This window comes from Mesorhizobium sp. L-8-10 (assembly GCF_016756635.1).
Taxonomy (GTDB): Bacteria; Pseudomonadota; Alphaproteobacteria; order Rhizobiales; family Rhizobiaceae.
In genome coordinates this window covers 1-113,926 of the sequence record NZ_AP023263.1, presented here as the reverse complement: position 1 = coordinate 113,926, position 113,926 = coordinate 1, and the positions used below count along the sequence as shown (strand labels likewise).

Here is a 113,926-nt window from a genome sequence, read left to right as displayed (position 1 = left end):
TGTTCGCCTCGAAGGCGGTGGCATCCAGCAGCAGCGCGGGCGTCTCCAGCAACGAGCGGCTTCCCGCAGACCCGACGAGCGGGGCATTGAGGGCAGCGACCCCGCTCTTCATCGCGCATCTCCGCTTACGGCTGCGGCGCGCAAGGCATTTGTGGCCGCGATGTCGACGCTCAGCGTGGATCGATCGATGACGACGCCATAGTCGCGGGCCGCGCCCTCCACGGTCACCTTGTCCTCGATCACGTCGGCCAGCACCCGCGCCGGCTCACGCTCGAACGCGGCGCCGAATCCGCCTCCCCCGGCCCCGACCAGGCGGAACACGTCCCCCGCCTTGACCGAAAAAGCCTGCATCGGCATCGTCGGAAGCATGCGCCTTGCGCCATCGGGCGCAAGGATAATGTGGGCCGAGGGAGCGCCTGGCTGGCCGCCGTCGATGCCGAAGGGCGGATGATCCCGCCGGTCGCCGCGCAGGTTCACGACGGTATCCTGGTGAAAACGGAACTCGCGCACGAAGGCGAGCCCGCCGCGATTCTGGCCGGGACCGCCCGAATCCGGCACGAGCCCATAACGCACCACTTCCACCGGCATCTCCGCTTCGATCATTTCGATCGGCTGGTTGGAGATGTTGGCCGCCGGATTGGAAACGCCCTCCAGGCCGTCGCGCTGCGCGCGCGCGCCCCATGTGCCGACCATCATCTCGTTGAGCACGAATTGCCTGCCCTGCCAGGTGCCGCCGGCAGCCATCAGGAACGGCCCCCCCTCCGACCCTCCGATCGCACGCTCCGGCACGGCCTTGGCCAGCGCCTGCATGATCGTGTCGAACACGCGGTAGCCGACGACGCCGCGGGCTCCACAGGCCGCGGGGAAGACCGGGTTGAGCAGGCAGCGTTCCGGTGCCCGCACGGTGATCGGCCTGAGGTAACCGTCGCAATTGGGAATGTCGCGGCGCGACACGCAGCGGATTGCGGTGAATGCCGCTGACTCCGGCAGCGAGATCGGGCAGTTGATGCTCGCCGCCATCTGCTCCGACGTGCCCGTGAAATCGATGTCGATCGTGTCGTCGGCTATGGTGACGGTGGCGCGGATACGGATCGGTTCGGGATTCTCGCCGAGCCCGTCGAGGAAGTCTTCGCCGACATAGATCCCGTTTGGCAGTTCACGGATCGTCTCGCGCATCATCGCTTCCGCCTGGTCGTGAAGCGCCGCTACATATGCGGCAAAGCTTTCGGTGCCGTAGCGTTCCACGAGAGCGAGCAGCCCTTTCTCCGCCGTCGTGCAGGCGGCGATCTGGGCGCGGAGGTCGCCCAGTACCTCGACCGGCTGGCGCGTGTTCGATTCGATCAGGTCGAGCAGCGTCCTGTTGGGGCGGCCGCCTTCGTACAGCTTCATGAGCGGAATGCGCAGGCCTTCCTGCTGGATCTCGGTCGCGTATATGGCGACGCTCCCTGGCACGATGCCGCCGACATCTGTGTGGTGCGCCACCGTCGTCGCATAACCGGCGAGTGCGGCACCGAAGAAGATCGGCTTCAGCACGTAGATGTCTGGGAGATGCTGTCCGCCCGAGCCGTAGGGGTCGTTGGTGATGAAGATGTCGCCGGGGGCCAGGTCGTCGGCGAAGCGCTCCTTCAGGAAATGCATGACGCGGGGAAACGAGCAGAGCTGGATCGGCAAGGTCAGCCCTTGGGCGATGATGCGTCCCTGCGGGTCGCAGAGCCCTGTCGAATAGTCCATGATGTCGCGCACGACGGGCGAGTAGGCGCTGCGCATGATGATGAGGGCCATCTCGTCGGCGACCGAAGCCAGGCCGTTGCGGATGACTTCGAGCGTGATCGGATCGACGCTGCTCATTGTCCGACCTCGATCTCGATATTGCCGGCTGCATCGAGCCTTGCTGCCGCGTGTGGCGGCACCACGCAGGTGCAATCATAGTCCTCGACGATGAAGGGGCCCTGCCGCGGGGTGCCGTCCAAGGAGGCGCGCCCGATGACCGGCGTCATGAGCGGCTCTATGCCGAATGCGACCTGCCGGTCGCGGCGTGGGAAGGCTGGGGTCGCCGCAAAGCGTCCGATCTTCGAGGCCATCGGCACGCGCACCGACAGTCGCCCATTGACCAATTGCACCGGGTCGCCGCTGGAGCGGTGGCCGTAGGTTCGCTCGTGCTCGCGATGGAACCCTTCCACCAGCGCTTCGGGGGCGCCGTCCGCTTCGTCCATGACGTTGAGCTCATAGGCCTGGCCGAAGTAGCGCAGATCGGCGCTGAAGCGGAAATCCGCTGTTGCCGTGTCGTAACCTTCGGCGACGAGCGCTGCCGCCGCGCGGGCGTAGAGTTCGTTCCTCAACACCGACAGCGATTCCGGTGAAAGCTCCGCCGCATCGGCCAGGACCGGCTGTACGAACTCCTGCTCGACGTCGGACCGCAACAGGCCGAAGCCCGAGAACACCCCGGCAGCCACCGGCACCACGATCCGGCCTATGCCCAGCGCAGAGGCGATGTCGGCGGCGACGACAGGTCCGTTGCCGCCGAATGCGACGAGTGTGAAATCGCGCGGATCGCGGCCGCGATAGGTGGACACCGCCTTCACCGCACGCGTCATGGTGGAGACGGCGAGCGTCAGGACCCCTCGCGCCGTGCCGATGAGGTCCTGACCGAGCGGCTCGGCGACCTGGCTTCGCAGTGCCCGCCTGCCAGCTTCCGCATCGACGTCGATCGAGCCGCCGGCCAGCGTCGTGTCGTTGATGTAGCCGAGCGTGACGAAGACGTCGGTCAGGGTCGCCCGCATGCCGCCACGGCCGTAGCAGACCGGACCTGGCATGGCGCCGGCGCTTTCGGGGCCGACGGTGACGCGGCCGAGCCTGTCCAGCGCCACCAGGCTGCCGCCTCCGGCGCCGATCTCCGACACGTCGATGAACGGCATCTTGATGGGATAGCCTCCTCCTTTGACCAGCTTGCTGGAAAGATTGATACCGGCGCCGACCTCGTATTCGTCGGTACGCGCCGCTTCGCCATTCTCGATAAGCGCCGCCTTTGCGGTGGTGCCGCCCATGTCGAAGGAGATGATGTTGGCCGCTCGGCGCTCGCCGCGCACCAGGCGCGCGCAGGCTATGACGCCGGCCGCGGGCCCGGACTCCACCAGCGAGGCCGCGCGCTTCACCGAGGCCGCGAGCCGCATGATGCCGCCGCCGGAATGCATCATCTCGATCGGCGCCTCGATCCCTATCCCGGCCAGCCTGCCTGCCAGGGCATCGGCATAATTGCCGATCACGGGGCCGACATAGGCGTTTACCACCGCCGTCGAGCTGCGTTCGAACTCGCGGATCTCAGGCAGGATCTCCGAGCCTCGGCAGATATAGATGCCGGGGCCCAGCGCATCGCGCAGGATCTCTTCGGTCCGCACTTCGTGCGCGGCGTTGACATAGGCATGGAGGTAGCTGATCGCGACGGCCTCGACACCCTCTTTCCGGAAGGTGTCGGCGGCGCGCAAGACGTCTTCCTCGTTCAGCGGCAAGCGGATCGTGCCGTCGGGACCGAGCCGCTCGCGCACTTCCAGTCGCAGCCGCCGCGGCACCAGAGGTGGCGGCTTGTCGTACTGCAGGTCGTAAAGGACCGGAATCCGCAGCCGCCTGAGTTCGAGCACATCGCGAAAGCCCGCCGTCGTGACCAGGCCGGTGAGGGCGCCCTTGAATTCGAGGATGGTGTTGGTCGCGACCGTGGTCGCGTGAACGATGCCGGTGATCGCCTTCGGGTCGATGCCCAGATCGCGCATGAGCACGCTCAGACCGGAGGCGATGCCCCGGCTGTAGTCGTCGGGCGTCGACGCGACCTTCCTGATCTCGACGGTGCCGGCTTCGTCTACCAGCGCGATGTCGGTGAAGGTCCCGCCGATGTCGATGCCGATGCGGTATGCTTTGTCGTTCATTTCTTTCAGCTTCTTTCGGATACACGGACGCAGCGCCGGCCCGTAGGACGGGTCTCGTCAGTTCAAGGCAGCCGGCAGGAAAAGCGCGATTCCCGGGAATGCGACGAGCAGGGCGAGCAGCAACAGCATCGAGAGCACGAAGGGCATCGAGCCGGTGGCGATCTCGCCGATGCGTCCGTTGCGGCGGATCCCCTGGATGACGAAGAGATTGATGCCGACCGGCGGCAGGATCATCCCCGCCTGCATGAGGACCACCAGAGCCACCCCGAACCAGACACCGTCGAAGCCGGCCGCGAAGACCACGGGCGCGATGATCGGCACGGTGGAGATCATCATCGCCATCTCGTCCATGAAGGCGCCGAGGATGAGATAGAAGACAATGACCGCCAGCATCAGGCCGAGCGGCGGCAGATCATAGGCGGTGACCAGGTTCACGATGGCCGTCGTAAGCCCGACGGCGGTCATCACGAAGTTGAGGAAGAATGCCGCGAGCACGATCAGCATGATCATGCCGGTGGTCTTCATCGTGTTCTCCACCGCCGTCATGAACATGGCGATCGTGAAGCGGCCGCGCGCCATCGTCAGAATGACTGCGGCGGCGACGCCAAGAGCCGCCGATTCGGTGGCGGTTGCCCAGCCAAGATAGATCGAGCCGATGACCACCCCGAAGATGAAGACGGGCGGCAGGAATTCCGCCAGAAGCGCGAGCCGCTCGTTCCACGTGACGGCCACCCTTTGCCCGCCCAGGCTCGGCCAGGCCGTGCAGGCGAGTGCGACCACGCCCATGAACATCGCCGCAAGAAGCAGGCCGGGGACGATGCCCGCCAGATAGAGCTTCGGGATCGACGTGTTCGTGATCAGCCCGTAGACGATGAGGTTGATCGACGGCGGGATCAGGATGCCGAGCGTGCCGCCGGCGGCCAACGTTCCCAGGAAGAGCGGCGGATTGTAGTCGTATTTGCCCATCTGCGGCATCGCCGTCGTGCCGACCGTGGCCGCCGTGGCGACGCTGGATCCGCACATCGAGGCAAACAGGGCGCAGGACCCGATATTCGCGTGCATGAGGCCGCCCGGCAGCCAGGAGAACCATGCCGCCACCGCCGCATACATGCGGTCGGCGATGCCGGAACGCAGCAGCACCTCGCCGAGCAGCACGAACAGCGGGATGCTGACCATCAGGAAGCCGGTCGACGAGCTCCAGGCTACTTCACCGATTGCCCGTGTGAGGGGCAGCGGGCTGAAGAATTCGGAGAGGCCCATGCCGACCAGTCCGAGGCCGACCGCGATCGGCAGCCCCAGCGCCAGCAGCAGGACCATCGCGCCGATTGCGAAGGCGATCATAGGAGCAGCCCTCCGGGCTCTTCCGTCATGCGCTGTTTCCTGTCAGCGAGCTCGGCCTGCAACTCCTGTTCGAGCTCCGGCGCGCCGGCGAGCAACCCGACCTGCCGCCAGTCCCCCCGCAGGAGGGCCGACAGGCACGAAGCCAGAAGCACCACCGCGACCAGCAGGAACCAGACGAGACCGCCGAGCCACAAAGCTTGCGGCACCGATTTCGGAATGGCGAGCGAACTCTGCGACGTCGCGCCGAAGCGCAGGCTGCTGGCCAGAACGTCGGTCGAGAAATAGACCAGCGTGGCAACGAACAGCACGGTCCCGGAGAGCGCGATCACGTCCGATATGGCCCGGCCGCGCTCGCCGAAGCGGGAGTAGAGCGTGTCTATGCGCACATGGGCCTTGTCGAGGAGCACCGAGCCGAAGCTCCACGCGGTCCCGACGGCCAGTGCGAAGCCGGCCAGTTCGTCGACGCCGCCGAGCGTTCGGTGGAAGAACTGGCGCATGACGATCTCCACGATGATCAGGACCGTCGCTGCAACCAGGAGAAGCCCGCCGGCAAGCAGGACAAATCGTGATACGGCGCGCAATCCACGAAGCGGGCTGGGCCGGGTCTGCGGTTCGCGCGCCGCCATGGTCACTTTGCCCCGGCCTCGAAACCGAGCGCCTTGCCCACCGTGCCGTTCCATTCGGCCACGCAGGCCTCGCCGCACCGGCTCGCCCAGCGCGGCAGGATCGTCTCGGTCACCATGCCTGCCAGCAGCGCCTTGTCCGCGTCCGACACGTCGACCAGCTTCATATCGGCCTTGATGCCGGTCTTGCATTCGCCGACGCCTGTGTTGCAGTTGATGCCTTCCGTCGCTGCTGCTCCGACATGGGCCCACATCTCGTCCTCCAGCTTGGCGAAGGCGTCGGTGAGGAAGTTCCTGGTAGGCTCGTCGAGCTGGTTCCAGCTGTCGAGGTTGACGGCGCTGAAATAGGGCGACCAGCCGAGCACCAGCGGAAAGAGATGGTCGGTCACTTCCCACCATTTTGCGGAGTTGCCGGGGCCGGTGCCGGTTACCCCGCAATCGGCGGTGCCGTTCTGCAGCGCGGGCACCACCTCGGCGAAGGAAAGATTGACCGGCGTGCCGCCGACCGCCTCCACGAAGTCCGAAAGCGTCTGGTTGAAGGTTCGGATCTTCTTGCCCGCCAGGTCGGCGACGCCCTTGATCTCGCCCTTGCAGAAGAGCACCTGCGGCGGCGACGGCCACATCATCAGGAGATGGGCATTGAAGTTCTCCTGCATGTTCTTGTCGATGACAGGGCGGTAGGCGTCGACCGCCTTGCGCATGGAGCCGAGGTCGAGGATCGCGCCTGAAAGATCGAGCCCGTCATAAAGCTTGAAATCGCCTGCGACGAAGCTGACCGGGCCGGTGACGATGTCGGCGATCTTCAGCTTGAGCAGTCGCAGTGTCTCGTCGCCCTTGAGGCCGAGCGTATCGAGGCTGTTGAAATCGGCCGTGATTCTGCCGCCTGAAATCTCCGGCAGCGTGCGCTGCCAGAACGGCTGCTCTACCACCGTCGTCATGGTGACGTTGCTCCAGCCGCCGATCACTTTCAGGCGAAGTTCCTGCAATTCCTCCCCATGGGCCGCTCCCATCGCCGCGGCGGCGAATGCCAGCGACAAGAGTGTCGTGCGTAGCTTTCTCATTGTCGTGTCTCCCCTGCTGGACGCCGCTGCCGGACAGCGGCTGGGAATGAAGCTACACAAGAAGAGTGATTGCTTCTAATTGATTTCGCGACCATCGATGATAGTCTCTGCCTATCATGCGTCTGACCCTCGCTCAGATCGAATCCTTCTACTGGATTGCCAGGCTGGGCTCCTTTCATGCCGCCGCGCGCCAGCTTTGCATCACCCAACCGTCCATATCAGGACGAATTCGCGAGCTTGAGCGCGACCTGGGTTGTGTCCTGTTCGACCGCAGCAGCGGACGTGCCCGTCTCACCGAGGCCGGAAAGGCGATCCAGCGCCAGGCCGAGCAGATGCTGGCTCTGGCGCGCGAGATCCACGACGAAACGACCGCCGGAAAACTCCGGGGCTTGCTGCGGCTCGGTGTGGTCGAGACGGTGGCGCATCTGGCGCTGCCGAGGCTCATCCGCGAATTGAACGCCACGCGACCGTCGCTGCGCATAGAGCTGAAAGTCGATGTCGGCGCGGTGCTCCTGAAACAATTGGCCGAACGGCAGCTCGATGTTGCTATCACCACCGACGCGGTCGCCTCCGAGGGCATTACCGTACGGCCGCTGGGCGAGGTCGATCTGGCGTGGCTCGGCCCTGCATCTCATCCGCTGGTCGGACGGATGCTGACGCCTGGCGACCTCGTCGACGAGGCGATCTTCACGCAGCCCGAGACGTCGACCATCGGCAGGACGATACGGGAGTGGTTCGAAACCGCCCACTGCACGCCGAAATCGATGAGCGGCTGCAATTCGCTCTCAGTGACGAGTGAACTGGTCGCCTCGGGATTGGGTTTCGCGGTGATGACGCCGGCAATCATAAGGTCCGACATTGCCGACCGGATCCACCGGTTCGAGGCGAGTCCCTCCATTGCGCGGCGGACCCTGTCGCTCGCCGCGCTCGACGAGACGTGGTCGGGAGACACCGAGTTCATAGCACGGTTTGTGGCCGATACGTTTCGCGAGTTGAAGGCGCTGCGCTAGCCGCATTTCTGCTCTGCCCGGACCGGCCAGCCATTTTCCAAAGGGTCAAAATTCCGCGTGAATTTTGTTCTGCGCCATGCAACATTGGCGTGATGAGCGGGAGGAGGAAACTCCCGCCATGGCTGCCGGGCCGGCCGGGGATCGAGGCAGGCGCGGGCGGCGTCAACGGATGACAACCGACAGGGTGTGGATCACATGAAGCGTATCGTTCTCGGCCTTCTGGCCGCAACAGCAATGTCCGCCTCGGCTTTCGCCGCGGACATCAAGCCGGCGATCATCTACGATCTCGGCGGCAAGTTCGACAAATCCTTCAACGAGGCTGCCTTCAACGGTGCCGAGAAGTTCAAGACCGAAACCGGAATCGAGTACCGCGATTTCGAGATCCAGAACGACGCCCAACGCGAGCAGGCGCTGCGCAAATTCGCCGAGGACGGCAACAACCCGATCGTGATGGCCGGCTTCTCCTGGGCTGCGGCACTTGAGAAGGTCGCCGCCGAGTTCCCGGACACCAAGTTCGCCATCATCGACATGGTCGTGGACAAGCCGAACGTGCGCTCGGTCGTGTTCAAGGAGCAGGAAGGCTCCTATGTGGTCGGCGTGCTCGCCGCGCTCGCTTCGCAGAGCAAGAAGGTCGGCTTCATCGGCGGCATGGACATTCCGCTGATCCGCAAGTTCGGCTGCGGTTACGTGGGCGGCGCCAAGGCCGCCGGCGCGACCGACGTCATCTACAACATGACCGGCGACACGCCGGCCGCGTGGAACGACCCGACCAAGGGCGGCGAGATCGCCAAGTCGCAGATGGACCAGGGCGCCGACGTCATCTACGCCGCCGCCGGCGGCACGGGAGTGGGCGTGCTCCAGGCAGCGGCCGATGCCGGCAAGCTCGGCATCGGCGTCGATTCCAACCAGAACGGCCTGCAGCCCGGCAAGGTGCTGACCTCGATGGTGAAGCGTGTCGACGTCGCGGTCTACAACGCCTTCAGCGACGCCAAGAATGACGCCTTCACCGCAGGCTTCAACAATCTCGGCCTCAAGGAAGGCGGCGTCGACTACGCCATGGACGACAACAACAAGGACCTCGTCTCTGCCGACATGAAGGCAGCGGCCGAAAAGGCGAAGAACGACATCATCGCCGGCACGATCACCGTGCACGACTACATGTCGGACAACAACTGCCCGTACTGATCCAGTCGAATGACCCGCGAACCGCCGGCCTTCGGGCCGGCGGTTTCGTTGTACGCCTGCAAACGATGCCGTCCGTGCGCTTCGGCCGCCGCAAGAGGCGCCGCCTCATCCATGGATCGACGGCCCTCAGGGAAAATTCATGAACCGGGACAGACCGCTGCGCCTCGTCGCGATCACCGTGCTGATGCTCGCCGGGATACTGGCTGGCACGCAGTTCGGCAAGATCGCGCCGCTGGTCGACTGGTACAGGACCGAGAGCGGCTTCTCGCTCGTGCTGATCGGCTGGCTGACCTCGACAATCGGCATCTTCGTCGCGTTGGTGGCGCTGCCGGCGGGCTGGGCGATCGAGTTCCTGGGCATGAGGCGGACATTCGTCGGCGCCTCCATCCTGCTCGCGCTGGGGGGTGTCGCGCTCGCGCTGTTCACGTCGCCGGAGGCGATCCTTGCCGCGCGCGTGCTCGAAGGGGCGGGCTATCTGGTCCTCGTCATCGCCATTCCCGCGATCGCCGCCGCGGTGGCGCCGCCCGAATGGCGTGCGCCGGTCCTTGCCGTATGGGGCGGCTTCGTGCCGGTCGGTTTCGCCCTGGCCGACTTCCTCGCCGGATGGGTGCTTCCCGCCGCCGGCCCGCAGATCTACCTGCTGGCGGCCGCCATGCTCTTTGCCCTGCTGGCCGTGGTCTCGGCGACGCTGCTGGCGCGCGTCCCCGACTTTCCGGATCTGGATGCGAAGCCGGCGACCGGGCCCGCCCGTGGTTCCTTCGCGGCCACGCTGAACATCGACGTCGTCCTGGTGGCGCTCGCCTTCGGCGTCTACGTCATCCTGTCGGTCGGCTTCTTCTCCTTCATGCCGGCCTTTGTCGGCAGCGGCAATTCGGCGATCGCGCTTTCGGCCGGCACGGTGGCGCTGCTGGTGCCGCTCGGAAACCTCGCGACGACGGTGCTGGTGCGCGGCAGCGACGCGCGCTTTGCCGCTACCCTTGCCTTGGCCGGCTTCGCCGCGACGGCCGTCGCCGCCTTTCCCGCGTTCGGGAGCCAGGACGCGACGCTGGCCACCGCCGCGGCCGTGGCCGTCGCGCTCGCCGGCGGCGTCACGGCGTCGGCTTTGTTCGCCAGCGTTCCCTTCATCGTGCCGCGTGGCGGTTCGGCTTCCGTGGCGATCGGCCTGATCGCGCAGACGGGCGGCATCGCCACGGTCTTCGGTCCGCCGCTTGCCGGCCATGTCATCGACGGGCAGGGCTGGGACGGCTTCGGCTGGTTCCTGGCGGGGTCGGGCGTCGTGGGCGCGCTCTGCCTTGTGCCGCTGCTGACGAGGAGGTCGGAGCGCGGCCTTGCCGTCTGATTTCGGTGTGACGATCGGGGCAAGCCTACCAGAATCTGCCCGTCGCCACGCCTGCTGCATAGCCCACGGCGCAGGCTGCGACGAGCCCTATGGCGATGAGCCGTCCACGAGGGCCGGAAACCGAATGAAGGCCGCGCCCATCCGGCCCGGCGCCCTGCGATGGGCCGACAGCAGGTGAGGGCCGGCCGCGCATCTGCGGCATTTCCGCGATCCGCGCCGAGATCGCCCGCCAGGCATCGGCGGAGGCGGTATCGGGCCTCAGGTCGAGCAGGCGCATCCGCTCGGCCACGCGCAGAACCGCGCCGCGGAAATCCGCATCGATCTCGAGATCGCGTTCCGCGCGGGCCCGCTCGATATCATCCATGAGGCCGAGCACATAATTGCCGGCCCGCCTCATCTGATCGGCTTCGCGCGGCACGCCGCCGTCACCAATGCGGAGGTTTCGTCGCCTCGTGGGCGGGCGCGGTCTGCTCTTCGAGCGCGAGAAACCGGTGCGTCAGGGCGTCCAGCTTCTTCTGCTGCCGCTCGATCACCTTCCACTGTTCGGCGATCTGCCCTGACAGTTCCTCGATGGTATTTTCCTGCTCGGCGATCCTGATTTCCAGCGTCGTCAGACGGTCCGCAGGCATTGTCATGGGAGTACTCCGAATGCCGGCCAAATAAATCCTGCCTGTCGCGGCTTCGAAATTGACAAGCAGGAGCGTATTTGTCGAGAGTGTTGGAAAAAGGCCGCGCCGATTGGCAAGGGGAAGGCGGCATGATAGGGCGTTTGACCAAATGATAAAAAATGGGAAGGCGGAGCCATCGCATGGCTGAAGCTGCGATCGAGCTTATCGGCATCAACAAGAGTTTTGGGACGGTGCATGCCAACCGGGATATCCATCTGGAGATTCCTCGCGGCACCATCCACGGCATCATCGGCGAGAACGGCGCGGGCAAGTCGACATTGATGTCGATCCTCTACGGCTTCTACCAGGCCGACAGCGGCGAGATCAAAGTGGACGGCAAGCCGACGGCCATCCGGACGCCGAACGACGCGATCGCGGTGGGCATCGGAATGGTGCATCAGCATTTCATGCTGGTGCAGAATTTCACCGTGCTGGAAAACGTCATCCTGGGCGCCGAAGGCGAGCCGCTGCTCAACAAGTCGATCGGCAAGGCGCGTTCGGAACTGAATCGGCTGGAGAAGGAATACGGTCTCGAGGTCGATCCGGACGCCATCATCGAGGAACTTCCGGTCGGCCTGCAGCAGCGCGTCGAGATCCTGAAGGCGCTTTATCGCGGCGCCGAGATCCTCATTCTCGACGAACCGACCGGGGTTCTGACGCCCGCCGAGGCGGACCATCTGTTCCGCATCCTTCAGCAGTTGAAGGAACAGGGTAAAACGGTGGTGCTGATCACCCACAAGCTGCGCGAGATCATGGCGATCACCGACAATGTGTCGGTCATGCGCCAGGGCACCATGGTCGCCACCCGCCGGACAGCCGAGACCACCGTCGAGGAACTGGCCGAGCTGATGGTCGGGCGCCGTGTGCTGCTGCGTGTCGAGAAGGGTGAAGCGAAGCCGGGCGGGGTCAAGCTCGCGGTCAAGGATCTGACAGTCAAGGATTCGCGCGGCGTCACGATGGTCAAGGACGTCTCCTTCGACATCAGGGGCGGCGAGATCGTCGGCATTGCCGGCGTTGCCGGCAACGGCCAGTCCGAGCTGATCGAGGCGATCTCGGGCATCCGCAGGGCGGTGTCCGGGTCCGTGCTCCTCGACGGCAAGCCGATCGACGTGACCGGCAATGCCGATCCCGGCGACCTGCGCGATCGCGGCCTCGCACATGTGCCGGAAGACCGCCATCATGTCGGGCTGGTGCTCGCCTTCGACGAACAGGAGAACTCGATCCTGGGCTATCATGACGATCCCAAATATCTGAAGGGGCCGTTCCTCAATGCCGAGGCGATCCTGCAGGACGCCAAGGACAAGATCGAGAAATACGACATCCGGCCGGGCAATCCGCGGCTGAAGACCGCCAATTTCTCAGGCGGCAACCAGCAGAAGATCGTGCTTGCCCGCGAGATGGAGCAGGATCCGGGCGTGCTCATCGTCGGTCAGCCGACGCGCGGCGTCGATGTCGGCGCCATCGAGTTCATCCACAAGCGCCTGATCGCCATGCGCGACCGCGGCAAGGCCGTGCTGCTGGTGTCGGTCGAACTCGACGAGATACGCTCGCTCTCCGATCGCATCCTGGTCATGTTCGACGGCCGCATCGTCGGCGAGCGTGGACCGGACGCCACCGAAGGCGAACTCGGACTGCTGATGGCCGGCGTCGAGCATCGGGAGGCCGCGGAATGAGCACCCCCTTCTCCAAGCTGCCGGCCTGGGCCGACTACGGGCTGATCCCGCTCATCAATCTCGCCGTGGCTTTCCTTGTCGCGGGGCTGGTCGTGCTGCTGGTCGGAGAGAATCCGCTGCGCGCCGCGGGCATCCTGTTCGAAGGCGCCTTCGGCAGCGGCCAGAACATCGCTTATACGCTTTATTACGCGACCAACTTCATCTTCACCGGCCTCGCCGTCGCCGTCGCCTTCCATGCCGGTCTGTTCAACATCGGCGGCGAGGGCCAGGCCTATATCAGCGGCCTGGGCGTGGCGCTGGTGGCGCTGTCGCTGGATTCGGTCTTGCCCTGGTGGCTGACCTTCCCGCTGGGGATATTAGGCGCGGCCGCCACCGGCGCGCTGTGGGCCTTCATTCCGGCCGTGCTCCAAGCCAAGCGGGGGTCGCACATCGTTATCACCACCATCATGTTCAATTTCATTGCCGCCAGCGTGATGGTCTACATGCTGGTCGACGTGCTGAAGCCGCTCGGCTCGATGGCCCCGCAGACGCGCGATCTCCTTCCCGGCGGCCAGCTTCCCAAGATGAACTGGCTGCTTGAGGCAATGGGCATGTCGGTGCGCTCGGCCCCGCTCAACATCTCCTTCCTGCTGGCGCTCGTCATGGCGGTCTTCGTCTGGGCGTTGATCTGGCGCACCAGGCTCGGCTACGAGATCCGTACTTTCGGCTTCAGCCCCAAGGCGGCGCGCTACGCCGGCATCGGCGAAGCGAAGATCATCATCGTCACCATGATGATCTCCGGCGCGCTTGCCGGCATGATGGCGCTCAACCCGATCATGGGCGACCAGCATCGCATGGCGCTGGACTTCGTCGCAGGCGCCGGTTTCGTCGGCATCGCCGTGGCGCTGATGGGACGCTCCCATCCGGTCGGCATCGTGCCGGCCGCGATCCTGTTCGGCATGCTCTACCAGGGCGGCGCCGAACTCGCCTTCGAGATGCCCAACATCAGCCGCGACATGATCGTTATCATCCAGGGCCTGGTGATCCTCTTCGCCGGCGCGCTGGAGCACATGTTCCGTCCGGCCGTCCAGACGATCTTCGCCTCGTTCAGTCCGCGCTCCGTCGGGGTGGCGGCCGTCAAGGGGGAGGGCGTCTGACATGGATGTTCTGGTCCAACTCATCGACGCGACGATCCGTGTCTCCGTGCCCCTGCTGCTCGCCTGCCTTGCCGGTCTCTATTCGGAACGCTCGGGTGTCTTCGACATCGGCCTCGAAGGCAAGATGCTGGCAGGCGCCTTTGCGGGCGCCGCGGCAGCAGCCGTTTCCGGTTCAGCCTGGATCGGCCTTCTGGCGGCGGTCGCCGTCGCGGTCGGGCTGGCGCTGGTCCACGGCTTCGCCTCCATCACCCATCGCGGAAACCAGATCGTATCGGGCGTGGCAATCAACTTCATCGCCGCCGGTTCGACCATCATCCTGGGCCAGGCCTGGTTCCGGCAGGGCGGCCGTACGCCGGCGCTCAGCGGTCCGGCCCGCTTCGAGGCCATCACTTTGCCGGGAGCGGAGGCCCTTTCGGGTGTGCCTGTCATCGGCACGATCTATTCCGAGCTGATCTCGGGCCATTCGATCCCGGTCTATGTTGCCTTCCTGATGGTGCCTTTCACCTGGTGGGCGCTGTTCCGCACCCGTTTCGGCCTGAGGCTGCGCGCCGTCGGCGAGAACCCGGCGGCCGTCGACACGGCAGGCATATCGGTCACCTGGCTGCGTTATCGCGCTGTCATCTGCACCGGCATCCTGACCGGTCTCGCCGGCGCCTATCTCTCGGTCGCGCAGAATGCCGGCTTTGTGAAGGACATGACGGCGGGCAAGGGTTTCATCGCGCTCGCAGCCCTGATCTTCGCCAAGTGGCGGCCGGTGCCGGCGATGTTCGCCTGCCTGCTGTTCGGCTTCCTCGAGGCCGCGTCGATCCGCTTTCAGGGCATGCCCTGGCCTGGCATCGGCAAGGTGCCGGTGCAGTTGATCAACGCGCTGCCTTTCATCCTGACCGTCGTCCTGCTCGCAGGCTTCATCGGCAAGGCGATCCCGCCGCGGGCCGGCGGCGTGCCCTATGTGAAGGAACGCTGATCAATGTCGCACGACCTCTTCGAGGCGGCCACGGCCGCCATGGCCAAGGCCTATGCGCCTTATTCCAAGTTCCCCGTGGGGGCTGCGCTGCGCACCGAGGACGGTCGCATCTATGCCGGCTGCAACATCGAGGTCGCCTCCTACCCCGAAGGCTGGTGCGCCGAGACCACCGCGCTCGGCCATTATGTGATGGGCGGCGGCGGCCGGATCACCGAGATCGCCGTCGTCGCGGAGCGCATGGCGCGGATCACGCCCTGCGGCGGCTGCCGGCAGCGGCTCGCAGAGTTCGCTGATGCCGACACCAAGCTCCATCTGTGCGACGAGACCGGCATTGTCGAGACCGTCACAATTGGCGCGATGCTGCCCTATGGCTTCCAAGGCGAGGTGCTGAAATGAAGGAAGCGGTCGACAGGCTGGTCGAAAGGCTCGACGGCCTCGCGCAGACCACGGCCCTGGTGCTCGGCTCCGGCCTGGGCGGGCTGGTCGACGAGGTGGAAGGCGCCGTGCGCATTCCCTATTCGGATCTGCCCGGCTTCCCTGCGAGCGGGGTCACCGGCCATGCCGGCACGGTGGTCGCCGGACATTTCGCAGGCCGGCCGATCCTGATGCTTGCCGGGCGCGCGCATTATTACGAGCATGCCAATGCCGCGGCCATGCGGCCGGCGCTGGAGGTGCTCCAGGGCATCGGAATAGAGAAGCTGCTGCTCACCAACGCGGCCGGCTCGGTCGATCCGGACATGCCTCCGGGTTCGATCATGCTCCTGACCGACCACATAAACTTCTCCGGCTCGAACCCGCTGTTCGGCGAGCCGACCGACCGGCGTTTCGTCGGCATGACCGAGGCCTATGACAAGGACATCCGCGCCGCCTTCGAGAAGGCGGCCGAAGCGACCGGCACCAGGTTGCACAAGGGCGTCTATATGTGGTTCTCCGGGCCGTCCTTCGAGACGCCGGCGGAGATCCGCATGGCGCGGGTCCTGGGCGCCAACGCCGTCGGCATGTCGACCGTGCCGGAGGTGATCCTCGCCCGCTTCCTGGGGCTGAGGGTCGCCGCCTGCTCGGTCATCACCAATCTCGCCGCCGGCATGACCGGGGCGGAGCTGTCGCATCAGGAGACCAAGGACGTGGCCCCGCTCGGCGGCGCCCGGCTGGCGACGGTGCTGCGCCGGATGTTCGCCGACGGCATGCTGGACTGACGACGTGGCCCCCCTCACCCCCCTCTGGCCTGCCGGCCATCTCCCCCTCAAGGGGGGAGATCGGACTGCATCGGCGTTTTCGCCAATCTGCGACGCGGCAGAACAGTCGATGCCGTCGAAGCTCCCAATCTCCCCCCTTGAGGGCTACGACATTCACACATCGTGGGGGGCGAGTTGCGGTGTCGGCGAAAGTCTGACTCCCTGTTGCTGTGATTCGGCTGATGGAGAGGCAGATGGACCTTGGTTTTGGGGAGTTCGGAGACGCTCGCCTGAAAGATGCGGGGTTTTTTTGCATGAGCGGCTGGTGTCGGCGGGTGGCTGGGGGAGCAGCGTGCGCGCGCTGGGCGGCGGCCGCTCCGGCGAGATGCGGATCACGCGCTTTCTGCACAACCCGAAGGTGACGGTCGGCGCGATGCTGGAGACGGCCTCGGCCCGCACGTGCTTGCAAGTTGGTGGCCGTCATGTGCTGGCGATCCAGGACACGACGTCTGTTCGGGTGGACGAAAAAGGCATCGGCCTGTCCGTGCACCCGCTGATTGCCGCGGATGCGACCAGCGGCTTTGTGTTGGGCCTTGTCGATGCGTTCTTTCTGGATCGCCGCGGTGGTGTGAAGGCGACGCGCACCAAACGGGACTTCGCGGACAAGGACAGCCGGCGCTGGCTCGACGGCGCCGAAAGCGCGCGCCGGCTGTGGGACGCCGGCGCGACCTGCGTGACGGTCGTCGAGGACCGCGAGGGGGACATTTACGAGTGCTTCGCCTTCAAGCCGGACCATGTCGAGAAGCTGGTACGGGCCGCGCAGGACCGGCTTCTGGCCGACGAGACCCATCTGTTTGCCGCCGCAGAGAGCTGGCCCGAAGCCGGGCAGATGACGGTCGCGTTGCCGGCCATTCCGGGCCGCAAGGCCCGCACGGCCACTCTCGGCGTGCGCTTCGGCCGTGTCGAGATCGCAAGGCCCAGGAACCGCAAAGCCCAGGCGGGAACCCGGGTGCTGCCGAAGACCGTCACGCTCAGCATGGTCGATGCCCGCGAAATCGATCCGCCGCACGGCCAGGAGCCGGCGCATTGGCGGCTGCTCACAACACATCAGGTCACCGATCTGGCCGATGCACGGCGCATCATCGGCTTTTATCGTCTGCGCTGGACCATCGAGCAGCTGTTTCGGACCACCAAGACAAAGGGCTTTGACATCGAGGCGCTTCGCCAGCAGGAGGGCGGGCCGCTGGAAAAGCTCGTAACAGCAACCCTCATCGCCGCCGTCACGGTGATGCAACTCGTTGCCGAGCGCGACGGCAAGCTCGAGCGGCCGCTCAGCGACGCCTTCGATCCCGACGACCAACCGGTGCTCGAACGCGTCAGCCACAGCCTTGAGGGAAAGACCCAGAAGCAGAAAAACCCCCATCCCAAAGGCACATTGGCCTTCGCTGCCTGGGTCTTCGCACGGCTCGGTGGATGGACCGGATATTACGGAAAGCCCGGCCCCATCGTCATGCTCAGAGGCCTCACCAAATTCCACGCAATCAAGCATGGCTGGACCCTCCGAGATGTGTGAATCTCGTAGCCTTGAGGGGGAGATGGCCGGCAGGGGTAGCCGCGCATGTGCAGCCGCGCGAGTGCGACACTGACATGCTGCCGCAGGAAATTATCCGCAAGAAGCGTGACGGGCTGAAGCTTTCCGCCGAGGAGATCGCTGAATTCGTCGCCGGCATCGCGCCGGGACGGATCTCCGAGGGCCAGGTCGCAGCACTCGCCATGGCCGTCTTCTTCAACGGAATGAGCCGGGACGAGGCGGTTGCCCTGACGCTCGCCATGCGCGATTCCGGCGAGGTGCTCGACTGGTCGGACCTGCCGGGGCCCGTCACCGACAAGCACTCGACCGGCGGCGTCGGCGACAATGTCTCGCTGATGCTGGCGCCGATCGTGGCGGCTTGCGGCGCCTATGTGCCGATGATCTCCGGCCGGGGGCTCGGCCATACCGGCGGCACGCTGGACAAGATGGATTCCATCCCCGGCTATGTCAGCCAGCCCGACAGCAGCTTGTTCCGCAAGGTCGTGCTCAGCGCCGGCTGCGCCATCATCGGCCAGACAGCCGATCTCGCGCCTGCCGACAAGCGTTTCTACGGCATCCGCGACGTGACGGCGACGGTGGAATCCGTGCCGCTGATCACCGCCTCGATCCTGTCGAAGAAACTCGCGGCGGGGCTGCAGTCGCTGGTGCTGGATGTGAAGCTCGGCAACGGCGCCTTCATGGCGCGGTCGCGTGACGCGACGGCCCTGGCGACCAGCCTGGTCGAAGTGGCGAACGGAGCCGGGTTGAAGACGACGGCCCTGATATCAGGCATGAACGAGCCGCTCGCCTCGGCGGCCGGCAACGCGGTCGAGGTGCAGAACGCGGTCGACTTCCTGACCGGCCGGGCCCGCGACCGCAGGCTGCTCGACGTGACACTTGCGCTCGCCGCCGAAATGCTCTGCTCTGCCGGGCTGGCGTCGTCCAGCAAGGAGGCCTTGGCCCGAGCGAAACAGGCGCTCGACGGCGGACGTGCGGCCGAGATCTTCGGCAGGATGGTCTCCGATCTCGGCGGGCCAGCCGACTTCGTCGAGAAGACGGGAAAGTATCTCCGGAAAGCCAATGTGGAACTCGCGGTGACTTCAGGCCGCGGCGGTTTCGTGACAGGCGTGGCGACCCGTGAGATCGGTCTTGCCGTGGTGGCGCTCGGCGGCGGCCGGACAAAACCCGAGGACGCCGTAGATCATAGCGTGGGCGTCGCGCGCCTGCTTCCCATCGGGGCGGAAGTGCGGACGGGCGAAGCGCTCGCTATCGTCCATGCCCGATCGCAGGGCGAGGCGGAGCGGGCCGCCGCGCTGGTCGCCGACGCCTATGAGATCGGGCAAAACAAGCCGCCAGCGCAGAAGGCGGTGATCCGCCGGGTGGCGGAGCGGGAGTAGCCTCGCATACGGGGCCTTTCGCACCAACTCTCCGGCGTCCGCGACTACCCCTCATCCGACCTCGCTGCGCGAGGCCACCTTCTCCCACAAGGGGAGAAGGGAGCGCCTGCAGGAGCGCAGCGGCCAATCGTCCACAGTGGTGATTTGCAGAGCCGGCAAAGCTAGGCTCCGACCTTCTCCCCTTGTGGCAGGCCGTGTGAGAACTGGACGGAGGCATAGCTTGGTGAGTGGTTTGGAAGCTGCGGCACGAGTTCATGCCCCCCTATGCTTGCGAGGACAGCAGGGTCTGGAGCAGCGCCGGCACACCCAGAATGTTCACCACCCGCTTCAGATTGTAGCCCAGGACGCTGAGCGCCAACTCGGACCTGGCCTTTTTCAGCCCGCGGACCAGGAACCGGGGATGGCCCATCATCCATTTGATGGTGCCGTAAGGGTGTTCGACCAGCATGCGCCGCTGCGCCATCCACTCGGGGTCGCTGATGGCGCGCCGGTGCATCGCCTCGCGCGCATCTTCATGGAAGTGGCGGATGATGGTGCGCTTGGCGGCCTGCGTGCACTTCGGCTTCAAGGCACAGTCCGCACAGGCCTTGGTCCCGTACTTCTTCTTCTGTTCCGTCCACGAGGTCTCCCGGTGGGTGAGCGTTTCGCCGGCCGGGCAGCGCCAGCTGTCGCTCTCGGCGTCGTAGCTGAACTGGTCGCGGGTGAAGTACTCTTTGCCTTCCGGGTTGACGGTTTCGGCCCGCGGCACGATGGCGGTGATGCCGTCGTCCTCGCAGCGCTGGCCGTGCTCGCCGTTCGAATAGCCGGCATCGGCCACCACCGCTACCTTGTCACCGTCCACGGCTTCGCGGCCGGCCACCGCCATCGGGTGGAGCTGGCACTGGTCGTTGCCGTCATTGGTCAGGTCGAAGGCAACCACCAGCTTGTGTTTTGCGTCGACCACGGTCTGCGCGTTGTAGGCCACCTGATGGCCGTGCCGAGCCGTGCGCATCAGCTTGGCCTCGGGCTCGGTGCGAACCCACTGGCTCAACCCGCGTCCGGTCAAAGCCTCGGCCTGCTGCTGGATCTGCTCGCGGCGCGCCCGCAAGGCCGCCACCGCCGCCGCAACGTCCACGCCATCCGTCTGCGCCGCGCGCTCGTCCCGGTCGGCTTCGTCCATCTGCGCAAGATAGGCGGCAATCTTGCGGTCCACGGCCGCCGTCGCCTTCTCCAGTTCCTTGGCCGTCACCACCTGCTTGCGGCTCGCCACCGCATCGATCTTGGTCCCGTCGATCGCAAGCAACGTGCCGCCGACCAGCGCCTGCTCCCGGCAGAAGCGCACGAAGGCCCGGCACACCCCAACGATCGCTTCCGGATGATCCTTGCGGAAATCCGCAATCGTCTTGAAGGCCGGCGCCGCGCGATGGGTGAGCCACATCACTTCAATGTTGCGCCGCGCTTCCGCCGCAAGCCGGCGGCTCGACCGCACCTGGTTCTGGTAGCCGTACACATAAAGCTTCAACAAATCGCCCGGATCGTAGGGTGGCCGGCCCGTGGCCTCGGGAACAACCTTGGAGAAACCGAGCTGCGCCAGATCGAGGCTGTCGACGAAGGCATCGATGACCCGCACCGGATGATCGGCACCGACCGCCTCGTCCAAGGTTTCCGGGAACAAGCTCGTTTGCTCCCGCGACTGGCCTGTCATATGCGCCATTTCGGCCTCGTCTCAAACTGCCAAAAATCCGGCAAATCACTGCTTTGGATCAACAATTTGAATCCGATCCAGGTTGATTTGGGAAGCCCAAGATGCTCCTCGACACATCCAAAAAACCAATGCCCGAGTTTTCACACGGCCTGGTGGGAGAAGGTGGCCTCGCGCAGCGAGGTCGGATGAGGGATAATGTAGCGCCGCGACATTTCGCGGGGGAGGCGAACTTGCCTACATGTCCACGTGCCTGGAAGGCCTTACTGCACCATCACCAGCGCGCCGTCCTTCACTTCGAAGCCGGCGAGGCGTTTCAGGAAGCTCATGCCGATCAGCGTTCCGTCGAGCGCCTTGTCTTCCAGCACGACGGCCTGGACGTCCTCGACATAGATGCGGCCGATCTGCAGCCGGTCGATGTTGGCCGACGCGGCCTTGGCCATGCCGTTGGCCGTTTCGACCCTGTATTTGAAATCCTCCTGGCGAAGCGTGACGCCGATGCGCCGCGCCGTCGAGGCGTTGATGGCGACCATCGTCGCGCCGGTATCGACGAGCGCCGGCAACGGACGGCCGTTGAGCCTGAAGTCGGCGATGAAGTGGCCGCGCTCGTCGGCATCGAGGCGCACCTTCTTGCCGAACAGGGCCGCCGTCGGCGCTTTCCTGGTCGCTTCGGCCGGAATCGCGGAGACCTGCAAGCGATCGGGCTCCTGGCGGCGCAGCACCTGGCCCAGCATCGCGTCGAAGCGTTCCGGGTTGGTTTGATAGATCGTGGGGATTGCAGCCGAGACACCGGCCGAGAGCCCGACGATGATGAATTTGCGCAGCATGGTCCTGCCCCGATTGTCGGGAGGACGCTAGGCGCTATCCGGTATGCGGCCTCTTAATGACCGCTCACGGCCAAGCCCGCCGGGCCGGAAAATCCGCAGCGGCGTTAATATTCGATGAAGAGGCTACTTCGTCCCGTACATGCGGTCGCCGGCATCACCGAGACCGGGCACAATATAACCCTTCTCGTTGAGGCGATCGTCGATCGCCGCCGTGAAGACGGGCACATCGGGATGGGCCTTGGTGAACCGCTCGATGCCTTCGGGAGCTGCAAGCAGGCACAGATAACGCAGGTTGGTCGCGCCCCGGCCCTTCAACTTGTCGATTGCGGCGATGGCCGAATTGGCGGTTGCCAGCATCGGATCGACCACGATCACCAGCCGGTCGCCCAGGTCGCTCGGCGCCTTGAAGAAATATTCGACAGCCTCCAGCGTGTCGTGGTCGCGATAGAGGCCGATATGGGCGACGCGCGCGGCAGGGACGAGATCGAGAAGCCCTTCGAGCAGCCCGTTACCGGCCCGCAGCACCGAAGCGAAGACCAGCTTCTTGCCTTCCAGCGTCGGCGCTTCCATCGTCTGCAGCGGCGTCTCGATCGTCGTGGTCGTCAGTTCGAGATCGCGCGTCACCTCATAGCCGAGCAACAGCGAGATCTCGCGCAGCAGCCGCCGGAAGCCGGCCGTCGACGTTTCCTTGTTCCGCATGATCGTCAGCTTGTGCTGGACAAGCGGGTGGTCGACGACGGTGACGCCTTTCATAGGTTCTTCTCCCGCAAATGTGGTTTGAACCGGATACTACCGGCTCGTGGCCGGCCAAGGAACGCCGGAGTTCCGCGAACCACAGTTTTGTCGGTGCCCCTTCCGCCGCATCTCAACGCATGCGTGCCGGCTCGGCGAGCCTGGCGAGCAGCGCCGCCTTGGTCTTCTTGTCGACGAAAGCCGCCTCGATCGCGGTGCGCGTTATCGCCGTCAGCGCCTTGTCGTCCAGTCCGAAATGCTCGCGCGCCACATCGTATTCGCGCTTGAGCGTCGTCCAGAAATAGGGCGGATCGTCGGAATTGAGCGTCACCTTGCATCCCGCCTCCCTGAGCTTCACGAAGGGATGGCTGCCGAAACTGTCGAATACCCTCAACTCGATGTTGGAAACCGGACAGCATTCGAGCACCACGCCTTCGTCGGCGATGCGCTTGACGAGATCGGGGTTCTCGATCGCCCGCACCCCGTGCCCGATGCGGGACGGCCTTATGTGGTCGAGCGCCAGGGCGACGCTTTCCCAGCCGCCGAATTCGCCGGCGTGGATGGTGATGCCGAGGCCGGCTTCGCGGGCGATCTCGAAGGCACGGACGTAATCCTCCATGTCGCCCTGGCGCTCGTCGCCGGCCACGCCGAAACCCGTCACCAGCGGATGGCCGCACTTGGCGGCGAAGCGCGCCGCGGCCTCGATCGATTCGACGCCGACATGGCGCACGCCGGTGACGATCATGCGGCCCTCGATGCCGGTCTTGGCCTTGGCGCGCTCCATGCCCTCCCCGAGCGCGCCGGTGTAGGCAGCGGGCGACAGCCCGGCCTTGATCGCATGGTCGGGCGAGGTGAAGACCTCGGAATAGATCGCGCCGTCGCGGGCGAGGCTGGTGAGATAGTGCTCCGCAAGGCGAGCGTAGTCCTCCTCGGTCCGGAAGAGGTCGGCTGCGAAATCGTAGGCCGCCAGGAAGGAGGTGAAGTCGTGCCAGACGAAGGACCCTTCGTGGATGAAGGGCGTGGTGTCGGCGTTGTATTTGCGGGCCTGCGCAATCACGAGATCGGGCGCTGCCGCACCTTCGATGTGGCAGTGGAGCTCCGCTTTCAATGGCATGCGTGTCCCCTTGATGCAGTCCCTGAGCGCGGTCGTTCGCCGCGTCTTAAACAATAGCGCCCGATAGCCCGATCGGCTATGGTCCGGCCGAAACTGCCTGGAACACAAAAATGTCAGAACAGAGGACGACCGCCACGGGCGGCATGGAAACATCCTACGGATTCAGGGATGTCGCCACCGGCGAGAAGCAGCCGTTGGTGAACGAGGTGTTCCACCGCGTCGCCAACCGCTACGACCTCATGAATGACCTGATGTCGGCCGGCATGCACAGGCTGTGGAAGGACGCCATGGTCGCCTGGCTGAATCCGCCGAAACGGCAGGGCTGGAAGGTGCTCGACGTTGCCGGCGGCACCGGCGACATCGCCTTCCGCATCGTCGATGCCTCGCACGGCCTTGCCCATGCGACCGTGCTCGATATCAATGGCTCGATGCTGGAGGTCGGCCGCGAGCGCGCCGCGCGGCGCCGCCTGGAGGCGAATATCGATTTCGTCGAGGCCAATGCGGAAGAACTGCCTTTCGCCGACGACACTTTCGACGCCTATACGATCGCCTTCGGTATCCGCAACGTGCCGCGCATCGAGACGGCGCTGGCCGAAGCCTGGCGTGTGCTGAAGCCGGGCGGCCGCTTCCTCTGCCTCGAATTCTCCGAGGTCGACATGCCGCTGCTGGACAAGGCCTACGAGGCCTGGTCCTTCAACGCGATCCCCCGCATCGGTCGTCTCGTCGCCGGTGATGGCGAGCCCTATGCGTATCTCGTCGAATCGATCCGCAAGTTTCCGAACCAGGAGAATTTCGCGGCGATGATCCGGCGCGCCGGCTTCGATCGCGTCACCTTCCGCAACTATTCGGGCGGCATCGCAGCGCTGCATTCCGGCTGGAAGCTTTGACGGGCCGGATCGGATGAGCACCGCAGGCGCCTATTTCCGGCTGGCCCGGGCCGGCTGGATCATGGTTCGCGAAGGCGTGGTCGCCGCGCTTCCCGGCGATCAGCTCGTCGGCGCGCCGAAATTCGCGTGGCGCGTCGCGCGGCTGTTCACCCGACGCCGCGCGAAGGGCAAGCAACGCTCAGAGCGGCTGTCGGAAGCGGTCGAGCGGCTCGGACCCTCCTATGTCAAGCTCGGCCAGTTCCTGGCGACGCGCCCCGACGTGGTGGGCGCCGACATCGCGGCGGATCTGGTGCTGCTGCAGGACCGCATGGAGACCTTCCCCAAGGAGCAGGCGATCGTGACGATCGAAGGCTCGCTCGGCCGGCCTGCCCGCGAGCTCTACGTGAGCCTGGCGGAGCCTTCCGCGGCAGCCTCGATTGCTCAGGTGCACGAGGCGGAGGTCGAGCGCGACGGCGTCATCACCAAGGTCGCGGTCAAGGTCATCCGGCCGGGCGTGCGCCGTCGCTTCTTCAAGGATCTCGAAGCCTATTTCCTGGCGGCCCGCCTCCAGGAGAAATACATCCCGTCCACCCGCCGGCTGCGGCCGGTGCAGGTCACCGAGACACTCGCCCAGACGACCAAGCTCGAAATGGATATGAGGCTCGAGGCCGCCGCTTTGTCCGAGCTCGCGGAGAACACGAAGGACGATCCCGGCTTCCGCGTGCCTGCTGTCGATTGGGAACGCACCGGGCGCGACGTGCTCACTCTGGAATGGATCGACGGCATCAAGCTGAACGATCTCGAGGGGCTGCGCGCATCCGGCCACGACATGAAGGCGCTGGCGGCGCATCTCGTCCAGTCCTTCCTGCGACACACGCTTCGCGACGGCTTCTTTCATGCCGACATGCATCCCGGCAACATGTTCGTCGATGCCGAGGGGACGATCGTCGCTGTCGATCTCGGCATTTCCGGACGGCTCGGCAAGAAGGAGCGTCGCTTCCTCGCGGAGATCCTCTACGGCTTCATCACGCGCGACTACCGGCGTGTGGCGGACGTGCATTTCGAGGCCGGCTACGTGCCGCCCAAGCATGATGCGGCGGCGTTCGCCCAGGCGATTCGCGCCATCGGCGAGCCGATCCACGGACAGCCGGCCGAGACCATCTCCATGGCCAAGCTGCTGACGCTGCTGTTCGAAGTGACGGAACTGTTCGACATGGAGACGCGGCCCGAGCTGATTCTCCTCCAGAAGACCATGGTGGTCGTGGAAGGGGTGGCGCGCACGCTCGACCCGGCCTTCAACATGTGGAAGACGTCGGAGCCGGTGGTCGGCCGCTGGATCGCAGAGAATCTGGGGCCGCGCGGCATGCTGAGCGATGCGCGCGAGGGCGTCGGCGCGCTCCTGTCGCTCGCCCGCCAGGCGCCGGAACTCGCCGCCCGCACCGATCGCCTGGCGCGCGAGATCGATGCCATGGCGGAAAACGGCTTGCGTTTCGATGAGGCGACGGCCAAGGCCATCGGCAAGGCGGAGGCGCGCCACACGCGCTCCGGCCGCATCGCCCTGTGGGTGATGGCGCTGACGCTGGTCTACATCGCCTGGCAGGTGTCCTGACAAAGCAGCTTTGACTGCATTGCAATCAGTGCATACATTGCAATCGATCCATTGCAGAGGGCGCTTGCGATGGCCTCGCTCACGATCCGCAACCTTGAAAACGACACCAGGCAGATCTTGCGGTTGCGCGCCGCGCGTCATGGAAACTCGCTCGCGGAAGAGGTGCGTATGATCTTGCGCCGCGTGGCGTCCGAGGAGGAGCGGCCGGGACGAAAGCATGGCAATCTGTACGACGCCATCCGCGAACTCGTTGAACCGCATGGCGGCTTCGACCTGGAGATTCCCGAGCGCTCGCTTCCGTCGCGCGATGCTCCGACCGAGCATGATCCTGCTGCTGTCAGGAGCGAGAGCTTCATGGACTCCGTCAATCGCCTCAAGGCGAAATATGGCACAGTCGAGCTCGATATCCCGCCACGCAGCCGGGCGGTCACAGAGCCGGCCATATCGGGATCGGATGCCGGCTGATGTTGTTGGAAAGAGGCGAGCCATGGGCAGTTTGACCATCCGCAATCTTGACGATGTCGTGACGCAGAAGCTGCGCGAGCGCGCTGCCGCTCGCGGCGTTTCGATGGAGCAGGAAGTCCGGGATACCTTGGCAAGAAGCGTCACTGACGACGGCAAACGGAGGCGAAAGCCGACGATCGAGGAAATGACGCGTTTGGGCGTCAAGCCCCCACAGCCCTTCGATCTCAAAAAACTCACGGATGAGATGTGGGACGAAGGCCTGTTGTGATCACCTTCGCCGTCGATACGTCAGCCTTGATCGCGGTGCTCAACGACGAGCCAGACGTAATGCTCTACAAGCAGGCCTTTCATCAAGCCGACGCCTTGTTTCTCAGCACTGCAACGTTGCTTGAAGCGGCTTGCGTTGTCTCCCGAAGGCGACTGGACGAAGGGCGCAGGCGCCTGGACGTTCTCATCGAGAGCCTTTCACCTGATATCGTCCCCTTCGACCTCGATCAGTTGGCTGTCGCCAAGGCTGCCTATTTTCGCTTCGGGCGTGGCACGGGCCATCCGGCCGACCTGAATATGGGGGACTGTTTCGCTTATGCTCTCGCCAAGACCCGACGGTTGCCGCTACTTTTCAAGGGCAACGATTTCATTCACGCTGATGTCGAGCCGGCATTGAAGCCCGCATGAGATGGGACCATGACCCTTTCGGGCAAACGCATTCTCCTCATTATCGGTGGCGGCATCGCGGCCTATAAGAGCCTGGACCTGATCCGGCGCCTGCGCGAGCGCGGGGCGTCGGTGCGCTGCGTGATGACGGCGGCGGCCCAGCAATTCGTGACCCCACTTGCCGCCGGCGCACTGTCGGCCGACCATGTCTTCACCGATCTGTTCGACCGGCAGGACGAGCAGGACGTCGGCCACATCAGGCTGTCGCGCGAGGCTGATCTGCTGGTCGTCGCCCCCGCGACCGCCGACCTGATGGGCAAGCTCGCCAACGGCCTCGCCGACGACCTCGCCTCGGCGGTTCTGCTGGCGACCGACAAGCAGGTCTTGATGGCGCCGGCGATGAATCCGCGCATGTGGTCGCATCCGGCCACCCGCCGCAACCGTGCGACGCTGGAGAAGGATGGCGTCGCTTTCGTCGGGCCCAACAAGGGCGAGATGGCCGAGGCGAAGGAGGCGGGCGAAGGCCGTATGGCCGAGCCGCTGGAGATCGTGGCCGCCGTCGAGGTGATCTTCGGGCCGGTGCCGGAAAAGCCCTTGGCCGGCAAGAAGATCATCGTGACCTCGGGTCCGACCCACGAACCGATCGATCCGGTGCGCTATATCGCCAACCGCTCGTCCGGCAAGCAGGGCCATGCCATTGCCGCCGCGCTCGCCGCGCTTGGCGCCGATGTCCGGCTGGTCTCCGGGCCTGTGACGCTGGCCGATCCAGCCGGCGTGACGACACAGCATGTCGAGAGCGCTAGGCAGATGCGCGACGCGGTCGAGGCCCTGCTTCCCGCCGATGCGGCGGTGTTCGTCGCAGCGGTCGCCGACTGGCGCACCGAGACGTCGTCGGGCGAGAAGATCAAGAAGGTCGCGGGCGAGGGGCCGCCTATGCTCAAAATGGTCGAGAATCCCGACATCCTGGCCGGCATCGGCCATCACGCCCGACGGCCCGGTCTCGTTGTCGGTTTCGCGGCGGAAACGCAGGATGTGCTCCGCAACGCCGAAGCGAAGCTGAAGAAGAAGGGGGCTGATGTCATCGTCGCCAACGACGTCTCGCACGGAGAAGACGGCGCCGGTGTGATGGGCGGCGACCGCAACCGGGTCAAGATCGTCTCGAAATCAGGCGTCGAGGAGTGGCCCGACATGACCAAGCAGGAGGTGGCGACACGCCTCGCCGCCCTGATCGCCGAGAGGCTGGTCGGCGCCTGACCCAATTGATTTCTCGCAATTCCGGACGCAGAGCTACTGCGAACTTTTGCTGGACTTGTTTCAGGCAACACCAGACCCAAGAGCCCATCCATGCCCACCATCATTCCGACCCTGGACACGGAGCGGCTCGTCCTGCGCGGGCACCGGCCCGGCGATTTCGACGCCCATGCCCTGATGTGGAGCGACCCCGATGTCACCCGCTTCATCGGCGGAACGCCGTTTCCGCGGGATCAGGCCTGGGTCCGCTTCCTGAGGGCCGCCGGAATGTGGCAGGTCATGGGCTTCGGCTTCTGGGCGGTCGAGGAGAAGTCGAGCGGGGAACTGCTCGGCGAAGTCGGCTTTCACGAATTGCAGCGCGATCTCCAGCCGAGCCTCGAAGGCACGCTCGAAGCCGGATGGGCCCTTCGTCCGGCGGCGCACGGCAAGGGATTCGCGACCGAAGCCGTCGGCGCCGCGCTGGCCTGGGGCGTGGAGAATTTCCCCGACAAGCGCGTCACCTGCATGATCGATCCCGAAAACACCGCCTCATTGCGCGTGGCGCAGAAGCTCGGCTTTCGCGAATTTGCCCGGACGGAGTTCCACGGCGGGCCGATCATCCTGCTGGAGCGGTAGGGACTGTTGGAACGCTAGGAATTTTCACCCCCAAAGCCGTGGCGCCGGTACCTTGACCGTTGGTGCCTGCCCCTCATCCGCCTGCCGGCACCTTCTCCCCGTGAACGCTAGGGCATATACACATCTCTTCTGCAAGGGACACGGCCTGCTGCAACGCCTCGTCGACCACCGCGCTCCCTGGAGCACCCCTCATCCGACCCAGCCAGTATTTCGGCTCGACTGTCGAGCCCGTCATCACTGCCGGAGCCGAAATACTGTCTGGGCCACCTTCTCCCACAAGGGGAGAAGGCAGGATTGCAGAGGCGTTGCCGCCAACCTTCAACGTCGGCGATTTGCGGAACCGTCGAAGCCAAGCTCTCCCTTCTCCCCTTGTGGGAGAAGGTGGCCCAGACTGTATTTCGGCCGCTACGATCGTGCTGGGCTCAAGGGTGACGCCGAAATACAGGCTGGGTCGGATGAGGGGTGCTCCAGGGAGCGCGGCGGTCGACCAAAACGGGCAAAGGACGAGACCAGGTAACGGTTGGGCTCGAGAGATGTGTATATGCCCTAGCCCGTGAACGGGGAGAAGATCAATGTCTTCAAGGGTTTCGCCAATCTTCGACGTCGCAGAATGAGGGCTGCCATAGCGGCCGGCCGTCTTCTCCCCGTCCATGACGGGGAGAAGGTGCCGGCAGGCGGATGAGGGGCCGGCGCCAACGGTCAAGACCGGTCTGGGTGGCACTGCAGCAGCCCGGAGCCGCCTCAGGCCGTCGGCTGCTTGGTCTTCCTCAGATACGGCAGGATCGTCTCGAAGGCGCCGAAACGCTTGATCGCGTCCTCGTTCGATACCGCCGCGGTGATGATCACGTCCTCGCCCTGTTTCCAGTTGGCAGGTGTCGCGACCTGGTGCTTGGCCGTGAGCTGGATCGAATCGATCGCCCGCAGGATCTCGTCGAAGTTTCGGCCGGTGGTCATCGGATAGGTGAGCACCAGCTTGATCTTCTTGTCGGGGCCGATCACATAGACCGAGCGCACGGTGGCATTGTCTGCAGGTGTGCGGCCGGCGGCGCTGTCGCCGGCGTCGGCGGGCAGCATATCGTAGAGCTTTGCCACCTTGAGATCGCGGTCGCCGATCAGCGGATAGTCGACCGCCTGGCCGGTGGCCTTGCGGATATCGTCCTTCCATCTGTTGTGGTCCTCGACCGGATCGACGGAGATGCCGATGATCTTTGCGCCGCGTTTCGTGAACTCGCCCTCCAACCCGGCCATGGTTCCGAGTTCGGTGGTGCAGACCGGCGTGAAGTTCTTCGGATGCGAGAACAGCACGGCCCAGCCGTCCCCGATCCATTCGTGGAAGTTGATCGTGCCGTGCGTCGTCTCGGCGGTAAAGTCGGGTGCAGTGTCGTTGATACGAAGGCCCATCGCCATTCTCCCTTGTGACCGTGCGGAATTTTTCTGCATCATAGCGCAAATCCAGCCGGTTTCGAGGACGAAGCGGGCGTAAATCGCCTCGCCATAAGATGGTGCTGGCGCGGTTCCCGTTTATCGCGAAATATCGTTCCCACGACCACTGATGCGGGCAGGGATTTGTGCCGGCCGGCGATATGACGGGATTACCAGACCACCTTGTGGGTTTCGCCCGTCTGCACGTTCACGAAGCCGTCAGGCGCCAGCTTCGAGGGTGCTACCAGCACCCAGCGCCAGGGCGAGCATGTCAGCGTCGCGAAGATCAGGAATTCGGGGAATCCCGGCTTCCACAGATTGAGCGCCGAAGGCTTGTACATCCATGTCACCTTCTCTGCCGTCCGGTAGAAGGCCTGCATCTCGGCATCGAGCGCCTCGGCCGGGCGCGCGGTCATCAATCCGGCAACCTCGTAGCGCACCTCGCCGACCACGGCGCCGCGATGCACCAGCACCCAGCCGCCGTCGATCTCCTGGAGCCGGTTGACCGCCGCAGCCATGGCCGCATCGGATGAGCCGATCACCCAGACATTGTGGCTGTCATGGGCGACCGAGCAGGCGAGCGCGGTATCAGGGTCTTCCGGGCCGCAGCCCGTCCAGAACATCTTTGCCACGGCGCCGTCGCCGCGATAGCGGTCGACCAGCGCCCATTTGGTGATCCCGGCATCGCGCTGGACGGCTCCGTCGACCACGGACAGTTCCTCCACGAGAAAGTCCTCGTTCCAGTGGAATGGCCTCAGCACCGCCGCCTGCATGGTCTTCCGTCCGGGCTCGGCGGCAATCTCGAAATCCTCCGCGTCGAGACGCCGCCCGACATTCATCGTCCTGGTCGCCCAGTCGGGCCAGTCGATCGCAGGCACCGGGCCGACATAGGTCCTGGCGTTGGAAACCAGTTGCCCATCCGCATAGACATGGGCGATGTCGATCGAGGGCACGTCGCCCAACAGCACAATGTCGGCGTAGCGGCCCGGCGTGATCGAGCCGACCCACGCATCGATACGCATATGGCGGGCCGGATTGATCGTCGCGCACTGGATGGCGATCTCCGGCGCGAGCCCATGCCCGACGGCATGGCGCACATTGTGGTCGCTTGCGCCGAGGCGCAGCGTCTCGGAAGCGCTGCGGTCGTCGGTGGTGAAAGCGACGTTCGACCAGTCCCTCAGGCCGCGTTCGATCAGACCGGGAAGGATGGCATCGAAGGAGAAGGGCCTGATCTCGGTGAAGATACCGCGCATCAGCCGGTCCCACGCCTCGTCCAGTGCCCATACCTCGTGGTCGGAGGAGAGCCCGGCCGCGACGAAAGCCGAGATGTCGTGCGGGTCGGTCAGGCCGGAGCCGTGGCCCTCGACGACGCCGCGCATCTCGAAGGTGGCGCGGATCATGCCCCACATGCGCTGGTAGCCGGGATTGGCGGGGTCCCAGACGGAGGGCCAGTCCATCACCTCGTCGAGGCCGGTCACCGAGAGGTCGCCGGCCAGGAAGCGCTTCTGCTCGTCGTAGCCGTACCAGCCGCCGCTCTCTTCCCATGCGCTGGGCGGCACCGCCGAACCGGGCTGGACAAACACCTTGAGCGGCGACCCCGCGCGCCGTGCCTTTTGCCAGAACTCGGTGTTCTTCGCGCCGTTCACATTGGCGAATTCGTGGCTCGCCTCGCATGTCCAGGTGTTGCCGCGCGGCAGCACGAGGGCGGCCTCGAACTCGGGCGTCAGATGGGTGGATTCGATATGCTTGTGGACTTCGCCGAATCCCGGCACCGCCGAAAGGCCGCGATGGCAGATGCGCTCACGGACCGTGCCGCGATAGGAGCCGATGGGGCCGACATAGGCGATGCGCCGGCCCGAGATCGCGATCTCCTGGTCGTGGAGCCAGTGATTGGCATGGACGGCGAGCAGGCGGCCGACCTCGATCACGCGGTCGGCCGGATGTTTGCCGAGCGCCACCAGCGTCAGGTTCTGGCGGATCGCCACCTCGTCGGCGGCGTCGAGGATGAGATCGTCCGGCAGGCTCATCTGGCGCCTGCCATCATGCGGCGCGCGAGCATGGCGCGGTAGTTGAAGAGCACCAGGGCGAGCACGGTGACGATGAAGGGGATCATGCGGATGATCTCGGCCGGCATCCAGTTGAAGAGGCCCGGCATGACCACCGAGAGCGCTTCGAACATGCCGAACAGCAGGGCGGCAAGAAGCGCGCCGACGGGATGGCGCGCGCCGAGCAGTACGGCGCCGAGCGCGATGAAGCCGCGTCCTGCCGTCATGTCGCGCGTGAAGCCGATATAGTTGAACATCGCGAGCTGGGCGCCGCCCAGCCCGGCCAGCGCCCCCGAAGCGAGCAGGCCCCAGGCGCGGACGGCGTTGACGGGGATACCGGCCGCCGCGGCCGCGGCCGGATATTCGCCGACGCCGCGCAGCCAGGAGCCCCAGGGCGTGCGGTAGAGGAAGTACCAGAGCGCGAAGACGAGCAGCGCGGCGAGCCAGGACAGGAGTGAGTGGCCGGAAAGGAAACGCACAAGCACGTCTCCGACGGCAGGCACGCCGGCGAGGAAGGACAGGTCGAGCGCCGGAACCGCCTTGGAGACGAGATTGATCGAGGTGCCCTTGTCGCCGCCGGTCGCCTGGGTGAGCGCGAAGACGGTGCCGCCGGCCGCGAAGATGTTGATGGCGAAGCCGACCAGGATGATGTCGGCCTTGAGCCTGAGATGGAAGAAGGCCATCACAGCGCCGAGCAGCGCGCCGGCAGCGAGAGCCGCAGCCACGGCGACGTACCAGGGCGCGTAGACCGACACGATGACGGCGGTGAAGCAGCCCACGAGCATCATGCCTTCCAGCGCCACGTTGAGCGCGCCGGAGAGGTCAGCGACCAGCCCGCCCAGCGTGGCCAGGAGCAGCGGCGTCGAGGTGCGCACGATGGTCACGAAGAACGTCGCGGAGAAGACGGTCATCAGGAGTTCGGTCATTTGCCTGCCTCCGCCAAGGCGGCTCGTCGCGCCGCCCGGTCGCCGCGCATCCAGGCGAGGATCACGCGCGGCCTGATGGTGAAGGACGAGGCCACCAGCAGGATGATGATGGCCGTGACGACGCTGATTACTTCCGAGGGTACATCGGTCCGGATATTCATGAGCTGTGCGCCCTGCCGCAGGTAGCCGTAGAACAGTGCCACGATGGGGACGGCGAGCGGCCGGCTGCGGGCGACGATGGCGATGAGGATGCCCTCGAAGGCGAGGCCACCCTCGAACAGCACCGTCAGCTTGCCGAAGGCGCGGCCCTGCACGAACATCGCGCCCAGAAGGCCGCCGAGCGCGCCGGCGGCTGTCATGGCCGAGACCATGATGAAGGCGGATCTGATCCCGGCATATTCGGCGAAGCGGGCATTGTGCCCGACGAGCCTGAGCTTCAGGCCCCAACTCGTGCGGTAAAGCGCGAACCATACGGCGATCACCGCGACGATCGCGAAGATCAGGCCGATGTCGATGCGCGTGTTTGATACCAGCGCAGGAAACACCGCGATCGGAGGGAACGCATTGGTGGTCAGCACGCCGCTGCCCGGCGGCACGAGCTGCGTTCGCACCAGATAATTGGTGAGCTCGATTGCGATGTAGTTCAGCATTAGCGACGACACGATCTCGCTGGCGCCGAGCTTCGCCTTGGCGATCCCGGGCAGGAAACCGTAGAAGGCTCCCGCAACCATGGCGCAGAACACGCCGAGCGGAATCGCCAGCCAGGTCTGGCCGACGGGCGAGAGGGCAATGTAGCTGGCCGCCAGCGCGCCGACATAGACCTGGCCCTGGACGCCCATCGAGAACTGGCGCGCCTGGAAGACCAGGCTGAAGGCGAGGCCGGTGACGGTCAGCTTGGCGACGTCGTCGATCCACAGGCCGATCGTGCGGGTCTTGGAGATCGGCGCGGTCAACAGCGTGTGGAAGGCTTCGAGCGGCGCCTTCGACGTCAGGAGGATGATCAGGAAGGCGACGATCAGGGCGGCGGCCGCGGCCACGCCCGCCCGCAGGGCCTCGCGGCGGATCGTGCTCCAGCGCGTCTCCGACGCAAGCGGTTTCCTAGCCGGGGCCGTCATGCGAGAGCCGCTTTCATCTCTTCGGGCGATTGCCGGGAGAGGCCGAGCATGTATGCACCGAGCGTCTCGGGCGTGACCTCGTCGGAATTGATGAAGGCGGCGACGACCCGGCCGCGATAGAACACCAGGATCCGGTCGGACAGCGCCAGCAGCTCGGACAGGTCCGCCGAGGAGAGCAGCACAGCCGCGCCGGCATCGCGCGCCTCCGTCAGGGAATGCCAGATGAACTGCGTGGAGGCGAGGTCGACGCCGCGCGTCGGCTGGCTGACCAGCAGCACCTTCGGCTGCTCCGACAATTCGCGGGCCACCACGATCTTCTGCATGTTGCCGCCCGACAGCGTGCCGACCGCCGCCTGCGGGCCGCTGACCCGCACCGAGAAGCGCCCGATCATGCGCTCGGCATGGGTTCGGATCGCCTTCAGGTCGAGCAGGCCGTTGCGGACGTAACGCCGGTCGTCCAACCGCGTCGCCACCAGGTTTTCCGCGACTGTCGCGCCCGTCGCCAGGCCTTCGGCGATGCGGTCCTCCGGAATGCTGGCCACACCGCGCTCCCGGCGTTGCAGCACGTCGAGCGATACGATGCTGGCGCCGTCGACGCTGATGTGGCCGCCCGCGACGGGTCGCAGGCCGGCGATCGCTTCCAGGAGCTGCGCCTGGCCGTTGCCTTCAACGCCCGCCAACCCGACGATCTCTCCCGACCGGACGTGAAGGGTCAGGTCGTCGCAGACCGTTGCGCGTTTCTCGTCTACGAGGTGAAGTCTTTCCACGGCAAGAGCGCGCTCTCCTCTGTGGGGCTTGCGCTCGACCCGCAGCGCCACGTCGCGGCCGACCATCATCGTGGCGAGGGCCTTCTCGGTCACGTCTGATGTCGTGACGGAGCCCACGACCTTGCCTGCTCGCATCACGGTGATACGGTCCGATATCTCCAGCACCTCGGGCAGCTTGTGCGCGATGAAGATGACCGTGCGTCCCTGTTCGACCAGCGCGCGTATGGCTGCGAAGAGCTCCGTCACCTCCTGCGGAGCGAGCACCGCAGTCGGCTCGTCGAGGATCAGCACTTGGGCGTTGCGGTAGAGCGCCTTGAGGATTTCCACGCGCTGCTGCTGTCCTACCGGAAGCTGACCGACCGGCGGCGTCGGGTCGACCCGCAGCCGGAACCGCTCGGAGAGCGCACGCACGCCCTCGATCGCCTTGCCGCGGTCGAAGCGGATACCGGTTCGCGGCTCGGAGCCGAGCACGACGTTCTCATAGACCGAGAAGGAAGGAACCAGCGAGAAATGCTGGAAAACCATGCCGATGCCGGCGTCGATTGCCTCGCGCGGATTGGAGAAACGGATGGGCCGGCCGTCGAGTCGCAACTCGCCCTGGTCGGGCTGCTCGATCCCGAACAGGATCTTCATCAGCGTCGACTTGCCGGCGCCGTTCTCGCCCACGACGGCATGCACTTCGCCCGATGCGACCGAGAGGTTCACGCCGTCATTGGCGACCACGCCGCCGGGATAGGTCTTGCCGATCCCGATCGCTTCGAGAAGCGGTGTCATGATGTCAGTCCGTGCAGTCGCCGGCGCCGCCATTGGCGACCCCGGCCATGCCTGTTTCAGCCGCGACTATTTCATCACGGTGGCGGGGGTGATCTCGCCGGAGGCGATCTTTTCCTGCAGCGCGTCGACCTCGGCACGCAGCTCGGCCGGCACGATCGTCTCGTATTGTTTGTTGCGCGAAATGCCGACGGCTCCGTCCTTCAATCCGAGCAGCAGTCGCTTGCCGTATTCGGCCTTGCCGTCGATCGTGTCCTTGAGCGCGATGAAGAGCGATTCACCGACCTTCTTCTCGACGGAGGTGAAGATCACGGCCGCCTGGGCCGGGTCGGTCGCCTCGAAGATCGATGCCTGGTCGCTGTCGACGCCGACGGCCAGCTTGTGGGCGTCGCGCACGGCCTGCAGCGCACCGATTCCAGTGCCTCCGGCGATCGGGAAGATGATGTCCGCGCCCTGGCCGAGCTGGGCGAGCGCCATCTCCTTGCCCTTCGCCGGGTCGGAAAAGGTGCCGGAGACGGCATTGAGCAGCTTGATGTCAGGCTTGGCGGCCTTGGCGCCCTCGTCGAAGCCGACCTTGAAGTCCGTCACCGTCGGGAAATCCATGCCGATGATGGTGCCGAGCGTCCCGCTCTTGCTGAGTTTGGCAGCCGCATAACCCGCGAGATAGCCGGCCGACGAGGTCTGGTAGAGCAGCCCCATGACGTTGCCGCAGCAACCGGTCGAGTAGTCGGGCGCGTCGTCGAAGATGATGAACTTGGTGTCGGGATATTGCGGCGCGAGCTCCGCCACGAAGCCAGTCATGTCGAAGGTGCCTGCGATGACCACGTCGTAGCCGCCATCGGTCGCGTCGGCCAAGGCTGGCTGCCAGCGGCCGCGATCATAACCGGCCTCGATGATCTTGACGTCGACGGGCAGCTCGGCCTTGGCCTTCTCCAGCCCGGCGGCGGCGGAATCGAAGAAGCTTTTGTCGCCCAGCGTGCCGTGCAGCACCAGCACGACCTTGAGCGGATTGTCCTTGGAGTAATCAGCGGCCTGGGCCGCGGGCATGGCTGCCGGGAGCGACAGGCTGGCGGCCAGCACGAAGCCGGCGAAGGCCCGGCGCGAAATCGGGTTGTGCATTTCTGTTCACCTCTGTGGTTCTTGTTTCTTCTTATGATCGACTGCGTGTCGGCGCTGTCAACCGGGTCGGCTCCGCTTTGGGACATAGGCGATCGACGCGGCATAGAGCGCGACGAGGCGTTCGAGTCGGGCTTCCTCGACCAGCGTGACCATGGGCGTACCCAGCCGCCCTGACGGGTCGACGACGGTCATGCCGCGCGTTACGCCGGGCGCAAGCGCCACCTCGACCGAAGCCCGCACCGATTTCGTCACGATATCGGGCTCCACCACCACGGCCGCGGCGAAGGGGTCGACGAAGCGGAAGAGGTCACCGGCACCGAAGCCGGCGACGATCTGACGCGAATGACGCGCCAGCGCCTGCGAGAAGGTTTTCTCCAGGCCTTCGCTCACCTGTCCGAACAGCCTGTCGATCTCCATGCCGGTCAGATTGTGGGTGACGCAGGGTTCCCACGGGACGACCACCGTCAGGATTTCCGCGGCGAAGACGATCGCCGCGGCTTCCGGATCGGCATAGATGTTGAATTCGGCCGCCGGGGTGGTGTTGCCGCGGCCGTAGACGGTGCCGCCCATGATGGTAAGCTGACCGATGCCGGCCACGATGTCCGGCTCGAGCCGAAGCGCCAGAGCGAGGTTGGTGAGCGGGCCGATCATCAGGAGGTCGACACGGCGCCCGTCGGCCGCCGCGGCGCGCAACGTCTCGCGAAGGAAGCCGACTGCGTCGGTGCCGGCGACATCGCCGATATTGCCCGGACGTGGCGCCCCGCCGAGCCCGTCCTCGCCATGGATATGGATTGCGTCGATGATCGGCTGGGTGAGCGGGCCGGCCGCCCCCTTGTAGACCGGTATGTCGGCGCCGGCGACGGCGAGCGTCGCCAGCATGTTGCGGGTGGCGGCATCGAGCCCGACATTGCCGAAGACGGTAGTGATCGCGTCGGGCGCGCGGCCTGCCGCGATCAGCAGGAGCAGGGCCTGGGCGTCGTCGACGCCGCCGTCGGTATCGAGGATCAGCTTGTTGTGCGTCAATCAGGCGGCCTTTCTTCTCGCGGCGACACGGGCCCAGAAGTTTTGGTAGGTCTTCGAATAATTGTTGCGGATGGCTGAATGGTCGGTGCGTGTCAGCTTCCCGTCGCGCGCCAGCGCCTCGCCGGAAACCCAGACATGGCGGACATCGCGACCGCTGCCGGAATAGACGAGCAGGGTCTCGACGTCGGGTGTTTCGGAATAGCCAGGCCCGGAGATGTCGATCGCGATGATGTCTGCGGCCTTGCCCGGCTCGATCGAGCCGATCTCGTTCTCCAGTCCGAGCGCTCGCGCGCCCTCGATCGTCGCCATGCGGATCAACTCGCGGCTGGAGATGGGCTGCGCCCGGCCTTCCCGGTGAGAGGCGACGAGGCCGGCGACCCGCATCTCCGAAACCATGTCGTAGGAATTGTTGGCCGCGACATTGTCGGTGCCGAGCGCGACGGTCACGCCCGCCCGGCGAAGGTCGACCACCGGACAGATGCCTTCGCGGCCGGAGCGCAGGCCGGCGCTGGCGCAGTGGGCGACCGAGGCGGCGGGTGCTGCCGCGAAGATGGCGATGTCGGCCTCGGAAAGGTCGAGGCAGTGGGCGGCGTGGACGCGGCCGGCGAAGAAGCCGTCGCGCGCGAGCGCCTCGGTCGCCGTCAGGCCGTAATGGGCCATCGTCTCGGCATTGTCCTCCGGACCGGCGGCCATGTGCAGATGCATGCCGCAGCCATATCTGACGGCCAGGGCCGCCTCGGCCCGGAGCAGATCCTCGGAATTGTCCACATAAGGCGCATGCGGACCGAACCAGGGGATGACGCGCCCGCCGCCCGATCGTTGCCGCTCGATGAAGGCGGCCGCCTTGTCGAGTTCCTCCCGGCCGCGCGCGGTGTCGCCGAGCTGGACGATGCCGTAGGCGATGACGGCCCGCATGCCGCTGGCCGCGGCGGCATCTGCGATCTCGTCGGCGAAGAAATACTGGTCGCAGAACGTGGTCGTGCCCGACAGCACCATTTCCGCGCAGGAGAGCGCGACGGCGGGCCCAATGTCGGAGGCGTCGAGCGACAGCTCCGGCTCGCGAATGGCGTTATACCAGCCCTCCATGGTGAGCAGGCTCTGGCCTTCGGAGCAGCCGCGGAACAGGATCATGGCGGAATGTGTGTGGGCATTGACCAGCCCCGGCATCACCAGATGCCCGGCAAGCGACACCACTTCGTCGAAATCGGCCCTGTCGGGCAAGGTTTCCCGGGGGCCGGCGCCGGTGATGCGGCCATCGGCGAATGCGACCCAGCCATCGGAGAAGACGGTGTCGTCGCTGTCGACGGTGAGGACAGTGGCGTCGTGGACGAGGACCGAGCCCATTTGACCTGCGTGTGTAAACCGCTTTACATTGCGCTCATGTAAGTCCATTCGCCGCGGTGCTGTCAAATGCAAAAGAGGCGTCGACGCATGTTTTTCGAGCGGCGCTCAAGTGTGAAAGAGGCGGGACTTCGACACATCCGTGAGCGGCGCACTGTCGTGGGAGAAGCGGGGTGAGTCCATGGCGACGCTGAACGACGTTGCCGAAGCGGCGGGCGTCTCGCCGACATTGGTGTCGCGCTATCTCAACCACCGCATCGAATTGCCTGCGGCGACCCGGAAGCGCATCGACGAGGCGGTCGCCAGGCTGGACTACAGGCCCAATCTCCTGGCGAAACGGCTCTCCACCGGCAGGACCGAGTCGATCAGCCTGGTCACGCCCGAGATCGCCAATCCCTTTTTCGCCGAACTCGCCGCGGCGATCGAGGCGGAGGCGGAACGTCACGGTTATGCGGTCTATATCTCCTCCACCCATGGCGACCCCGCGCGCGCGGTCGACGCGATCCGTCGCCTTGCGGACCAGCATGTCGACGGGTTGATCATGATGACCAACCGTCCGGACGACGGCACGCTGGCGGCGCTCCTGCGCCGGCATGCCAATGTCGTGCTGGTCGATGAAGACGTGCCCGGCGTCGATTTGCCTCGCATCTTCGTGGAGAATGAGAACGGTGCCTATCTCGCCGCCATGCACCTGATCGAGGCCGGGCATCGGGACATTGCACTCATCGGCGGTCCGCCCGGGCTGCTCAGCGTGCGCGAACGTCTCGCCGGGTTCGAGCGGGCGATGCGCGAGCGCGGCCTGCCGGTGCGGCCGGAAAGGATGCTGCTGGGAGACTATTCCCGGCAGTTCGGCCATGAGGCGTTGCTGCAATTGGTCGACCGCGGGGAAAGGCCGACCGCCATCCTCGCCTGCTCCGATTATATCGCCGTCGGCGTGCTCCAGGCCGCGCGCCAGCGCGGGCTCGCCGTCCCGGCCGACATGTCCCTGGTCGGTTTCGACGACATGCCTTTCGCCGAACTGGTCGATCCGCCGCTGACCACCGTGCGGCAGCCCGTGGCCGAGATGGGCAGGATCGCTTTCGAGCGGCTCGTGGCCCTGCTCGGCAACACCGAGGCGGCGCCCTTGACGCGGCTGCCCGTGCAACTGGTGGTCCGCCGCTCGGTCGCCCGGCGGCAGGACAAGTCTCCGTGACGGGACGACTGCGGGCGCGCTGCGCGAACATACGGCATATGAAGAGGAGATTGACGTGATGATGAAGGTCCAGCAGCCGCCGGATCCGTGGCAGGAGGTGAGGACCGCGAACGGCTTCGCGGCCGACGAGGTGATTTCGGCCTTGCAGAAGAGCATCAGGCGCGGCCTGCTCGAAAATGCCGTCCTGCTCGGCTGGGAAATGTATTTCACGAGCGAGGCCCTTGAGGAGAAGCTGTGGTCGCGGCTCTCGGTCATTTCGGTCGAAGACATCGGTTTCGGAAACAGGCAGGCGCCCGTTCTGGTGGAGACGCTCTACCGGCAGCATGAACGTCACGAGCGGCCGAGCGGAGACAGGTTCCTGTTCGCCGCGCACGCCATCCGCCTGCTCGCCACCAGCACCAAGGACCGCACCAGCGACGATCTTGTGAACTGGGCGAAACATTCCGTCGCGCTCGGCGAGAGGCTGCCCGAGATCATCGACGTGGCGCTCGACATGCACACGCGGCGCGGCCAGGAGATGGGGCGCGACTACCGCTTCTTCATGGAGGAAGCGTCGCGCGTGGTGCCCGAGATCGCCGACAAGGACCAGACCTGGCGCGACTGGATCATCGATGCGCTGGATAAGGGGAAGCTGGAATAGGGATGAAGGCGCCGCCGGGACTACCTTCTGAGATGCAGCCTGGTCCTCCATAAAGACAGCCCGAATGGAGGGCGCTACCTGGTAAGAGGGCAGTTTTCGCTCAGCCGATCCTCATGGCCATCCTGTGCCATCAGCACTGGATGTTCACACATCCAGTGGACATGGATGCCGGCGCATCCGCGCGGTCTGAATCACCGGTGCGGCGCTCTGGGCGGCTTGGCTTCGTTTCAAAGGAGGCACGGGCCATAGAGTCGCGCGCTCCAGCGGTCGATTCCATCGACCGCTGGCATTGCGCGGGCACAGCGATCAAAGTGCGGCGAGGGCAGCGTGGCACCCGCCGGCTTGGATAGGAGCCTTTGAAAGCGAACGGATCCCAGCCGGATCGGATGAGCCGCTGCACATGGTTCCATCCCCTTCAGAACAGAGTGCTCGGCAGGAACAGGCTAAGCACCGGGACGTATGACACGATGATCAGGGCCACCAACATCAGCACAATAGTCGGCAATGTTGCCCTGAAGACCTCGAACAGGGTCATCTCGGCCACGCCCATGGCCACGAACAGGTTCAGGCCGACCGGAGGAGTGAGCATGCCCACCGACAGGTTGACAAGCATGATGATGCCAAAGTGGATCGGGTCGACACCGACCTGCTGTGCGATGGGCTGCATCAGCGGGCCCAGGACGATAATCGCGGACGCGCTGTCAAGGAGGCAGCCTGCCACCAGCAGGATGAGGTTGAAGAGCGCCACGATCAGAACCGGATTGTCGGTCCCCGAAAGGACCTGGCTCGCCAGTTGCGATGGCGCACCCGTCGTGGCCAGGAGCCAGGAAAAAGCCGAAGCACCGGCTGTGATCAACAGGAGTGGCCCGGCGAGCAAGCCGGTATTGCGCAATATGACGAGGGTCTCCCGCGCGGAGATGGTGCGATAGACGATGGCACCGATGAACCAGCCGTAGATGCAGGCGGCCGCAGCCGATTCGGTAGGCGTGAATACGCCCGAATAGATTCCGCCCAGCAGAATCACGGGCAACCCCAGTCCCCAGGCGGCGCGCTTGAAAGCTGTCACGATGCGCTCGAAGGTGGGGAATGGATCGCGCGGATAGCCTTTGCGCGCGGAGTACCAGCAGGCAAAGCCGATCAGCAACCCACCGATCAGGAGCGCCGGCAGCAGCCCGGCGGCAAACAGCTTGCCGACCGAAGTGCCGGTTACCGAACCGTATATGATCAGCGCGATCGAAGGTGGTACGATCGGGCCGAGCGTGCCGGCGGTGGTGACGAGCCCGATCGAGAAGAAGCGATCATAGCCTGCCTTGACCATGGCCGGATACATGATCGTACCGATGGCGACGACGGTGGCGGGACTTGAACCGGAAATCGAACCGAACATCAGGCAGGCCACCACCGTGGCGGCCGCCAGCCCGCCCGGAAGCCAGCCGATCAGCGCCCGTGCCACGTCGATCAGCCGGTCCGAAAGGCCGCCGATGCGCATCAATTCGGCGGCCAGGACGAAGAAGGGAATGGACATGAGAGAGAAATTGTTCATGCCCGAGAACATGCGCATCGGCACCACGAGGGGGTCGATCCCTCCCGCGAAGTAGAGAATCAATGCGACCGACAAGGACAGGGCCGCAAAGATCGGCAAGCCGAGCACCAGCAGCCCGAAAAAGGCTGGAACGAGCGTTCCCACCATGGTCGTGTCCCCTTCAGGTATTCTTGATGTCGGCCTGCGGCGGGACATATTCCCGCCCGGCGAGCAGATTGCCGAGCACCAGCAGGTAGCGCAGCGTCATGAACGCTCCGGCGGCCGGTATGACCAGATAGATGTAGCCGACCGGCGCGCGCATCGCAGGCGATAGTTGCCCCATGCGCAGCGTATTAATCGACAGGCGGCTGCCGTAGTAGATCAGAGCGCCCGCAAAGATCAGGCCGAGACAGGCAGACCCTATCCGCAAGGCCTGTGACAGCCGGCGGCCGGAAAATGCATAGGCGGCTTCGACACTGATATGCGCGCCGTACCGAACGCCCATTCCCATGGTCAGGAAGCTCATGGTGATGAGGGAGTACAGGATCAACTCTTCCGACCAGTAGATGGAGTTGTTGAAGACGTATCGCGCCACCACCTGGATGATGGCGACGATCGTTGCAGTGAGCATCAGGATCGTGACCAAGGCGTTCTCGATCCAATCCACGACCCGGTTCAGTGCCTCGATCATCGTCCGGCCCCTGGAACCGTCAGCCCTTCGCTGCGGCTATGGCTTTGTCCAGCAGTTCCGGCGTCACCTTGGGACGGAACTCGTCATAGATCGGCTTCGACCGTTCGATGAAGGCCTCGCGGCCCTCGGCCGAAAGCTCCCGAACCTCGGTGGAACCTTTGATCTCCTCGAGGATCTTGGACTCGTCCTCGAGCGTGTATTCGCGCCCCGCGTCGCGGCCCACGATCATGGCGTCCTCGACGACTTTCTTCAGATCGTCCGGCAGGTTGTCCCAGGCCTGCTTGTTCATGACCGCCGCGTAGGTGTGATAGGTGTGGGCAGTCAGCGTCATGTATTTCTGAACTTCGTAGAATTTCATGGAATGGATGTTGGCAAAGGGATTCTCCTGCCCTTCGACAACGCCCTGCTGGAGCCCGTTATACACCTCGGTATAGGCCATCGCCGTCGGGTTCGCTCCGTAGGCGCGATAGGTGGACAGGATCGCCGGGGCCTGCAGCGTGCGCATCTTGATGCCCTTCAGATCGTCCGGGCCTTCGATCGGGCGCACATTGTTGGTCATGTGCCGGAAACCGGCGCCCCAGATGGCGATACCCTTCAGGTTGTTCGGCTCGAGCGAGTCGAGCAGTTCTCCGCCGACCTCGCCGTCGAGCACCCGCTTCATCGACGCGTCGTCGGTCAGCAGGAATGGCAGATCCATCAGGTACATCTTCTCATTGAAATTGGCGAGGTTGCCCGTCGGAGGAATGGCGATATGGACAAGTCCCATCTGGGTCTGTTCGATGATCTCGACGTCGCCTCCCAGTTGCGCTGCCGGCCGGATGTTGATCTGGATGCGTCCCCCGGAATTCTTCTCCACTTCTTCCTTGAACCGCTCGGCGGCACGCGCATTCGGGGTTTCCTCCGACAGCACGTGGGCGAAGGTGAAATCGAACTCCGCGGCCACCGCCGGGAGCCCGCCGAAGCAGACCGCGATGGTTGTCGCGACGGACAGTCCGAGTTTGTGGAGCGTCATGGTTCTTTTCCTCTCTGGTTGATCAATGGATGGGCTGCTTCAGCTTGACAGGGGAACCTGGCCCAGCAAGTCCGCCGCACGCCCCAGAACGGCCTCCGTGGCGAGCCCCGCGGCGATCAGCCCCGGCTCATACAAGGGCGGGCCGATCAGCTGCAGCCCCACTGGCATGGCGTTGGCGTCGAGACCGGCCGGCAGGCTCATGGCGCACCAGCCGAACAGGTTCGCGATCGCGGTGTTGCGAAGCACCAGCATGTTGGCCCTGCGATAGGTCTCGGCATCCTGCAGTTCCGACAGCAGCGGGGGGCTGATCGGCACCGTAGGGGTCATGAGAACGTCGCAGTGATCGAAGGCCTGCCTCGATCGCTGGCCATTCTCGGCCAGCACCGCACGCCGTCGAAGATATTCCGCGGCGGTGACGCTGTCGGCGCCCGCGACCCGCATGCGCACAACCGGATCGAGCCGGGCGATGCGTTCGGGGAAACGGGCATTGAGGAAGGCGCGCAATTCCGAAGCGGCAAGCCCGCCCTGCTGGAATACCGCGATCACCTCATCGCAGCCCGGCAATTCCAGCGGCACGAGCCGCGCGCCCTTCGATTCGAGCTTGCGCAGCGCCGCTTCGGTGATCTCGACGATCGAAGCATCGGCCTCGTCCCAGAAGAAGTTGCGGGGAACACCGATCCGCAGCCCGTCGAGAGACCGCGGCGGAGCCGGCTTGTCCGCGCTGCCATCGAGCGCGGCAAAGGCGAAAGACAGATCCTCGACCGTGCGACACAGGATGCCGGGAGTGTCGAGCGAAGGAGACAGCGGAACGATCCCTTCACCCGACCAGCGCCCATGCGTGGTCTTGAGTGCCACCTGCCCGGTCAGCGAGGCAGGAATGCGGACCGAACCGGCCGTATCGGTGCCGAGCGCCACCAGCGCGGATCCCTGCCCGAGCGACACGCCCGCCCCCGAGCTTGAGCCGCCGGGCGCGCGCGGTTCACCCGGAGCGGACCACGGGTTCACCGGTGACCCCCAATGCGCATTGACGCCCAGACCGCCGAAGGCGAACTCCACCGTATGGGTCTTGCCCGTCACGATACCCAGTTGGCCTTGCAGCCGGCGCACAAGCGGTCCGGGGTTTGTCCAGCTTTCGGGAAAGGCCGTGTCCGTGCCTGCGAAGACAGGGAGACCGGGAACGCCGTAGAGATCCTTCACGGATACGGGCATGCCCATGAGCGGGCCGAGATCCACACCGCTTCCCAGCAACATGTCCGCCGCCTGAGCGTGAAGTCTCGCGCGCTCGCCTGCCCAGGTCTTGTAGGCATTCAGCCGGCCTTCGGTGGCGCGATGGCGCTCCGCCGCTTCCTCCATCAGCGCCTGCGCGGTGAGACGGCCTTCCCTCAAATCGCCTGCTATCTGATGAAGCGACCTGTCGGCACGCAGCATCGGTTTCTCCTCGCTTCTCATCGGCGACGACTAAGACCGGACCGACGGAGCGCGGCAACGGTTTTGTGCAGTGGAGTTGGGCGCGATCTTGCGGGGCGACGGCGATCGGTCGATCTTGATACGGAACTGTAATGCTTTGAAATTTATTGGCTTTTTCGCAAGAATGGCGACCGGGCCGGTCCTTGGATCAGGCTGCGTGTTGCCGGGAAGGCAAAAGTCTGTTGCCTGGATCGCACTCGATTGCCTGCCGTTTCGAATTAGGTTCGGCCCGACTTCGATGGGAGAAAGAAATGGCGCATGAAACCGAAAAGCGGCTGAAGGAAATGGGAATCGTCCTGCCGAGGGCTCCCAAGGCCGTCGGCAACTATGTTCCGGGTGTCGTTGTGGGCAATATTCTCTATCTGGCCGGAACACTGGGCACGCTGCCGGACGAGAATGACGACGACGTGCTTCCCTATGTCGGCAAAGTCGGCACCGATTTGACCATTGAGCAAGGCTACGCCTCGGCTCGGCTGATGGCCATAAATCATCTCGCCATGATGAAGGCTGTGCTTGGCGATCTGGATCGCGTGAAGCGGATCGTGAAGATGGTCGGCTATATAACCTGCGGCCGGGACTTCACTCTGCCCCACCTGGTTCTCAACGGCGCTTCCGATCTCTATGTGGCGCTGTGGGGCGAAGAGCGTGGCAAACATGCCCGTGCGGCCCTGACACAGCATGTGTTGGGCTTCAACGCGCCGGTGGAAGCGGAGATGACGATCGAAATCTACGACTGACCGCCGGACAGGCGGGCCATCAGTTCGGCGTCAGCCATTTCGCCGACGGCGAAGGCCTCGACGATGAATCTCAAGAAGGCTGCGGCGGCGGGCGGGAGTTGCTGGTTGGCCCGGACAACGGCATGGATGTGCCGGTGCTCGAACTCCGGACATTTCAGATTGAGGGGCACAAGCAACCCCGCCTTCACCTCATTCAGGGCCGCCTGCAGCGGAAGGTAGATGACTGCGCCCGTGTTGCTGGCATGGTAGGCAAGGAAGTGGAACTGGTCGGCGACCAGCGCAGCCCTCGGATGGCGGTCGATACGGGAGAACGCACGCTTGACGAGGTGATGGATACCAAAAGTGTCGTCCGGCAGCACGCAGGGCATTTCGGCGAGGTCGTGCAGCGTGACTTCCCGGCCGTCCGCGAAAGGATGGCTCGGTCCGGCGAGAGCCAGCAAGGGCTGGCGCCATGAACCGACGGTTTCGATCATCGGGTGCGAGTAATGGTCATAGATGAAGCCGATCTGGCAGATGTGCTGTTCAAGCGCCTCCAGCACCCGCATCCGTCCTCTGACCCGTACCCGGAAATTCACCGCGCTGTGTGTCTTCCGGAATGAGGCGATCTGATCGGCAAGGAAGGGCCGGGTGATGCCCTCGACGGTCGCCACCGTCACTGTGCCTCCCTTCAGCCCTTGGAGGTCGGCGATCTCTCCTTCGATCCTGTCCACCCTATCGAAGATTTCCTCCAGATGGCCGACCAGAATGCGTCCGGCCTCCGTCAATACGACGCCTCCCGACCGACGCTCCACCAGCCGGATGTTCAGGTCATGCTCCAGCTTGCTGATCTGGCGGCTGATGGCCGAAGGGGCCAGTTGCAGCCGGTCGGCGGCCTGGCGTATGGACTGGGCGCGAGCGACCTCGAGAAAGTAGCGCCCGGCCACCAGATTCAGCATCGATAGTTGCGGCAAAGGTGAGATTCTCAACGGCAGATCGCATTCCCGGAATTTCGTAACCTACGCTTTGACGATCCACAATGGTTAAGCCTGGCAAGGTGGATGAAGGAAAGGGCTTGCAGGCGGGACGTGCCTCGGGCGATCAATCCGCACCTCGTCGCTTCGCCCCGATCCCGCCACAGGTCATCGCTACCGCCACCCCATGCCTTTTCGCATCGTTTTCGCCTTGTGCATCGTTTTCCTATCCGCCTGCACGCCGCGATCAGCACCTCCGCGCGTGGAAGTGCCACGCGTGGAGGTGCCGATCGAAGCGGAGCCGCTCCCGCCCGAGATCAAGCCGCTCACGATGGAACAGGAAGAGCAGGTCGCGGGGTAGCGCGGAGCCAAGCCCTCTCGCATCACCCAGTTCAACCGGCCGCCATCGGTTGAAAAGGATTGCTCCCAACGCGGGCCCGCACCTGCGGTCCAAAGGAAGCGTTCTCGAACTGGCCTGCCGACTTCGACGCCGTCGCCGAAGAGTTCGTCGCGTCCATTGTCGAAACTGCCGATCGTCGGCGGAGACAGGCGGAAACTCCTGGTATCGGACCAAACAGATCAGCCACGCTCCGGCTGCGGGTCGTGGAGGCGCAGCGTCATGCCGCTGAAGCCGCGTGACGGTATCGACATCTGGTCGAGATTTCCGGCGCCGTCCATGACCTTCCGGTCCCGCGAAGTCGCAGGAAAAGTATTCCAGTCGGTCGAACCCTTGAGGCGTTGACCGCCCGAGAAGCCTTTGCAGTCGATCCGAAAAAGAGGAACCCACCCGGGAGCAGTTGCGTTTGCCCGCCGAGGGACAACCGAAGCGAAAGGAAAAGCCATGCGCAAAATCCTGTTTGCCTCCGTGGCCATTTCGGCCCTTACCTTGGGCGCCTACGCTCAGGAAGCGCCCGTACAGTCGCCCAATGCCCCTGCCGCCGAGAGAGCGATGGACGACATGACGACCCAGAGCACCAATCCCAGAGTGGACGCCGGCGTTGCAGTCGGCGGCACGGCCGGTGCCGTGACCGGCGCTGTCGTCGCTGGCCCGGTCGGAGCGGTGGTTGGCGGCTTTGCCGGCGCCATGCTCGGTTCCGCCACGGCGGTTCCGGACCCGGCGGTCGACTATGTGGTGGCGCACCCGACCCGACAGGTCGTCATCGAGGGCGGCGTCAGGCCTGGCGTGGTCGTCCCCGCGGCGGTCGCGGTCACGCCGATCCCGGAATATCCGCAGTTCGGCTATTTCTACTCGGAGGGTCGGCCCGTCGTCGTCTCTCTCGAGAACCGCGAGATGCTCTACTCGCCGGGTTACGTCGTGCGTGACGAGGCGATCGGTTATGTCCGTGCCAATCCGAGCGATCCCGTGGTCATCGAGCGCGGCGCAACGGTTGGCACGATCGTGCCCGAGACCGTCCAGCTCGTCGAGATCCCCGCCGATCCGGCCTATGGCTATGTCTATACGGACGAAGGCCCTGTTGTCGTCAATCGCGGCAGCCGCACAGTCGTCTGGGTCCAGAACCAGTAGTCCTTAGGGTCAGAAAAGGCCGGCCTGGCCCAACCGGGCCGGCTTTCTCAAGCGGTGAAGCTGCTGTAAGGGGCGTGCGATAGATCACGTCCCGACGGAACGGCAGCAGAATGAACGTCATCCCGCAGGCGCAGCCGGCACTTTTCCTGGGAATCGACACTGGCGGAACCTACACCGACGCGGTGCTCTGGTCCGAGGCAACAGGCGTGGCGGCGAAGGCCAAGGCGCTGACCACCCGCCACGACCTGGCGGTCGGTATCTCGGGCGCGGTCGGTGCAGTCCTCGAAAAGGCAGCCATCGAAGCGGCCGCAGTCAAGCTAGTGTCGATGTCGACGACGCTTGCCACCAACGCCCTCGTCGAAGGACAGGGCGGACGCGTCGCACTGGTCATGATCGGATTCTCCGAGGCTGATCTCGCCCGCGACGGGCTGCAGAGGGCGCTCGGCACCGATCCCGTCGTTTTCTGCCCCGGCGGCCACGACGTCCACGGAAACGCCCAGCCGCTCGATCTCGGCGCGCTCGAGGAAGCGCTGCCGCAACTCGCCGGCAGCGTCTCGGGTTTCGCGGTCTGCGCCTATTTCGCCACCCGCAATCCCGCCCATGAGTTGGCGGCGCGCTCGCTCATCCGCGAGCGGACTGGCCTGCCCGTCACCGCCAGCCACGAACTCTCGGCCAAGCTCGGCGGCCCGCGCCGCGCCCTGACGACCTTGCTCAACGCCAGGCTGATCTCGATGATCGACAGGCTTGCCGCAGCGACCGAGGGCTTCCTGGAAAAGCGCGGCATTGCGGCGCCGCTGATGGTCGTGCGCGGCGACGGCGCCCTGGTCTCGGCAGCCTTCGCGAGGCAGCGGCCGATCGAGACGATCCTGTCCGGCCCGGCCGCCAGCCTCGTCGGCGCCCGTCACATGACAGGGCTCGACGACGCCGTGGTCTCCGATATCGGGGGCACGACGACCGACGTCGCGGTGCTCGACGGCGGCCGGCCGCGCCTCGACCCCGAAGGAGCCACGGTCGGTGGCTTCCGCACCATGGTCGAGGCTGTCGCCATGCGCACCTTCGGGCTCGGTGGCGATTCCGAGATATCGCTGGAGGATGGTGGGCTGACGCCGCGCATCCTGCTCGGGCCGCGCCGCCTGGTGCCGCTGGCACTGGCGGGCATGGCGCATGCCGATGTGGTGATTCCCGAGCTCGAGCGGCAGCTGCGCGCGCCCAATCCCGGCCGCATGGACGGACGTTTCGCGCTACGCACCGGTGTTCCCGACCGTCTCGCAGCCGGCCTGACCGGGCCGGAAGCCAAGCTCTTCGGGACGATCACGGCGACGCCGCAGCCGCTCGACAGGCTGCTTGCCTCGACCGCGCAGAATGCGACGCTCGCCCGGCTGGTAACGCGCGGCCTCGTTCATGTCCTGGGCTTCACGCCGTCAGACGCCGCGCACACGCTCGGCCGACAGGCCAACTGGAACAGGGACGCAGCGCGGCTCGGCGCCGAGCTTTTCGCCCGAAGGCGCGACGGTCGCGGCCAGCCGATCGCGAAGTCTCCGGAGGCGATTTCGGAACGCGTGCTCGCTGCACTGACCCGCTTCTCCGCCGAGGTCATCCTGGAGACCGCTTTCGCCGAGGACGGTCTCGACGGGGCCGCGACGGTCGCTCATGCGCTCGTCCAGCGCGCGGTCGACGGCCATGACGGCATCGCGCGGCTGACGGTCGCGCTCGACCGGCCGGTCATCGGTCTCGGCGCTTCGGCGCCTCTGCATTATGCCGGCCTGCCCCCGCTCGTCGGCAATAGTTGTTTGGTGCCGGACGACACCGATGTCGCCAATGCGCTCGGCGCGGTGGTCGGCCAGGTGCGCGTCTCGGCCGAGGCGCGCGTCAGCCAGCCCAAGGAAGGCCTGTTCCGCATCAGCGCCGGCGATCTCGTCAAGGATTTCCTGGATGAGGACGAGGCGCTGGCCGCCGCCGAGGCGGAGATCCGACGGCTCGTCGCAGGCAAGGCGGGTGCGGCCGGCACCGACACGGCAGAGATCACGATGGATCGCGACATCAAGAGCGCGACCGTCGAAGGGCAGCGCAGCTTCATCGAGGCGATCCTCGTCGCGACAGCGAGCGGCAGGCCGCGTATCGCGGCCTGAAGTTCAGCCTGACCGGCACGTTTCGATCCAAGGCGACGCGCAGTGTCCTTTCCGGCACAATCCGGATCGAGGTAGATGGATCAGAGCTGGATCAGGAAGTCGCGTATCTCGACACGTCGCACCAGCGCCCGGCGCCCCAAGCGCGGTGGCCTGAAGCCGGCGGCCGACAGGCCCCAAATCATTCTTGGTCGGAGGCCCTTGAGCCTTAGGATGAATTGACCGCGCATCCTTCCCATGTAAAAGGCCGGCAAACCGAAATGCCGATCCCGACCTGTGGAGAAGAATTGATGAGCGACCGTGTCGAGACTGCCGGCCTGAAGGTTGCGCGCGAGCTGCGTGACTTCGTGGAGACGGAGGCGCTGCCGGGGACGGGCGTCGAGGCGGCGGCCTTCTGGCAGGCGTTTGCGGCGATCGTGCACGACCTGGCGCCGAAGAACCGGGCGCTGCTGGCCAGGCGCGACGCGCTGCAGGAGAAGATCGACGGCTGGTACCGGGAGCATGGCGCCCCCGCCGACATGGACGCCTACAAGGCCTTCCTGTCCGGGATCGGCTATCTGGTGCCGGAGGGGCCGGCCTTCAGCGTCACCACCCAGAATGTCGATCCCGAGATCGCTTCGGTCGCCGGGCCGCAGCTCGTCGTGCCGGTCATGAATGCGCGCTATGCGCTGAACGCCGCCAATGCCCGCTGGGGTTCGCTCTACGATGCGCTCTACGGCACCGACGCCATCCCCGAGACCGACGGCGCGGAGAAAGGCAAGGGCTACAATCCGGTGCGCGGCGCCAGGGTGATCCAATGGGCGCGCAACTTCCTGAACGAGGCCGTGCCGCTCGCCGGTGCACCCTGGCAGGAAGCCCGCGGCTTCGCGGTCAAGGGCGGCGCGCTTGTCGTGTCGCTCGACGGCGGCCGCACGGCGGGGCTGAAGAAGCCCGAGCAGTTTGCCGGTTATCTCGGCGAAGCGTCCGCCCCCGGCCAGATCCTGCTGCGCAACAACGGCATCCATGTCGAGGTGCTGATCGATGCCGGCTCCGCCATCGGCAGGGACGATCCGGCCCATATCGCCGATGTGTGGCTGGAATCGGCGATCACCACGATCATGGACTGCGAGGATTCGGTCGCCGCCGTCGACGCCGCCGACAAGGTGGTGGTCTACCGCAACTGGCTCGGCCTGATGAAGGGCGACCTTGCTGAAGAAGTGACCAAGGCCGGCAAGACCTTCACCCGCACGCTCAATCCCGATCGCGACTACACCGGACCCGACGGCTCGCGCTTTACGCTGCGCTGCCGTTCGCTGATGCTGGTCCGGAATGTCGGCCATCTGATGGGCAATCCGGCCATTCTCGACCGCGACGGCAACGAGGTGCCGGAAGGCATCATGGACGCCATGATCACCAGCCTGATCGCGCTCCACGACGTCGGTCGTGCCGGCCGCCGCAAGAACTCGCCGGCCGGCTCGGTCTACATCGTCAAGCCGAAGATGCACGGGCCCGACGAGGTGGCCTTCGCGGTGGAGATCTTCGGCCGGGTCGAGGCCGCGCTTGGGATGGCGCCCAACACGCTGAAGATGGGCATCATGGACGAGGAACGGCGCACCACGGTCAACCTGAAGGAGTGCATCCGCGCGGCAAGCGAGCGGGTGGTGTTCATCAACACCGGTTTCCTCGACCGCACCGGCGACGAGATCCACACCTCGATGGAGGCCGGGCCGATGATCCGCAAGGGCGACATGAAGCAGGCGGCGTGGATTGCCGCCTATGAGGCGTGGAACGTCGACATCGGGCTGGACTGCGGGCTGTCGGGCCATGCCCAGATCGGCAAGGGCATGTGGGCGATGCCGGACCTGATGGCGGCGATGCTGGAGCAGAAGATCGCCCACCCCCGGGCCGGCGCCAACACCGCCTGGGTGCCGTCGCCGACGGCGGCGACGCTGCATGCCACGCATTACCACAAGGTCGACGTCAAGGCGGTGCAGGCGGGACTGCGGAACAGGGCCCGGGCGAAACTCGACGACATCCTGTCGGTGCCGGTGGCGGCGCGGCCGAACTGGACGGCCGACGAGATCCAGCTCGAGCTCGACAACAACGCGCAGGGCATCCTGGGCTATGTGGTGCGCTGGATCGACCAGGGCGTGGGCTGCTCGAAGGTCCCCGACATCAACGATGTCGGGCTGATGGAGGACCGCGCGACGCTGCGCATCTCCTCCCAGCACATCGCCAACTGGCTGCATCACGGCGTGTGCGGCAAGGACCAGGTGCTGGCGACGCTGAAGCGCATGGCGGCGGTCGTCGACCGGCAGAATGCCGGCGACCCGCTCTACCGGCCGATGGCGCCCGACTTCGACGCCTCGATCGCCTTCCAGGCCGCCTGCGACCTCGTCTTCGAGGGCCGCGTCCAGCCCAGCGGATACACCGAGCCGGTGCTGCACAGAAGGCGGCTGGAGCTGAAGGCGACGGGCAGTGCTGCCTGATAGGAAGGCATGATATCCTTTCGGCAATGATGGCGCTCTACGCTGCCCCCCTCTGTCCTGCCGGACATCTCCCCCACAAGGGGGGAGATCGGCTGTCATCGACGACGGCGCTTGTCCTGCAACGTTGGCGATTGGCGAAAGCCATGCTGCCGGCCGATCTCCCTCCTTGTGGGGGAGATGTCCGGCAGGACAGAGGGGGGCAACGTAGAGCGCTCCGCTTCAACAATGCCGTCCGCATCCAGCCTTCCGGCCGCGCGTTCCCATGAAGCTTCTTGCCGTCGATACCGCGGCCAATCTCTGCGCCGCCTGCGTCTGGGACACGGTCGCTGCCCGTGAGCTCGGCCGTTCGGTCGCGGATCTGGGCAAGGGTCATGCCGAGCGGCTCATGGCGACGATCGGCGAGGCGCTCGACGCCGGCGGAACGGACTATGCGGGTCTCGGGGCGCTCGCCGTCTCGACCGGACCCGGCTCATTCACCGGCGTTCGCGTAGGTGTCTCGACCATTCGCGGCCTCGCGCTGGCGCTGAAGCTTCCGGCGCGGGGCATCACGACGCTCGATGCGATTGCGGCCGAAACGCACGCCGCCTTCCCCGGCCGGCCGGCCATGGTGGCGATCGACGCCGGGCGCGGCGACCTCTATGTGGCAGTCTACGATGCAGCAGGCAAAATGCGCTATGATGCGGCCGTGTTGAGTTTCGCAGACGCACTCGCTCTCGCAAAGGACACGGCTCCGGTGATTTCCGGAACGGCAGCGGCCAGTCTTGCTGAAGCCGCCCTGCCGCTGGCGCTCGCCACCTGCCCGAGTTCTGCCACGGCAGATATCGCGACCTATGCGCGCCTCGCCGCTGAGCGCGGGCCTGCGTCCGAAAAGCCGAAGCCCGCCTATCTGCGCGAGCCCGACGCCAAGCCCCAGGCCGGCTTCATCCTGCCGAGATCGTCATGATGATGCGCCTTCCATTCATGCGTCCGAAGCGGCGGGATTTCTCGATCGCTCGCCTGACCGTCAAGGATACGCCGGCCATCGCGACGCTGCACCGGGAAGACTTCGTGCGGCCGTGGACCGACGACGAATTCACCGCCCTGCTCAGCCAGGACACGGTGTTCGGCTTCACCGTGCTGGAGACGGGTCGGGCGAGCGCCGGCCCGGCGGGCTTCGTGCTGGCGCGGCTGGCCGCAGGGGAGGGCGAGATCTTGACGATCGCCGTGGCGCGGGCCCATCGCCGGCAGGGCCTCGGCTGGCAGTTGATGGACGCGGTCCTGCGCGAGCTCCACTCGGAACGCGCCGAGGCTCTTTTCCTTGAGGTCGACGAAAGCAACGTGCCGGCAGTGCATCTTTATCGGCGGCTCGGCTTCCAGGAGGTGGGCAGGCGCCCAGCTTATTATCAGACCGCGGACAAGGGCCGCTCCGGCGCGCTTGTCATGCGGCGCGATCTTCGCTAGCCAGTTCATCCGGAAAAGGCAGGGAGAGGCGATGGTCGGAACGATCAGGACGTGGTTGGCGCTTCTTTGCCTTGCCATCGTCACGCCGGTCCTGGCGCTGACGCAGCTCGTGGTCATGAAGTCCGGATTCATGAACGAGCATGTCATGCCGCAACTGTGGCACAAGTTCCTGCTCAGGATCCTCGGTCTGCGGGTCCATGTGCATGGCGAGATGGCACGCAACAGACCGCTGCTGATCGCCTCCAACCACATTTCCTGGACCGACATCATCGCGCTCGGCTCGCTCGGCGGCGTGGCGTTCATCGCCAAGTCGGAGCTGAACGGCTGGCCGGTGCTCGGCTCGCTGGCGAAACTGCAGCGCACGGTGTTCGTGGAGCGGGACCGCAAGCGCAAATCGGGCGAGCAGGTGTCTGAAGTCGGCAAGCGGCTTGCCGGCAAGGAGGCGATCGTGCTTTTCGCCGAGGGAACGACCTCCGACGGCAATTTCCTGTCGCCGTTCAAGAGCACGCTCTTTGCGGCCGCCGATATCGCGCTGACCGACGGCGGTGCCGAGAAGATGTATATCCAGCCCGTCGCGATCGCCTATACGCGCCTTCACGGCCTGCCCATGGGCCGGCGCCACCGCGTGATCGCCTCGTGGATCGGCGACGCCGACCTTGTGCCCCATGTCGGCCGGCTCCTGCGCGAAGGGGCGATCGATGTCCATGTCCGGTTCGGGGAGGCGGTCGAATATACGTCCGAGAGCAACCGCAAGCAGGCCGCGCGCCAGGCGCAGCAGGCGGTCCGCGCCATGATGATCGAGGCGCTGCACCATCCTTGAGGCCGTCGCCGACCAGAGCGCCGCGCGCCTTCGGGGCGTGAAGGACGCCCTGCCGGCATTGGCTTCGCTGCCTGAATCGGACGCCACAAAGCGTCTGTCCTTTGTCATCGAGAAGCGCTAAAAGCCGCGGAATGGAACTCGACCAGATTGGGGAGCGCGGCGCCGCTGACGCGGTGGACCTGCCTCAGGCAAGCCCGGCGGCGACACGCAAGGTCTTCGTCAAGACCTATGGCTGCCAGATGAACGTCTATGACAGCCAGCGCATGTCCGACGCGCTGGCCGCCGACGGCTATTCCCGGACCGATGCGATGGAGGACGCCGACCTCGTCCTTCTCAACACCTGCCATATTCGCGAGAAGGCGGCCGAGAAGGTCTATTCCGAGCTCGGCCGCATCCGCCGGCTGAAGACGGAACGCGAACGCGCCGGCCGCGAGATGATGATCGGCGTCACCGGCTGCGTGGCGCAGGCCGAAGGCCAGGAGATCATCCGGCGCGCGCCCGTCGTCGACCTTGTCGTCGGTCCCCAGACATATCACCGGCTGCCCGAGGTGGTGCGCAAGGCGCGCGGCGGCGCGAAAGTCGTCGAGACCGATTATGCAATCGAGGACAAGTTCGAGCATCTGCCGCAGCCGAAACGCTCGGAAGTCGCCAGGCGCGGCGTGACCGCCTTCCTCACCGTGCAGGAAGGCTGCGACAAGTTCTGCACTTTCTGCGTGGTTCCCTATACGAGGGGCTCCGAAGTTTCGCGGCCGGTGTCGCAGATCCTGGCCGAGGCTGAACGGCTCGCCGCCGCCGGCGTGCGTGAGGTGACGCTGCTCGGACAGAACGTCAACGCCTGGCACGGCGCGGGGCCGGACGGCAAGGAATGGGGCCTCGGCCGCCTGCTGCATCGCCTCGCGGAGATCCCCGGGCTGGCGCGGCTGCGCTACACGACCAGCCATCCGCGCGACATGGATGACGAGCTCATCGCGGCGCATCGCGACCTGGAAGCGCTGATGCCCTATCTGCACCTGCCGGTGCAGGCCGGTTCGGACCGCGTGCTGAAGGCGATGAACCGCCGTCATACAGCCGCCGACTATCTCAGGCTCATCGACCGGATTCGCGCCGCGCGCCCCGACATCGCCATGTCGGGCGACTTCATCGTCGGTTTTCCCGGCGAGACCGATGCCGATTTCGAGGAGACGCTCGCCGTGGTGCGAAAGGTGCGCTATGCGCAGGCCTTCTCGTTCAAATATTCGCCGCGTCCGGGCACGCCCGGCGCCGAGATGAAGGACCATGTCCCGGAGCATGTGAAGGACGAGCGCCTCCAGCGGCTTCAGGCGCTGCTCGCCGAGCATCAGCAGGAATTCGCGGCCGGCCTGGTGGGAAGAACCATGTCGACCCTGATCGAAAAACCCGGCCGCCAGCCCGGCCAGCGGGTCGGCCGCTCGCCCTGGCTGCAGCCGGTGATTGTTGATGAAAAGGCCGGTGAAATCGGTGACATTGTGTCGGTGCGAATCATGCGGGCGGGCCCCAACAGCCTGTTCGCCGATCAGGCCGCGCCGACGCGGTCGTAGTTGAGGAGAGGCGGTTGAGCGCTACCGAACTGAAGAACGTGTCCTCCGGGGCATCGGACATGGCGCATATCGTTCTGACCTTCGACAACAACAAGCTCGCCAGCGCCCTTTACGGCCAGTTCGACGAGAATCTCGCCCGGCTGGAGCAGAAGCTCGGTGTCGACATCCGCTCGCGCGGCAACCAGCTCACCATCAAGGGCAGTCCGACGACGGCCGAGCAGGCGCGCCGCGCGCTCGATCACCTCTACGCCATCCTGCAGAAGGGGGCGGATCTGGCGCAGTCGGACGTCGATGGGGCGGTGCGCATGGCGATCGCGGCCGACGACCAGCTGACCCTGCCGACGCTGGAGCGCAAGGGCCGGATGGCGGCGGCCCAGATCGCCACCCGCAAGAAGACGATCTATGCGCGCTCGCTGAACCAGGACGCCTATATGCGGGCGCTGGAACGCTCGGAGCTGGTCTTCGGCATCGGCCCGGCGGGTACCGGCAAGACCTATCTGGCCGTCGCCCATGCCGCGATGCTGCTCGAGCGCGGCCTGGTGGAGCGCATCATCCTGTCGCGTCCCGCGGTCGAGGCGGGCGAGCGGCTGGGCTTCCTGCCGGGCGACATGAAGGAGAAGGTCGACCCTTACCTGCGGCCGCTCTACGACGCGCTCTACGACATGATGCCGGGCGACAAGGTGGAGCGGGCGATCACCGCCGGCGTCATCGAGATCGCGCCGCTCGCCTTCATGCGCGGCCGCACGCTGGCGCACGCCGCCGTTATCCTCGATGAGGCGCAGAACACCACGCCGATGCAGATGAAGATGTTCCTGACCCGGCTCGGCGAGAACTCGCGCATGATCGTGACCGGCGATCCCACGCAGATCGACCTGCCGGTGAACACCAAGTCCGGCCTGGTCGAGGCCCTGCGCGTGCTGGACGGCGTCGCGGGGATCGTCACCGTCCGCTTCAACGAGAAGGACGTCGTCCGTCATCCGCTCGTCGCCGAGATCGTGTCCGCTTACGATCGCGACGCCAAGATGGCCCGCGGGCTCGGAGCGACGGACAACTGATATGATCCGGTCATGACTGGAACGACCGCCGCGGCGAAAGCCGTACCGCTTGTCGCCATCGATCTCCTGGTCGAGGCGGGTGTGTGGCCGCCCGAGGGCGAGCTCGAACGACTGGCCCGCAGGGCGATCGATGCGGTGCTGACCGAGGCCGGCGTCTCTGCCGTCCAGCCCTCGGAACTCAGCCTGGTGTTTTCCGACGACGCCGGCATCCGCGAGCTCAATGCTGGCTGGCGCGGCAAGGACAAGCCGACCAACGTGCTGTCCTTTCCGGCCTTTCCGGTGCGGCCCGGCGACCCGCTGCCCCCGATGCTCGGCGACATAGTCCTGGCTGCCGAAACGATTTCCCGCGAGGCCGGCCTCGAAGAGAAGCCGTTCGAGCACCATCTCATTCACCTGGTCATCCATGGCTTCCTCCATCTCGTCGGCTATGATCACGAGACCGAGGACGAGGCCGAGACGATGGAGGCCATGGAACGGCGGGCATTGGCGAGACTTGCCATTCCCGATCCCTATGCTTAACAGGAAGAGGCGCATCAAGCCGGACGACGATGAACGAAAATCTCAAGACTGCCGCGGCCCCCGAAGCGGGTGAGACCAAGGCGTCGGCCCAGAAGGACGAGGGCCCGAGTAGTACCGCCGGGCAGCAGGCCGATCGGCCTACGCTGCTCGAACGCATGATGGGCTTCTTCCGTCAACGGAACGGCTCCAACCTGCGCGAGGATCTCGCCGACGCCCTGGCCGAAAGCGGGTCCGACGAAGCCGACTTCTCCGCCGGCGAGCGGGCCATGCTCAACAACATCCTGCGGCTGCGCGAGGTCCGGGTCGAGGACGTCATGGTGCCGCGGGCCGACGTAGAGGCCGTGGAGATCTCGATCACGCTCGGCGACCTGCTCAATGTCTTCGAGGAATCGGGCCACTCGCGCATGCCGGTCTATGCCGAGACGCTCGACGACCCCCGTGGCATGGTCCATATCCGCGACGTCGTCGCCCACATCACCAAGCAGGCCCGGGTCAAGCGGGGCCGCGTGTCCAAGAAGGCCGAGACGGCGCCCAAGGTGCTCGACCTGGCCAATGTCGACCTGAGCCGCACCATCGGCGAGCTCAACCTCATGCGCACCGTGCTTTTCGTGCCGCCTTCGATGCTTGCGTCCGACCTGATGGCGCGAATGCAGGCCTCGCGCACACAGATGGCGCTGGTCATCGACGAGTATGGCGGTACGGACGGGCTGGTCTCGCTCGAAGACATCGTCGAGATGGTCGTCGGCGACATCGAGGACGAGCATGACGACGACGAGCCGCTGATCACCCAGGCCGGGGAAGGTGTCTTCATCGTCGACGGCAAGGCCGAGATCGAGGATGTGGAGAAGATGATCGGCGAGGCGTTCAAGCCTGGCGAGCATGGCGAGACCGTCGATACGATCGGCGGTATGATCTTCAACACGCTGGGTCGCGTGCCGGCCCGGGGCGAGGTCGTGCATCCGATCCCGGGCTTCGAATTCCATGTGCTCGACGCCGATCCGAGACGCGTGAAGCGGGTGCGCATCGTCAGCGACCAGAAGGCCGAACGGCGCCGGCGCGCCGCCCAGGCCGTCTCCAACGAGGGCTGACGTCCGCGTAGCGTGCAGAGACCAAAGGCCGCACGGTCTCTCTTGAGGCCCGGGCCGAAGGCCGGCGCCAAATCCGAAGGCTATACAGGGAGATAGGCTGCAGCCGCCGGGTTCCTCGGTGCCGGCGGCCGAGTGGCTTGGCGCGTTGGAACGGGCTTCCCGGCCTGATACACCCATATCCGGGTGATTCTCGTTACTTGGGCAGCCGCATGGAAAGCCTTGCCGGCAGGACGATATTGCTTTGGGGGTGGCGCCGCACGCTTGCGGCGTTTTTGGCGGGCGGCTTCGCGGTCCTGTCCGTCGCGCCCTACGATTTCTTCGCGGTCTGCTTCGTCTCGTTCCCCGTGCTGGTCTGGTTGCTCGACGGGGCGACCGTCGAGGCGCCGGCAACCTTGCTGCGCCGGCTCCAGCCGGCATTCGCGATCGGCTGGTGGTTCGGCTTTGGCTATTTCGTGTTCGGGCTCTGGTGGGTCGGCACCGCGATGCTGGTCGAGGCGGACAGCTTCGCTTGGGCGATCCCCATCGCGGTCCTCCTGCTGCCTGCGATCCTCGCCGTCTTCTATGGCGCCGCGACGGCGCTCGCCCGGCTGTTCTGGACCGACGATATAGGGCGGGTCGCCTCGCTCGCCGCAGCCTTCGGCGTCATCGAATGGCTGCGCACGTTCCTCTTCACCGGCTTTCCCTGGAACCCGGTCGGCTATGCGGCGATGCCGGTGCCGCTTCTCATGCAGTCGGTGTCGGTCATCGGCACCCCTGGTGTGAATGCGCTCGCCGTCTTCGTCTTCGCCATGCCTGCCTTGCTTGCGGGCAAACGGCACAGGGCGTTCGGCTTGTCGCTCGCCGCGATCCTGATCGCCGCGCATGCGGGCTTCGGCTACTGGCGGCTTGCCAGCGCGGATGCCGGGGCGGGGCAGACCCTCGCCGTCCGTATCGTGCAGCCCTCCATCGACCAGGCGCAGAAGCTCGACGACAAGGCGCGGGACGACATCTTCAGGGCTTTGCTGCAGCTTTCGGCACGCCCCCCGGAAGCCGGCGCGCCCGCACCGCAGCTCATCCTGTGGCCCGAGACCTCGGTTCCCTTCCTCTTCGCGGAGCGTCCCGACGCGCTGGTCGCCATGGGCGAGCTTCTCGGCGACGGCCAGATGCTGATCGCCGGTGCCGTCCGCGAGGAGGGCGGGCGCGGCGCGGCGGGTGGTCCGCGCTATTACAACTCCGTCGTGGCGATCAACTCGGCCGGCGAGATCGTCGACGCCGTCGACAAGATACATCTCGTGCCGGGCGGCGAATATCTGCCGTTCGAAAATCTCTTCGCGCGTCTCGGGATCGACAGCATCGTGCCGATGCCGATGAGCTTCTCGGCCGGAAGCGAGCGTCATCCGATCGCGCTTCCCGGCGGGCAGAAGGCCGCGCCCTTTATCTGCTACGAGATCATTTTCCCGGAGCTCGTATCCTCCGGCGTGACCGGTGCCAGCCTGATCGTCAATCTCACCAATGATGCCTGGTTCGGCGACACGCCGGGTCCGTATCAGCATTTCCGCCAGGCCCAGATCCGCGCCGTCGAGACCGGCAGGACGCTGCTGCGCGCCGCCAACAGCGGCATCTCCGCCGTCGTCGACCCAAAGGGTCGCGTCCTCGATGCACTCGCCATTAACGCTCGCGGAACTTTGGACCTTTCGGTGGAAATTGAGGCCCCCTATGGTTTGCCCTTGGGGAGGCCTTCGACCAACGGCTTCGCAGTTGTCGTCCTGCTTGCTGCGATTGCCTGTGGGTTGTGGGCGAGACAACGGCTACGTGTCGATTGACAGTGCATATATTAGAAATTCATATTATATTGGCTTTACCTCGTGTCGGTCGGTCGCGATGAGATTGGGCGATGGATTCGGAGCCGATGGACAGGGGCGCAAAACATAGACAAGCCGCGAAAACGGCGAGGAAAAAATGATAGAAAATAAGAAGAAGCCTAACCCGATCGACGTGCACGTCGGAAGCCGTATCAGGCTCCGCCGCAATATGCTGGGGATGAGTCAGGAGAAGCTCGGTGAAAACCTCGGCATTACCTTCCAGCAGATCCAGAAATACGAGAAAGGCACGAATCGGGTCGGCGCGAGCAGGCTGCAGGCCATCGCATCGATTCTGAGCGTGCCCGTGTCCTTCTTCTTCGAGGATGCCCCGGGCCAAATTGGCGAAGCGAAGGGACTCGCGGAGGACGCCACGACCTTCGTGGTCGATTTTCTGAACAGCACGGAAGGCATCCAGCTGAACCGCGCCTTTGCCCGGATCTCGCAGCCGAAGGTACGCCGCAAGATCATCGATCTGGTCAAGGCGTTGGCCGAGGAAGACGTCGAATAGCCGTACCCCGGTTCGGTTCCGGGGGCGGCGACATCACTGCACGAAACCATGCGGCCTCGCAGCCTTGCGCGGGCGAGGATTGTGCTTCGCCCGGACGATATGTCATGGTTCCCTTGACGGTCCCGTCTTGACGGGATCGATCGGCATTGGCTACACCGTCCACCGCCTTGGATCGACGCTTCTGTCGGTCCTTTTTCAAGAGGGGACACCCGTGTCGCGGCAAGACTATCTCTTCACCAGCGAATCCGTCTCGGAAGGCCACCCGGACAAGGTTTGCGACCGCATTTCCGATGAAATCGTCGATCTGGTCTATCGAGAGGCCAAAAAGGCCGGCATGAACCCGTGGGATGTGCGCGTCGCCTGCGAGACGCTCGCCACCACCAACCGCGTCGTCATCGCCGGCGAGGTGCGTGTGCCGCACACGCTGCTGAAGAAGGACAAGGACGGCAAGATCCTTCAGGACGGGAAGGGGCATCCGGTCATCAATCCCTCGAAGTTCCGTTCGGTGGCGCGCCGCGCGATCCGCGACATCGGTTACGAACAGGACGGCTTCCACTGGAAGACCGCCAAGATCGACGTCCTTCTGCATGCCCAGTCCGCCGACATCGCGCAGGGCGTCGACAAGGCCCAGGACGCCAATGCCGAGGGCGCCGGCGACCAGGGCATCATGTTCGGTTATGCCTGCCGCGAAACGCCGGATCTGATGCCGGCTCCGATCTACTACAGCCACAAGGTGCTCGAACTGCTTTCGGGCGCCCGCCGCGCCGGCAAGGGCGATGCAGGCAAGCTCGGACCCGACGCCAAGAGCCAGGTCACGGTGCGCTATGTCGGGGGCAAGCCCGCCGAGGTCACCCAGATCGTGCTGTCGACCCAGCATCTCGACGCGGGCTGGGATTCCAAGAAGGTGCGCAGCGTCGTGGAACCCTATATCCGCGAGGCCCTGGGCGACCTGAAGATCGCTTCGAACTGCGCCTGGTACATCAATCCGACCGGCAAGTTCGTGATCGGCGGCCCCGACGGCGACGCCGGCCTCACCGGCCGCAAGATCATCGTCGACACCTATGGTGGTGCGGCACCCCATGGCGGCGGCGCCTTCTCCGGCAAGGACACCACCAAGGTGGACCGTTCGGCGGCCTATGCCGCGCGCTACCTCGCCAAGAACGTCGTTGCCGCCAAGCTTGCCGACCGCTGCACCATCCAGCTCTCCTACGCGATCGGCGTGGCCCAGCCGCTGTCGATCTATGTCGATCTGCACGGCACCGGCAAGGTCGACGAGGCGACGCTCGAAGGGGCGCTGCGCGAAGTGATGGACCTGTCGCCGTCGGGCATCCGGCGGCATCTGGATCTCAACAAGCCGATCTATGCCAAGACCACCGCCTATGGCCATTTCGGCCGCAAGCCGGGGCGTGACGGTTCCTTCGCGTGGGAACGGACGGACCTGGCGAAGGCGCTCAAGGATGCGATCGCCAGGGAGGCCGTGGCAGCCTGATCGGAGGCATGACCAGCGATGACGGCCGAACGGCGCAGCCGGTCAACGGAGGCGTTCTTCGGCCGCCGTCGCGGCAAGGCGATCCGCGCACATCCGGCGGCGGCCCTCGAAGCTGGCCTGCCGCGACTGAGGGTGGATCTCGGCGCGCCGGCCCCGGCGCGCCTGGAGGAACTGTTCCCCACCGAAGTTTCTTCCGTCCGGCTGGAGATCGGCTTCGGCGGCGGCGAGCACCTTCTGTCGGAGGCGACACGCCATCCCGACACAGGCTTCATCGGCGTGGAGCCCTTCGTCAACGGCATGGCCAAACTGATGATGGCGCTGGACGAGCGGCCGCTTTCGAACATCCGCGTCCATGACGACGACGCGACCCGGCTTCTCGACTGGTTGCCGGATGCCAGCCTCTCCGGGATCGATCTTCTCTATCCGGACCCCTGGCCGAAGAAACGCCATTGGAAGCGCCGTTTCGTCGGCCAGACCAATCTGACGCGTTTCGCCCGCGTGCTGAAGCCGGGCGGACTGTTCCGTTTCGCGTCCGACATCGACAGCTACGTCAACTGGACCTTGCTCCATTGCCGTGCTCATGGTGCGTTCGAATGGCAGGCCGCATGGTCGAGCGACTGGCACGAGCCCTATGAAGGCTGGCCAGGCACGCGCTACGAAGCCAAGGCGATCCGCGAAGGCCGGCGGCCCGCCTATCTGACATTCGTCCGAAGATAACGCCTCCCGATCCTTGTTGAGAAGATGGGCGGCGCAACGATGCCGGACGGCGAGCATCGGTCCTGCATCGACCGTGGTCAGTCGCCATCTGCGCCGCAGGGTGCCAGCGCGTGTATCTGCAAACAACATGACAGCGCCTGGACTGATCCACCCATGGCACAGCATAGCCAGCGACGATAGCACTGTGATATCTTGGCGAGGCGCGTCGCCGTTGGGAAACTGTCGTTCCCGTGCGGCCCGACAATCGCGCAAGCGCTCAGTGTGCAGCCGCGGGTCTCAACCCGATGAACAAGTAGCCGCGGATCATGGAACTTGTCGTCGCCATTGGCCTGATCGTCTTCAAGGTCGCGTTGCTGATTGCGATCCTGCTGCTGCTGCCCTTGCCGCTGACCTGGCTGGAACGCAAGATCGCCGGGCACATGCAGCAACGGATGGGGCCGATGCGCGTGGGGTGGCACGGGCTGCTGCAGCCGGTGGCGGACGGGATCAAGCTCCTGACCAAGGAGGACCACATCCCGGCCGAGGCCGACCGTTTCCTGTTCAAACTGGCGCCGATCCTGGCGCTGGCCCCGCCCTTCGTGGTGTTCGTCGCGATCCCCTTCGGCGAGACCGTCTCGGTCCTCGGCGCCGAGATCACGCTCTACGTCTCCGACATGAACGTGGCGCTCCTTTTCGTCTTCGCGGTGATCGGGATCGAGGTCTATGGCGTCATCTTCGGCGGCTGGGCCGCGAACAGCAAATACGCGGTCCTGGGCAGCCTGAGGACCTGCGCGCAGATGATCAGCTACGAGATCCCCATGGGGTTCGCGGTCATCGGCGTGGTGATGCTGGCGCAGTCCATGAGCCTGCTCGACATCGTGCGGGCGCAGGCCGATGTCTGGAATATCGTCTACCAGCCGGTAGGGTTCTTCGTGTTCTTTGTCGCCGGGCTGGCCGAAGCGCAGCGCATTCCCTTCGACCTGGCGGAAGCGGAGGGCGATCTGGGGGCCGGATTCCATACCGAATACAGCGGCATCCGCTTCGCATTCTTCATGGTCAGCGAATACGCGATCATGCTGCTCGTGTCCGTACTGGCGGTGATCCTGTTCTTCGGCGGCTGGAACGGCGTGCTGATCCCCTTGCCGCCGCTTCTCTGGTTTGCGCTAAAGGTCGCGTTCTTCCTCTATCTGTTCATGTGGTTCCGTTTCACTTTCCCGCGCTACCGCTACGACCAACTCATGGCGATCGGGTGGAAAGTCTTGCTTCCGCTGTCACTCGCGAACATAATAATAACCGGTGTTGCTTTCCTTTAAGGGCCGTAGCGGCTCGGTAGCGAGGCGGCGATGTCGCACGCACCGGATAGAAGTGGAACATGGATCGGCTGGGCGTTCTTCGCCGATCTGGGGAGTGCGCTGGCGCTGACCTTCGGCTACATGTTCTCCAGGTCCGTGACCATGCAGTATCCGGACAAGGAAAAGTGGCTGCCCTATTCGCGCTATCGCGGGCATCATTTCCTCAAGCGCGACGAAGAGGGCGAGATCAAATGCGTGGCCTGCGAACTCTGCGCGCGGATTTGTCCCTGCTATTGCATTGAAGTCGTCCCCTACGAGGACGAGAAGGGCAACCGACGCCCGGCAAAATTCGAGATCGACATGGCCCGTTGCCTGTTCTGCGGGCTCTGCGAGGACGCCTGCCCCGCGGACGCGATCGCCCTTGGCCAACAGTATGAGTTCTCGAGCTTTTCCTCGCGTGACCTGGTCGTCGGACGTGACGATCTGCTCGCCAAGCCGGGCAAGGCGGCAACCGGCGGCGGCGTGGTGGCCGCGCGTCTGAACACCGAACGGGACGTGCTGGTCGAGACGAGCGAGCCGGAGGGATACAACTGGTGGCGGAATATCCGCCGAACTTGAACGCGCGCCAGCCGTCAAGCCGGAGCGAGCAGGGAGGAGGTTCAGATGCTTGTATGCCAAATCTTGAAGGCCAAGGCCCCCGAGGTCGTATCGGTCACTCCAAATCAGACGATGGTGGAAGTCCTGCGGCTGTTTCGGGAACACAACATCGGCTTCGTGGTCGTCAGCCGTTCGCCCGGGAAATACCTGGGTACGCTGTCGGAGCGGGACTGTTGCAATGCCGTGGCCGACTACGGAGTCGAGGCGCCCATGATGCAGGTCGCCGACATCATGAACCGCAGCGTGGCGACATGTTCGGCACAGGATGGGCTGCCGTTCGTGATGGCGATCATGACCGAGCGGCGGACGCGCCACGTGCTGGTCATGGATGGCGACGCCCCTGTCGGCGTGGTCAGCATCGGCGATCTGGTCAAGCACCGGCTCGAGGAACTGATACGCAACGAGGAGGCGCTGCACGATTACATCGCCGGAACCGGCTATCACTGACGATCCTGGATCCATCGGCAGGCTGCAGGTGGGAACCGCCTCAGCCCGGAACCTCTGGCAGCGCTTCAGGTTGCGCGGCAGCGCCGATCCCTAAAGCCGCGTGCGCCCTGCGAACCTCCACCGGACATGGGTATTCGCCCCGCCGCATCAGGCTGTTGAGACGCAAGGTTCTGTAATTTTCCGGCACGAACACGAGGCCCGGGGGAAAGCGCCTGTTGACCTTGAGTTCCGCCGTCAGCTCGCCCCGGGCGGATCGCACCGCCACCAGATCGCCATCCGAAAGGGCAAGCTGCCGGGCGTCTCGCTCGCTCATCTCGACATATGGGGCGTCAGCGACGGTATTCAGTATCTCCGAGCGTTCGGAAAGATATCCGTTGTGGAACAGGCCGTTGCCGGTGACCAGCATGAGCCCGTCGGCCGCGATCGGGGCAGGCGGCGGGGCGAAGAACTCACCGGCCTGCGGCGACGGGGCCGTTCCGGTGAATGCTCCGTCGGTCCCGAGGCCGTCTTGCGTCAGTCCCTGATAGGCCGGAACCAGCCGGGCGATCTCGCCGAAGATTTCGCCTTGCAGTGACAGCCCCAGCGCCCGGTTGCGCAGCGCCGCGACGAAGTCGAAGATCGCCAGATTGCCTCGCGCCTCGAAGGCGGGCTCGCGGAACTTGCGGATCGTCTGGGTCCGGCCCTCGTTGTTGGTGAACGTGCCGGATTCTTCGCCGTAGCCCGCCGCGGGCAGGACGACATCGGCCAGACCCGCCGTATCGGTGAGGAACGTGTCCTGCACGACCAGAAGATCGGCGCCGGCAAGCGCCCGCTTTGCGAATTCCCGGTCTGGATAGGCCATCAGCGGGTCGCTTCCGACGACGTAGAGTGCGCCCATCCGCCCGCCGTCGCAGAGTTCCAGCATGGCGTCGAAATCCGCGCCCGGTTCGGGCGGGATTTCGGTGCCCCAGGCCTTTTCGAGAATTCCGCGCGCCACGTCATCGCCCACCGGGCGCAGCCCCGGCAGCGCCGCCGGCAGGACCCCCATGTCCCAGGCGCCCATCTGATTGGCGCGGTCGAAGAGGAACTGCATCGCCACGCCCTTGCCGAGTGCGCGGAGAAGCTGCAGCAGGTTGGTGAGTTGCTGCAGCGTTGCGCGCGCCTGGTGTGATCTCAGCAGGTCGGCGCTGACAAGCGCGGTGATGCTTCGGCCTTTCAGCAGCGCTGCGGCGAGACGGTCCGGCTCCTCACTGCCGGTTGTCGCGCCGATGTCCGCGAACAATTCGCCCGGAAGGGCCCGACCTGCCGCCGTGGCCAGACCGGCCACCACCGCGGCGAGGCTCGCCGTCTCACCGCCTGGCGGGACCCGAACGACCGCCCTGCTGTCGGCGTCGAGGCGCGACGGCCGCGTCGAGAGCATGAGCAGCCCGATGTGCCGCTGGCGTGCGGCGTCACGCAGCAGGTATTCGGTGACCGGATTTTCCTCGGTAACGTTGCCACCGACGACAAGCACGCAATCGTTGCCGATCACCTCCTCCAGCGGCGCGCGGGAATGGAAGCCCGCCATCAAGGGGCCGAGCGCATCGAAGGGCGTGGACCAGCGCGCCGAGCAGTCGATATTGTTGGTTCGGAACACCGTCCGCATCAGCTTCTGGAACTGATAGAGCATCTCGTTGGGGAGACGCGGCGAAGCGAGCCCGCCCGCAGCCTTGCTCCCGACATCGGACAGGCGTTGCCGCAAGTAGTCCCCCGCTTCGTCCCAGGAAACCGGAACCAGGGCGCCGTCACGACGGATCATCGGCCGCTTGACCCGGTCCCGGCCCTCGATGAAATCGAGACCGAAGCGCCCTCGCACGCAGAGCGTTTCGCGGTTGACCCCGTTCTCCCACTTCGAGCGGACCCGCATGAACTCGCCCCTGCGCGCGCCGACTGTCAACTGGCAACCGGTGCCGCAATGCGGGCACACCGTGTCGGTCTCGGCCAGATCCCAGGGCCGCGCCTTGTAGCGATAGGGAAAGCTCATCAGCGCGCCGACCGGGCAGACCTCGACGCAGTTGCCGCACTGGTCGCAACTCGCGAGGCTGCCTTCGAAGCCGGTGACGGCCGTATCCATGCCTTTTTCGACGGTGCCCAAGGCGACCGCACCGACGACCTCCTCGCACATCCGGACGCAGCGCTGGCACTGGATGCAGCGGTTGACATTCATGATGATGACCGGGCTGAGCCGGATGTCCTTGGAGTGGAACACACGTTTGGCATCGCGGAACCGGCTTTCGCGGGGGCCGTATGCCATTACCATGTCCTGAAGCTCGCACTCGCCGCCCTTGTCGCAGATCGGGCAGTCGAGCGGGTGGTTGGCGAGCAGCATGTCGAGCATGGAGGAGCGCGTCTCGTCGATCAGCGGCGTGTTCGTCCGTACGACCATGCCCTCGGCGACCGCGGTCGCGCAGGAGGGCTGCAGTCTCCGCAACCCCTGCACCTCGACAAGGCACATGCGGCAGGAAGCCAGCGCCGGCAGCCGCTTCATGTAGCAGAAGGTCGGGATGGCGATACCCAGACGCTCGGCGGCCTGCAGCACCGTGGACCCCTGCTCCACTTCCAGCATTTGCCCATCGATCGTGATGCTAACCATGACTTCCTTACGGCCTACTCTCAGCGCTCCTCAGTGAAACGGACACCTCCGCTCCTCGATATGGAGGGCGAACTCATGCTCGAAATGCTCCAGCGCCGCCCGCAGCCCCATGGCCGCGCCGTCGCCCAGCGCGCAGAACGTGTTGCCGAAGATGCCCTTGCAGAGCGCCTCCAGCTGATCCAGGTCACCCGGCGCGCCTTGCCCAGCTTCGACCCGGCGCAGGACTTTCACGACCCAGTTCAGGCCCTCGCGGCACGGGGTGCACTTGCCGCAGGATTCATGGTGGAAGAACTCGATTATCCGGGTGGCGACTTTTACCATGCAGGTCGAGTCGTCGATCACGATCACCCCGGCCGAGCCGAGCATCGAGCCGGCGGCGGCCAGGGAATCGAAGTCCATCCCGACGTCCAGCCCGCGCTCCGGTATCACCGGCGCCGAGACCCCGCCGGGGATTACGGCCTTGATCTTGCGCCCTGGCAACGGCCCGCCGGCGTGGTCCTCGACCAGTTCGCGCAGCGAAATGCCCATCGGCAGCTCGTAGAGGCCCGGTTTGCGCACCTGCCCGCTGAGGCAATAGAGCTTCGGGCCGGGGCTCTTGTCCGGGCCGATGCCGCGGAACCAGACCGGCCCCCGCGCCACGATATGCGGCACACAGGCCAGCGTCTCGACGTTGTTGATCACGGTCGGGCTGGCGTAGAGCCCCTCGACTGCGGGAAACGGCGGTTTCAGACGCGGCTGGGCCCGTTTGCCCTCGAGCGAATCGAGCATCGCGGTCTCCTCGCCGCAGATATAGGCGCCGGCGCCGCAATGGATGTGCACGGCGAAGCTGAAATCCGAGCCGAGGATCCCCGTTCCCAGGTACCCCTTGGCATGGGCCTCGGCGATCGCCTGCTCCAGCCGCCGGATCGACAGCACGTATTCCCCGCGGATGTAGAGATAGGCTGTTTCCGCGCCGATCGCGTAGGCGCTGATCGCCATGCCCTCGATCAGCTGGTGCGGGTCACGCTCCATGATGATCCGGTCCTTGAAGGTACCGGGCTCGCCCTCATCGGCGTTGCAGCACAGATATTTCAGCTTGTCGGCCCGCTTCGGCACAAAGCTCCACTTCATACCGGTCGGGAATCCGGCTCCGCCGCGACCGCGCAGATTGGACTCCTTGATGAGGCCGATGATCTCGTCGGGCGTGTGCTCGCGCAACGCCTTCGCCAGCGCCTGGTAGCCGCCGCCGGCCTCGTAGGTCGCCAGCAGATGGCCGTCGGGCACGTCCACGTTCCTGAGAAGCACCGGTTCGAACATGGCGCTACACTCCGGGGGCTGCCGGCGTTGCGCGATCGGTGCCGGTCACCAGCCCCGCCGTCGCCCGCAGACCCTCCAGAAGTGCGTCGACCCGCGCGATGTCGAGATCGCCGTGATAGTCGTCGCCGACCTGCATCACCGGCGCCATCTCGCAAGCACCCAGGCATTCGACGGTCGAAAGGGTGAACAGTCCGTCCGGGGTCGTGTCGCCCTTCCTGATCCCCAGCACCACTTCCAGATGCCTCAGCAGGTGCTCGGACCCACGCAGCATGCAAGAGACGTTGTCGCAGAGTTCCAGGTGGAACATGCCCACCGGCTCGGTATGGAACAGGGTGTAGAAGGTCGCCAGTTCGTAGACCCAGATCCGCTCGACGCCGAGGATGTCTGCGACTTCTTCCAGCACCGGGCCGGGTAGATGGCCATGTTCCTTCTGCGCGATCAGCAGCGCGGGCATGATCGCCGAGCGCTGGTCCGGGTACCGCGCAGCCGCCGCCTCGATCTTTTCGCGCATGTTCATCGCGTCCGGATCCACTTCTATTTGTCCACTTCCGCCATCACCGGGTCGAGGCTGCCCAGCACGGCGATCATGTCCGCCAGGTAGCGCGCATTGCTGACCCCGAACAGTGCCTGAAGATTGACGAAGGACGGTGCCCGCACCTTCATCCGGAACGGTTTTGGCGACCCGTCGCTGATGATATAGAAACCGAGCTCGCCCTTCGGCGCCTCGATCGCCGAATAGACTTCGCCCTTCGGCACCTCGAAGCCATAGGCCGACAGGTCAAAGTGCTGGATCAGCGCCTCCATCGAACAGTGCACCCTGTCCTTGTCCACCGGGAAGGCGATCGTCGGCATGTCGATCTGGAAAGGCCCCTCCGGCATCTGCTCGAGGCATTGCTCGATAATCCGGACGCTCTCGCGCATCTCCTCGACCCGGCATTGCCAGCGCGCGTAGCAATCGCCCTCGTTGCGGATGACGACGTTGAAGTCGAGCCGGTCATAGATCTCGTAAGGTTCGTCGCGACGGATGTCCCAGTCGACGCCCGAGGCCCGCAGGTTCGGGCCGCTCAAGCCAAGATCGATGCCGTCCTCGGCGGAGATCACGCCGATCCCGCGCGTGCGCTTCAGGAACACCCGGTTGTCCTCGACCAACCGTTCATAGTCGCGTATCCGGTTCGGGAAGATGTCGCAGAATTCCCTGATCTTGGGGAAGAAGCCGTCGGGCAGGTCCTCGCGCACACCGCCGACCCGGCAGAACGAGGTGTGCATTCGTGCCCCGCTGATCATCTCCAGAAGGTCCATGATCATTTCGCGTTCGCGCATGGCGTATAGCAGCGCGGTCATGGCACCCAGGTCCATGGGCAGCGCGCCGGTGATGAGGAGATGACCGGAGATCCGGGCCAGCTCGGCCATCAGCACGCGGATATACTGCGCCCGGACGGGCGCCTCTATGCCGAGGAGCTTTTCCACGGCCAGCGCGAAGGCCAGGTTGTTCGAGGGCGGGCAGAGGTAATCGAGCCTGTCGGTCAGGGGGAAGATCTGGGTGTAGGTGAAGCTCTCGGCAAGTTTTTCGGTGCCGCGGTGGAGGTAGCCGATATGGGGGTCCACGCGCGCGACATGCTCGCCGTCCAGCTCGAGCACGAGCCGCAGCACCCCATGGGTGCTGGGATGCTGCGGGCCGAGGTTGAGAAGAACCTCCTTTGTGTCGAGCTCTTCGCCTTCCGGCCTTGTCAGTTCCGTGACTTCGGTCATCTCAAGTCCCGTCGTGGGATTGTGCGCCCGGCGGTATGTCTCTCGTGGCGAGGTCGGGCTGCGTCGGCGGGGTGCCTTCGGCGCCAAACGGGTTCAACTCGTCCTTGTAGCCCCGGAGCGGAAAGTCCTTGCGCTGCGGAAAGCCCTCGAACCCTTCCCACATGTAGATCCGCCGCAGGTCGGGGTGGCCCTCGAACATGATCCCGTACATGTCCCAGGCCTCGCGCTCATGCCAGTTGGCGGTACGCCAGACCCCTGTCACCGACGGGATCCGCGGCGGATCGCCGAGGCGGCACTTGATCCGGACGCGCCATTTGTTGGGCAGTGAATAGAGGTGGTACACTGCCTCGTATCGCGGCGCCCCGGGGTGATGGTCGACCCCGCAGATGTCGGACAGGAAATTGAACCGCAGCGCCGGGTGGTCCTTCAGAAACCGGCAAAGCTCGACGATCATTTCAGGCGGAGCGGCGAAGGCATGAACGCCGTGCGCAAAGCCAAGATCCTCGATCGCCCCCCCGAAGCGCTCTATGATCGGGGCGCGGTTGAAAGGCGTCTCCACGCTCATGGCGCCGCGACCCTTTCAAGGCGCGTCCCGGCCAGCGCCCGGGATTTCCTGATCTTCTCCTGAAGCAGAAGGAACCCATGCATCAGCGCCTCGGGCCGAGGCGGGCAGCCGGGCACATGCACGTCCACCGGCACGAAGGTCTCCGCCCCCTGCACCACTGCGTAGGTGTTGTAGACTCCGCCCGAAATCGCGCAGGTGCCCATCGCGATGACCCAGCGCGGCTCAGGCATCTGGTCATAGAGCCGGCGCACGACAGGTGCGAACTTCCGCGTCACGGTGCCGGCGATGATCATCACGTCGGACTGGCGCGGCGACGGCCGGAACACCACGCCGAACCGGTCGAGATCGTAGCGCGCGCATCCCGCCGAGATCATCTCGATGGCGCAGCAGGCAATGCCGAAAGTCTCGGGCCACAGTGCAGACCTTCGACCCCAACTGATCACATTGTCGGCCGTGGTGAACAGCACGCTGTCACGGATCGCGTTGCTCATTCCTCCCACTCCAGCGCTCCCGTCAGCCAGGCGTAGGCGAAGCCCACGACAAGCAACAGGATGAAGACGAACATTTCGACATAGCCGACCAGCCCGATTTCCTTGAGGACGACGGCCCAGGGAAAGAGGAACATCGTCTCTACATCGAAGACCACCAGCAGGATCGCGAGGATGAAGAACTGCACCCTGAAGCGCCCCCCGGCTGCCTCGCCCGCCGGATCCATGCCGCATTCATAGGGCATGTTCTTCGCGGGATAGGGATGGGACGGGCGCAGCAGGGAGGAGACAAACAAGGTCGCCATCGCCACCAGAACAATTCCGGCGACCATGAAAAGAACCGGCAGGAATTCCATTCCAGTCATGTCGCATTGCCCCGGTCACCTACCGAGGGTTCTGCTCAGGTCGCGACCGGCTCGCTTCGAGGCCGGTGACGCGGGCCCCCGGGAAGCGACTTGTGCCTTTCTTTCCTGCACTGCCGAGAGTATTCGCTCGGCCCGATCATTGCAAATCCAATCGATCAGCCGCCGGACGCGGACTGCTGGGCGAGCCTCAGAAACCACGCCGGGAACAGGCCGATCCCGATGGTGCCGGCAGCGGTCAAGGCAAGCGTGGCACGCACCGAGGGCGTCAGCGCGGGGTCGAATGCGCGCTCCGGCTCGCGCATGTAGATCACCATGACGATGCGGATGTAGAAGTAGGCGGCGACGGCGCTCAGCAGCACCGCGATCACCGCCAGCGCGACGAACCCCCGCTCGACGAGGGCGACCAGCACATAGAACTTGGCGAAGAAGCCGGCCGTCGGCGGAATGCCGGCCAGCGAGAACAGATAGAGCAGCATCAGTAACGCCAGCCCGCTATGCGACTTGGCAAGCCCCGCATAGTCCTTGATGGGCTCGCCCGAGAAATCGCCGTTCCGCATCATGATGACGGTGCCGAAGATGCCGAGGTTCATGAACGTATAGATCAACAGATAGAGCATCACGCTGGCGATCCCGTCCGCGCCGCCGGCCACCACGCCGAACATCGCGAAGCCGGCATGAGCGATGCTGGAATAGGCCAGCAGGCGCTTGAAATTGTCCTGCACCAGGGCGACGAAACTGCCGAGCGCCATCGTCGCGACCGCGATGGTGGCCACGATGATCCAGGCGTCCGAGGCCGCCACCAGCGGGTTGAGGAACACCCGCAGGATCACCGCGAACCCCGCCGCCTTGGGGCCCACCGACATGAAGGCGGTGATCGTCGTCGGCGCGCCTTCATAGACGTCCGGAACCCACATATGGAACGGCACCGCGCCGACCTTGAACACCAGTCCCGCGACGATGAAGACCACCGCCAACAGCAATCCGGGATCGAGCGGATCGCCGGTCACCGCAGCAGCCATCCCGTCGAGCTGCGTCGTGCCGGTAAGCCCGTAGACCAGCGAAACGCCGTAGAGGAATATCCCGCTCGAGACCGCCCCGAGGACCACATATTTCAGCGCCGCTTCGTTCGACCGCCGCTGCTGCCGCAGGAAACCGGTCAGCACATAGGTGGAGAGCGCCATCAGTTCGAGGCCCACATAGATCGACAGGAGGTCGATCGCCGAGGCCATGATCATCATTCCCGCAAGCGCGAAGAGCAGCAGCACATAGTATTCGCTGCTCCCGATCCCTTCGATCTGCGCATATTTTCGCGAGAGAAGGAATGTCAGAACGGTGGCCAGGTAGAACACGGCCTTGAAGAAGGCCGAGAAGGGGTCGGCGACGAACATACCCGTATAGGCAGGCCACACGTCGCCCGACAGCATGAGTGTCCCCAGGGCGGCAAGCAGCACGACCGCGGCAGAAGCCCAGCCGATCAGATGTTCCTGCCCTTTCCGGACCAATTGTCCCAGGATCAGCAGAACGCAGGCGCCCGTGATCACCACGATCTCGGGCATGCTCGCGAGGATCGACTGGAGCAGCGCGGCGGCGGTCATTGGCTGCCTCCTCTCGCGTGCACTTGCGACAGCAAATGCTTCGCCGAAGCGTCGATGATGTCGAGAAAGGGTCTCGGATAAAGTCCGACCCAGAGCACGAAGACGGCCAGCGGCACGATCGCCGCCAGTTCGCGTACGTTCACGTCGCGGATCTTGTACCGCGCGTCGGCGCGGGCAGGACCAAGCGCGACCTTCCCATACATGCCGAGCAGATAGGCCGCGCCCAGCAATGCCCCGACGACGGCGGCGGCGCCGATGGCCAGATTGGCCGCAAACCCGCCCGACAGCACCAGCAACTCGCCCACGAACGAATTCGTCCCCGGCAGCGCCATCGACGACAGGGTGAACAGCGCGAGAAATGTCGTATAGACCGGCGCCGCCTTCATCAGCCCGCCGTAATCCGCGATGCTGCGGGTATGGGTCCGTTCGTAGATCAGGCCGACGAACAGGAACAACGCGCCCGTCGTCACGCCATGATTGAACATTTGCAGGATGCCGCCCTCGAGGCCGCGGAGGTTCAGCGCGAAGATCCCCAGGGTCACGAAGCCCATGTGGCTGATGCTGGAATAGGCCACCAGCTTCTTCAGGTCGTCCTGCGCCAGGGCGAGCAACCCGCCATAGACGATCGCAAGTGCCGAAAGCGCCAGCATCGGCAATGAAAAATAAACCGACGCCTCCGGCAGCATCGGCAACGAGAACCGCAGGAACCCGTAGGCGCCCATCTTCAGGAGCACGCCGGCGAGGATGATGCTGCCGGCCGTCGGCGCCTGCACATGAGCGTCCGGCAGCCAGGTATGGACGGGGACCATCGGCACCTTGACGGCGAAGGCGATCAGGAAGGCGAGGAACAGCCAGGACTGGACCCGGAACGGATAATCCTGCTCAGTGAGGGCGCGGATGTCGAAGGTCTCGCCGCCCTGGAAATAGAGCACAATGACGCCGATCAGGAACAGGAGGCTGCCCGCTAACGTGTAGAGGAAGAACTTGAACGCCGCGTAGACCCGGCCGTCACCACCCCAGACGCCGATGATCACGTACATCGGGATGAGCATCGCCTCCCAGAATACGTAGAACAGGAAAAGGTCGAGCGCGCAGAACACGCCGAGCATTAGTGCCTGCATGGTCAGCAGGCTGACCATGAATTCCTTCACCTTGCGGTCGATCGCGACCCAGGACGCGAGCACGCAGATCGAACCCAGGAGCGCGGTGAGGAACACGAAGAGTGCGCTGATCCCGTCGACGCCGAGCGCGTAGGTAATCCCGAGCGCGGGCACCCACGGTCGCGTCTCGGTGAACTGCATCGCATGGGTGGTGGTGTCGAAGCCGGCCAGCATCGCGATGCAGAGTGCGAGGTCGAGGACTGTGACGGCCAGCGCCGTCCACCGCACCGCGTCGTCGCTGCGCAGAAACATCAGAAACGCCGCGCCGGCGGCGGGCAGGAACACGATGAGGCTGAGCAGCGGGAACGCCATCGCACCCCCTACTGCCACACCACGGCGAAGACAGCGATGACAGCGATCACGCCGGCGATCATCGCCAGCGCATAATGGGTCACGACGCCGGTCTGGAGCCGCCGCAGCACCCCGCCGCCGTGAAGGATCGAGCGAGCGATGCCGTTCACGACGGCGTCGACGCCGTTGAGATCGGTCCGCAGCCCGGCCCGTGCCGTCCGGTGCAGGAAGGGCAGCGCCGCGGTCTCCGACAGGTCGCTCACGGCCTTCTCGTAGCTGGCCAGCGGCCTTTCGGCGACCCACATGAAGAGCCTCGCGCCCTTGCGGTAGAACCAGTCGGTGTCGAGGCTTATCGTGTTCTCGGGGTCGAGTGCCCTGAGGAAGAGGACGAAACCCAACGCCGTGAACATCAGGATGCCCAGGCTCTCGGTGACATGGACGCCGGTGTAGGGTTCGAAGTCGACCGGATAGGGCAGAAGCGCATAAAGCGGCTGGGGGAACACCCCGATCGCGATGCAGAGCACCGCCGCCATGGCCATCGCAACCAGCATGTTGCGGGGCGGCTCCTGTGCCTCCAGCTTCCGGTCCGTGCCGAAGAACATGTAATACGGGAGCTTGAGCCCGGTGTGCAGGAACGTCCCCGACGACGCCATCGTCAGCATAAGCACCACCAGCGCGCGGTGGTCCTGTCCGGCGGCGGCCACCACCATCGACTTGGTGACGAAGCCCGAGAAAAACGGAAACGCCGAGATGGCGAAGGCGCCGATCATGTAGAGCGCCACGGTCAGCGGCATGGTCCGGTAGAGCCCGCCGAGCTCGGTGAGCTTGCGCCGTCCGGTGACGTAAATTACCGCCCCTGCGCCCATGAAGAGGAGCGCCTTGTAAAGGATATGCGCGAAGGCATGGCTGGTCGCCCCGTTCACCGCCATTTCGGTGCCGATGCCGACGCCCGCCACCATGTAGCCTACCTGGCTGACGATGTGATAGGCTAGGAGCCGCCGGCAGTCGTTCTCCAGCACTGCGTAGACGACGCCGTAAAGCGCCATCACTGCGCCGAGCCACACCAGCAGTTCGGTCCCCGGAAAGGCCCGCGCCAGAACATAGACGGCGGTCTTGGTGGTGAAGGCGCTCATGAACACCGCCCCGGTGACGGTCGCCTCCGGATAGGCGTCGGTCAGCCAGGCGTTGAGCGGCGGTACGGCGGCGTTGAGCATGAACCCGGCAAGGATCAGGTAGACGGCGACGCCCATCCCTCCCTCGATCGGGCCGAAGAGCAGCGAGCCGCTGGCGAGCCCATGGAGAACGATGCCGCCGAGCAGGACGACGCCACCGGTGATGTGGACCATGAGATAGCGGAACCCGGCGCGGATCGCCTGCCCGCCGCCCTGGGCAAAGACCAGATAGGCGGACGCAAAGGCCATGCCTTCCCAGAACAGGTACAGGGTGAGGTAGTCGCCGGCGAAGACGACGCCGAGGGCGCTGCCGACATAGACGAACGCCGCCACATGCTGGCCGGCGCGCGTCAGATGCAGTGCGTAGACCATGCCGATCAGCGCCATGATCGTGAAAACGGTGGCGAAGACGATGCTCAGCCTGTCGACCTTCGCTATCAGGATTTCCTGCCCGATGAACCGCGCCGCGCCGTAGCTGCCCGGCTGCATCGTGAATACGGCGAGGATCGCGAGCGCCGGGATCAGGAGCAGATAGGCCTTGCGGATCGACCCTTTCAGGAACGGGATCGGCAGGGCGCCGAGAATGAACAGCAGGGCGGGATGGACGAAGTCAGTCATAGTAGTCCTCGCGCCGCATCAGTCCGCCCTGATGGCCGAGGAATTTGGAAACGAAGATCAGCAGTACGCAGGAGCCCAAGCCATAGGCGGCCGACCAGCCCGGCAGACGCTCCCACAGATATTCGGCGTGCGCGCGGGGGACCAGAAAGTCGGCGATGACGATCAGCACGAGCGCCAGATAGAACAGCCGGCGACGCTGCCTCGCATACTGCTCGTCGCCGAAGAAATCGACCATGCGCCTGATCATCTGACGACTCCTTCCGCCAGTGAGAGGAAATAGTCGGGGAAGATGCCCATGGACACCGACAGGATGGCGGTCGCGACCAACGGGATCGCCACCATCGGAATTTCACGGACCGGCGTCGGGCTCTCCGCTGCCTCCGTCCCGAAGAAGGCACCGTAGCTGACCGGCAGGAAATAGGCGGCGTTCAGGACCGAACTCACCAGGAGCACGATCAGGAACGCGATCTCCCCAGCCTCCACCGAACCCAGCGCCAGGTACCACTTGCTGACGAAGCCTGCGGTCGGCGGTATCCCGATCATGCTGAGCGAGGCGACAAAAAACGCTCCCATCGTCCAGGGCAGCCTGCGGCCGATGCCTGCCATCTCGCTGATGTTGCGCTTGCCGGACGCGCAGTAGATCGATCCGGCGCACAGAAAGAGGGTGATCTTGGAGAATGCATGCGCCGCAATGTGGACAATTCCTCCGACCATCGCGACCGGCGACAAGAGGACCGCGCCAAGCACGATGTAGGAAAGCTGGCTGACCGTCGAATAGGCGAGCCTCGCCTTGAGGTCGTCCCGCGTCAGGGCGTAGACGGAGGCCATCAGGATGGTGAAAGAGACCAGATAGGCCGTGGCGATGCCGAGCCCCAGCCCATCCATCAGCCCCACGCCGAACACATGGAACACCACCCGCAGCACGCAGAACACGCCCATCTTCACCACGGCCACCGCATGCAGGAGCGCGCTGACCGGTGTCGGCGCCACCATTGCGGCGGGCAGCCAGGCGTGCATCGGCATCACCGCCGCCTTGGCGAAACCGAAGAGATAGCAGAAATAGACGACCGTCAGCAGGGCTGCCGACGCATCGGCCCGCGCCAGCAGCCCTCCCGCCACAAAGTCGAGCGACCCCGCAATCTGGTAAGTCAGAGCCAGCGCGGCGAGAAGCACGCTTTTCGACGCGCCCATCAGATAGACGAGGTACTTGCGGCTGCCCGCCCATCCCTCCTCGTCCTCGTGGTGGTAGACAAGCGGATAGGTAACGAGGCTGAGCACCTCGTAGAAGATGACCAGGGTGAACAGATTGGCCGCGAAGGCCCCTCCGACGGCCGCCGCGAGGCTGGCGGCGAAGCAGGCGAAGAACCGGGTCTGCCCGTGCTCGTTCAAGTGCCGCATATAGCCGATGGAATAGAACGCCGCGGCGATCCACAGCAGCGACGAGACAGTGGCAAACACCATGCCGAGCGCATCGGCCCGGAATGCGAAGTCGATCCCCGGCAGAACCTCGAACAGGCGCAGATCGACCGTACGGCCCGCCAGCACCGTGGGCGCCATCGAAGCGACAATTGCGAACATGGCGAGCGCCGCCACTGGCGAGACGACATCGCGGAGCCTCTCGCGATTGTTGAGAAGGAGAACTGCAAGTGCCGCCAGAACCGCGACGGCAACGGCAAGTAGCGGCCGGATCGATATCACCGGGTCCAAGCTGCTATCCTTTCAATATGGTCACGTCGTCGACCTTGAGGGTGGCCTTGTTTCTCACCAGGGCGACCAGTATGCCGAGGGCGATGGCAACCTCCGCCGCGGTGATCGCGATGACGAAGATCGCGAAGATCTGACCGCGGAAGTCGCCGTAGTAGTGCCCGAAAGCGATGAAATTGATGTTGACCGAGTTGAGCAGCAGCTCCAGCGACATCAGCACGACCAGGATGTTGCGCCTGAGCAGCACGCCCGCCGCTCCGATCCCGAACAGGACCACTGCGAGCGCGATATACCACCAGAGCGGCACCATCACCCCGGCTCCTTCCGCGCCAGAACGATGGCGCCGACCAGGGCCGCCAGCAGGATCACGGAGGCAACTTCAAACGGCAGCAGATAGTCGGCGAAAAGTGTCGTGCTGAGTTGCCTGATCTCGCCGCCGCTGCTCGCGGCGACGGGCTCTGTGACCGAAAAGCGGTCGCTCCACAGCACCAGCACAAGCATCTCGACCCCGAGCAGGACGAGCATCACCAGGGCCGGCAGGTTGCTGCCCGGCACGAACCGCTCCAATACGGCTTCGCGCACGTCGATCATCATGATCACGAACAGGAACAGGACCATGATCGCTCCGACATAGACGAAGATCTGGATGACCGCCAGCAACGGTGCCTCGAGCAGGACGAAGATCGCCGAAATCTGCAGGAAACACGCCATCAGCGCCAAGGCGCTGTGCACCGGGTTCCGCGCCAGGACCACGGTCAGGGCCGTGATCACGGACGCCGCAGCGAACAGAAGGAAGAACCCCTGACCCATCGACGCCGACCTTCCGACACGAGCTCTCACTCGGCGCGAGACGGCCGGGTTTGAGATAGCTGCGCACTTCAGACGCGTTCGCAAACTGTGCCCTAATATCGGATTTTTCTCAAGATTGTCGTGGTTTGGCGCCGCGTGGGCGCGATTCTGGCCGTGTCATAGGCGGCATGATCGAAGCCTGATGCGGCAGCGCGGACATATGCGGCCACAAGGCGATCGGGCGCCGCGACGGTGTCTGCACCTGCACGCGCCGGGATCTGAGGCGCGGATGTCGGCTGACGACGCCCGCCGCTTTCCATTCCGCCTTGGTGTTCACAGGGATAACACGGATATGCGGGCGGAGCGTCTCATGCGCGGCCGCGGTCGCCAGTCTGTCCGACGTCTTCTTCCCGAGCACCGCCCTGTTGACAAGCCCGGCGGCACAACGCTTATCTCGCCGCAGGCGGCTGGCGATGGAGGAGGAATCATGCGGAAACTGCTTTTCGCGATCGTCGGCATCGCCGGGATGGCCCTGTCAGGCCAGGCATTCGCCGCCGACTACAAGATCGTGGCGCCGGCCGCGCCCGGCGGCGGCTGGGACCAGACCGCGCGTTCGATGCAGACCGCCCTCCAGGACGAAAAGATCTCCGGCAACGTGCAGGTGATGAATGTGCCCGGCGCGGGTGGCACCATCGGCCTCGCCCAGTTCGTGAACCAGGCCAGCGGCGATCCCTCGCAGCTGATCGTCGGCGGCTATGTGATGGTGGGTGCGATCCTGACCAACAATTCGCCCGTCACCCTCGACCAGGTCACGCCGATCGCCCGCCTCACCGGCGAATATGAGGCGATCGTCGTTCCCGCCGCTTCGGACATCAAGGACATGGCAGGGCTCGTCGAGAAACTGAAAGCCGATCCCGGCTCGGTTTCCTGGGGCGGCGGCTCGGCGGGCGGTACCGACCACATCGCGGCCGCGCTGATCGCCAAGGCTGTCGGGGTTGATCCGACCAAGGTCAACTACATCGCATTCTCCGGCGGCGGCGAGGCGCTGGCGGCCATCCTCGGCGGCCAGGTGACAGCCGGCATTTCCGGCTATGGCGAGTTCGCATCCCAGGTCCAGGCCGGAACGCTCCGGCTGCTGGCGGTTTCCAGCGACGTGAAGATCCCCGGCGTCGACGCTCCGACGCTGAAGGAGAGCGGCGTCGACGTCTCTATCCAGAACTGGCGCATGGTTGCGGCCGCGCCGGGCCTGAGCCCCGAGCAGACGGCGGCCGTCACCGCCGACATCGACAAGATGGTGAAATCGGCGACCTGGCAGAAGGCCCTCGCCGACAAAGGCTGGGCCGATACCTACCTGGCCGGCGACGACTTCCGCGCGCAACTCGCGAAGGATGTCGAGGCCACGTCATCGATCCTGAAAGATATCGGCCTCGTCAAATGAGCGACGGCGGCGAGCCGCGCCCGGCAATCCGGGCGGACCGGGCTGCGCTCGTCGTGGCGGGTGCTCTCGCTCTGGTCGCGGTCGTGATCGCCTGGAGCACCGCGACGATGGGCGGTGCGGTGAACTACGCCCGCATCGGCCCGACGACATTTCCCTATATAATTGCAGCCGCGCTGTTCATCCTTGCCATATGGACCGTCTTCGCCGCGCTTCGGGGTGATTTCCCCGAACGCGAGGAGCAGGCGATTGCCCCGATCGTCTGGATTGTCGGCGGTCTGGCGGTGCAGATGCTGCTCTTGAAGCTGGCGGGCTTTTCGATCGCGACGGGCCTGCTTTTCGCCGCGACGGCGCGCGGCTTCGGTCGAGGGCCGCTCTGGTTTACGGTGCCGCTCGGCATACTCTTGTCCGGCCTCGTCTGGCTGATCTTCGCTCGCGGTCTGTCGCTCGCCTTGCCGTCGGGACCGTTCGAGCAGGCGCTGACGACGATTGCAGGCGCGATCGGCGGTCTGTTCGGGAGTGCCGGCTGATGGCGACATTCGAACTCCTCTGGCAAGGCCTCGCCGTCGCGCTGGAGCCGATAAACCTGCTCTACGCGCTGATCGGGGTGACGCTCGGCACCGCCGTCGGCGTGCTGCCGGGGATCGGCCCGGCGCTCACCGTGGCCTTGCTGCTGCCCGTCACCTACAAGCTTGATCCCGCCGGTTCGCTGATCATGTTCGCCGGCATCTACTACGGTGGCATGTATGGCGGCTCGACCACCTCGATCCTGCTCAACACCCCGGGCGAAAGCGCTTCGATCGTCACGGCGCTGGAAGGCAACAAGATGGCGCGCGCCGGTCGCGGCGGACCCGCCCTGGCGACGGCGGCGATCGGTTCTTTCGTCGCCGGGCTGCTCGCCACGATCGGGCTCGCCTTCCTGGCGCCCTGGGTGGTCGGCATTGCGCTGTCTTTCGGGCCCGCGGAATATTTCGCGCTGATGATGCTGGCCTTCATGACGGTGTCGGCCGCCTTCGGCGATTCGACGCTTCGCGGCCTGACCGCGCTGTTTATCGGACTGGCGCTCGGACTGGTCGGCATAGACCTGCAGACCGGCCAGGCGCGCCTCGCCTTCGGCGTCCCCGATCTGCTCGACGGCATCGAGGTGACGACGCTCGCCGTCGCGCTGTTCGCCGTCGGCGAGGCGCTGAGCGTGGCGGCCAGCCGGGGCGGCGGCGAGCAGAAGATCGAACCGGTGCGCGGCTCGGTCTGGATGAACAGGGAGGATTGGGCGCGGTCGTGGAAGCCGTGGCTGCGCGGAACGGCCGTCGGTTTCCCGATCGGCGCGATGCCGGCCGGCGGCGCCGAGATCGGCACCTTCCTGTCCTATTCGCTGGAAAAGCAGCTTGCCGCGAAACCTGAGGAGTTCGGCAAGGGCGCGATCGAGGGTGTGGCCGGCCCCGAGGCCGCCAACAATGCCTCGGCAGCCGGCACGCTTGTCCCGCTCTTGACGCTCGGCCTGCCAACGACGGCGACGGCGGCGATCATGCTCGCGGGCTTCCAGCAATTCGGCCTGCAGCCGGGACCGCTGCTCTTCGTCACCAATGCAGCCCTGGTCTGGGGGCTGATCGCCAGCCTGCTGGTGGCCAATCTGATGCTGCTGGTGCTGAACCTGCCGCTGGTCGGGTTATGGGTGCGGCTGCTCGCCATCCCCCAGCCCTGGCTCTATGCCGGCATCCTGGTCTTCGCCACGCTTGGCACGATCGGCGCCAATCCGTCGACCTTCGAACTCGGCCTGCTGCTCGCCTTCGGGTTGATGGGCTATTTCCTGCGCCGTTTCGGCTATCCGATCGCGCCTGTCGTGGTGGGATTGATCCTGGGGCCGCTGGCCGAACAGCAATTGCGGCGCGCGCTTGCCATCAGCCAGGGCGACCCGAGCGTCCTGTTCCATTCCTGGATCGCGATCGTGCTCTGGATCCTGGCACTGACTGCTGTGCTGCTGCCGCTCTATCTGCGTGCGCGCGGCAAGGCCAGGCTGTTGACGCAGCTCGCGTCGTCGGAGGACTGATACCAACGGTTGACGAAGATCGGCTGTTGGAGTGCGCGACCGCGTGGCGCACGCCCGTTGGCGCGCAGCCAGGCAACCCTGAGGGGCCGCGCCGGCGACCGAGGCGGCGCACTTACGCGTCAGCATCCGGGCCGTTTGTACGAGAACGGTCGTCAGAGCCGGCCGATCTGGCGGTACTGCTCGGGGTCGATGCCCAGTCCGCGCAGATTGCCGGCGTCGGGCTGGCGTCCCTGACGGACCGAAGCGGCGGCTGCAAGTGCATCGCCCATGATGGTGATGATCTCAGCGAAGGTCGTGCGTCTGTTGTGATTCGACATGATCTTTTTCCTTGGATCTGGTCATCGGTAGATAAGGACAGCTGCAACGATAATTGAATCGGTCGGTTGTCTCGACCTGCGGCGGTGTGACTCACCCGGCAGGGATTCCCTGCCGGAGCGAGGCGCGCTAGCGGTAGCGACATGATCGACCGGCGCGGGATCCAGCAGCGGTGGGAGGCGGACGGCTCGAAGCGCGACGAGCGCGGCCGGCGCGTGTTCGCCGCCAGCGAGGCGCGCGCTGCGGGCCGGGGTGGGCTGGCGGCGGTCTCGGAGATCACAGGGCTGGCCCGCTCGACGATCGGGCGCGGGCTGAAAGACCTCGACGCGGCGCCGCCGCGCGGTCGGGTGCGCCGAGAAGGCGGCGGCCCGCGGCCGTTGACGGCGCGCGATCCGACGCTGCTTGCCGACCTTGAGCGCCTCGTTGAGCCGGCGACCTTGGGTGATCCGGAGCGGCCTCTGTTGTGGGTGTCGAAGAGCCTGGACAAGCTGGCGCGCGCGCTTGGCGACATGGGCCATGCGATCAGCCCCAACAGCGTGCGCAAGCTGCTTGTCAAGCTCGGCTTCTCGCGCCAGCTTAACCGCAAGACGGATGAAGGCGCGCACCATCCCGACCGCGATGCCCAGTTCGCGCACATCAACGCCAAGGTGGTCGCCGCGCAGGCGGCCGGTGAGCCCGTCATCTCCGTCGATACAAAGAAGAAAGAGCTCGTCGGCGCCTTCAAGAATGGCGGCAGCGACTATCGCCCGAAGGGCGACCCGCAGCGCGTCAAGGTGCACGACTTCGTCGACACGACGCTTGGCAAGGTCGTCCCCTACGGCGTCTACGACGTGGCCGCCAACGAGGGCTGGGTCAGCGTCGGCATCACCGCCGACACCGCCGAGTTCGCGGTCCACTCGATCCGCACGTGGCTCGAGCGCATGGGCCGCCAGCGCTATCCCTCGGCCGGCGCGCTGACGATCACCGCCGACTGCGGCGGCTCCAACGGGGCGCGCGTGCGGCTGTGGAAGGTGGAACTGCAGAAGCTCGCCGACGAGACCGGGCTTGTCGTCCACGTCCATCACTATCCGCCGGGCACGTCGAAGTGGAACAAGATCGAGCACCGACTGTTCTGCCACATCACGCAGAATTGGCGCGGCCGTCCGTTGACGGATCGCCTCGCCGTGGTCGAGTTGATCGGCGCGACCACGACCAAGACCGGGCTCAAGGTCGAGTGCGCGCTCGACGCCACCACCTATGAGAAGGGCGTGAAGGTCTCGGCTGCCGAGATGGCGACCCTCGATATCACCGGCGACCAATTCCATCCAGAATGGAATTACACAATCAAACCGCGGCGGTCGGCCATAGCGTAGCGGTTATCGTTGCAGCTGTCCTAAGTATTGTCCCCATCGGACGTCAGGGGTCGGCGCGCAGGGCTGCCATGCCGGTGGCGCATTGATCGAGCCGGCTGCACGCGGGGGATGAGCCCGGATTTTCGAAAGAAGACCGGCCGGACTTGAAAACCCGGCGCTCATCCGCTATCTCATAGCTAAATTCTTGGTCGGTTAGACGAAGAGTGGGTCCACCCGGTCCCGCTCTTTTTTGTTAATACGGCCGCCCAGGCGGCTGCGCGGAGAACGGATGACTGAAACTGACAGGAGCGAACACGACGATCGCATCATCCGCGAAAGCGGCATCGATGCGCGTGTGGCGCTTATCGTCGAACCGGTGCTCGCCGGCATCGGCTTCCGCCTGGTGCGCGTGCGACTGTTCGGGCAGAACGGCCTGACCCTGCAGATCATGGCCGAGCGCGAAGACGGCACGATGACCGTCGAGGATTGCGAGGAGGTCAGCCGGGCCGTCTCGCCGGCGCTCGATGTGGAAGATCCGATCGAGAAGGCGTATCATCTCGAAGTCTCGTCGCCCGGCATCGACCGGCCGCTGGTCCGCAAGTCGGACTTCGTGACCTGGACCGGCCATCTCGCCAAGATCGAGACCTCCATCCTCGTCGCCGATCGCAAGCGTTTCCGCGGCAGGATCGCCGAGGCCGACGCCGAGGCCGTGCTGATCGAGCGCGACCAGCCGGCCTATGGAGACGAGCCGACGGTGCGGATTCCGTACGAGGCGATCGCCGAAGTGCGGCTCGTGCTCACCGACGATCTTATCAGGGACGCGCTGAAGAAGGACAAGAAGGCGCGCCAGGAAGCAAGGAAGCGCCGCGGCGAGCCCCCAGAAACTGAAGCCGAAACCGAAGACGAAACCGAAACGGACAATTGACGCTGCACCCGGGCAGCCGCGCGGCGCCGGGAATTGCATAGGGAGACCAAGATGGCAGTCAGTGCAAACAGGCTGGAGCTGCTCCAGATCGCCGACGCGGTCGCGCGCGAAAAGGCGATCGACAAGCAGATCGTCATCGCCGCCATGGCGGATGCGATCCAGAAGGCGGCGCGCTCGCGCTACGGCCAGGAGACCAATATCCGCGCCGACATCAACCCGAACACCGGCGAGATGAAGCTGCAGCGGCTGATGGAGGTCGTCGACGACGTCGAGGACTTCGCCAGGCAGATCTCGCTGGCGGACGCCCGACTTCGCAATCCCGACGCCCAGGTCGGCGATTTCATCGCCGAGCAACTGCCGCCGATGGATTTCGGCCGCATTGCCGCGCAGTCCGCCAAGCAGGTCATCGTGCAGAAGGTGCGCGAGGCCGAGCGCGACCGTCAGTATGACGAGTACAAGGACCGCATCGGCGAGATCGTCAACGGCACGGTCAAGCGCGTGGAATACGGCAACGTCATCGTCGATCTCGGCCGCGGCGAGGCGATCATCCGCCGCGACGAACTGATCCCCCGCGAGAACTTCAAATATGGCGACCGCGTCCGCGCCTATGTCTATGACGTGCGCCGCGAGCAGCGCGGTCCGCAGATCTTCCTGTCGCGCACCCATCCGCAGTTCATGGCGAAGCTGTTCACCATGGAAGTGCCCGAGATCTACGACGGCATCATCGAGATCAAGTCCGTGGCGCGCGACCCCGGCTCCCGCGCCAAGATCGCCGTCGTTTCGCGCGACTCCTCGATCGACCCGGTCGGCGCCTGCGTCGGCATGCGCGGCTCGAGGGTGCAGGCCGTGGTCGGCGAGTTGCAGGGAGAGAAGATCGACATCATCCCGTGGTCGCCGCAGGCCGCCTCCTTCATCGTCAACGCGCTGCAGCCGGCGGAAGTCGCCAAGGTGGTGCTCGACGAGGATGCCGAGCGCATCGAGGTGGTGGTGCCCGACGACCAGCTGTCGCTCGCCATCGGCCGCCGTGGCCAGAACGTGCGTCTCGCCTCGCAGCTCACCGGCTGGGATATCGACATCCTGACCGAGCAGGAAGAGAGCGAGCGGCGCCAGAAGGAATTCGTCGAGCGCTCGACGCTGTTCATGGAAGCGCTCAATGTCGACGAGATGGTCGGCCAGGTGCTCGCCTCCGAAGGCTTCGCCAGCGTCGAGGAAGTGGCTTATGTCGACGCCGACGAGATCTCCTCGATCGACGGTTTCGACGAGGATACGGCGAGCGAGATCCAGTCGCGGGCCCGCGAGTATCTCGACCGGATCGAGGCCGAGCACGACGCCAAGCGCAAGGAACTCGGCGTCGAGGATGAGCTGCGCGAGATTCCTGGCATCACCACGGCCATGATGGTGACGCTCGGCGAGGACGGCGTGAAGTCGGTCGAGGACTTCGCCGGCTATGCCGTCGACGACCTCGTCGGCTGGAAGGAGCGCAAGGACGGCGAGACCAAGGTCTATCCTGGCGTGCTCGCCAGCCACGGCGTCTCCCGTGCCGATGCCGAGCAGATGGTGGTGGCCGCGCGCCTCAAGGTGGGCTGGATCTCCGAGGACGACCTCGCGACAGAGCAGGAAGCCGCCGAAGCGGCTGACGCCTGACATGAGCGCGGACCGGTCCGGAGGCGCTCTTGGAAGAGATGAACGATCGCACCTGCATCGTTACGCGCAAAAGCGCAACGCCCGATGAGCTGATCCGGTTCGTCGTCGGACCGGATTCGACCGTCGTCCCGGACCTGAAGCGCAACCTGCCCGGCAGGGGGTGCTGGGTCACCGCCGACCGGACCCATGTCGACCTCGCGGTCGGCAGGAAGCTCTTCGCGCGTGCTCTCAAGGCCGAGGTCGTCGTGCCGCCGCAGCTCGGCGAGCTGATCGACGGGCTGATGGCGAAATCGGCGCTCGGCGCGCTGGGGCTCGCCCGCAAGGCGGGCATGGTCGCGCTCGGCGCCGCCAAGGTGGAAAGCAGCGTGCGCAGCGGCAAGGCCGCCGCCGTGCTGCATGCCGGCGAGGCCTCAGACGACGGGGTGCGCAAGATCACGCAGGCCAGGCGCGCCGTGGTGCATGCCGGAGGCCCCGTTATCGCCGCCTACAAACTTTTTTCGGAACACGAATTGGGTTTGGCATTGGGGGGCACAAATGTGATACATGCTGCCGTTCTCGCGGGCGACGCGGGGAAGGCGGCCTTGAAGCGCATGGCTGCGCTCGACCGCTACCGGGGCGGATCCCCGGATGAAGTGGCAATACTTGCGGCAGTTGCCGACGACGAGAAAGCCGCAGAGGACACGGAATGAGCGATACGAAATCGGGTGACGACAAGACGTTGAGCGTCAACACCAAGAAGACCTTGACGCTGAAGCGCCCGGGCATGGAGCAGGGCACCGTGCGCCAGAGTTTCTCGCATGGCCGCAGCAAGGCTGTGGTTGTCGAGACCAAGAAGCGCAAGTTCTCGATGCCGGGCGAACGGCAGGAGCCGGCGGTGGTCCAGCCTCTCAGGCCGAAGCCGGCGGTCGCCGTCGCAGCACCGGTTCAGGAGGCCCCGCGGCCCGCTCCGGCGGAGCGCCTGGTGCTGACCGATCTGTCGAGCAGCGAAATGGAGGCGCGCCGCCGCGCTCTCGAGGGCTCCAAGGCCCGCGAGCACGAAGAGCGCCAGCGTGCCGCCGAGGAAGCGCGTCGCCGTGCCGAGGAAGAAGAGCGTCGTCGCCGCGAGCGCGAGGAATCGGCTCGTCGCCAGGCCGAGGAGGAAGCCCGGCTGAAGGCCGAGGCGGAAGCCCGCCGCCGTGCCGAGGAAGAGGCTCGCCGCCGGGTGCCCGCCGCGGCCGAGACTGTTGCCGACGACGAGGAAGCGAACAAGCCGAAGCGCGCCGCCAGTGCCCCGCCGCCGCGGCGCATCGCCACCCCGGAGGTCGCGCGTCCGGCCAAGACCAAGGGCGACGACGACCGCCGCCGCGGCAAGCTGACGCTGAACAGCGCCCTGTCCTCCGAGGATGGAGACGCCCGTGCGCGTTCGCTGTCGGCCATGCGCCGGCGCCAGGAGAAGTTCAAGCGCGCGCTCCATCAGGAGCCGCGGGAGAAGATCGTGCGTGAAGTGACCCTGCCCGAAACCATCACCATCCAGGAACTGGCGAGCCGCATGTCGGAACGCGCCGTGGACGTGGTCAAGTTCTTCATGAAACAGGGCCAGATCATGAAGCCCGGCGACGTGATCGACGCCGACACGGCTGAACTGGTCGCTTCCGAATTCGGCCACACGGTGCGCCGCGTCGCCGAGTCCGACATCGAGGAAGGCCTGTTCGACATCGCCGACCGTCCGGAGGACCTGAAGTCGCGTCCGCCCGTGGTCACCATCATGGGCCATGTCGATCACGGCAAGACCTCGCTGCTCGACGCCATCCGCAACGCCAATGTCGTTGCCGGCGAGGCGGGCGGCATCACCCAGCATATCGGTGCCTATCAGGTCGAGAAGAACGGCCAGAAGATCACCTTCATCGATACGCCCGGCCACGCGGCCTTCACGGCGATGCGCGCCCGCGGCGCTCAGTCGACCGACATCGCCATCCTGGTGGTCGCCGCCGACGACAGCGTGATGCCGCAGACCATCGAGTCGATCAATCACGCCAAGGCGGCCGGGGTTCCGATCATCGTGGCGATCAACAAGATCGACAAGCCGTCGGCCAATGCCCAGAAGGTGCGGACCGAGCTGCTTCGCTATGAAGTGGTGGTGGAAGAGATGGGTGGCGAGACGCTCGACGTCGAGGTCTCCGCGACAAAGGGCATCAATCTGGACAAGCTGCTCGAAGCGATCCTGCTGCAGGCGGAAGTCCTCGACCTGAAGGCCAACCCGGACCGTACGGCCGAGGGCGTGGTCATCGAGGCGAAGCTCGACAAGGGCCGCGGCCCGGTGGCGACGGTGCTGGTGCAGACCGGCACGCTGATGCCCGGCGATATCATCGTCGCCGGCAACGAATGGGGCCGTGTCCGCGCCCTGGTCAACGACCGCGGCGAGCACATCGCCGAGGCGCCGCCGGCGATGCCTGTCGAGGTTCTCGGCCTGCAGGGCACGCCGCGTGCCGGCGACCGTTTCGCGGTCGTCAACAACGAGGCGCGCGCCCGGGAGATCACCGAGTATCGCCAGCGGAAGGCCCGCGACAAGGCGGTCGCCAAGCATGCCGGCCAGCGTGGTTCGCTCGAGCAGATGATGTCGCAGATGCAGGCGAACGGCGTGAAGGAATTCCCGCTGGTCATCAAAGGCGACGTGCAGGGCTCGATCGAAGCGATCACGGCCGCCCTGGAGAAGATCGGCAACGACGAGGTGCGCGCCCGCATCGTTCATGCCGGAGCCGGCGGGGTCACCGAAACCGACGTGTCTCTCGCCGAGACCTCGGGCGCGGCGATCATCGGCTTCAATGTCCGCGCCAATGCCCAGGCACGCCAGGCGGCCGAGCATGCCGGGATCGAGATCCGCTACTACAACATTATCTACAACCTTGTGGATGACGTTAAGGCGGCGATGTCGGGCCTGCTGTCGCCGGAACGTCGCGAGACCTTCCTCGGCAATGCCGAAATTCTCGAGGTCTTCTCGATCACCAAGGTCGGCAAGGTCGCGGGCTGCCGCGTCACCGAAGGCAAGGTCGAGCGCGGCGCGGGCGTCCGCCTGATCCGCGACAACGTGGTCATCCACGAAGGCAAGCTGAAGACGCTGAAGCGCTTCAAGGACGAAGTGGCGGAAGTACCGGTCGGTCAGGAATGCGGCATGGCCTTCGAGAATTACGAGGACATCCGCCAGGGTGACATCATCGAGTGCTTCCGCGTGGAGCACATCACCCGTACGCTCTAGGACGTCGCTCAGACGCCGGTGTCGCACGACGCCGGCGTCTCGCGTGGAGCGGGGCACAAGCCCCGACGCAACGACGGCCGGGGACAATCGGACATTGAAATAGAGCTGGAGCGGCAGCGCCGATTTGCTCGGTGCCGTCGTAGCTCCCATGTCGTATCGGCGATCCGCGACGCCGGGCGGGTGCGGCTCGCCACGGGCAGATGATCGGCATAGAGTTGGAAGGTGGTCGAGTTCGCCTCCGGACTTTCGAGCGGGCGCGACGCCGACCGGGCACAGCGGCATGCTGTAAGGGAACAGGCCGGTCGCACCGCTGCGCTAGGGAAGCTGAGGGATTTGAGAGGGCAAGGACGATGAAAGCAGGCGGCAAGGGCACGATTTCCCAGCGTCAGCTCCGCGTGGGCGAGCAGGTCCGCCACGCTCTGTCCGAGATGTTGCAGCGTGGCGAAGTCCGCGACGATCTGATCGAGGCGACGGTGATCTCGGTTTCCGAAGTGCGCATGTCGCCGGACCTGAAGATCGCTACCGCCTTCGTGTCGCCGCTGGGAGCGCGGGACGACGATGCGGTGGTCGCCGCGCTCAACCGGAGCGCACGTTTCATCCGCGGGCGCATGTCGCCGGCCTTGCGCCAGATGAAATACATGCCTGAGTTCCGCTTCCGGCTGGATACGAGCTACGACAATTTCGCCAGGATCGATGAGCTTCTGCGTTCGCCCGAAGTGGCGCGCGATCTCGACGGCGACGACGGCAAAGAGGAGTCATGATGGCCCGCCGAGGCAAAAAGAAAGGACGGCCGATTTCCGGCTGGCTGGTGCTGGACAAGCCGGTCGGCATGGGATCGACCGAAGCCGTCTCGAAGGTCAAATGGCTATTCCAGGCCGAAAAGGCCGGGCATGCCGGCACGCTCGATCCGCTCGCTTCGGGCATGCTGCCGATCGCGCTGGGAGAGGCGACCAAGACCGTGCCTTATGTCATGGATGGAGCGAAGGTCTATCGCTTCACCGTCGCCTGGGGCGAGGAGCGGACCACCGACGACCTCGAGGGGCCGGCGACGAAGACCTCCGACAAGCGTCCGACCGAGCCCGAGATCAGGGCGCTGCTGCCAAGATACACCGGGGTGATCGAGCAGACGCCACCGCAGTTCTCGGCCGTCAAGATCGACGGCGAGCGCGCCTACGACCTTGCTCGCGAGGGCGCGACGGTCGCCATTCCGCCGCGCGAGGTCGAGATCGGCAGGCTCGATATCGTCGCCATGGAGGGCGGCGAACGAACCGTCTTCGAGGTGGAGTGCGGCAAGGGCACCTATGTCCGCTCGCTGGCGCGCGACATGGGACGCGATCTCGGCTGCTACGGCCATATCGCGGAGCTCCGCCGCAGCGAGGTCGAGCCTTTCACCCCGGAGGATCTCGTCACGCTCGCCGAACTCGAGGCCGCAGCCGAACAGGGCAGGCCCGCGGCGGACGGCGAGGATGGCCGGCGCTCCTTCGATGCGCTGGACGCGCTGCTTGTCGACACCGGCGCCGCCCTCGACTGCCTGCCCCAGGTGTCGGTGAGCGACGACCAGGCGGCCAGGATCAGGCTCGGCAATCCCGTCATCATCCGTGGTCGCGACGCGCCGGTCGAGGTCGAAGAGGCCTGCGCCACGGCACGGGGCAAGCTGGTCGCCATCGGTGCGATCGAGGCCGGAATGTTCAAGCCGAAGCGGGTCTTTACCGGTTGAGCACCCCTCCAATCCTGGCCTACAGCGCGTCGCGTGGAAAAGGGTTCACGCGACACGCGGTAGGTTCTTGATCTGGCGCATGTCTTTTCCCCGAAACCGCTGCACACTTTCGGGAGACATGCTCTAGCATCGGCCCGAAAATCGTACTCGATTTTCGGAAAGCACGATGCGTAGATTCAAAATGATAGAGAGCGTTTTTTGCGCGTCCGAATGGACGCGCGGCCCTCTATCGTCTGCGCCGATCAAGGGGACGATGAGAAATGGCCAGATCGAAGGCGTCGAACAGGCGGCTGCGCAACAGGGTCAAGCGGTCGCCGGTGGGGGCGGCGCCGGGAACGCTGGTCGCCGATCCCGCCGCGCCGCAGCCGACGCTCTGCCTGACCGCGCTCGCGCCTGATGGCGTCGGCTTCTTCGACGACGTCAGCATCGACGACATCAGGCGCCTGCGGGCGGAATGGCCTCTGGTCTGGGTCGACTGTATCGGACTCGGCAATGTCGACCTGATCCGGGACATCGGCACCATATTCGGGCTGCATCCCCTGGCGCTGGAGGACACGGTCAACACCGGCCAGCGTCCCAAGGCGGATTTCTTCGATGACCATGCCTATGTCGTCGTCAACATGATCGACGACCCCGAGGCACATCGCTACGAGCAGATCTCGCTCTTCTTCGGCGACGATTTCGTCGTGACCTTTCAGGAGCGGGAAGGCGATCCCTTCGGGCCGGTGCGCAAGCGCATCGAAGCCCCTACGGCGCAGCGCCTGCGCACACGCAAGGCCGACTATCTGGCCTATGCGCTGGTCGATGCCGTCATCGACAGCTATTTTCCGATCCTCGATGCCCGTGCCGACTCCATCGAACGCATCGAGGACGAGATGCTCGGCACCGTCCACAAGCGTCATCTGGCGGAACTCCATGGATTGCGGCGCGATATGATCGCGCTCAAGCGGGCTCTCTGGCCGCTGCGCGATGCACTGGCAGGGCTCATGCGCGCGGATGTGCGCTTCGTCCACCCCGAGACGCGGCTCTATCTCAATGACACGCTCGACCACGCGATCCGGCTGATCGAGATCGTCGAGACCAATCGCGACGTCGTGACTGGCCTGATCGACATGCACCTGTCGCTGATTCAGGCGCGCACCAACGACGTCATCAGCTTTCTCACGATAGTCTCGTCGATCTTCATTCCGCTGACCTTCCTGGTAGGCATCTGGGGCATGAATTTCGATCCCGAAGCTTCGCCGTGGAACATGCCGGAGTTGGAGGCTTACTACGGATACCCTGTCGCCCTCGGCTTCATGGCACTGGTCGCCATAGCGCTGGTCGGTCTGTTCCGATGGAAAAAGTGGCTCTGAGGGGGCTGTTCGGCCAATTGCGGAATTGGTCTGGCGTTTCCGATCGAATTGGACTATACGCGCCGCAACATTGCGCAAGGTTGCGTCATGTCCATTGGCCCCGGCTGGACGACATCCCGGCCTCGGGCGACTTCATTCCTCCAGATCGAAAGGGAAACATCCGATGTCGATCACTGCCGAACGCAAGCAGGCTCTGCTGACCGAATTTGCAACTGCCAAGGGCGATACCGGCTCGCCGGAAGTCCAGGTTGCCATTCTCTCGGAGCGTATCAAGAACCTGACCGAGCATTTCAAGGGACACGTGAAGGACAACCACTCCCGCCGCGGTCTCCTCAAGCTCGTCTCCCAGCGCCGCAGCCTTCTCGACTACCTGAAGCGAAAGGACGAGGCGCGCTACCAGACGCTGATCGAGAAGCTCGGACTGCGTCGCTAAGAAAAACCGGCCGGCGGGTCTTCCCTGGGAAGGCCCGCCGGTCGCGCATACGGGCTGGCATAGTTGCACAGCCCGCCCCGGCTCCGGAATTCAGGGGAACCTTCGGAGCCGCCCATGGACCGGTCATGGGGCAGGATTGCAGGAAGCCCGGGCGTCTGTCGCCTCCCAACAGGACTTCCCGTTGTCTTGCCCGTGGCTTGTCCCGGAACCTTCCGGCCATGCGGCATGTCCGCATCCCCGACGGGTTTCGAACTGCAGCAGCGCATCGTCCGCCGAAGGGTCGGAACCTTCGAGGGACGGGCGCCGAACGAAGCCAGGGGAAGGGGCACCTGCACGGCATGTCCGCGCGGCCCTTTCCGCATATGAAGGACAAGACATGTTCAATCACCACAAAGTGGAAATCGAGTGGGGCGGTCGTCCGCTCACCCTGGAGACCGGCAAGATCGCGCGTCAGGCCGACGGCGCGGTGCTCGCCACCTATGGCGAGACCGTCGTGCTCGCCACCGTCGTCTCGGCCAAGGAGCCTAAGCCGGGTTTCGATTTCTTTCCGCTGACCGTCAACTACCAGGAAAAGACCTATGCCGCCGGCAAGATCCCGGGCGGCTATTTCAAGCGTGAAGGTCGCCCGAGCGAGAAGGAAACGCTGGTTTCCCGGCTCATCGACCGCCCGATCCGCCCCCTCTTTGCCGAGGGGTACAAGAACGACACCCAGGTCGTCGTCACCGTCGTCCAGCATGACCTCGAGAACGATCCGGACATCCTCTCGATCGTCGCGACCTCGGCCGCGCTGACCCTTTCAGGCGTGCCCTTCATGGGCCCGATCGGCGGCGCCCGCGTCGGCTATATCAACGGCCAGTACGTTCTCAACCCGCATCTCGACGAGATGCCGGAATCGAAGCTCGATCTGGTCGTCGCAGGCACCAGCGAAGCCGTTCTGATGGTCGAATCCGAGGCCCAGGAACTGGCCGAAGACGTGATGCTCGGCGCGGTCATGTTCGGCCACAAGGCTTTCCAGCCGGTGATCGAGGCGATCATCAAGCTGGCTGAAGTCGCCGCGAAGGATCCGCGCGACTTCACCCCGCCGAGCTACGGCGACCTCGAAGCCGAAATGCTGAAGATTGCCGAGGACGACCTGCGCGCGGCCTACAAGATCACCGACAAGCAGGCGCGCTACGCCGCGGTCGACGCCTCCAAGGCCAAGGTCAAGGAAGCTTTCGCGCCGCAGGGCGAGGAGGCGCCGAAGTGGTCGCCGGAGCAGGTCGCTACCGTGTTCAAGGAGCTCCAGGCCAAGATCGTGCGCTGGAACATCCTCGACACCGGGTCCCGCATCGACGGTCGCGACCTCAAGACCGTCCGCAACATCGTTTCGGAAGTCGGCATCCTGCCGCGCACGCACGGCTCTTCGTTGTTCACCCGCGGGGAGACCCAGGCGATCGTGGTCGCGACGCTCGGTACCGGCGAAGACGAGCAGTTCGTCGACGCGCTGACCGGCATGTACAAGGAGACCTTCCTCCTCCACTACAATTTCCCGCCCTATTCGGTCGGCGAGACCGGCCGCATGGGTTCGCCCGGCCGCCGCGAGATCGGCCACGGCAAGCTCGCCTGGCGCGCCATCCATCCGATGCTGCCGAGCGCGGAGCAGTTCCCCTACACGCTGCGTGTCGTCTCGGAGATCACCGAGTCCAATGGCTCGTCCTCGATGGCCACGGTCTGCGGCACATCGCTCGCGCTGATGGACGCCGGCGTTCCGCTGGCCAAGCCGGTCGCAGGCATCGCCATGGGCCTGATCAAGGAAGGCGAGCGCTTCGCTGTGCTCTCCGACATCCTCGGTGACGAGGATCATCTCGGCGACATGGACTTCAAGGTGGCCGGCACCGCCAATGGCATCACCTCGCTGCAGATGGACATCAAGATCGACGGCATCACCGAGGAGATCATGCAGGTCGCCCTCGGCCAGGCCAAGGACGGCCGCCTCCACATCCTCGGCGAGATGGCCAAGGCCATCACCGAAGGCCGCAAGGAACTGGGCGAGTTCGCGCCGCGCATCGAGGTCATGCACATCCCGACCGACAAGATCCGCGACGTGATCGGCTCCGGCGGCAAGGTCATCCGCGAGATCGTCGAGAAGACCGGTGCCAAGATCAACATCGAGGACGACGGCACGGTGAAGATCGCTTCGTCGAACGCCAAGGAGATCGAGGCGGCGAAGAAGTGGATCCACACCATCGTGGCCGAGCCCGAGGTCGGCGAGATCTATGAAGGCACGGTCGTTAAGACCGCGGACTTCGGCGCCTTCGTCAACTTCTTCGGCCCGCGCGACGGCCTGGTCCATATCTCGCAGCTCGCCAACGAGCGCGTGCAGAAGACTACGGACGTCGTCAAGGAAGGCGACAAGGTCTATGTCAAGCTGATGGGCTTCGACGAGCGCGGCAAGGTCCGCCTGTCCATGAAGGTCGTCGACCAGCAGACCGGCAAGGAGATCGCCAGGGAGAAGCGTCAGGAAGGCGAAGAGACCGCCGCCTGATCCTTTTCGGTCCGGCAATGCCGGACCACTGAAGGCCGATCGTCGAACGGGCGCGTCGCTGCGACGCGCCCGTTTTCACAAGAGCGCCGCGCGCCCCCTTAGGCGCGCAAGGGACGCACGTTGAGACATGACAGCGCCGCGCGCCCTTTTAGGCGCGCATGGGATGCTGTCCAATCCCTGGAGCCGCCTCAGGCGGTCGCTTTCGGGCAGGAACCATGAGCCGCGATTCGCTGAAGACCCTTCTTCACCCGTTCGATGCAGGCATGCTTTCCGTGCCTGGTGTCGGCGGACGGGTGCTCTTCCTCGGCGCCGAGCCCGGTTTTCGGCTTCCCGAAGGCTTTTCGGCGGAGCTGACGGCCGTGCAGGGCTTCAGACCGTTCTTCCGCGCTCTCCAGAGCGCCGGCTATCGCGTGGCGCCGAGAGCCGAGGGCACGGACTACACCCTGGCGCTGGTGCTGTGTGGGCGCCACCGCGGCGAGAACGAGGCGCGCATCGCCGAGGCCGTCCAGCGCGTGTCTCCTGGCGGCCTGGTGATGGTGGCGGGCGCCAAGGGCGACGGCATAGCCAGCCTCCGCAAGCGCGTCGCCGCCCTGGCCGCCCTCGATGGCCAGGAGCCGAAATACCACGGCCTTGTGTTCTGGTTCCGCCGTCCGGCAGAGCCGGCCGAACTGGTTTCCGCGCTGCGCGCCGGCAACGAGGGGGACCTTGTGGAGGGACGGTTTCACACCATGCCGGGCATGTTTTCCCACGACCGGGTTGACGTGGGATCGCGCCTTCTCGCGGAGAACCTCCCCGGCGACCTGTCCGGTGCCGCTGCGGACTTCTGCGCGGGGTGGGGATATCTGGCGGCCGAGGCGGCTCGCCGCTTTCCGGCGATCCGCGCCATCGACCTCTACGACGCGGATTTCGAAGCCGTGGAAGCGGCGAAGCGCAACCTGGCCGATCTCGGACGGCCGGCCCGGTTCTTCTGGCATGATCTCGCATCGGAACCGGTCGCCGAGCGCTACGATGCTGTTGTCATGAACCCGCCATTCCATCAGGGACGGGCGGCCGATCCGGGCATCGGGCAGGACCTCATTCGGGCAGCGGGCAGGGCGCTGAAGAAAGGCGGCCGGCTTTTCCTGGTCGCCAATCGTCCGCTGCCCTACGAGGACACGCTGCGCGCGGACTTCGCCGACTGGTGGGAAATCACGCGCAACGGTGGTTTCAAGGTGCTGGCCGCCCGCCGCTGACCTTGTCTGGTCCTATTGGAGCGTCTGGTGGGCCGCCGCTGCTATCCCCTGCCGGATGACCAGCGGGGCGGGCTTTCCGTAGAAATAGCCCTGGACCACTTCGCATCCCGCTGCGCGCAGCAGGGTCGCCTGGTTTTCGGTCTCCACACCCTCGGCGATGGTGTGGACGCCCAGCGCCCGCGACAGGCCGACGATCGTCGAGACCACGGCGCCGGTGCTGCTGTCGGTGTCGATGCGGCTGACGAAGGAGCGATCGATCTTCAGCTTGTGGAAGGGAAAATCGATCAGGTAGCTCAGATTCGAGTACCCTGTGCCGAAATCGTCGACGGCGACCGAAATTCCCATTTCCGACAATGCCTTCAGGATCGCGGCGGCACGGTCGCGATCCTGCATCATGGCCGTCTCGGTGATTTCAAGTTCGAGCCGTGAGGGTTTGATGCGGGTGGTCTCGATCGCTTTGCGGACGACGCCGAGAAAGTCCTTGGTCATGAACTGCACGGGCGAGATGTTCACTGCGACGAAACAGTCGTCGGGCAGATGGCGGGCATCGCTGCAGGCCTTGTGCAGGACCCATTCGCCGATCAACGCAATCATGCCGGTCTCCTCGGCGATGGGGATGAATTCCATCGGCGGGATCATGCCGCGCTCCGGATGCGACCAACGGATCAGCGCCTCGTAGCCGATGATGCGGCCCGACATGAGATCGAGCTGCGGTTGGTAGTGCAGGTCGAAGTCGCCGCGCTCGAAGGCCGTGTGCAGTTCCGCCTCGATCCATTGGCGGTAGTCGGCCACCTGTCCCATCTCGGGCTGGAAGCTGCTCCAGCCGCAGAGGCCGGTCATTCGGGCATGCTGCAGCGCCAGATTGGAACGGCGCAGCAGCAAAACAGGGTCGCGCCCGTCCTTCGGGATGGCGACGATGCCGACCGAGACCTTGACCGACTGCAGATGCGTCTTCAACGGATAAGGTTCCGTCATCCTTTCTATCAGCCGCTCGACCGCGCGTTCGAGATTGAAGGTGGCGTCGCCGTCGGGGTGGATCACGGCGAATTCGCCTGCACCGATCCGGCCGATCTGGACCCCGGCCGGCAGGCTTGCCTTGAGCCGCTCGGCGAAGGCGGCGACCAGCTCGTCGCTTTGCACGTAGCCGATGGAATCGTTGATCTGCAGGAAGCGATCGATGTCGATATCGATCAGGAAAGCGGGCCTGCCGGTGCGGATAGAGGCCGAGACGGCTTCGGCGATCCGGCCGAACATGGCTGTGCGCCCGTTGAGGCCTGTCAGCTTGTCGACCTGGGTCTCCTTGAAGACATAGCTTCTTGATTCGTCGACCCCGGCAAAGAAGGAGAAGGCCGCGCCGCCCGAAGCCAGGGCGCAAAGCGCTGCGACGACGGCGCCCACCGCCGGGGCCGACATGGCAGCGAGATCATTGCCGAAGCCGAGCCTCAACGCCCACAGGCCGAGCACAAAACTGCCCAGGCCCGAAGCCGCGATGGTGATGAGCCGGAAGACTGGGCTCCGGTTGGGGTGTTGGGCCGGCATGAAAAATCCCTTCGACTGGCGAAGGACTTAACGCAGCGCCTGTTAAATTCCGTTTCGTCCTATTGCTTCAATTTTAGGCAACAGCTTCGCTGGAGCTTTCCGGGTTGTCAGTCGCGCTCTTCGTCGCTCTTCTTCAACTCATCCAGCGTGGGCATCGAGACGATATGGTAGCCCGAATCGACATAGTGGATCTCGCCGGTGACGCCTGACGACAGGTCCGACAGGAGATAGAGCGCGGATCCACCGACCTCCTCCAGAGTGATCGGGCGCCGCAGCGGCGAGTTGCGCTGCTGATAGGAGAACATATAGCGGGCATCGGAGATGCCGGCACCCGCCAAGGTGCGCACGGGCCCGGCCGATATGCCGTTCACCCGGATGCCGCGAGGGCCGTAATCGTTGGCGAGGTAGCGCACGCTCGCCTCGAGGGCGGCCTTGGCGACGCCCATGACATTGTAGTTGGGCATGACACGGACCGAGCCGGCATAGGTGAGCGTGATCATGCTGCCGCCCTCGGACATCAGCGCGGCGGCCTTCCTGGCGATTTCGGTGAAGGAGTAGCAGGAGATGACCATGGTCCGGACGAAATTTTCACGGCTGGTGTCCGCATAGAGGCCCTTCAGCTCGTTCTTGTCGGAGAAGCCGATGGCATGGACCACGAAGTCCAGCCCGCCCCACTCCTTGTCGAGGGTCTCGAACACCTGATCGATCGATGCGCTGTCCTCGACGTCGCAGGGCAGGACCAGCGATGCGCCGACCTTGTCGGCCAGAGGCCGGACGCGCCTGCCGAAGGCTTCGCCCTGATAGGTGAAGGCCATGGCGGCGCCATGGTCGGCGAGCCGGCGGGCGATGCCCCAGGCGATCGAATGGTCGTTGGCGACCCCCATGACGAGGCCGCGCTTGCCTTTCATCAATGCTTCCATGTGTGAAGAGCCTCAGACGTCGTAGCGCTGGAACACCAGCGTCGCGTTGGTTCCGCCGAATCCGAAGGAGTTCGACAGCACCCTGTCGATGCGCGCGTCGTCGATGCGCTTGCGGACGATCGGCATTCCTTCGAATTCCGGATCGAGCTCCTCGATATGGGCACTCTCTCCGATGAAGCGGCCCTGCATCATGAGGATCGAATAGATCGATTCCTGGACGCCGGCGGCGCCCAGCGAATGGCCGGTCAGCGACTTGGTCGAGGTGACGTTCGGCATCTTGTCGCCGAACACCTCGCGGATCGCTGCCATCTCCTTCGAATCGCCCACCGGCGTCGAAGTGCCGTGGGTGTTGATGTAGTTGACGGGGCCCGAAACGGTGGTGAGCGCCTGGCGCATGCAGCGCACCGCGCCTTCGCCCGACGGCGCGACCATGTCGTAGCCGTCCGATGTGGCGCCGTAGCCGACGATCTCGGCATAGATCTTGGCGCCGCGCGCCTTGGCATGCTCGAGCTCTTCGACAACAAGCACGCCGGCACCACCGGCGATGACAAAGCCGTCGCGATTGACGTCATAGGCGCGCGAGGCGAGCGCGGCGCGGTCGTTGTATTTGCTCGACATCGCCCCCATGGCGTCGAACAGGTTCGACATGGTCCAGTCGAGATCCTCGTGTCCGCCGGCGAAGACCATGTCCTGCTTGCCCCACTGGATCAGCTCATAGGCGTTGCCGATGCAGTGCGCCGAGGTCGAGCAGGCAGAGGAGATCGAATAGTTGACGCCGTGGATCTTGAACCAGGTGGCGAGCGTTGCCGACGCCGTCGAGGACATGGCCTTCGGCACGGCAAAGGGCCCGACGCGCTTCGGACCGCCCTTCTCGCGGGTGATGTCCGCGGCCTCGACGATGGCCCGTGTCGACGGGCCGCCCGAACCCATGATGATGCCGGTGCGCTCGTTGGTCACGTCGGTCTCGGCAAGACCGGCATCGGCGATGGCCTGATCCATCGCGACATGGTTCCAGGCCGCGCCCTTGGAAAGAAAGCGTAGCGCGCGACGGTCGATGAGCTCGGTCGGATCGAGCGTCGGAGCTCCCCAGACCTGGCAGCGGAAGCCGTGGGCGGCGAACTCCTCGGAGAAGCTGATGCCGGATCGGGCGTCGCGCAACGAGCCTTCGACCTCGGCGGCGTTGTTGCCGATGGATGACACGATACCGAGGCCGGTGACTACTACTCGTCTCATCTATCACTCCATGGTTGCGACGCGCGCCGGCGGCCCCGGGGCCGTCAGGCGGCTGCCTGCTTGAACAGGCCGACCCTGAGGTCGCTGGCCTTGTATATGGTCTCGCCGTCGGCCTGCAGCCAGCCGTCACCGATCGACAGGACGAGCCGGCCACGCATGACGCGCTTGAAGTCTACGCCGTAGACCACCTTTTCGGTCGCCGGCGTCACCATGCCCGTGAACTTGACCTCGCCGGTCGAAATGGCGCGACCCTTGCCGGGTTCGCCGAGCCAGCCGAGGAAGAAGCCACTCATCTGCCACAGCGCATCGAGGCCGAGGCAGCCGGGCATGACCGGGTCGCCGATGAAATGGCAGGGGAAGAACCACAGGTCCGGCCGGATATCGAGCTCGGCGCGGATGAACCCCTTGCCGAATTCGCCGCCTTCCTCCTGGACCTCGGTGATCCGGTCGAACATCAGCATCGGCGGCGCCGGCAGCTGGGCATTGCCCGGCCCGAAGAGCTCCCCTCGGCCGCATGCAAGCAAATCCTCGTAGCCGAAGGCATTCTTCCGTTCCGGCATCAAAATCTTCCCCGTCGCGATGGGCGGCGCAACGCCCTGTTGGCCTCGTTCCCTAGCACAGTCCGTTCGTCACCGGAAACCGCCGTCTGCGCTTATATTGAGAGCCGGCGGCGGTCAACGTGCCGCGCTTGATCGCCTGACGACGACCGAATATATGTCACAAAGGGTCGAGAATAATCTGCTCGGGAATTGGTCGTCGATCCGACCAGGCGAGGGACAATACGGATAGATGCATCCGCTCGAAGGAAAGCAAGTGGTGTCTGTGGAAAAACGCGTGCGTGATGCCGGGCTGAGGCCGACGAGGCAACGAGTCGCGCTCGCCGATCTGCTTTTCGCCAAGGGCGATCGTCATCTGTCGGCCGAGGAGTTGCATGAGGAGGCGCTGGCCGCCGGCGTGCCGGTGTCGCTGGCGACGGTCTACAACGCGCTGCACCAGTTCACCGAAGCCGGCCTGCTGCGCATCCTGGCCGTCGAAGGCGCGAAGACCTATTTCGACACGAATACCTCCGACCACCATCACTTCTTCGTCGAAGGCGAGAACAAGGTGTACGACATCGAGCAGGGCCCGGTGCGTGTGGTCAATCTGCCCGAGCCTCCCGAGGGCATGGAGATCGTCAACGTCGACATAGTCGTGAGGCTGCGGCCGAAGCGGTGATGGCCGCAATCGCGACGCCCGTCGTCGAGATGCTCGTATAGCCGCCCCGGCTCGATGCGGCCGGCGTCAGTCCTTGATGGTCTCGCCCGGATAGGCGCCCCACACCAGCCCCTGGCTCAGCCAGCCGGAGTGGCCGGCGAAACTCATCTCGCACCATTCGCCGTTGCAACTGCGGATCGTTCCGATAACGCCAGGCTCTATCACAGCGACCGTGCCGGCGCCCTCCTCGGGCCGGGAAAGCAGGGAGATCCGCGCGTCCTTGCCCCGCTGCCAGGGCGCGGCAATGCCGGTACGGCGTCCGGACAGCAGCGATTGGTTTATCCAGCCTTCGGCGCCGTCGGAATCGCGGACGCGGCGCCAGTTGTCATATTCCTGGATGATCTCCATCGGCAGGCCGGGCTTCAGATACATCCAGTCGACGGCATAGTTCAGGCCCGGGCCGATGCGCGAATTGACCCGCCCGGACTTCAGGCTGACGAAACGCGGCAGCGGCAGGCCGCTCGCGCCGCGGGGGACATCCTGTGTGCTCGCTGGCGGCGTCGGGGGAGTGGGTGCCGCCGCTCCGGAAGCGGCCGCAATGGCAGGTGATTCCTGAGCAGCCATGCCCGGCGCGGCGACGACGGCGCAAAGCAGGGTCGCGCCGACAACCATGCGGAATGAACCAGACACCTTCATACCTCTACACACGCTCGGCGCTGACCGTCACCCGGTTGGGGCGCCTTTTTCTTTGTCTTCGGCCCGGCCGCTTGTTACACAGGCTGGCACACCGAGGCCGGTTTCAAGTTTGGCCGGTCTTGGTTAAAGAGGTCTGAACAAGGTCCTGAACCGAGGGAACAATGGCCGGCAGGAAAAAGCCCCTGGTCGTCATCACGCGCAAGCTGCCCGACCAGGTGGAAACGCGCATGCGCGAGCTTTTCGACGCCAGGCTGAATGTCGACGACCGCCCGATGAGCCAGCCGGAACTGGTCGCCGCCTTCAAGGAGGCGGATGTCGTGGTGCCCACCATCACCGACCGGATCGACGCGGCGCTGATCGCGCAAGCGGGCCCGAATCTGAAACTGATCGCCAATTTCGGCAACGGGGTCGACAATATCGACGTGGCCGCCGCCGCCAAGGGCGGCATCACCGTCACCAACACGCCGAACGTGCTCACCGAGGACACGGCCGACATGACGATGGCCCTGCTGCTTACCGTGCCGCGGCGCCTGACCGAAGGCGCCAATGTGCTCAAGGGCGACGGCCATTGGGCCGGCTGGTCGCCGACCTGGATGCTCGGCCGGCGAATCTGGGGCAAACGCCTGGGGATCGTCGGCATGGGCCGCATCGGCACCGCCGTGGCCCGCCGCGCCAAGGCCTTCGGCCTGTCGATCCACTACCACAACCGCCATCATGTCGCCCCGGCGATCGAGGACGAACTGGAAGCGACCTACTGGGAGAGCCTCGACCAGATGCTTGCCCGCATGGACATCATCTCGGTCAATTGCCCCTCGACGCCGGCGACCTTCCATCTCCTGTCGGCCCGCCGGCTGGCTTTGATGCAGCCGTCTGCCTATCTCGTCAACACGGCGCGCGGCGACATCATCGACGAGGACGCGCTGATCCAGATGCTCCAGGACGGCAAGCTGGCCGGCGCCGGGCTCGACGTCTTCGAGCACGAGCCCGCCGTCAATCCGAAGCTCCTGAAGCTCGCCGCCAAAGGCAAGGTGGTGATCCTGCCGCATATGGGATCGGCCACGATCGAAGGCCGCATCGACATGGGCGAGAAGGTGATCATCAACATCCGCACCTTCTTCGACGGCCACAGGCCACCCGACCGCGTGTTGCCCAACCGGGTCTGATGCCAACGGTACAGGATGCTGACGCATCCACCTGACCTCGATCGCTGACGCGGCCCCTCGGCCCGCCTGGCTTTCGTGCCTGGAGGATCGGTTCTCGTCCTGTAAACAACTGGAAATTTACAGGACGGGCCGGTTTTCGGGCGCGGTACATTTCTTGGCCGGGTTGCATGTCCCGACCGGCCTCATGGCCGAGAAAAATGCCATCCGCCGATATTGCCGGCGCAGGTCTTCGAAGGTGAGACGATGCGTCAGAAAATCGGCTCTGCCGTTGCCGGCGTCAAGGAGGGTCATCAAGACGTGATCCTTTGCGCCGATAGAGCTCACAGCGAGGACAAAGCCAGCATCCCGTCGGCTGTGACCGAAACGCACCGCCCGGCGAACCGGCCATGGGCATCGCGATCGAGGCGGAGCGCGATCGGTCCGGCCCATCCCATCTCGCGCGCCACGATCAGCCCGAGGAGCAGGATCGCATCTGGTTGATGCATGACGATCGCGGCCGGAGCCTTGCCGCCACGGACGAGTTCCAGCAGCACGGCCGAGGCCGATGACGAGCCGATCGTGTCAGGCAGAAAGAGCACGGAGCCCCCGATCGACGCACCATGTTGCGGATGGCGCACGTCGACGATCCGCCCGGACTTCGGGTCGACCCCACCCCAGAAGCTGATCGGCGCGGAAAGCGCGAGCCCTTCGCCTTCCGCGGGCGGCCCCGGCACGAGGATATCGGCGCGCATGGCGGTCACGAGAAACGCTCCGAGATCATCGGCCGGCCGGAGACCGCGCTCTCCACGCAGTCGGCGAGCGATCCGTAAAGAACCTCGTAGCCCGTATTCCCCGGCGCATAATGCGCGAACTTGCCCGAATTGGTCATCAGCACGCCGCCGGGATGGTCCGCGAGGATCGGGGTCACCACGACGCAAGTGTCGGCAACGACGGTCACGCCGGCCGATTCGAGGCGCCGCCGGCGGCCATCGGCGTCGAGATGCGCAACCACGTGCCGGCCGGTACAGGCATAGAGCGGCACGGCCAGGCGCCGGCCCGCGATCTGCGCCTCGAGCCGGTCGAATTCGGTCAGCGACAGATGCGGGCTGCCGATGGCGACCGCATCGATCATGTCGGGGCGCCCGGCGGTAGAGAGCCTGGACTGCGCCTCCAGGACCATGGCTGGCGTGACCGTGATCGTGGCCTCGGGCGGCATGCCACCCAGCGCCGTGGCCAGGTCGGGAGCCTCGGGCGTTACGCCGGAGATGTGGAAGAGCCCGACCGCGCCGGATGACGCGGCCGCCGCGCCGAAGGCCTTGAGCGCGTCCTCGCCCGGATCATGGCCGATCCCGGTCACCACGCCAACCGCGTTGCCGACCTCGCGGCCGTACAGGCTGCCGAGCACGGGCCATGCGATCTCGGACTGCAGGAATCCGGCGGGCAGGGCGCCGACGTCGACGGCCAGCGTCGCCCGCCGGTTCTCGGGCTTGTGCAGCCCGTGGTCGGGCGCGCGTCCGCTGATCGCGCAGGCGATGTCGAGAAAATCGCCGTAGCGGTTGGTGCGTGCGCCGAGCACGGAGTTGCAGAAGACGACGGCGTTGGATTCGCCCCAGGCGACGTCGCTCCCGCGGGCAGGGCGATGCCCGGCCTGGTAAGGTGCGCAGGTCCAGCTCGGCTCGCAGCCGAGGGCCCGGTAGGCGTCCATCATGCGGCGCGCCATGCCGCGCGCGGGTTCGGCGAGCCGCACCCTGGAACAGCCCGTGAGGTCCAGCGCCCCGACATTGAGGGTTGCACGCACCACGACCCTGGCGCCGCCTTCGACCAGCTTCTCGGCGAAGAGCGTGCCCGAATCGCCGTGATAGAGGGCACCGTCGATATGCGCCGAAACGATCGGAATCAGCCGCGGCGCACCGAGAAGACTGGCGCTGTCGGCGACGATGCGCATGGCCATGGTCGCTCCTGGTCCGTCGCGGCCGGCGGCGATTTCCTGCTCTTGCGCTGTCAGGACAACGCTCACCCGAGTTCCTTGCGCATGGTGATGGTGGTCGGCCGCCGGTAGCCCGGATGCGCGGTGCGCGCGGTCTCGCGAAAGCCGAGTCTGCCGAAGACGGCGTGATTGGCGGTGAGCTCGATCCGGGTCTGGAGCTCGACCGCGGTCCGGCCGAGCTCGCGGGCGTGATCCTCCGCGGCCTCGACCAGACGCCGGCCGACGCCTTGGCCCTGGAATGCCGGATCGATCGCGAGCTTGCCGAGATAGAGATGGCTGCCATTATCGGCGAGGAAGACACACCCTGCCAGCCTGTCCGCGACCGTGGCGAGGAAGGCTGTTTCCTCGCGCGCCTTGGCTTCGAGCGACAGGGATGTCAGCCGATGGGCGGAGGATGGCGGATCGATGACCCCATCCATCGGGGCGAAGGACCGGCGAATGAGGCCGAGCAGTTCGTCCCAGCGCTCGAAGCCCGCGGGCAGGGGAACGATCGAGATCTCGTCAGTCTGCATGGCGGACACTCAGGCCGGGCTCTTGTAGCGGACGATGTCGAAGCGTGCACCGAGCCCGTCATAGAGGAGCAGCCGCCCGATCAGCGGATCGCCGATGCCGGTGATCAGCTTGATCGCCTCCACGGCCTGCAGGCTGCCGATCACGCCGGTTAGTGCACCAAGCACACCGGCTTCGGCGCAGGACGGGACGAGTCCGGCAGGCGGCGGTTCGGGGAAGAGGTCGCGATAGGAAGGGTTCCGGCGGCCGGTCGCATCGGTTTCGTACGGCTTGAGCACGGTGACCGAGCCGTCGAAGCGCCCGACGGCGGCATGGACCAGCGGCCGCTGCGCCTCAGCGCAGGCGTCCGCGACCAGATAGCGGGTTTCGAAATTGTCGGAGCCGTCGACGACGAGATCATAGGCCGCGACGAGCCCCGTGGCGTTTGCCGCATCGAGCCGCATCTCATGCGTCTCGACCGTCGTGTTGGGGTTGATGCGCCGAAGCGCGGCTGCAGCGCTTTGCGTCTTTGCCGCCCCCAGCGCTTCGGTGTCGTGAATCACCTGCCGCTGCAGGTTGGACAGCGACACCGTGTCGTCGTCGATCACACCGAGCGTGCCGACACCGGCGGCGGCGAGATACTGGAGCACCGGCGCGCCGAGGCCTCCAGCGCCTATCACCAGGACCCGGGCGCGTTTGAGGCGCTGCTGGCCCGGGCCGCCGATCTCCGGCAGCACGATATGGCGCGCATAACGTTCGAGTTCCTCTGATGACAGGACGGTCGGGCTGTTCATGTGGCGAACATAGAGCATGTCGCCCGAACGTGGGAACCGGTTTCGGGACAACGACATCCGATTCGACGCGACGCCTTTCAGGACGTTGATGTATGTGTCAGCGTGTTTCGGACACGGTGCCGCCGGCGACCGTCAGGAACTGGCCCTTGTCCTCCAGGCTGGAGAACAGCACGGGGTCGGTGCCGGTCATGAAGGCCTGGCAGTCGAGTTCTTCCAGTATGGCGAAGAGCGCGGCGCGCCTGCCGGCGTCGAGATGCGCCGCAACCTCGTCCAGGAGCAGGATCGGCACTGAGCCGAAGACCTCGCCGCACAGACGCGCATGCGACAGCACGATGCCGATCAGCAGGGCCTTCTGCTCGCCGGTGGAGCACAGTTCGGCCGGCATGTCCTTCGGCGCGTGGCGCACGATCAGGTCCGAACGGTGAGGCCCGTCGAGCGTGCGCCCGGCGGCGCGGTCTCGCCACCTGCCCTCGCGGAGCAAGGCACGGTACTCTTCCTCGACCTCGACCGCCGGCTTGACGCCGAGCCGGTCTTCCAGGATGCCCGAAACCGCAACGGAAGCGCGCGGAAACGGACCTGAGTCAGGCAGGCGCTCCATCATGGCCGACAGCAGGCGCACGGCCTCGGCTCGCGCCGCGGCGATGGCCGTGCCGATCTCGGCCATCTGCGCTTCGATCGCCTCGAACCAGCTGCCGTCGCGCGCGTCCTCGGCAAGCAGCCGGTTGCGTCCTCGCATCGCCTTCTCGTAGTCGATGGCGCGCTGCGCATGGCCGGGGTCCGTCGCCAGGACGAGCCGGTCGAGGAAGCGGCGGCGATCTCCGGGCGGTCCGGTGAAAAGCTGGTCCATCGCCGGCGTCAGCCATGTCACCCGCAACCAGTCCAGCATTTCCTCGGCCGATTTCGCCGTCGCGCCGTTGATACGCACCTTGCGTCCGGATTCCTGCCCGGTCGCCGTACCGGTGCCGATATCGCAGGCGCCGAGCGGTCCTTCGATCGTGGCATGCACGGCGAAGCCGTTGCCGCCGCCTTCGCGTGCGACCTCCGCATAGGAGGCACGCCGCATGCCCTTTCCGGGCGTCAGCAGCGAGATCGCTTCGAGCAGATTGGTCTTGCCGGCGCCGTTGTCGCCGGTAAACACGACCGCGCCAGGCCGCAAGGCCAGGGTGACGGCGGAATAGTTCCGGAAATTCGTAAGCGATAGCTTACTTATATGGGTCTGTTGTTCCGGCATGGGCCGGACCGCCGGTCACGTTGCGTGTGCCCTAGACGCGCATCGGCATCAGCACGTAGAGCGTATTGTCGTCAGCCGTATCGTAGATGAGGGTGGGCGAGCCCGCATCGGCCAGCATGAATTTCGCCTCGCTGCCCGAGAGCTGGGCGGTGACGTCGAGCAGATATTTGGCGTTGAAGCCGATCTCGATCGCATCGGCGGAATAGTCGGCCGCGAGCTCTTCGGTCGCGCTGCCGGAGTCCGGATTGTTGACGGCCAGGGTCACCTGGCCGTCGTCGATCGACAGCTTCACGGCGCGGCCGCGTTCGGAGGAGATGGTGGAGACGCGGTCGACGGCCGCGGCGAAGCTCTGCCGGTCGATGACGAGCTGCTTGTCGTTGCCCGTCGGGATGACGCGCTGGTAGTCGGGGAATGTGCCGTCGATCAGCTTGGAGGTGAGCACGACGCTGCCGACCGTGAGGCGGATCTTGGTTTCGGAGAGTTCCACCGTCACCGGCACATCCGGATCATCGACCAGTTTCTGCAGCTCGCTGACGGTTTTGCGCGGGATGATGATGCCCGGCATGCCTTCCGAGCCGGCCGGGGCGTCGGTTTCGGCGCGGGCCAGCCGGTGGCCGTCCGTCGCCACCGAGCGCAGCTTCAGCTTGCCGCCGGCCTCGTGCGTGTGCAGGTAGATACCGTTCAGATAATAACGCGTCTCCTCGGTCGAGATCGCGAACTGGGTCTTCTCGATCAGGCCCTTCAGGGCGGGCGATTCGAGCCGGAAGATGTGCGAGAAGGATCCGGCCGAGAGCTCCGGGAAGTCCGACTGCGGCAGGCACTGCAGACGGAAGCTCGAACGGCCCGAAACGACCGACATTGCGTTGCCGTCTTCGTCGGTCTTGAGCATCACCTCCGCCCCATCGGGCAGCTTGCGCACGATCTCGTAGAGCAGATGCGCCGGCACGGTCGTGGCGCCGGCCTGTTCGACGACCGCCGCGGTCGCCTCGGTGATCTCGAGATCGAGGTCGGTGGCCTTCATTTCCAGGCTGGCGCCCGATGCCGCGAGCAGCACGTTCGACAGGATCGGAATGGTGTTCCGCCGCTCGACCACGCGGTGGACGTGGTTCAAGGACTTCAGGAGGTTCGAACGTTCAAGGACCACACGCATGACGGGCCGATCTCGCTTCAGACTGACATTTCATTTCCGGACATAGGCCATGCCGAGAAAGGCTGCGAATGGCACAGAATCGAAGCAAAATGACAGCAAAACATCCCCGAACGCAAGCCCGCGGATAGGCTTGAGGCCGTTCCGCGGGCTTTCTGGGGATAACGGAGTTTCGGTCGTCGTCAGGCCTGGTCCGTGATCAACCGGCGCAACAGCTCGAGCTCCTGCGCGAGAGTGTTGTCGGCGCCTGAAAGGTCTTCGATCTTGCGCACGGCATGGAGCACGGTCGTATGGTCGCGGCCGCCGAAGCGCCTGCCGATCTCGGGCAGCGAGCGCGGCGTCATGACCTTCGACAGGTACATGGCCACCTGCCGCGGCTTGACGATGGTGCGCGTGCGCCGGTTGGACAGAAGCTCGGTCTTGGAGACGTTGTAGTGGCGCGCGACGATGCGCTGGATGTCTTCGATGCGGACGCGCTTGGGTTCGCCCGAACGGTAGATATGGCCGAGGATCTCGTCGATCCGCTCGATCGTGATCTGCGGCTCGAAGGACTGGCGGAAGAGGAGCTGGTTGAAGGCTCCCTCCAGTTCGCGGCCCGATCCGGTTACGGTGCGCGCGACATGGCCCAGGATCTCGTCGGAAATATCGAGCGACTGGTCCTCGGCCTTGGCGCCGGCCAGGCGCTGCTGGAGCATCGCCAGCCGCATGGGGAAGTCGGGCGTGGACATCTCCAGCGACACGCCGCCGTTGAGCCGCGAACGAACCCTGGGCTCGAGCGATTCCAGCTCCGCCGGTGGCCGGTCGGCCGCCACCACCACCTGCTTGGCGCTGTCGAGCAGCATGTTGATCAGGTGGCAGAACTCGTGCTGGATCGACTTGCCCTGCAGGAACTGCATGTCGTCGATGATCAGGAGGTCGATGTCGCGAAGCTGCTCCTTGAGCGTCAGCGCGTTATTGTCGCGGATGGCGGTGGCGAAGCGCCACATGAAATACTCCGCCGTCAGGTAGACGACCCGGGACTGCGGGTTGCGCTTCAGCGACTCGGCCGCGATCGCCTGCAACAGATGCGTCTTGCCGAGGCCGACGGTGGCGTGGAGGAAGAGCGGGTTGAAGCGCACCGCGTTCGGCGCCTGCTCCGCCACGGCTCGGGCGGCGGCGAAGGCGACCCGGTTAGACGAGCCCTCGATGAAGGACTGGAATGTATAGCGGGCGTCGAGGGGCGAGCCGAGCAGCCGCTGGCGCGCATCGGTCTCGGCTGCATTCGGGCGCATGCCCGTGGGCCGTTCGGGCCGGGCGCTCGCCAGGGTCCCCGATCCCAGGGCCGTGTGGGGCTTCGCCGCCTTGCGGGCCGCTGTGTCCTCGGCGTCGGGCGCGGGCCGAGCGCCGCGCGTGGCCGAGCGGACGACGAACTCCACCTTCAGGACGTCGGGCCGTTCCTGCTTCCAGATTTCCGTGACGAGATCGAGATAGTGGCCGTTGATCCAGGAGCGCAGAAACGCCGTCGGAACCGAGACCCTGACTAGCCCTTTGGACGCTTCGGCGAGCTTCATGCGCGCAAACCAGCTCGAATAGACCTCGCCGCCGAGGCGGGCCCGCAACTGGGTCTTCACGCGTTCGAAGATCTTTTCGGCCGCTTCGGAGTTCGCCGCATCGAACTCTCCGACAAATTCCCGTTCAAAAGGAAAGGCCGCCTTGGCTTCCCTTTCAATGCCGCTCTGCATCTGGCAATCCCCGTTGTTGGTACCATTTCGTGCCGGCTTGGCGCTTCCGCCGCGCGTATCCGGCTTTTTTCCTCGCAAGACCTTGGCCCGCCGTCGCTTT

Annotated in this window: 105 protein-coding genes (1 of these 105 cut by a window edge); 53 read left to right on the top strand and 52 right to left on the bottom strand. The window is 65.3% G+C overall.

Translation table 11 applies throughout. The features are described from left to right. The 6 genes in view from JN280_RS00525 to JN280_RS00500 are tightly spaced (at most 57 nt apart) and all read right to left on the bottom strand, a layout consistent with a single transcriptional unit that may run on beyond the window. Nucleotides 1-112, bottom strand: partial view of an alanine racemase gene (locus JN280_RS00525; RefSeq protein WP_202309602.1) — the 5' portion only. Its footprint begins 1,037 nt before the window's first position; only the first 112 of its 1,149 coding nucleotides appear in the window; it begins with the start codon at nt 110-112; its stop codon lies off the left edge, out of view. Continuing rightward, nucleotides 109-1,848, bottom strand: a complete 1,740-nt coding sequence (locus JN280_RS00520) for a hydantoinase B/oxoprolinase family protein (RefSeq protein WP_202309601.1) — start codon at nt 1,846-1,848, stop codon at nt 109-111. The genes JN280_RS00525 and JN280_RS00520 overlap by 4 nt, the downstream gene beginning before the upstream one ends. Further along, a complete protein-coding gene (locus tag JN280_RS00515) occupies nt 1,845-3,917 on the bottom strand; it encodes a hydantoinase/oxoprolinase family protein (RefSeq protein ID WP_202309600.1) in 2,073 nt (690 codons plus the stop codon). The genes JN280_RS00520 and JN280_RS00515 overlap by 4 nt, the downstream gene beginning before the upstream one ends. A gap of 57 nt (nt 3,918-3,974) precedes the next feature. Then, entirely contained in the window at nt 3,975-5,258 is a 1,284-nt protein-coding gene (locus tag JN280_RS00510; protein ID WP_202309599.1) for a TRAP transporter large permease, read from the bottom strand. Then, nucleotides 5,255-5,884, bottom strand: a complete 630-nt coding sequence (locus JN280_RS00505) for a TRAP transporter small permease subunit (protein WP_202309598.1) — start codon at nt 5,882-5,884, stop codon at nt 5,255-5,257. The genes JN280_RS00510 and JN280_RS00505 overlap by 4 nt, the downstream gene beginning before the upstream one ends. 2 nt (nt 5,885-5,886) lie before the next feature. Next, nucleotides 5,887-6,942: a TRAP transporter substrate-binding protein gene (locus JN280_RS00500; RefSeq protein ID WP_202309597.1), complete on the bottom strand. Its 1,056-nt coding sequence runs from the start codon at nt 6,940-6,942 to the stop codon at nt 5,887-5,889. Between the two features lie 116 nt (nt 6,943-7,058). Here JN280_RS00500 and JN280_RS00495 point away from each other — a divergent pair, with 116 nt between their 5' ends. From JN280_RS00495 to JN280_RS00485, 3 genes are all read left to right on the top strand, one after another. Beyond that, a complete protein-coding gene (locus JN280_RS00495; RefSeq protein ID WP_202309596.1) occupies nt 7,059-7,952 on the top strand; it encodes a LysR family transcriptional regulator in 894 nt (297 codons plus the stop codon). 195 nt (nt 7,953-8,147) lie between these two features. Then, a complete protein-coding gene (locus JN280_RS00490) occupies nt 8,148-9,137 on the top strand; it encodes a BMP family lipoprotein (protein ID WP_202309595.1) in 990 nt (329 codons plus the stop codon). Between the two features lie 139 nt (nt 9,138-9,276). After that, on the top strand, nt 9,277-10,476 hold the full coding sequence (locus JN280_RS00485; RefSeq protein WP_202309594.1) for an MFS transporter: 1,200 nt from the start codon (nt 9,277-9,279) through the stop codon (nt 10,474-10,476). 25 nt (nt 10,477-10,501) lie between these two features. On the opposite strand, the gene JN280_RS00480 is transcribed toward JN280_RS00485, so the two are convergent. Both JN280_RS00480 and JN280_RS00475 read right to left on the bottom strand, forming a co-directional pair. Further along, entirely contained in the window at nt 10,502-10,873 is a 372-nt protein-coding gene (locus tag JN280_RS00480) for a hypothetical protein (RefSeq protein WP_244742740.1), read from the bottom strand. Nucleotides 10,874-10,901: 28 nt separating this feature from the next. After that, nucleotides 10,902-11,111: a SlyX family protein gene (locus tag JN280_RS00475; RefSeq protein ID WP_202309592.1), complete on the bottom strand. Its 210-nt coding sequence runs from the start codon at nt 11,109-11,111 to the stop codon at nt 10,902-10,904. A gap of 173 nt (nt 11,112-11,284) precedes the next feature. Here JN280_RS00475 and JN280_RS00470 point away from each other — a divergent pair, with 173 nt between their 5' ends. The 7 genes from JN280_RS00470 to deoA all read left to right on the top strand — a co-directional run bounded on the left by JN280_RS00470 (nt 11,285) and on the right by deoA (nt 19,059). Further along, nucleotides 11,285-12,817, top strand: coding sequence for an ABC transporter ATP-binding protein (locus tag JN280_RS00470; protein ID WP_202309591.1), 1,533 nt, complete (start codon nt 11,285-11,287; stop codon nt 12,815-12,817). Then, the gene (locus JN280_RS00465) at nt 12,814-13,953 is read left to right on the top strand and encodes an ABC transporter permease (protein ID WP_202309590.1); all 1,140 of its coding nucleotides are present in this window, start codon (nt 12,814-12,816) and stop codon (nt 13,951-13,953) included. Before JN280_RS00470 ends, JN280_RS00465 begins: the two co-directional genes overlap by 4 nt. 1 nt (nt 13,954) lies before the next feature. Continuing rightward, nucleotides 13,955-14,917 (top strand): ABC transporter permease, encoded by a 963-nt coding sequence (locus JN280_RS00460; protein ID WP_202309589.1) that lies wholly within the window; start codon nt 13,955-13,957, stop codon nt 14,915-14,917. 3 nt (nt 14,918-14,920) lie between these two features. Further along, the gene (locus JN280_RS00455) at nt 14,921-15,313 is read left to right on the top strand and encodes a cytidine deaminase (protein ID WP_202309588.1); all 393 of its coding nucleotides are present in this window, start codon (nt 14,921-14,923) and stop codon (nt 15,311-15,313) included. After that, nucleotides 15,310-16,113 carry a purine-nucleoside phosphorylase gene (locus JN280_RS00450; RefSeq protein ID WP_202309587.1) on the top strand — a complete coding sequence of 268 codons (804 nt, stop codon included), beginning with the start codon at nt 15,310-15,312 and terminating at the stop codon, nt 16,111-16,113. Before JN280_RS00455 ends, JN280_RS00450 begins: the two co-directional genes overlap by 4 nt. Nucleotides 16,114-16,444: 331 nt before the next feature. Continuing rightward, nucleotides 16,445-17,665, top strand: coding sequence for an IS4 family transposase (locus tag JN280_RS00445; protein ID WP_244741793.1), 1,221 nt, complete (start codon nt 16,445-16,447; stop codon nt 17,663-17,665). A 74-nt stretch (nt 17,666-17,739) separates the two neighbouring features. Next, nucleotides 17,740-19,059, top strand: a complete 1,320-nt coding sequence (gene deoA / locus JN280_RS00440) for a thymidine phosphorylase (RefSeq protein WP_202309586.1) — start codon at nt 17,740-17,742, stop codon at nt 19,057-19,059. 262 nt (nt 19,060-19,321) lie between these two features. Here the strand turns inward: deoA and JN280_RS00435 are convergent, their stop codons facing one another. The 4 genes from JN280_RS00435 to JN280_RS00420 form a co-directional block, all read right to left on the bottom strand. Next, on the bottom strand, nt 19,322-20,752 hold the full coding sequence (locus JN280_RS00435; RefSeq protein ID WP_202309432.1) for an IS1182 family transposase: 1,431 nt from the start codon (nt 20,750-20,752) through the stop codon (nt 19,322-19,324). 251 nt (nt 20,753-21,003) lie between these two features. Further along, nucleotides 21,004-21,567, bottom strand: coding sequence for a TIGR02281 family clan AA aspartic protease (locus JN280_RS00430; protein ID WP_202309585.1), 564 nt, complete (start codon nt 21,565-21,567; stop codon nt 21,004-21,006). A 123-nt stretch (nt 21,568-21,690) separates the two neighbouring features. Further along, nucleotides 21,691-22,320, bottom strand: coding sequence for a uracil phosphoribosyltransferase (gene upp, locus JN280_RS00425; RefSeq protein ID WP_202309584.1), 630 nt, complete (start codon nt 22,318-22,320; stop codon nt 21,691-21,693). A 112-nt stretch (nt 22,321-22,432) separates the two neighbouring features. Continuing rightward, the gene (locus tag JN280_RS00420; protein WP_202309583.1) at nt 22,433-23,413 is read right to left on the bottom strand and encodes an adenosine deaminase; all 981 of its coding nucleotides are present in this window, start codon (nt 23,411-23,413) and stop codon (nt 22,433-22,435) included. A 110-nt stretch (nt 23,414-23,523) separates the two neighbouring features. Between JN280_RS00420 and ubiE the strand changes: the two genes are divergently transcribed. The 7 genes from ubiE (at nt 23,524) to JN280_RS00385 (ending at nt 28,873) form a co-directional block, all read left to right on the top strand. After that, on the top strand, nt 23,524-24,300 hold the full coding sequence (gene ubiE / locus JN280_RS00415; RefSeq protein WP_202309582.1) for a bifunctional demethylmenaquinone methyltransferase/2-methoxy-6-polyprenyl-1,4-benzoquinol methylase UbiE: 777 nt from the start codon (nt 23,524-23,526) through the stop codon (nt 24,298-24,300). Nucleotides 24,301-24,313: 13 nt separating this feature from the next. Next, nucleotides 24,314-25,888 carry a 2-polyprenylphenol 6-hydroxylase gene (ubiB, locus tag JN280_RS00410; RefSeq protein ID WP_202309581.1) on the top strand — a complete coding sequence of 525 codons (1,575 nt, stop codon included), beginning with the start codon at nt 24,314-24,316 and terminating at the stop codon, nt 25,886-25,888. Nucleotides 25,889-25,957: 69 nt separating this feature from the next. Further along, the gene (locus JN280_RS39190; RefSeq protein WP_244742737.1) at nt 25,958-26,353 is read left to right on the top strand and encodes a FitA-like ribbon-helix-helix domain-containing protein; all 396 of its coding nucleotides are present in this window, start codon (nt 25,958-25,960) and stop codon (nt 26,351-26,353) included. 22 nt (nt 26,354-26,375) lie between these two features. Beyond that, nucleotides 26,376-26,621, top strand: a complete 246-nt coding sequence (locus JN280_RS00400; protein ID WP_202309580.1) for a FitA-like ribbon-helix-helix domain-containing protein — start codon at nt 26,376-26,378, stop codon at nt 26,619-26,621. Beyond that, complete coding sequence (locus JN280_RS00395) at nt 26,618-27,028, top strand: type II toxin-antitoxin system VapC family toxin (RefSeq protein WP_202309579.1); 411 nt, start codon at nt 26,618-26,620, stop codon at nt 27,026-27,028. Before JN280_RS00400 ends, JN280_RS00395 begins: the two co-directional genes overlap by 4 nt. 9 nt (nt 27,029-27,037) lie before the next feature. Then, nucleotides 27,038-28,261: a bifunctional phosphopantothenoylcysteine decarboxylase/phosphopantothenate--cysteine ligase CoaBC gene (coaBC, locus tag JN280_RS00390; protein WP_202309578.1), complete on the top strand. Its 1,224-nt coding sequence runs from the start codon at nt 27,038-27,040 to the stop codon at nt 28,259-28,261. 90 nt (nt 28,262-28,351) lie between these two features. Next, nucleotides 28,352-28,873: a GNAT family N-acetyltransferase gene (locus JN280_RS00385; RefSeq protein ID WP_202309577.1), complete on the top strand. Its 522-nt coding sequence runs from the start codon at nt 28,352-28,354 to the stop codon at nt 28,871-28,873. A 741-nt stretch (nt 28,874-29,614) separates the two neighbouring features. Here JN280_RS00385 and JN280_RS00380 read toward each other — a convergent pair. From JN280_RS00380 to JN280_RS00345, 8 genes are all read right to left on the bottom strand, one after another. Continuing rightward, on the bottom strand, nt 29,615-30,274 hold the full coding sequence (locus tag JN280_RS00380) for a peroxiredoxin (protein ID WP_202309576.1): 660 nt from the start codon (nt 30,272-30,274) through the stop codon (nt 29,615-29,617). A gap of 191 nt (nt 30,275-30,465) precedes the next feature. Continuing rightward, nucleotides 30,466-32,322 carry an adenine deaminase gene (locus JN280_RS00375; RefSeq protein ID WP_202309575.1) on the bottom strand — a complete coding sequence of 619 codons (1,857 nt, stop codon included), beginning with the start codon at nt 32,320-32,322 and terminating at the stop codon, nt 30,466-30,468. Continuing rightward, complete coding sequence (locus JN280_RS00370; protein ID WP_202309574.1) at nt 32,319-33,266, bottom strand: ABC transporter permease; 948 nt, start codon at nt 33,264-33,266, stop codon at nt 32,319-32,321. The genes JN280_RS00375 and JN280_RS00370 overlap by 4 nt, the downstream gene beginning before the upstream one ends. After that, a complete protein-coding gene (locus tag JN280_RS00365; protein ID WP_202309573.1) occupies nt 33,263-34,381 on the bottom strand; it encodes an ABC transporter permease in 1,119 nt (372 codons plus the stop codon). The genes JN280_RS00370 and JN280_RS00365 overlap by 4 nt, the downstream gene beginning before the upstream one ends. After that, nucleotides 34,378-35,922, bottom strand: coding sequence for an ABC transporter ATP-binding protein (locus tag JN280_RS00360; RefSeq protein ID WP_202309572.1), 1,545 nt, complete (start codon nt 35,920-35,922; stop codon nt 34,378-34,380). Before JN280_RS00360 ends, JN280_RS00365 begins: the two co-directional genes overlap by 4 nt. 66 nt (nt 35,923-35,988) lie before the next feature. Beyond that, a complete protein-coding gene (locus JN280_RS00355; protein ID WP_202309571.1) occupies nt 35,989-37,038 on the bottom strand; it encodes a BMP family lipoprotein in 1,050 nt (349 codons plus the stop codon). Between the two features lie 57 nt (nt 37,039-37,095). Then, nucleotides 37,096-38,061: a nucleoside hydrolase gene (locus tag JN280_RS00350; protein ID WP_202309570.1), complete on the bottom strand. Its 966-nt coding sequence runs from the start codon at nt 38,059-38,061 to the stop codon at nt 37,096-37,098. After that, the gene (locus JN280_RS00345) at nt 38,062-39,405 is read right to left on the bottom strand and encodes an amidohydrolase family protein (protein ID WP_202309569.1); all 1,344 of its coding nucleotides are present in this window, start codon (nt 39,403-39,405) and stop codon (nt 38,062-38,064) included. It abuts the gene before it with no gap. A gap of 178 nt (nt 39,406-39,583) precedes the next feature. Between JN280_RS00345 and JN280_RS00340 the strand changes: the two genes are divergently transcribed. Then, on the top strand, nt 39,584-40,594 hold the full coding sequence (locus JN280_RS00340) for a LacI family DNA-binding transcriptional regulator (protein ID WP_202309568.1): 1,011 nt from the start codon (nt 39,584-39,586) through the stop codon (nt 40,592-40,594). A 58-nt stretch (nt 40,595-40,652) separates the two neighbouring features. Beyond that, entirely contained in the window at nt 40,653-41,234 is a 582-nt protein-coding gene (locus tag JN280_RS00335; RefSeq protein WP_244743715.1) for an AAA family ATPase, read from the top strand. 415 nt (nt 41,235-41,649) lie between these two features. Here JN280_RS00335 and JN280_RS00330 read toward each other — a convergent pair whose 3' ends face one another. The 4 genes from JN280_RS00330 to JN280_RS00315 are packed head-to-tail and all read right to left on the bottom strand — an operon-like array spanning nt 41,650 to nt 45,887. Then, nucleotides 41,650-42,924, bottom strand: coding sequence for a TRAP transporter large permease (locus tag JN280_RS00330; protein ID WP_202309567.1), 1,275 nt, complete (start codon nt 42,922-42,924; stop codon nt 41,650-41,652). 13 nt (nt 42,925-42,937) lie between these two features. After that, nucleotides 42,938-43,447 (bottom strand): TRAP transporter small permease, encoded by a 510-nt coding sequence (locus tag JN280_RS00325; protein WP_202309566.1) that lies wholly within the window; start codon nt 43,445-43,447, stop codon nt 42,938-42,940. Nucleotides 43,448-43,466: 19 nt separating this feature from the next. After that, entirely contained in the window at nt 43,467-44,459 is a 993-nt protein-coding gene (locus tag JN280_RS00320; RefSeq protein WP_202309565.1) for a TRAP transporter substrate-binding protein, read from the bottom strand. Between the two features lie 39 nt (nt 44,460-44,498). Further along, a complete protein-coding gene (locus JN280_RS00315) occupies nt 44,499-45,887 on the bottom strand; it encodes an amidase (protein WP_202309564.1) in 1,389 nt (462 codons plus the stop codon). 290 nt (nt 45,888-46,177) lie between these two features. On the opposite strand from JN280_RS00315, the gene JN280_RS00310 reads away from it, so the two are divergent. Continuing rightward, nucleotides 46,178-46,663 carry a RidA family protein gene (locus JN280_RS00310; RefSeq protein WP_202309563.1) on the top strand — a complete coding sequence of 162 codons (486 nt, stop codon included), beginning with the start codon at nt 46,178-46,180 and terminating at the stop codon, nt 46,661-46,663. Here JN280_RS00310 and JN280_RS00305 read toward each other — a convergent pair. After that, a complete protein-coding gene (locus tag JN280_RS00305) occupies nt 46,654-47,598 on the bottom strand; it encodes a LysR family transcriptional regulator (protein ID WP_202309562.1) in 945 nt (314 codons plus the stop codon). The genes JN280_RS00310 and JN280_RS00305 overlap by 10 nt on opposite strands. Nucleotides 47,599-48,454: 856 nt before the next feature. Here JN280_RS00305 and JN280_RS00300 point away from each other — a divergent pair. The 17 genes from JN280_RS00300 (at nt 48,455) to JN280_RS00220 (ending at nt 67,140) form a co-directional block, all read left to right on the top strand. After that, nucleotides 48,455-49,138 carry a DUF1236 domain-containing protein gene (locus JN280_RS00300; protein ID WP_202309561.1) on the top strand — a complete coding sequence of 228 codons (684 nt, stop codon included), beginning with the start codon at nt 48,455-48,457 and terminating at the stop codon, nt 49,136-49,138. Nucleotides 49,139-49,248: 110 nt separating this feature from the next. Continuing rightward, nucleotides 49,249-51,267 (top strand): hydantoinase/oxoprolinase family protein, encoded by a 2,019-nt coding sequence (locus JN280_RS00295; protein WP_202309560.1) that lies wholly within the window; start codon nt 49,249-49,251, stop codon nt 51,265-51,267. A gap of 287 nt (nt 51,268-51,554) precedes the next feature. After that, the gene (locus JN280_RS00290) at nt 51,555-53,732 is read left to right on the top strand and encodes a malate synthase G (RefSeq protein ID WP_202309559.1); all 2,178 of its coding nucleotides are present in this window, start codon (nt 51,555-51,557) and stop codon (nt 53,730-53,732) included. A gap of 262 nt (nt 53,733-53,994) precedes the next feature. Next, a complete protein-coding gene (tsaB, locus tag JN280_RS00285) occupies nt 53,995-54,675 on the top strand; it encodes a tRNA (adenosine(37)-N6)-threonylcarbamoyltransferase complex dimerization subunit type 1 TsaB (RefSeq protein WP_202309558.1) in 681 nt (226 codons plus the stop codon). 2 nt (nt 54,676-54,677) lie between these two features. Further along, nucleotides 54,678-55,172, top strand: coding sequence for a ribosomal protein S18-alanine N-acetyltransferase (gene rimI / locus JN280_RS00280; protein ID WP_202314415.1), 495 nt, complete (start codon nt 54,678-54,680; stop codon nt 55,170-55,172). A 31-nt stretch (nt 55,173-55,203) separates the two neighbouring features. After that, nucleotides 55,204-55,992: a lysophospholipid acyltransferase family protein gene (locus JN280_RS00275; RefSeq protein ID WP_202309557.1), complete on the top strand. Its 789-nt coding sequence runs from the start codon at nt 55,204-55,206 to the stop codon at nt 55,990-55,992. Nucleotides 55,993-56,123: 131 nt separating this feature from the next. After that, on the top strand, nt 56,124-57,548 hold the full coding sequence (miaB, locus tag JN280_RS00270) for a tRNA (N6-isopentenyl adenosine(37)-C2)-methylthiotransferase MiaB (protein ID WP_202309556.1): 1,425 nt from the start codon (nt 56,124-56,126) through the stop codon (nt 57,546-57,548). Nucleotides 57,549-57,607: 59 nt separating this feature from the next. Then, nucleotides 57,608-58,603 carry a PhoH family protein gene (locus JN280_RS00265; protein ID WP_446720782.1) on the top strand — a complete coding sequence of 332 codons (996 nt, stop codon included), beginning with the start codon at nt 57,608-57,610 and terminating at the stop codon, nt 58,601-58,603. A gap of 12 nt (nt 58,604-58,615) precedes the next feature. After that, complete coding sequence (gene ybeY / locus JN280_RS00260) at nt 58,616-59,122, top strand: rRNA maturation RNase YbeY (RefSeq protein ID WP_202309554.1); 507 nt, start codon at nt 58,616-58,618, stop codon at nt 59,120-59,122. 29 nt (nt 59,123-59,151) lie between these two features. Continuing rightward, on the top strand, nt 59,152-60,210 hold the full coding sequence (locus tag JN280_RS00255) for a hemolysin family protein (protein WP_202309553.1): 1,059 nt from the start codon (nt 59,152-59,154) through the stop codon (nt 60,208-60,210). Between the two features lie 209 nt (nt 60,211-60,419). Beyond that, a complete protein-coding gene (lnt, locus tag JN280_RS00250) occupies nt 60,420-62,012 on the top strand; it encodes an apolipoprotein N-acyltransferase (RefSeq protein ID WP_202309552.1) in 1,593 nt (530 codons plus the stop codon). 136 nt (nt 62,013-62,148) lie between these two features. Beyond that, entirely contained in the window at nt 62,149-62,559 is a 411-nt protein-coding gene (locus JN280_RS00245; protein ID WP_202309551.1) for a helix-turn-helix domain-containing protein, read from the top strand. Between the two features lie 211 nt (nt 62,560-62,770). Further along, the gene (gene metK / locus JN280_RS00240; RefSeq protein ID WP_202309550.1) at nt 62,771-64,048 is read left to right on the top strand and encodes a methionine adenosyltransferase; all 1,278 of its coding nucleotides are present in this window, start codon (nt 62,771-62,773) and stop codon (nt 64,046-64,048) included. An 18-nt stretch (nt 64,049-64,066) separates the two neighbouring features. Then, nucleotides 64,067-64,765: a tRNA (guanine(46)-N(7))-methyltransferase TrmB gene (trmB, locus tag JN280_RS00235; protein WP_202309549.1), complete on the top strand. Its 699-nt coding sequence runs from the start codon at nt 64,067-64,069 to the stop codon at nt 64,763-64,765. Nucleotides 64,766-65,070: 305 nt separating this feature from the next. Beyond that, on the top strand, nt 65,071-66,057 hold the full coding sequence (gene nuoH / locus JN280_RS00230) for an NADH-quinone oxidoreductase subunit NuoH (protein ID WP_202309548.1): 987 nt from the start codon (nt 65,071-65,073) through the stop codon (nt 66,055-66,057). Nucleotides 66,058-66,087: 30 nt separating this feature from the next. Then, on the top strand, nt 66,088-66,654 hold the full coding sequence (locus JN280_RS00225; RefSeq protein WP_202309547.1) for an NADH-quinone oxidoreductase subunit I: 567 nt from the start codon (nt 66,088-66,090) through the stop codon (nt 66,652-66,654). Between the two features lie 45 nt (nt 66,655-66,699). Then, complete coding sequence (locus tag JN280_RS00220; RefSeq protein ID WP_202309546.1) at nt 66,700-67,140, top strand: CBS domain-containing protein; 441 nt, start codon at nt 66,700-66,702, stop codon at nt 67,138-67,140. A gap of 40 nt (nt 67,141-67,180) precedes the next feature. Here JN280_RS00220 and nuoG read toward each other — a convergent pair whose 3' ends face one another. The 14 genes from nuoG to JN280_RS00150 all read right to left on the bottom strand — a co-directional run bounded on the left by nuoG (nt 67,181) and on the right by JN280_RS00150 (nt 81,564). Then, nucleotides 67,181-69,751 (bottom strand): NADH-quinone oxidoreductase subunit NuoG, encoded by a 2,571-nt coding sequence (nuoG, locus tag JN280_RS00215; protein ID WP_202309545.1) that lies wholly within the window; start codon nt 69,749-69,751, stop codon nt 67,181-67,183. Between the two features lie 30 nt (nt 69,752-69,781). Beyond that, a complete protein-coding gene (nuoF, locus tag JN280_RS00210; RefSeq protein WP_202309544.1) occupies nt 69,782-71,047 on the bottom strand; it encodes an NADH-quinone oxidoreductase subunit NuoF in 1,266 nt (421 codons plus the stop codon). Between the two features lie 4 nt (nt 71,048-71,051). Continuing rightward, nucleotides 71,052-71,564 (bottom strand): NADH-quinone oxidoreductase subunit NuoE, encoded by a 513-nt coding sequence (gene nuoE / locus JN280_RS00205; protein ID WP_202314412.1) that lies wholly within the window; start codon nt 71,562-71,564, stop codon nt 71,052-71,054. A 17-nt stretch (nt 71,565-71,581) separates the two neighbouring features. After that, on the bottom strand, nt 71,582-72,796 hold the full coding sequence (nuoD, locus tag JN280_RS00200; RefSeq protein ID WP_202309543.1) for an NADH dehydrogenase (quinone) subunit D: 1,215 nt from the start codon (nt 72,794-72,796) through the stop codon (nt 71,582-71,584). Between the two features lies 1 nt (nt 72,797). Beyond that, the gene (locus tag JN280_RS00195; protein ID WP_202309542.1) at nt 72,798-73,361 is read right to left on the bottom strand and encodes an NADH-quinone oxidoreductase subunit C; all 564 of its coding nucleotides are present in this window, start codon (nt 73,359-73,361) and stop codon (nt 72,798-72,800) included. Further along, nucleotides 73,358-73,861, bottom strand: a complete 504-nt coding sequence (locus JN280_RS00190) for a NuoB/complex I 20 kDa subunit family protein (RefSeq protein WP_202309541.1) — start codon at nt 73,859-73,861, stop codon at nt 73,358-73,360. The genes JN280_RS00195 and JN280_RS00190 overlap by 4 nt, the downstream gene beginning before the upstream one ends. Next, nucleotides 73,849-74,214 carry an NADH-quinone oxidoreductase subunit A gene (locus tag JN280_RS00185; RefSeq protein WP_202309540.1) on the bottom strand — a complete coding sequence of 122 codons (366 nt, stop codon included), beginning with the start codon at nt 74,212-74,214 and terminating at the stop codon, nt 73,849-73,851. The genes JN280_RS00190 and JN280_RS00185 overlap by 13 nt, the downstream gene beginning before the upstream one ends. Before the next feature lie 155 nt (nt 74,215-74,369). Beyond that, entirely contained in the window at nt 74,370-75,809 is a 1,440-nt protein-coding gene (locus JN280_RS00180; protein ID WP_202309539.1) for an NADH-quinone oxidoreductase subunit N, read from the bottom strand. Further along, entirely contained in the window at nt 75,806-77,281 is a 1,476-nt protein-coding gene (locus JN280_RS00175) for an NADH-quinone oxidoreductase subunit M (RefSeq protein ID WP_202309538.1), read from the bottom strand. Before JN280_RS00175 ends, JN280_RS00180 begins: the two co-directional genes overlap by 4 nt. Nucleotides 77,282-77,289: 8 nt before the next feature. Further along, entirely contained in the window at nt 77,290-79,050 is a 1,761-nt protein-coding gene (locus JN280_RS00170; RefSeq protein ID WP_202309537.1) for a Na(+)/H(+) antiporter subunit D, read from the bottom strand. Continuing rightward, complete coding sequence (locus JN280_RS00165; protein WP_202309536.1) at nt 79,043-79,297, bottom strand: hypothetical protein; 255 nt, start codon at nt 79,295-79,297, stop codon at nt 79,043-79,045. The genes JN280_RS00170 and JN280_RS00165 overlap by 8 nt, the downstream gene beginning before the upstream one ends. Then, nucleotides 79,294-80,757 (bottom strand): monovalent cation/H+ antiporter subunit D family protein, encoded by a 1,464-nt coding sequence (locus tag JN280_RS00160; protein ID WP_202309535.1) that lies wholly within the window; start codon nt 80,755-80,757, stop codon nt 79,294-79,296. Before JN280_RS00160 ends, JN280_RS00165 begins: the two co-directional genes overlap by 4 nt. Before the next feature lie 4 nt (nt 80,758-80,761). Further along, on the bottom strand, nt 80,762-81,064 hold the full coding sequence (gene nuoK, locus JN280_RS00155; RefSeq protein ID WP_202309534.1) for an NADH-quinone oxidoreductase subunit NuoK: 303 nt from the start codon (nt 81,062-81,064) through the stop codon (nt 80,762-80,764). Continuing rightward, a complete protein-coding gene (locus JN280_RS00150; RefSeq protein WP_202309533.1) occupies nt 81,064-81,564 on the bottom strand; it encodes an NADH-quinone oxidoreductase subunit J in 501 nt (166 codons plus the stop codon). Before JN280_RS00150 ends, nuoK begins: the two co-directional genes overlap by 1 nt. 466 nt (nt 81,565-82,030) lie before the next feature. Here JN280_RS00150 and JN280_RS00145 point away from each other — a divergent pair, with 466 nt between their 5' ends. Genes JN280_RS00145 through JN280_RS00135 form a run of 3 tightly spaced genes read left to right on the top strand, consistent with a single transcriptional unit; the run spans nt 82,031 to nt 85,025 of the window. Further along, the gene (locus tag JN280_RS00145) at nt 82,031-82,981 is read left to right on the top strand and encodes a Bug family tripartite tricarboxylate transporter substrate binding protein (protein ID WP_202309532.1); all 951 of its coding nucleotides are present in this window, start codon (nt 82,031-82,033) and stop codon (nt 82,979-82,981) included. Continuing rightward, nucleotides 82,978-83,508: a tripartite tricarboxylate transporter TctB family protein gene (locus JN280_RS00140; RefSeq protein ID WP_202309531.1), complete on the top strand. Its 531-nt coding sequence runs from the start codon at nt 82,978-82,980 to the stop codon at nt 83,506-83,508. The genes JN280_RS00145 and JN280_RS00140 overlap by 4 nt, the downstream gene beginning before the upstream one ends. Beyond that, entirely contained in the window at nt 83,508-85,025 is a 1,518-nt protein-coding gene (locus JN280_RS00135) for a tripartite tricarboxylate transporter permease (protein ID WP_202309530.1), read from the top strand. The genes JN280_RS00140 and JN280_RS00135 overlap by 1 nt, the downstream gene beginning before the upstream one ends. A gap of 152 nt (nt 85,026-85,177) precedes the next feature. Here JN280_RS00135 and JN280_RS00130 read toward each other — a convergent pair whose 3' ends face one another. Further along, on the bottom strand, nt 85,178-85,342 hold the full coding sequence (locus JN280_RS00130) for a hypothetical protein (protein ID WP_202309529.1): 165 nt from the start codon (nt 85,340-85,342) through the stop codon (nt 85,178-85,180). A 141-nt stretch (nt 85,343-85,483) separates the two neighbouring features. Here JN280_RS00130 and JN280_RS00125 point away from each other — a divergent pair, with 141 nt between their 5' ends. From JN280_RS00125 to JN280_RS00075, 11 genes are all read left to right on the top strand, one after another. Next, the gene (locus JN280_RS00125; protein WP_202307379.1) at nt 85,484-86,692 is read left to right on the top strand and encodes an ISAzo13 family transposase; all 1,209 of its coding nucleotides are present in this window, start codon (nt 85,484-85,486) and stop codon (nt 86,690-86,692) included. Nucleotides 86,693-86,960: 268 nt separating this feature from the next. Further along, the gene (gene rimP, locus JN280_RS00120) at nt 86,961-87,596 is read left to right on the top strand and encodes a ribosome maturation factor RimP (protein WP_202309528.1); all 636 of its coding nucleotides are present in this window, start codon (nt 86,961-86,963) and stop codon (nt 87,594-87,596) included. A gap of 51 nt (nt 87,597-87,647) precedes the next feature. Beyond that, on the top strand, nt 87,648-89,240 hold the full coding sequence (nusA, locus tag JN280_RS00115) for a transcription termination factor NusA (protein WP_202309527.1): 1,593 nt from the start codon (nt 87,648-87,650) through the stop codon (nt 89,238-89,240). Between the two features lie 38 nt (nt 89,241-89,278). Beyond that, nucleotides 89,279-89,929, top strand: coding sequence for an RNA-binding protein (locus tag JN280_RS00110; protein ID WP_202309526.1), 651 nt, complete (start codon nt 89,279-89,281; stop codon nt 89,927-89,929). Beyond that, nucleotides 89,926-92,472 (top strand): translation initiation factor IF-2, encoded by a 2,547-nt coding sequence (gene infB, locus JN280_RS00105; protein ID WP_202309525.1) that lies wholly within the window; start codon nt 89,926-89,928, stop codon nt 92,470-92,472. The genes JN280_RS00110 and infB overlap by 4 nt, the downstream gene beginning before the upstream one ends. A gap of 350 nt (nt 92,473-92,822) precedes the next feature. Continuing rightward, complete coding sequence (gene rbfA, locus JN280_RS00100; protein WP_202309524.1) at nt 92,823-93,233, top strand: 30S ribosome-binding factor RbfA; 411 nt, start codon at nt 92,823-92,825, stop codon at nt 93,231-93,233. Beyond that, complete coding sequence (truB, locus tag JN280_RS00095) at nt 93,233-94,189, top strand: tRNA pseudouridine(55) synthase TruB (RefSeq protein ID WP_202314410.1); 957 nt, start codon at nt 93,233-93,235, stop codon at nt 94,187-94,189. The genes rbfA and truB overlap by 1 nt, the downstream gene beginning before the upstream one ends. Nucleotides 94,190-94,449: 260 nt before the next feature. Next, a complete protein-coding gene (gene corA / locus JN280_RS00090; RefSeq protein WP_202309523.1) occupies nt 94,450-95,544 on the top strand; it encodes a magnesium/cobalt transporter CorA in 1,095 nt (364 codons plus the stop codon). A gap of 163 nt (nt 95,545-95,707) precedes the next feature. Beyond that, nucleotides 95,708-95,977, top strand: a complete 270-nt coding sequence (gene rpsO / locus JN280_RS00085; RefSeq protein WP_202309522.1) for a 30S ribosomal protein S15 — start codon at nt 95,708-95,710, stop codon at nt 95,975-95,977. A gap of 376 nt (nt 95,978-96,353) precedes the next feature. After that, nucleotides 96,354-98,501, top strand: a complete 2,148-nt coding sequence (pnp, locus tag JN280_RS00080; protein WP_202309521.1) for a polyribonucleotide nucleotidyltransferase — start codon at nt 96,354-96,356, stop codon at nt 98,499-98,501. 215 nt (nt 98,502-98,716) lie between these two features. Then, the gene (locus JN280_RS00075) at nt 98,717-99,733 is read left to right on the top strand and encodes a class I SAM-dependent methyltransferase (protein WP_202309520.1); all 1,017 of its coding nucleotides are present in this window, start codon (nt 98,717-98,719) and stop codon (nt 99,731-99,733) included. Nucleotides 99,734-99,745: 12 nt separating this feature from the next. Here JN280_RS00075 and JN280_RS00070 read toward each other — a convergent pair whose 3' ends face one another. The 4 genes from JN280_RS00070 to fabA form a co-directional block, all read right to left on the bottom strand. Then, nucleotides 99,746-101,272 carry a putative bifunctional diguanylate cyclase/phosphodiesterase gene (locus JN280_RS00070; protein ID WP_202309519.1) on the bottom strand — a complete coding sequence of 509 codons (1,527 nt, stop codon included), beginning with the start codon at nt 101,270-101,272 and terminating at the stop codon, nt 99,746-99,748. A gap of 107 nt (nt 101,273-101,379) precedes the next feature. Further along, nucleotides 101,380-102,192: an enoyl-ACP reductase FabI gene (gene fabI / locus JN280_RS00065; protein ID WP_202309518.1), complete on the bottom strand. Its 813-nt coding sequence runs from the start codon at nt 102,190-102,192 to the stop codon at nt 101,380-101,382. 12 nt (nt 102,193-102,204) lie between these two features. Next, nucleotides 102,205-103,425: a beta-ketoacyl-ACP synthase I gene (fabB, locus tag JN280_RS00060; RefSeq protein WP_202309517.1), complete on the bottom strand. Its 1,221-nt coding sequence runs from the start codon at nt 103,423-103,425 to the stop codon at nt 102,205-102,207. A gap of 44 nt (nt 103,426-103,469) precedes the next feature. Then, on the bottom strand, nt 103,470-103,985 hold the full coding sequence (fabA, locus tag JN280_RS00055) for a 3-hydroxyacyl-[acyl-carrier-protein] dehydratase FabA (protein ID WP_202309516.1): 516 nt from the start codon (nt 103,983-103,985) through the stop codon (nt 103,470-103,472). 229 nt (nt 103,986-104,214) lie between these two features. Between fabA and irrA the strand changes: the two genes are divergently transcribed. After that, the gene (gene irrA, locus JN280_RS00050) at nt 104,215-104,640 is read left to right on the top strand and encodes an iron response transcriptional regulator IrrA (protein ID WP_202309515.1); all 426 of its coding nucleotides are present in this window, start codon (nt 104,215-104,217) and stop codon (nt 104,638-104,640) included. A 66-nt stretch (nt 104,641-104,706) separates the two neighbouring features. Here the strand turns inward: irrA and JN280_RS00045 are convergent, their stop codons facing one another. Then, nucleotides 104,707-105,315, bottom strand: coding sequence for an SH3 domain-containing protein (locus JN280_RS00045; RefSeq protein ID WP_202309514.1), 609 nt, complete (start codon nt 105,313-105,315; stop codon nt 104,707-104,709). A 161-nt stretch (nt 105,316-105,476) separates the two neighbouring features. Here JN280_RS00045 and JN280_RS00040 point away from each other — a divergent pair, with 161 nt between their 5' ends. Beyond that, a complete protein-coding gene (locus JN280_RS00040; protein ID WP_202309513.1) occupies nt 105,477-106,478 on the top strand; it encodes a 2-hydroxyacid dehydrogenase in 1,002 nt (333 codons plus the stop codon). 320 nt (nt 106,479-106,798) lie between these two features. Here the strand turns inward: JN280_RS00040 and JN280_RS00035 are convergent, their stop codons facing one another. The 7 genes from JN280_RS00035 to dnaA all read right to left on the bottom strand — a co-directional run bounded on the left by JN280_RS00035 (nt 106,799) and on the right by dnaA (nt 113,826). Then, nucleotides 106,799-107,209 carry an aconitase X swivel domain-containing protein gene (locus JN280_RS00035; protein WP_202314408.1) on the bottom strand — a complete coding sequence of 137 codons (411 nt, stop codon included), beginning with the start codon at nt 107,207-107,209 and terminating at the stop codon, nt 106,799-106,801. A gap of 5 nt (nt 107,210-107,214) precedes the next feature. Continuing rightward, on the bottom strand, nt 107,215-108,474 hold the full coding sequence (locus tag JN280_RS00030; RefSeq protein WP_202309512.1) for an aconitase X: 1,260 nt from the start codon (nt 108,472-108,474) through the stop codon (nt 107,215-107,217). Continuing rightward, complete coding sequence (locus tag JN280_RS00025; RefSeq protein ID WP_202309511.1) at nt 108,471-108,956, bottom strand: GNAT family N-acetyltransferase; 486 nt, start codon at nt 108,954-108,956, stop codon at nt 108,471-108,473. The genes JN280_RS00030 and JN280_RS00025 overlap by 4 nt, the downstream gene beginning before the upstream one ends. Nucleotides 108,957-108,965: 9 nt before the next feature. Continuing rightward, on the bottom strand, nt 108,966-109,727 hold the full coding sequence (locus JN280_RS00020; RefSeq protein WP_202314406.1) for a molybdopterin-synthase adenylyltransferase MoeB: 762 nt from the start codon (nt 109,725-109,727) through the stop codon (nt 108,966-108,968). 97 nt (nt 109,728-109,824) lie between these two features. Beyond that, nucleotides 109,825-110,958: a DNA replication/repair protein RecF gene (gene recF, locus JN280_RS00015; RefSeq protein WP_202309510.1), complete on the bottom strand. Its 1,134-nt coding sequence runs from the start codon at nt 110,956-110,958 to the stop codon at nt 109,825-109,827. A 31-nt stretch (nt 110,959-110,989) separates the two neighbouring features. Then, nucleotides 110,990-112,108, bottom strand: coding sequence for a DNA polymerase III subunit beta (dnaN, locus tag JN280_RS00010; protein ID WP_202309509.1), 1,119 nt, complete (start codon nt 112,106-112,108; stop codon nt 110,990-110,992). A gap of 179 nt (nt 112,109-112,287) precedes the next feature. Next, on the bottom strand, nt 112,288-113,826 hold the full coding sequence (gene dnaA, locus JN280_RS00005) for a chromosomal replication initiator protein DnaA (RefSeq protein WP_202309508.1): 1,539 nt from the start codon (nt 113,824-113,826) through the stop codon (nt 112,288-112,290). Between the last annotated feature and the right edge of the window lie 100 nt (nt 113,827-113,926).

Excerpts from the sequence above, each read along its gene's own strand:
- JN280_RS00520 (WP_202309601.1), bottom strand. The coding sequence starts at position 1,848 with ATGAGCAGCGTCGATCCGATCACGCTCGAAGTCATCCGCAACGGCCTG.
- JN280_RS00515 (WP_202309600.1), bottom strand. The coding sequence starts at position 3,917 with ATGAACGACAAAGCATACCGCATCGGCATCGACATCGGCGGGACCTTC.
- JN280_RS00510 (WP_202309599.1), bottom strand. The coding sequence starts at position 5,258 with ATGATCGCCTTCGCAATCGGCGCGATGGTCCTGCTGCTGGCGCTGGGG.
- JN280_RS00505 (WP_202309598.1), bottom strand. The coding sequence starts at position 5,884 with ATGGCGGCGCGCGAACCGCAGACCCGGCCCAGCCCGCTTCGTGGATTG.
- JN280_RS00500 (WP_202309597.1), bottom strand. The coding sequence starts at position 6,942 with ATGAGAAAGCTACGCACGACACTCTTGTCGCTGGCATTCGCCGCCGCG.
- JN280_RS00495 (WP_202309596.1), top strand. The coding sequence starts at position 7,059 with ATGCGTCTGACCCTCGCTCAGATCGAATCCTTCTACTGGATTGCCAGG.
- JN280_RS00490 (WP_202309595.1), top strand. The coding sequence starts at position 8,148 with ATGAAGCGTATCGTTCTCGGCCTTCTGGCCGCAACAGCAATGTCCGCC.
- JN280_RS00485 (WP_202309594.1), top strand. The coding sequence starts at position 9,277 with ATGAACCGGGACAGACCGCTGCGCCTCGTCGCGATCACCGTGCTGATG.
- JN280_RS00480 (WP_244742740.1), bottom strand. The coding sequence starts at position 10,873 with ATGAGGCGGGCCGGCAATTATGTGCTCGGCCTCATGGATGATATCGAG.
- JN280_RS00475 (WP_202309592.1), bottom strand. The coding sequence starts at position 11,111 with ATGACAATGCCTGCGGACCGTCTGACGACGCTGGAAATCAGGATCGCC.
- JN280_RS00470 (WP_202309591.1), top strand. The coding sequence starts at position 11,285 with ATGGCTGAAGCTGCGATCGAGCTTATCGGCATCAACAAGAGTTTTGGG.
- JN280_RS00465 (WP_202309590.1), top strand. The coding sequence starts at position 12,814 with ATGAGCACCCCCTTCTCCAAGCTGCCGGCCTGGGCCGACTACGGGCTG.
- JN280_RS00460 (WP_202309589.1), top strand. The coding sequence starts at position 13,955 with ATGGATGTTCTGGTCCAACTCATCGACGCGACGATCCGTGTCTCCGTG.
- JN280_RS00455 (WP_202309588.1), top strand. The coding sequence starts at position 14,921 with ATGTCGCACGACCTCTTCGAGGCGGCCACGGCCGCCATGGCCAAGGCC.
- JN280_RS00450 (WP_202309587.1), top strand. The coding sequence starts at position 15,310 with ATGAAGGAAGCGGTCGACAGGCTGGTCGAAAGGCTCGACGGCCTCGCG.
- deoA (WP_202309586.1), top strand. The coding sequence starts at position 17,740 with ATGCTGCCGCAGGAAATTATCCGCAAGAAGCGTGACGGGCTGAAGCTT.
- JN280_RS00435 (WP_202309432.1), bottom strand. The coding sequence starts at position 20,752 with ATGGCGCATATGACAGGCCAGTCGCGGGAGCAAACGAGCTTGTTCCCG.
- JN280_RS00430 (WP_202309585.1), bottom strand. The coding sequence starts at position 21,567 with ATGCTGCGCAAATTCATCATCGTCGGGCTCTCGGCCGGTGTCTCGGCT.
- upp (WP_202309584.1), bottom strand. The coding sequence starts at position 22,320 with ATGAAAGGCGTCACCGTCGTCGACCACCCGCTTGTCCAGCACAAGCTG.
- JN280_RS00420 (WP_202309583.1), bottom strand. The coding sequence starts at position 23,413 with ATGCCATTGAAAGCGGAGCTCCACTGCCACATCGAAGGTGCGGCAGCG.
- ubiE (WP_202309582.1), top strand. The coding sequence starts at position 23,524 with ATGTCAGAACAGAGGACGACCGCCACGGGCGGCATGGAAACATCCTAC.
- ubiB (WP_202309581.1), top strand. The coding sequence starts at position 24,314 with ATGAGCACCGCAGGCGCCTATTTCCGGCTGGCCCGGGCCGGCTGGATC.
- JN280_RS39190 (WP_244742737.1), top strand. The coding sequence starts at position 25,958 with ATGGCCTCGCTCACGATCCGCAACCTTGAAAACGACACCAGGCAGATC.
- JN280_RS00400 (WP_202309580.1), top strand. The coding sequence starts at position 26,376 with ATGGGCAGTTTGACCATCCGCAATCTTGACGATGTCGTGACGCAGAAG.
- coaBC (WP_202309578.1), top strand. The coding sequence starts at position 27,038 with ATGACCCTTTCGGGCAAACGCATTCTCCTCATTATCGGTGGCGGCATC.
- JN280_RS00385 (WP_202309577.1), top strand. The coding sequence starts at position 28,352 with ATGCCCACCATCATTCCGACCCTGGACACGGAGCGGCTCGTCCTGCGC.
- JN280_RS00380 (WP_202309576.1), bottom strand. The coding sequence starts at position 30,274 with ATGGGCCTTCGTATCAACGACACTGCACCCGACTTTACCGCCGAGACG.
- JN280_RS00375 (WP_202309575.1), bottom strand. The coding sequence starts at position 32,322 with ATGAGCCTGCCGGACGATCTCATCCTCGACGCCGCCGACGAGGTGGCG.
- JN280_RS00370 (WP_202309574.1), bottom strand. The coding sequence starts at position 33,266 with ATGACCGAACTCCTGATGACCGTCTTCTCCGCGACGTTCTTCGTGACC.
- JN280_RS00365 (WP_202309573.1), bottom strand. The coding sequence starts at position 34,381 with ATGACGGCCCCGGCTAGGAAACCGCTTGCGTCGGAGACGCGCTGGAGC.
- JN280_RS00360 (WP_202309572.1), bottom strand. The coding sequence starts at position 35,922 with ATGACACCGCTTCTCGAAGCGATCGGGATCGGCAAGACCTATCCCGGC.
- JN280_RS00355 (WP_202309571.1), bottom strand. The coding sequence starts at position 37,038 with ATGCACAACCCGATTTCGCGCCGGGCCTTCGCCGGCTTCGTGCTGGCC.
- JN280_RS00345 (WP_202309569.1), bottom strand. The coding sequence starts at position 39,405 with ATGGGCTCGGTCCTCGTCCACGACGCCACTGTCCTCACCGTCGACAGC.
- JN280_RS00340 (WP_202309568.1), top strand. The coding sequence starts at position 39,584 with ATGGCGACGCTGAACGACGTTGCCGAAGCGGCGGGCGTCTCGCCGACA.
- JN280_RS00335 (WP_244743715.1), top strand. The coding sequence starts at position 40,653 with ATGATGAAGGTCCAGCAGCCGCCGGATCCGTGGCAGGAGGTGAGGACC.
- JN280_RS00330 (WP_202309567.1), bottom strand. The coding sequence starts at position 42,924 with ATGGTGGGAACGCTCGTTCCAGCCTTTTTCGGGCTGCTGGTGCTCGGC.
- JN280_RS00325 (WP_202309566.1), bottom strand. The coding sequence starts at position 43,447 with ATGATCGAGGCACTGAACCGGGTCGTGGATTGGATCGAGAACGCCTTG.
- JN280_RS00320 (WP_202309565.1), bottom strand. The coding sequence starts at position 44,459 with ATGACGCTCCACAAACTCGGACTGTCCGTCGCGACAACCATCGCGGTC.
- JN280_RS00315 (WP_202309564.1), bottom strand. The coding sequence starts at position 45,887 with ATGCTGCGTGCCGACAGGTCGCTTCATCAGATAGCAGGCGATTTGAGG.
- JN280_RS00310 (WP_202309563.1), top strand. The coding sequence starts at position 46,178 with ATGGCGCATGAAACCGAAAAGCGGCTGAAGGAAATGGGAATCGTCCTG.
- JN280_RS00305 (WP_202309562.1), bottom strand. The coding sequence starts at position 47,598 with ATGCTGAATCTGGTGGCCGGGCGCTACTTTCTCGAGGTCGCTCGCGCC.
- JN280_RS00300 (WP_202309561.1), top strand. The coding sequence starts at position 48,455 with ATGCGCAAAATCCTGTTTGCCTCCGTGGCCATTTCGGCCCTTACCTTG.
- JN280_RS00295 (WP_202309560.1), top strand. The coding sequence starts at position 49,249 with ATGAACGTCATCCCGCAGGCGCAGCCGGCACTTTTCCTGGGAATCGAC.
- JN280_RS00290 (WP_202309559.1), top strand. The coding sequence starts at position 51,555 with ATGAGCGACCGTGTCGAGACTGCCGGCCTGAAGGTTGCGCGCGAGCTG.
- tsaB (WP_202309558.1), top strand. The coding sequence starts at position 53,995 with ATGAAGCTTCTTGCCGTCGATACCGCGGCCAATCTCTGCGCCGCCTGC.
- rimI (WP_202314415.1), top strand. The coding sequence starts at position 54,678 with ATGCGCCTTCCATTCATGCGTCCGAAGCGGCGGGATTTCTCGATCGCT.
- JN280_RS00275 (WP_202309557.1), top strand. The coding sequence starts at position 55,204 with ATGGTCGGAACGATCAGGACGTGGTTGGCGCTTCTTTGCCTTGCCATC.
- miaB (WP_202309556.1), top strand. The coding sequence starts at position 56,124 with ATGGAACTCGACCAGATTGGGGAGCGCGGCGCCGCTGACGCGGTGGAC.
- JN280_RS00265 (WP_446720782.1), top strand. The coding sequence starts at position 57,608 with ATGGCGCATATCGTTCTGACCTTCGACAACAACAAGCTCGCCAGCGCC.
- ybeY (WP_202309554.1), top strand. The coding sequence starts at position 58,616 with ATGACTGGAACGACCGCCGCGGCGAAAGCCGTACCGCTTGTCGCCATC.
- JN280_RS00255 (WP_202309553.1), top strand. The coding sequence starts at position 59,152 with ATGAACGAAAATCTCAAGACTGCCGCGGCCCCCGAAGCGGGTGAGACC.
- lnt (WP_202309552.1), top strand. The coding sequence starts at position 60,420 with ATGGAAAGCCTTGCCGGCAGGACGATATTGCTTTGGGGGTGGCGCCGC.
- JN280_RS00245 (WP_202309551.1), top strand. The coding sequence starts at position 62,149 with ATGATAGAAAATAAGAAGAAGCCTAACCCGATCGACGTGCACGTCGGA.
- trmB (WP_202309549.1), top strand. The coding sequence starts at position 64,067 with ATGACGGCCGAACGGCGCAGCCGGTCAACGGAGGCGTTCTTCGGCCGC.
- nuoH (WP_202309548.1), top strand. The coding sequence starts at position 65,071 with ATGGAACTTGTCGTCGCCATTGGCCTGATCGTCTTCAAGGTCGCGTTG.
- JN280_RS00225 (WP_202309547.1), top strand. The coding sequence starts at position 66,088 with ATGTCGCACGCACCGGATAGAAGTGGAACATGGATCGGCTGGGCGTTC.
- JN280_RS00220 (WP_202309546.1), top strand. The coding sequence starts at position 66,700 with ATGCTTGTATGCCAAATCTTGAAGGCCAAGGCCCCCGAGGTCGTATCG.
- nuoG (WP_202309545.1), bottom strand. The coding sequence starts at position 69,751 with ATGGTTAGCATCACGATCGATGGGCAAATGCTGGAAGTGGAGCAGGGG.
- nuoF (WP_202309544.1), bottom strand. The coding sequence starts at position 71,047 with ATGTTCGAACCGGTGCTTCTCAGGAACGTGGACGTGCCCGACGGCCAT.
- nuoE (WP_202314412.1), bottom strand. The coding sequence starts at position 71,564 with ATGAACATGCGCGAAAAGATCGAGGCGGCGGCTGCGCGGTACCCGGAC.
- nuoD (WP_202309543.1), bottom strand. The coding sequence starts at position 72,796 with ATGACCGAAGTCACGGAACTGACAAGGCCGGAAGGCGAAGAGCTCGAC.
- JN280_RS00195 (WP_202309542.1), bottom strand. The coding sequence starts at position 73,361 with ATGAGCGTGGAGACGCCTTTCAACCGCGCCCCGATCATAGAGCGCTTC.
- JN280_RS00185 (WP_202309540.1), bottom strand. The coding sequence starts at position 74,214 with ATGACTGGAATGGAATTCCTGCCGGTTCTTTTCATGGTCGCCGGAATT.
- JN280_RS00180 (WP_202309539.1), bottom strand. The coding sequence starts at position 75,809 with ATGACCGCCGCCGCGCTGCTCCAGTCGATCCTCGCGAGCATGCCCGAG.
- JN280_RS00175 (WP_202309538.1), bottom strand. The coding sequence starts at position 77,281 with ATGGCGTTCCCGCTGCTCAGCCTCATCGTGTTCCTGCCCGCCGCCGGC.
- JN280_RS00170 (WP_202309537.1), bottom strand. The coding sequence starts at position 79,050 with ATGACTGACTTCGTCCATCCCGCCCTGCTGTTCATTCTCGGCGCCCTG.
- JN280_RS00165 (WP_202309536.1), bottom strand. The coding sequence starts at position 79,297 with ATGATCAGGCGCATGGTCGATTTCTTCGGCGACGAGCAGTATGCGAGG.
- nuoK (WP_202309534.1), bottom strand. The coding sequence starts at position 81,064 with ATGGTGCCGCTCTGGTGGTATATCGCGCTCGCAGTGGTCCTGTTCGGG.
- JN280_RS00150 (WP_202309533.1), bottom strand. The coding sequence starts at position 81,564 with ATGGGTCAGGGGTTCTTCCTTCTGTTCGCTGCGGCGTCCGTGATCACG.
- JN280_RS00145 (WP_202309532.1), top strand. The coding sequence starts at position 82,031 with ATGCGGAAACTGCTTTTCGCGATCGTCGGCATCGCCGGGATGGCCCTG.
- JN280_RS00140 (WP_202309531.1), top strand. The coding sequence starts at position 82,978 with ATGAGCGACGGCGGCGAGCCGCGCCCGGCAATCCGGGCGGACCGGGCT.
- JN280_RS00135 (WP_202309530.1), top strand. The coding sequence starts at position 83,508 with ATGGCGACATTCGAACTCCTCTGGCAAGGCCTCGCCGTCGCGCTGGAG.
- JN280_RS00130 (WP_202309529.1), bottom strand. The coding sequence starts at position 85,342 with ATGTCGAATCACAACAGACGCACGACCTTCGCTGAGATCATCACCATC.
- JN280_RS00125 (WP_202307379.1), top strand. The coding sequence starts at position 85,484 with ATGATCGACCGGCGCGGGATCCAGCAGCGGTGGGAGGCGGACGGCTCG.
- rimP (WP_202309528.1), top strand. The coding sequence starts at position 86,961 with ATGACTGAAACTGACAGGAGCGAACACGACGATCGCATCATCCGCGAA.
- nusA (WP_202309527.1), top strand. The coding sequence starts at position 87,648 with ATGGCAGTCAGTGCAAACAGGCTGGAGCTGCTCCAGATCGCCGACGCG.
- JN280_RS00110 (WP_202309526.1), top strand. The coding sequence starts at position 89,279 with ATGAACGATCGCACCTGCATCGTTACGCGCAAAAGCGCAACGCCCGAT.
- infB (WP_202309525.1), top strand. The coding sequence starts at position 89,926 with ATGAGCGATACGAAATCGGGTGACGACAAGACGTTGAGCGTCAACACC.
- rbfA (WP_202309524.1), top strand. The coding sequence starts at position 92,823 with ATGAAAGCAGGCGGCAAGGGCACGATTTCCCAGCGTCAGCTCCGCGTG.
- truB (WP_202314410.1), top strand. The coding sequence starts at position 93,233 with ATGGCCCGCCGAGGCAAAAAGAAAGGACGGCCGATTTCCGGCTGGCTG.
- corA (WP_202309523.1), top strand. The coding sequence starts at position 94,450 with ATGGCCAGATCGAAGGCGTCGAACAGGCGGCTGCGCAACAGGGTCAAG.
- rpsO (WP_202309522.1), top strand. The coding sequence starts at position 95,708 with ATGTCGATCACTGCCGAACGCAAGCAGGCTCTGCTGACCGAATTTGCA.
- pnp (WP_202309521.1), top strand. The coding sequence starts at position 96,354 with ATGTTCAATCACCACAAAGTGGAAATCGAGTGGGGCGGTCGTCCGCTC.
- JN280_RS00075 (WP_202309520.1), top strand. The coding sequence starts at position 98,717 with ATGAGCCGCGATTCGCTGAAGACCCTTCTTCACCCGTTCGATGCAGGC.
- JN280_RS00070 (WP_202309519.1), bottom strand. The coding sequence starts at position 101,272 with ATGCCGGCCCAACACCCCAACCGGAGCCCAGTCTTCCGGCTCATCACC.
- fabI (WP_202309518.1), bottom strand. The coding sequence starts at position 102,192 with ATGGAAGCATTGATGAAAGGCAAGCGCGGCCTCGTCATGGGGGTCGCC.
- fabB (WP_202309517.1), bottom strand. The coding sequence starts at position 103,425 with ATGAGACGAGTAGTAGTCACCGGCCTCGGTATCGTGTCATCCATCGGC.
- fabA (WP_202309516.1), bottom strand. The coding sequence starts at position 103,985 with ATGCCGGAACGGAAGAATGCCTTCGGCTACGAGGATTTGCTTGCATGC.
- irrA (WP_202309515.1), top strand. The coding sequence starts at position 104,215 with ATGCATCCGCTCGAAGGAAAGCAAGTGGTGTCTGTGGAAAAACGCGTG.
- JN280_RS00045 (WP_202309514.1), bottom strand. The coding sequence starts at position 105,315 with ATGAAGGTGTCTGGTTCATTCCGCATGGTTGTCGGCGCGACCCTGCTT.
- JN280_RS00040 (WP_202309513.1), top strand. The coding sequence starts at position 105,477 with ATGGCCGGCAGGAAAAAGCCCCTGGTCGTCATCACGCGCAAGCTGCCC.
- JN280_RS00035 (WP_202314408.1), bottom strand. The coding sequence starts at position 107,209 with ATGCGCGCCGATATCCTCGTGCCGGGGCCGCCCGCGGAAGGCGAAGGG.
- JN280_RS00025 (WP_202309511.1), bottom strand. The coding sequence starts at position 108,956 with ATGCAGACTGACGAGATCTCGATCGTTCCCCTGCCCGCGGGCTTCGAG.
- JN280_RS00020 (WP_202314406.1), bottom strand. The coding sequence starts at position 109,727 with ATGAACAGCCCGACCGTCCTGTCATCAGAGGAACTCGAACGTTATGCG.
- recF (WP_202309510.1), bottom strand. The coding sequence starts at position 110,958 with ATGCCGGAACAACAGACCCATATAAGTAAGCTATCGCTTACGAATTTC.
- dnaN (WP_202309509.1), bottom strand. The coding sequence starts at position 112,108 with ATGCGTGTGGTCCTTGAACGTTCGAACCTCCTGAAGTCCTTGAACCAC.
- dnaA (WP_202309508.1), bottom strand. The coding sequence starts at position 113,826 with ATGCAGAGCGGCATTGAAAGGGAAGCCAAGGCGGCCTTTCCTTTTGAA.